Origin of the sequence: Phragmitibacter flavus (genome assembly GCF_005780165.1) — a bacterium.
Lineage (GTDB): Bacteria > Verrucomicrobiota > Verrucomicrobiia > Verrucomicrobiales > Verrucomicrobiaceae > Phragmitibacter > Phragmitibacter flavus.
In genome coordinates this window covers 1-115,343 of sequence record NZ_VAUV01000009.1, presented here as the reverse complement: position 1 = coordinate 115,343, position 115,343 = coordinate 1, and the positions used below count along the sequence as shown (strand labels likewise).

Genomic DNA, 115,343 nt, shown 5'->3' with positions numbered 1-115,343 from the left:
GGTAGATTTTGCCGTCGGCATAGAGGGGGGAGCTGCCTTTGCCGTTTTTGCTGACGGGGGTTTTCCAAATGAGGGCACCGGAGTTGGCGTCGATGGCGTAGAGGTGGGTGCTGAGAACGGCGTAAACGCGGTCGTCGGCAACGGCGCAAGTGGAGGCGTTGGTGCGACCGGTGGGGTGGCCTTCGGCCTTGAATTTCCAGAGGGTTTTGCCGGATTTGGCATCAAGGCATAAGACGACATCTTCGGCGCTTTTGATGGTGTTGGGAACGGCTTTGATGAAGCGTTCGCGGACGGAAGGATCGAGGTTCAGTTCATCGAGCCAGGCGTTGAGTTCGGCAGGGCTGTCGAAGGGTTTTTTGGGTGGCTTGTTGAGCTGGTCGAGAATGGCGAGGTCGATGGCTTGTTTGCCTTGTTTGAACCGGCCTTCGGCCCAGGAGCCGAGGATGAGGCGTTGTTCTTCGGAGAAGTTCTCTTTGACCCAAGTGCGGGCCCATTCATCAAGGGCGGTGCCGCGGAGCCGCGGCATGTCATGGCGGGCGGCTTCCATTTTGGCGGTGAGTTCGGGTCCGAGGAGGTTGGTGCCGCGATGGCCGAGGGAGGCGAGGACTTCGCCGTCGACGAGGCGTTGTTCGGAGGGGTTGGCGGTGTGCCAGACAACGGGGAGGAAGAGGTGGTCGCCGGAGACGACGAGGCTGCTGTGGCCGCCATCATGATCGCTGGGAATGGATTCGCTTTTCCAAAGTTCGGGTGGTCCGTCTTTCGGGAAAGTTGAGGTGATGGGCGTGGTGTCGGAGGAGATGCCGTTGCGCTGGCTGCCGCGCCACTGGTTCCATTCGGCCTGGGCGGCGGTGATGGTGGAGAGGAGCAAAAAACCCGCAAAAAGGGTGTCGCGACGATGGATTTTTTTACATGAGGCTTGCATGAGATGGTTTATTTCCAATTGGCAGTTCGGGTTTTGCGACTATGGTCGGCAGCGTTATCAACAAGGAGCGAGGCTGAATATGATGAGTGGCAATTGGCTAATGTTGGGATTCGCGGGAGCGGCTATGCTGCTTTCTTCCTGTGCTTCAACGTCGCGAGTGGCGGCGGTATTGCCAAAAGCTGAGCCGGTTTTGTATGAATGGTATGGTGAGGGGTTGCAGGGGCCGGTGAAGGTGGACATCGTTCTCGACGAGCAGATTGCTTATGTGACCATCGGTGGCGAGGATGCAGGATGGTCGTATCTGGCGACGGGGTTGCCGAAATACGCGACGCCGACGGGGAGTTTCAAGATTTTGGAGAAGGTGGTCGACAAGCATTCGAACCTTTGGGGGGTGATCAAGGATGAGTATGGCACGACAGTGAATTCGGATGCGCGCAATGGCCGTGATCCGGTGCCGCCAGGGGGGCGGTTCATGGGGGCGCAAATGCCGTATTGGATGCGTTTGACCAACAGCGGGATCGGAATGCATGTGGGCGTGATTCCTCAGCCGGGATTGCCGGCTTCGCATGGTTGCATCCGTCTGCCGCGGGGGTTTGCGATCGAGCTGTTCTCGGTGGTGAAGCTGGGGACGCCGGTGACGATCCGTGGCTCGACACCGTATGCGCGCGATTACAATTTGAGCAGGGCGACCGGGGCGGTTTCTTCGGATGCTATCGTGGCCATGTCGACTTTGCGATAGAAGCAGGTGGGGTTTTTGGTGTGGCAGCAGCCACCGCCCAGCTGGACGACTTTGAGGATGATGGCGTCCTGGTCGCAGTCGGTGCGGATTTCTTTGACGACTTGGTATTCGCCGGAGGTTTTGCCTTTGTGCCAGATTTCGCTGCGGGAGCGGCTCCAGTAGACGGCTTCGCCGAGGGCGAGGGTCATCTTGAGGGAGGTTTCGTTCATGTAAGCGACCATGAGGGGCTCGTTGGTGGCGTGGTCGAGGGCGATGGCGGGGATGAGGCCGTTTTCGTCAAACTTCGGGGCGAAAGCGAGACCGTTTTCGATGGAGTCTTTGGAGTCGCGGGTGGCGAACTGGATGGTGTCGATGGAGGCGGAGGCGGACATGGGAGGGGAATGTGGGGGAAGAATGACCAATGAGCAATTTTTCAATGACCAAGGAAATGACGAATGACGAAGGGCGCGGGTTGTTTTTGGGCGTTGGGATTTGGGCATTGGACATTTCCTTCGTCCTTGGTCCTTGGGATTTGGTCATTTTACTCGGTTCGGGTTCGACAAGACGATGGGTGTTGCTAGCGTGGGGGCTATGAGAAGGGAAGGTTGGACCCGATATGGCATTTAAGGCGGATAAAGCATTGGCGTTGCTGGCGCGTGCGCAGGAGCGCGGGCGGCTGGGGCATGCTTATTTGATCACGGGTCCGAAGGAGGCGAACCTTGAGGGATTTGCAGTGCGGGTGTTGAATTTGATTTCGAAGGTGCATCATGCGGATCTGGATTTGTGGGATCAGCATGGGGCGAAGGTGATCCGTCCGGAGAGCAAGTCGCGCAGGATTCGGGTGGAGGCGATCCGGGAACAGGTGGAACCGTTTTTGTTTCTGACGACGTCGGGTCAGGAGCACCGATTTTGTATCTTTGTGGATGCGGAGCGCATGAATGAGCAGGCGCAGAATGCGTTTTTGCGGACGCTGGAGGAGCCGCCGCCGCGGACGTTGTTTTTGTTGTTGTCGGAGCAGCCACAGCAATTTTTGGAGACGATTTTGTCGCGGGTGATTCGGATTCCGTTAATGCCGGAGTCGAGTGTGCGGAAGCTCTCAGAGGCGGAGGAGAAGCTGGTGGAGTTGCTGAGTGATATGGCGAATCGTGGCGCGGATTCACTGGCGGGGGCGATGACATTGCGGAGCGAGTTTGAGGAGATTCTGGAGGAGGTGCACACCCGCTTGACGAAGCATTTTGAGGCGGAGTTTGATGAGGAGAAGAAGTTCTACAAGCAGACGACGGATGTGGACAGTGCGTGGGTGAAGGATCGGGAAAAGGGGATGGAGGCGGCGATTGAGTCGAGCTACCGTCAGGAGCGCGAGGCGTTGATGGAGCTGCTTTTGGCGTGGATTGGGGATGTGCTGCGTCACCAAGTGGGGGTGGGTCGGCTGGATTTGCCGGAGCATGCAGAGGCGACGCGGGCGCTGGCGGCGCGTTGGGATGGGGCGACGTTGTCGCGCAGGTTGAAGGAGTTGAGGAAGCTGCAATCGCATTTGCAGACGAACGTGAATGAGACGCTGGCTTTGGATGCGGCGTTTATGGCGGCGTTTGCGTAAGGTTTTTTATGGAAATGTCTTGGGATGCGGGCTGGAAACGCTGGGTTTACCGGGCGGTGGCGCTGGGTTTTGGAGGGGTGTTTGTTTACTCCGGGGTCTTGAAGGCGCTGGATCCGGGGCGGTTTCTGATCAGTGTGCGCTCGTTTCAGATGCTGCCTGATCCGTATGCGGCGTGGATGGCGCTGGGGTTGCCGTGGCTGGAGATTTTAGCCGGGCTGGCGGTGGTGACGGGGGTGATGAGACGCGGTGGTTTGCTGGTGTTGAACGCGGCGTTGGTGGGATTTGCGGTCGCGCTGGGCGTGGCGTGGTCGCGCGGGTTGGACGTGGAGTGCGGATGTTTTGGCGGGGGTGGCGAGACGGCGATTGTGGATGCGCTGCTGCGCGATGCGGTGTTGCTGGTGGCTGGGGTTTGGCTGTGGATTTTTGTGAGGAGGAAGTGAGTGAGGTGGTCACTTCAGGGAGAAGATTCTGATTCCTCGGGAGGGCGTGGTTTGGATCTTTTGATGGTGAAGTCCTTGGCGAGCAGCAAGCCTGAAGGTTTCTGGGAAGGGGGGTAGACGCTGATGTCCCAATCGCTGCTTGGGTGGATCTTTAGGCGGGATTTTCCTGGAATGTGGATGGCGTTGTAGACGCGTTCTTGCCATTTGAAGTTTTTCATTGGGGCAACGCTGAAGGTGCTGACGGTCGACAGGGTCACAGCGAAAAGGACAACGCGGAAAGGGGTGGTCGATAGGGCAGAGGAGGCAAAGGCGAGGAGGACCAAGGTCTGGCTGCCGAAGATGAGCAGCGGGACATAATAGCGTTCGCCGGCCCCACCGGGCAGCATCAATGAGAGGTTCTCTTCACCCCAACTGAAGGCACCGGCGATAACGACGGCGATGCCTGCTCCGACCAGTGCGAGGGCCATGAGGGCAGGTTGGCGGGGGAGTCGGACCACCAACCAAGCCAGCCACAGGGTGATGAGACAACCGATGATTCCCAAGATGAGGGGGGAATAGGGAGCGAGACTCCCGAAGAAGAAGTGGGAGCAGGGGAGCAGGGTGGTGACCGTGAGCAGTTCCATCATGGCAGGCATGCCATTGGTTTTTGCGCCGGTTTCGATGCGTTCGCTGTTGAGCAACAGAATAAGTTGGATCGTGGCCGTGATGATGGCGGGGGCGAAAATGGCCAGATCCGAACGGCGAAATGGATGCATCAGGGGACGAAGCATCAGGAGTGGAAGCCACAGGATGATGAAGGGGCCGGTGAGGCCGAGACAGAGGATGAACAGGGCGTCCAGGGCGGTTTGTTTGCCGGTGATGGCGCTTTTCTGGAGGAGGAGAAAGAGCAGGGCGGGAGCGAGAAACCACTGGGCGTTGGTCAGGTTGAACATGGTCGCTCCGGGGAACATGACGAGGGGAAGGCAGAGGGCCATGAGGGATTTGGCATGGGCGGGAAGGTCATGGCGGCTGTTGTGGATGAGCCACATGCCGAACAGCAGAAGGGTCATGGCTCCAAAGTAGAAGAACGCGGGGATCCATTCGAGGGGCAACCATCGACCGAACAGGGCGACGACACGCAGAAGCAAATGGAGGTAACCAGCGTAGGTGTCGAACAGGGAGCCGCCGCCTTCGTGGACGGATTCCCTCAGGAATATCGGCCCGTCCTCGGCCCACAGTTGGGGGTTGAAGAGTCGATCGGGAGCCCTGAAAATCACACAGAGGACGGCGATCGGATAAATAATCCAGGTGGGTTTTGCGATGGGCTGCATGGTGGAGAGAGTCGAGTCGCTGCGGCCTGACGGTTGTTGAGGTGTCAGTGATTGATCGTGGTGTCAATCGCGAAACTTCAGCGTGACCAGAGGCGAACGAGGTTTCTCTATCGATGGGTCATCTGGTTGCGGTGGTCGGAGTGGAAGTTTTCACCAGAGTCATGACGCATTCGAGGTGGCGGGTTTGAGGGAAGAGGTCGAACGGCTGGACTTTTTCGAGGGTGTAGCCGGATTGCAGGAATTTGGTGAGGTCGCGCATCTGGGTGGCGGGGTTGCAGGAGACGTAGACGACGCTGCGCGGTCCGAAGGCGAAGAGCTGGTCGAGGAAGGCGTCGCCGCAGCCGGCGCGGGGGGGATCGACGATGACGGCAGTGTCGCTGGCAGGGTGGGTGATGTCTTTAAAAATGTGTTCGGCGCTGCCGGCCTGGAAGGTGGCGTGGGTGATTTGGTTGATCTGGGCGTTGTGGGCGGCACGGGCGGCGGCGCTTTCGGAGATTTCAATGCCGGTGACGGATTGGAAATGTTTGGCGCAGGTGAGGGCGAAGAGGCCGGAGCCGCAGTAGGTGTCAAGGAGATGGGTGGCACCGCTGGCGGCGGCTTCGCGTCCGACGTGATCGACGAAGGCGGGGAGGATGTAGGGGTTGTTTTGGAAGAAGTCGCCGGCTTTGAATTCGAAGCGGATGCCGTTGACGATTTCGACGGCGATGTGGCCGGATTCGGTGAGGACGTGTTCCTGACTGGCGCGCATGAGGAGGGTGGCGGCGCGTTTGTAGCGTTGGGGGTTGGCACGGACATCGGCGCGGATGACCGGAAGTTTTTCGTTGATCTGGGTCATGGCGATGTCGCAGTGGGGGACATCGATGATGCGGTGGCGGCTGGCGTTGGCGAGGAAACCGATTTCGGCGATCTGGCCGTTGCGGGGTTGCTGGAAGTGGGGGGTGATTTTGGAGCGGTAGTTGAACTGGGTGGGGGAGGGGATGACAGGTTCGACGGGGTGTTCGATGCCGCCCATGTGTTTGAGGAGTTCGGCGACCTGCTGTTGTTTCCAGGTGAGCTGGGTATCGTAGTGGAGGTTTTGGTATTGGCAGCCGCCGCAGGTGCCGAAGAGGGGGCAGCGGGGATCGATGCGGTCAGGAGAGGGGTTGATGACGCGGATGAGGTCGGCGTCGGAGTAGTTTTTGTGATTGCGGTAGATGCGGGCGAGGACGCGTTCGCCGGGAAGGGCGAAGGGGACCATGACGACCCAGCCGTTCACGCGGGCGATGCCCTGGGCGAGGTTGGTGAGTTTTTCGATGTCAAGGGTAAGCTCCTCGTGATAGGCGAAAGGGACGGGGTTGAATTTTTTGGGAGCGCTGGGTGTGGGTGATTCGGACATGAGCAGGAGAACAGAAACCACAGATGAACACAGATGGACACCGATTTTTTAAAACGATGAGGTGGAGCAACGGGGATGGCGGAGGTCGTTCAAAAAACGTGGGTTGATCGGCTTGAGTTATGGGGTGATGGGGGCGGGCACCTTTTGATTTTTCCTGATGTCATTTTTGCGCCGGTTTTCTGTTTATGGGGATTTTTGGCTGCGCTACCTGGAGTGGGGGGCGCGGGTTTGTCCATGGTTCATTGAGCCGGTGTTCATGTTTGTTTTCACGGGGTTGTTCTGGATGGTTTGTGGGAAGGCGAGGAATGCGGTGGCGACGAATTTGCGGACGTTGATTCCAAGGAGTTGGGGTTGGGTGAATCAGCTGCGGGCTTATCGGGTGTTTTGGAATTTTGCGTGGACGATGACGGATCTCTCGCATGTGCGGCGCGGGGAGGATGTGATCGTTTGGGAGATCGTCGGGAAGGAGTGTTTGGAGGTATTGGAGGAAAAGACGGGTGGGGCGGTGCTTTTGACGGCGCACATGGGGAATTATGATGTGGCGGCACCGATGTTCGCCCATTATTTCAGGCGCACGGTGCACATGGTAAGGGCACCGGAGCGGGATCAGAAGAGCCAAAATTTTCAGTCGGAGCACCGGTTGAAGAGCCGGCAGGGTCAGTTTGTGGTGCATTACAATGAACCGGGCAACATGTTGGGGATTGAGCTGGCGGGGGCGATTGCGGAGGGAGGGGTGGTGGCGATTCAGGGGGACCGGATTTTGTTTGATGTGTCGCCGATGAAGGTGGGGTTCAAGGAGGGGGTGGAGTGGCAGGTGCCGCAGGGGCCGTTTTTGCTGGCGCTGGTTTCGAAGGTGGAGATTCATCCGGTGTTCATCATTCGGATGGGGTATCGGCGCTATCGGGTGATGGCGAAGGAAGCGATCGGGGTGAAGGTGGTGGGCAGGGACAAGCAGGGGGCGATGCGGGTGGCGGCGCAGGCGTGGAGTGAGACGATCCGGCCGGTGATGGAGAAACATTGGATGCAGTGGTTTGTTTTTGAGCCAGTGTTTGAGAACGTGAAGAAGCGGGAGGTGAAGCCATGATCGACCGAAATGATGGCAATGTAGATGTGTTGTTTGAGGCGAAAGACGTGCGGCCTGGTTGGTTGGGATACGGGGCAGGTTTGCTGGTGGGGGGATGGACGGCTGTCTGGGCGGGGATGGTTTTGTGGCGGGAGTGGGGCTGGGTTGGGTTGATGGTGTGGCCGATGGTTTGGGTGTTTGGGTTGGTGGTGGGGTCGTTGGTGCTTTTTGGACTGGGGAGTCTGCTGACCAATGTGCTGCGGTTTCCGCGAGGGTGGTGCCGCGGAGTGGTGTCGATTTTGATCGCTCTCACGCTCGGAATTATGGCGTGCTTATTCACCGGTTCGGCCTTGGTGGCAGAGCGGTGGCTGGGTTGGACGGGAATGCTGGTGGTGGGCGCGTTGGCGCTGGGGAGTCTGTCGTTGAAACGAAAGTAGAAGGTTCGTCCCGAGCCTTGTTTTGTTTATGAAAGGCCCGGGACGGACCTTCTACTTTCTTGATCAGTAGCGGGTCTTCAGCGGCACATTGATGCTGGCGGAGGTGGGGCCGTTGGGGGTCCATTGCTGCGGAGTTTGCACGATGCCGGCGATGTTGGGGGGAAGTTTACCTTCGAAGAATTCGGACTGGGTGAGATGAATGGCAATGCTGCCGTCCTTGAGTTTTTCGATGCGTTGTTCCTTGTCGGGATTGATGAGGCCGTCTTCGGTGAAGAAGATGATTTCAAAAATGTTGTCGGCGTGTTTTTTGAGGAGCTTGTCTTTGGGCGGAAGGGTGAGCAGGACGATGATGTCCTTGCCTTTGATGCTGGCGCTGGGCAACCAGGTTTGGAGGGGTTGGGCGATGTCGGCTTTGGCCTTGGCGAAGGCTTTGGCCCAGGTGTTGTTGGGGCGGGGGACTTCGACGCTGATGGGAAGGTCGATGCTGAGGTCCTTGCTGCCGGGGTTGCATTCGCTTCCGCAGCACATCCAGGCGGCTTTGCCTTTGAGGGTGACGGAGGTGCCGGGGCTGAGGTCAGGGCCGGGGGTGATTTTGATCGGAAGAATGACTTCGTCGTGATAACCTTGGGCACGAACTTGGAACATGAAAACGCGTTTGGGGGCGGGCCATTGGATGGGATCGGCTTTCCAGCCTTTGGGGAGGTCCCATTCCATTTGAGTGGGCACGCCGACGACGCCGGGGTGCTTCCAATAGGTGTGATAGGAGGGTGGATGACGCAGACGCAGGCCAACTTCGAAAGGTTCTTTGGCGCGAATGGTGGTGGTGTTGCTGATGAGCTCGATCTCCAGGGTCGCGGCGTGGGTTAGCGAGGTGAGCAGCAGGAACGAGAGGAGAAGGTGGAGTCTCATGGGCGGGCGAATGGGTCGAGGACGAGTTCGATTAACTGAGGAAGTAGGAGTAGGAGGAAGAGTAGGAGTAGGATTTTTTAATACTCCGCATGACCGGGGGTTCTGGCAAAAGGGATGACATCTCGGATGTTGGAGACACCGGTGGCGAACATGAGAAAACGTTCGAAGCCGAGGCCGTAACCGGCGTGGGGGACGCTGCCGTAGCGGCGGAGGTCGGTATACCAGCGGTAGTTCTCGGGGTCCAGGTCGTGATGGGCCATGGCGGCTTCGAGGAGGTCGAGTCGCTCTTCGCGCTGGCTGCCACCGATGATTTCGCCGATGCCGGGAACGAGCACATCCATGGCGGCAACGGTTTTGCCATCATCGTTCTGGCGCATATAAAACGGTTTGATGGTTTTGGGGTAGTTGTAGACGGTGACGGGCGATTGGAAATGTTCCTCGGCGAGGAAACGCTCGTGTTCGCTTTGCAGGTTTTGGCCCCAGGAGACCGGGTATTCGAAGGATTTGCCGGATTTTAGCAGGATGTCGACAGCGTCGGTATAGGTGACGCGTTGGAAGGGTTTGTCGAGGGTGTGCTGCAGTCGGGCGACAAGCGTCTTGTCGATGAATTTGTTAAAAAATTCGAGTTCTTCGGGACAGGTTTTGAAGAGGGCGGTGAGGAGGTATTTGAGGTTTTCCTCGGCGGTGTTCATGTCGCCTTCGAGATTGCAGAAGGCCATCTCGGGTTCGATCATCCAAAATTCGGCGGCGTGGCGGGCGGTGTTGGAGTTTTCGGCGCGGAAGGTGGGGCCGAAGGTGTAGATGTTGCCGAGGGCGCAGGCGAAGGCTTCGCCCTGGAGCTGGCCGCTGACGGTAAGGTAGGTGGGTTTGGCGAAGAAGTCGTCTTCGGGTTTGGAGGGGGTGCCGGTAGGGAGGGTGGTGACGCGGAACATTTCACCGGCACCTTCGCAGTCGGAGGAGGTGATGATGGGCGTGTGGATGTAGAAGAAACCGCGCTCCTGGAAAAATTGGTGGATGGCGTAGGCCATTCGGGAACGCACGCGAAAGACGGAACCGAGCAGGTTGGTGCGTGGTCGCAGGTGGGCGATGGTGCGCAGAAACTCGGTGGTGTGACCTTTCTTTTGCAGCGGGTAGGTGGAGTCGGCGGGGCCGAGAATTTCGATGTCGGTGGCGAGCAGTTCGAGGGCCTGGTTGGCACCGGGAGAAGGGACGAGGTCGCCGGTAACGCGCAGGGAGGCACCGGTAAGGATTTGCGGGTAAAGAGGAGCGCAGGCGAGGGAGTTGTCGGCGACGATTTGCAAACCACGAAGAGAGCTGCCGTCATTGAGCTCGATGAAGGTGCAGGTTTTGGAGTCGCGTCGGGTGCGCACCCAACCTTGGACGGTGAGATTTTTTTGAGGTTCGGAAGGCAGCTGCATCTCAGAAAGGATAAAGGATAAAGGCGAAAGGCTAAAAGGGGAATGCGATTCAGTTTTCGAGCAACTCGAGGGACAGGTCGAGGGACTTGATGGCGTGGGTGAGAGCACCGACGGAGATGAAATCGACGCCGGTCGAGGCAATGACGGGGAGACGTTCAATGGTGATGCCGCCGCTGGCTTCGAGCTGGACACGACCACGGTTGAGGGTGACGGCGTGGCGCATTTCGATGTCAGTCATGTTATCGAGCAGGATGACATCAACGCCGCGCAGGGTGAGGAAGCGTCCGACTTGTTCAATGGTGTCGGCTTCGAGTTCGATGCGGACGCTGGGATGATTTTCTTTGACCTGGTCGATGGCGGCTTGCAGGTCGTCCTGCTGGTCTTCGGCGAGCAGATGGTTGTCTTTGACCATCACCATGTCATACAAACCCATGCGGTGATTGGTGCCGCCGCCGCAGGTGACGGCGTGTTTTTCAAGCCAGCGCCAGCCAGGGGTGGTTTTGCGGGTGTCGAGGATTTTGGTGGGGGTGTTTTTGACGGCTTCGACGTAGTCGCGGGTTTTGGTGGCGATGGCGCAGAGGCGTTGGAGGAAGTTAAGGGCGGTGCGCTCGCCGGTGAGGATGCTGGTGGTGCGACCGGCGATTTGCAGGATGGTGTCGCCCGGTTCGAAGGGGATGCCGTCGTGTTTTTCGATGTGGACTGACAGGGTTTCATCGAGCAACTCGAACACCGCAGCGGCGACATCCACTCCGGCGGCGACGCCCGATTCCTTGGCAAAGATGCGGGCCTTGGTGGTGGCATCTTCCGGCACAAAATACTGACACGTGAGATCTCCCATTCCTATGTCTTCCTCCAATGCAGCGCGAACCAGGGCAATGACGGACTCGGGAAGCGGGGCGGCGGAAGACATGATGGTAGGGATGGACGATGGCGTGGTTCGCGAATTTTTCATGGAGATTTCATCACAACTTCGCGCATGTGGAAGCGGGTCATGTTAAGGTGGAGGAAGAAAATAAAGCAATCATGTCTGACGAATTTGTGCCACCCGCCCCCTCCTCCAACGTGCGTCCGAAAAGACGGGCGCGACGCATTTTTCTGCAACTGGTGCTGCTGGCGCTGTTGTTGATGATGGCCGGAGCGGCGTCGATGCTGGTGTTTTATGGTCGGATCGCGGCGAAGTATGATCTGTCGAAATTGGGCGAGATGCGCGAGAGGTCGGTGGTCTACGACGTGAAAGGCAGGGAAATCGGGAAGCTGCATGGGGAGAACCGGGTGGTGGTGCCGCTGGCGCAGGTGTCGCCGAATTTTACCAAGGCTTTGCTGGCGCGGGAGGATTCGCGATTCTATGAGCACAGTGGGGTGGATTACATCGGGGTGGCGCGGGCGATTTACCGCGATGTCAAGGCACGGGCATTTGTGCAGGGGGCGAGCACGATCACCATGCAGCTGGCGAGGAACAGTTTTGAGGACATGAGCGCGAAGACGGCGCATCGCAAGCTCGTGGAGGCGATGCTCGCCGACCGCATCGAGCGGGCGAAATCGAAGGACGAGATCATGGAGTTGTATGTAAACCGGATCTTCTTCGGCACGGGGATGTATGGGATCGAACGGGCGAGTCGCGCTTATTTTGCGAAACCGGCGAGTGCCTTGTCGGTGGGTGAGGGGGCCATGCTGGCGGGGATCATTCGCAGTCCCAACCGCTTTTCGCCATTCAGAAACTGGAAGGGTGCATTGAAGGAACGGGACACCGTGTTGGCAAGGATGGTGGAGCGAAAATACCTGACGGCGGCCGAAGCGGCTGCTGCGAAGCAGGAGGACATGGTGCCGGCGGCCCAGCCGGTTTTGCGCACGCAGGACAACTACATGATGGAGGCCGTGCGCCGGGACTTGGATCAGGTGTTGGGAGAGCAGGACATTGAAGATGGTGGGTTGGAGATCTACACGACTTTGGATCTCGATCTTCAGAAGGCGGCAACCGATGGATTGGAGACGCATTTGAAATCGATTGAAGCCGAGGGCGGGTTCAAGCACGCCAGCAAAGCGACATTTGATGCTCAATGGAACGGCGAGGAGCCTTCAAGCACACCGTATCTGCAGGGGGCCTTGCTGGCGATTGACAACCACACGGGCGGGATTCTGGCGGTGGTGGGGGGCAGAGACTTTACGCAGAGCCGCTTCGATCGTGCGATGCAAAGCACGCGTGCGATTGGATCGACCATCAAACCCTTTGTGTATTCTGCCGGATTTCTGCATGGCTTGCTTCCGGGGACGCTCGTGGAGGATGCACCCATGCGTCCGGGTGAGTTGCGGGATTCAGACACGAACTGGAGTCCGGGCAACGCCGATGGCAAATTCATGGGCTGGCAGACGGTCGCGACAGGATTGGTGCGCAGTCGCAATGCGATGTCGGTGCGGGTGGGGAACCATGCAGGATTGGATGGCGTCATTGATGTGTTGAGACAGGCCGGATTAGGTGAGCCACAAGTAAGGACGCCGCAGATCTACATTGGTAACATGGGATCGAACTTGCGGGCGTTGACGAGTGCGATGTCGATCTATCCAAATCATGGCGTGAGACGTCGTCCCTTTTTGATCAAGCGCATCAATGACAGTGCCGGAGAAGCCGTTTACTCAACGCCAGTGTTGGAGACCGAAGTGTTGCCGCCCGGCGTGGCCAAAGTAACTCGAACCATCATGGAACGCATCATGGATGAAGGAACCGGTGCCGCAGCGAGATCGCAGTATGGATTCAAAGCCCGCGCAGGTGGGAAGACGGGCACCACCAATGACTACAACGATGCTTGGTTTGTAGGTTATACCGGTGAAGTGACTTGTGGCGTATGGGTCGGCTTCGATTCACCGAAAACCATCATGGCAGGAGGTTATGGAGCGCGGTTATCCTTGCCCGTCTGGTGCGAGGTGATGAACAAGGCATTGGAGTTGAACTACAAACCCCAAGTGGCCGAAGCCGAGCCGGTGGAAGCCCAAGTGAACCTATGCCGGATTAGTGGAAGACTCGCGACCGCCGGATGCCAAGCCCATGGTCATGCTTACACCGATGAGTTGCCCTATGAAATGGTGCCCCAAGGATTCTGCGATTTGCATGGCGGGGCCGTTCCTGTGGCCGAACGACCAAGAAGCGAACGCGAAGGAGTGTTGGGGCGGATTTTTCGTTGGTTTCGGTAGGTAGATGGCGATGACTCGGAGAGAATTTAGACTTCGTGAATACGCCTCTGATGACATCGGCACCGGATCGGCACCATACACGGCTACATTGGCAATGAATCCGGCGGAGCCGAATACACCACCAATACCCTCAACCAATACACTGGCATCGACAATTCCCGACGCTTGCAGGGCCAACCGCGCGGCGCAATCGTGAACTTGCGACCGGCACCGCAGCGCGCGGGGTTGACGCTTTAATCCTTTGCGTAAGGCAATGCGCAGAAACAGATTCATTTCTACGTTTGCCTGATCACATGAAGTTCTTAGCTTTCAGGGGTCCTTCGAGGGCTTCGAAGTAAGCGTAATTAGAGGCGCTAATGCATCGAGTAAATTATGTTCTAATCACTGGAATTGGAGTTTGCGTCGAAGCAGTGCGGCAATATGATTTTCTTATCTTTATTTTTCCACGGTGAGTTGGACTACAGTCATTTGGTCGATGGTGGCGGCGTCGTGTCTCACGATGGCGTTGCCGCATCTGGTGATCGGTCTTCGACAGCGGGGGGCGGGATCGATGGTGAATCTGTTTTTCGCGCTGGCGGGTTTTTCGGTGGCGTGGATGGCGGCGGCGGAGTTGTCCATCATGAGGGCAACGACCATGGAGGAGTCGTCGCGGGCAATTCGGTTGGGGCATGTGCCGGTGGTGTTTTTGGTGACGGCGATTGTGGGGTTTGTTCATCTCTACTTTGGAACGGCGCGATTGTGGTTGGGGGTGGTGGCTGCGGTGCTTCGACTGCTTTGTTTGATTCCCAATTTCTTTCTGCAACCCAATCTGGCATTTAGTGAAATCACCGGCCTGCGACAATTTGAGTTTCTTGGCGAGATGGTGTCGATGCCGATGGGGAAGCCCAGTCCGTGGCTGGTGCTTCCTTATTTGAGTTCACTGTTGATGCTGGTTTTTGTGGTGGATGCCTCTTTGAGGTTGTGGAGAAAGGGGACTTTAGAGGGACGGCGGCGCGCGGTGGTGGTCGGTGGCGGCATGGTGTTTTTCGTCATCATGGCCCAGGGGGCTTCCGTTCTGATCAATGCGGGGGTGATCAACTTCCCTTTTTTTATCAGTATCCCGTTCATGGCGATCGTTGCGGCGATGGGATTTGAATTGAGCTTTGATGTGATCCGATCAGCATCGCTGGCGCGGGCGGTGCGGGAAAGTGAGGAGCGAATGGGTCTCGCGGCGGAAAGTGCCGGATTGGCGATGTGGGATTGGAATCTGGCCGATGATTCGATCTGGATGACGGCGGAGGGGCGGCAGTTGCTGGGATTTGAAAAGGATGAGCGCATCAGCTTTGAGAGCTTCGCGGAGCGGGTGCATCCTGAGGATCGGGTGTTGCGCGATCTGGCAATCCGCCAGGCGGTGAAACGTGGAGGATCTTATCGGGTGGAATATCGTCTGTGGATGGCGGATGGGACGTTGAAATGGCTGGTGGCCCGGGGGCGGTGTGCACTGGATGAAAGGGGGGCGGTCACGCGGCTTTTGGGGGTGTCGATGGATGTGACGAAACAAAAGAAGGCGGAGGATGCGGCGCGTCATCAACAGGCAGAGTTGACCCACCTGAGTCGGGTCGCTCTGATGGGGGAGATGGCGGCATCGCTGGCGCATGAGCTCAACCAGCCACTTACTGGCATCGTCAACAACGCGGCGGCGGGTCGGCGTTTCATTGCGAATGAGCGCGCGAGTTTTCAGAAAATGGATGAGCTTTTCACGGCGGTGGCGGCGGATGGAATGCGGGCGGGAGAAATCATCCGAGGGATTCGCAGCATGGTTCGCAAGGGTGAGGAAGAGCGTTTGTCGGTGTCGATGGGGCAGATCATCCACAGCACGATTGGATTGGCGGCGGCGGATGTGGTGGCGCGGCATTGCGTGCTTCATCGGGAGGTGGATGAAGTGCTGCCGACGGTGGATGCGGACGCGGTGCAGATCCAGCAGGTCTTGCTAAATCTGATCATCAATGCGTGCGAAGCGATGCAGGAAACCCCTCTCGAGGATCGGCGTGTCGTCATTTCTACGCATGTGGAGAAGGAGGGGTTGATGGTGAGGGTGCGGGACCATGGGCCGGGATTGCCGGTGGAGAATCCAACGCAGATTTTCGAGCGATTTTTTTCGACCAAGCGGGATGGCATGGGCATGGGACTGGCAATTGCGCGCGGCATTGTAAATGCGCACGGAGGCGAGCTAACTTGTTTTAACGCGCCGGGAGGGGGTGCGTGTTTTCAATTCAATCTGCCGGTGAGTGAGGAGGTTTTGTCATGAAACCAGAGGCCGCAAAAGTCTTCATCGTTGATGATGATGCCTCGGTTCGTTCGAGTCTGGCCAACCTGCTGGAGAGCGCGGACTTTGATTCGGAAGAATTCCCTAGTGCGGAGGACTTTTTGGCGGTTGCTCCTCATTCCGGGCCTGCCTGTCTGGTGCTGGATGTGTGCATGCCGTGTTTGAATGGGCTGGCCTTGCAGGAGCGGCTGGCTGCGGAAGGCCGGTTCGAGAGGATCGTTTTCATCACTGGTCATGGAGACATTCCGATGGGCATCAAGGCCATGAAACACGGGGCGGTTGATTTTTTGCCCAAGCCATTTGATGACCATGCGCTGCTGGAGGCGGTGAAGCAGGCGTTGGCGCATTCCGCAGCGACCCGCCAAAAGCGGGGATTCAGGGCGGAAGCTCGTGCGCGGGTCGCGCAATTGAATGCCAAAGAATATGAGGTTTTTCGTCTACTGATCGCCGGACTGTTGAACAAGCAGATCGCCGAACAATTGAGCGTGGCCATCCGCACGGTGAAGCGGCATCGCAGCAGTGTGATGGAGAAGCTCGGGGTTTGTTCCATGGCAGAGTTAACCCGATTGGCGCAACAGGCCGGGGTGCAGCCGCTCTATGAGCTGTCACCAAGGGGCCATGGCGAATCAGCCTGAAAAGGCTTAAAGCCGACTGACACCACACAGGCGTATCATCGGTGCCGCCATGCTCATCAATCCCCCTTCGATTTGTATTCTTGATGACGATGCCTCGGTGCTTCGTTCGATCGTTCATCTTCTGGAATCGGGTGGATTCGCGGCTTCGAGTTTTCAACATGTTGCCGAGTTTTTGGCACATGTTCACGAACATGAGATCAAGCTTGCGATTTTAGACGTTTTTCTGGGCGAGGAGAATGGTCTTGTGGTGCAGACTCAACTGCGTCGCATCGCGCCAGACACTCAAGTGATCGTCATGACGGGTCGCGAGCAGCCGGGCATGCAGGCGACTGCCATGGAAAATGGAGCGAAGGCTTTTTTATTGAAGCCATTCGAGGATGAAATGTTTCTCGAGCAGGTTCGCGAGGCGCTCAGTGACATCGGTTGATCGATTTACGGGATAGCCCAAAATATGGCAAGTTTTGGCACCAAGGGGCCATAGGCAAAAGAGTGCGAATGACTCAGGGTGGCGACCGGTCTTTCAATCGCTGGATTCCCCTGGCTCGCTTCCATCCCAGCTGAGCTTTCGAGCATCCTATCTGGGTTCCCATCATCCTCCATGAAATCAAAACCACCTCTCGCCCTCCTCGGCCTCGCATTGGGGATAATCCTGACGCTTTCAGCCAACATTGATGCCGAAGCCGACACACTCGACCGCACCTCTCTGCCGATTCCAGAGCCGCAGCCAGCCAGCATTGCCACACTCGATGCGCGCGATGCAACGGCACCGCCGCGCTTCGCGGTGACCGCTCCTAAGGACGCACCGAACGTGGTCATCGTGCTGATCGATGACATTGGCTTTGGTGCCAGTAGCGCGTTTGGCGGGCCAATCAAGATGCCGACGCTGGAGAAGCTTGCAAGCAGCGGACTGCGCTACAATCGCTTTCACACCACCGCACTGTGCAGTCCGACCCGCACGGCACTGCTCACGGGCCATAATCATCATGCCAACAACGCGGGTGCGATCATGGAACTGGCGACGGGTTTCCCCGGCAATACCGGCATCCGTCCCCGCGAGATTTCAACGCTTGCCGAGATCCTCAGGCAAAACGGCTACAGCACCGGCGCGTTTGGCAAATACCACGAGACGCCGCCGTGGGAGGTGTCCGTTTCGGGTCCCTTTGATCGCTGGCCAACCGGCTCGGGTTTCGATAAGTTTTACGGATTCATCGGTGGCGAGACCAACCAATGGGCACCCGCGATCTTCGACGGCGTGGCTCGCGCGGAACCCGTGCTATCGCCGACCTACCACTTCACTGTCGACATGACGGACAAGGCGATCCAATGGGTCAGCGCGCAACAGACGCTCACGCCGGACAAACCGTTCTACATGTATTTCGCCACTGGCGCGACACACGCCCCGCACCACGCGCCAAAGGAATGGATCGAAAAATACAAAGGCCAGTTCAACGGCGGTTGGGACAAGCTGCGCGAGGAGACTTTTGAGCGCCAGAAAAAGATGGGCGTCATTCCGGCGAGCACCAAGTTGACCGCGCGGCCCAAGGAAATCCCGGGATGGGACGGCATGAGCGAGCAGCAAAAGAAACTCTTCGAGCGTCAGATGGAAACCTTCGCTGGCTTTGCCGCGCACACCGACGATCAGGTGGGCCGACTGGTGGCGCAGCTCGAAAAAATTGGTGAGTTGGACAACACGCTATTCTTCTACATTGTCGGCGACAACGGTTCCAGCGCTGAGGGCGGCCCGGAAGGCACTTACAATGAAATGATGGCGCTCAACGGGATCGTCGGCAAAGCCGAGCAGATGATGGATCATATCGACACCTGGGGCGGGCCAACCACCTTCCCGCACTTTGCCATCGGCTGGGCCTGGGCGACCAATACGCCATTCCAGTGGACCAAGCAGGTGGCTTCGCACTTCGGCGGCACGCGCAATGGCATGGTGATGCACTGGCCGAAGGGCATCAAGGCCAAGGGCGAATTCCGCAGCCAGTTTCATCATGTCATTGATGTCGCTCCGACCGCGTTGGAGGCGGCGAAGATTCCACAACCGAAAACCGTGAACGGCATTGCGCAGCGCCCGATGGATGGTATCTCGATGCTTTACTCCGCCGACGCGCCGAATGCCGCCGACCAGCGCACAACGCAATACTTCGAAATGTTCGGCAATCGTGGCATATATCACGAGGGCTGGGTCGCCTGCACACGGCACTCGATCCCATGGCTCATGGTTCCGCTGCCGTCGGTGAAAGACGACGTGTGGGAGCTTTACAAGGTCGATGACGACTTCAGTCAGGCCGACAACCTCGCCGCTGAAAACCCCGCGAAGCTCAAGGAACTCCAGGCAGTCTTTCTCAAGGAAGCCGAACGCAACCACGTGCTGCCCATCGACGATCGTCGCTCCGAGCGCTTTGATCCCGAGATCGCTGGTCGTCCTGATCTGCTCGGCGGTCGCAAGTCGCTCACCGTCTATCCCGGCATGATTGGGATGATGGAAAACGCGTTCATCAACGTGAAGGGCCGGCATCACACCATCGAAGCCGAAATTGAAATTCCCGAGGGCAAGGCAAACGGAGTGATCATCGCGCAGGCCGGTTATTTCGGCGGATGGACCCTCTATCTCAAGGACGGCAAACCGCGTCACGAATACAACTGGTTTGCCATTGAGCGCACCAACATCGGCGGCGACGAGCCCCTGGCAGCGGGCAAGCACATTCTGGGTTATGAGTTCATTCCGGACGCCGCCAAGCCCGGCACTGGCGGGAAATCGATTCTGAGTGTGAATGGCAAAAAAGTCGCTGAGGCGCAGATCCCGAAAACGCAACCCTTCGCCTTCTCCGCCGATGAAGGCGCGGATGTAGGGATTGATGCGGAAACCAACGTTTCGCCCGACTATCAACCGGGTCTGCCAAGCACGTTTACCGGCAAGATCTTCAAAGTGACGGTCGAGCAAAAATAAACTGCCGTCACCGGCCGCATTCCAGAGATCAGGGTGGCGGTGAAATGATCCACCTGAATCAATGAAGAAAGCCGCCTCCACAAGCCCCTGAATACTCCATGAAACGACTGAACCTGTTCCTAGCGGCAAGCTTCGCCGGATTCTGCATTGCCCATCCCAGCGCTGCTCAGGCTGATCTGCCTGCGGTCGAGGACGTGAAGGCCATTGCTGAGGAGGCCTATGCCTACGGCCTGCCGCTCGTGATGGCTTACACGGCCAGCTACGAATTCTGGATGGATCCAGGCTCCTCCCAATACAAGAGCCCCATTGGCGAGCTTGTGCATAGCCGCCGAGTCTTCACCTACGAGGACACGGCGGTCATCGTGCCGAACAGCGACACACCGTATTCGTTTGTCTGCCTCGACTTACGGGCTGAGCCCTACGTCGTCACCGTTCCGGCCGTGGAAAAGGAGCGCTATTACTCCATCCAGTTCGTCGACTGGAACACCTTTAACTATGGCTATATCGGCAGCCGCGCGACGGGCAGCGAAACGGGCGATTACCTCGTCGCCGGGCCCGACTGGAAGGGCGAAGTTCCCGCCGGGATCAAAGGCGTGCTGCGCTCCTCGTCTCAGTTCACCATTGCCATCTTCCGCACGCAACTCTTCGGCCCTGATGACATGGCGAATGTTGGCCGAATTCAAGACGGCTATCAGGTGAAGTCCCTCTCCGCATATCTCAAGCAGCCCGCGCCGCCCGCCGCCCCTGCGATTGATTTCCCCAAAAGCAACGAGCAGCTGGCCAAAGCCCATTTCTTCGAACTGTTGGAGTTCGTCATGCAGTTCTCACCGGCTGGACCGGAAGAAGCAGACATCCGCGCCAAGCTCGCCCGTATAGGTCTTGGCCCAGGGAAGAAGTTTGACTTCAAGGATCTTCCACCCGAGCACAAAGCAGCCGCCTTGGAAGGCGTGAAAGCCGGCATGTCGAGCGTGCAGGCGCGCATGGGAACGATCGGGAAGCGCATCAATGGATGGCAGGTCGGCTCGGCTTTCGGTGATCGCGCTTTTTACCAGGGCGACTGGCTCCTGCGTGCCGCTGCGGCGCAGGCGGGTATCTTTGGCAACAACGCCGAAGAGGCCGTCTATCCCATGACTCGCTGGCTGCCGGATGGCGAGATCATCGACACCTCCAAGCACCACTACACCCTGACGTTCCCAGCGGGACATCTGCCGCCTGCAAAGGCGTTCTGGTCAGTCACGATGTATGACGGCAAAAGTCAGCTGCTCATCAAAAATCCGATCGATCGTTACCTGATCAATTCGCCGATGCTGCCCGGCATGAAGACGAATGATGATGGTTCGATCACTGTCTATATCCAGAAAGACAGCCCTGGCGCGGAAAAGGAAGCCAACTGGCTGCCCGCACCCAATGGTCCCATCTACATGGTCATGCGCCTCTACTGGCCGAAGATCGAGGCACCCTCCATCCTGCCTCCCGGAGAGGGCACGTGGGCACCGCCAGCCGTGACCAAGGTGAAATGAAGGGACAGCACTCAACAAGCCTGCGCCCACTGCACAGACGCTCCTCCTGTCCGCTCTATTCTATAGCAGCCCTTACCTCAAGACGAACATCATGAAAATGAAGAACATCACATCAAGAACATCCAGGCCGACGTGGCTTGCAGCATGCCTCGCACTCAGCATTTCCATCAGCACGGTGAAGGCGGAAATTGAACCCGCCGCGCGCGAACTCGCGAATGCCGTTTCTGCCAAAATCGGAAGCGCCAAAACCCTTCGGTTGACGGCAAAACACCAGCTTGATCCGGCGCTTGGCGTTGGTGCGGGACACGAAAAGGGACCGATGCAGATCACGGTTAAACGGCCCAATCAATTCTACGCGATTCAACAAGCGGGTGAGGAGACTCGTGAGATCGCGTTCGATGGAACAACGCTCTGTCTGATGCACCCAGAACTCAAGCACCACGCAATGGAGCCGCTCAAGGCCGGTTCCATCGAGCAGTTTGCGGATCGGGTCGACGAGCGTTTTGGCTTCCGTCCACCCGTGGCCGAGCTGCTGGCGGGTGATGCTGCCACACAGCTTTTCCTCAATGTCACTTCTGCCCGTGTGATCGGCACGGAGCGGGTCGGCTGGACCCGCTGCCAGCGACTTCAGTTCAAACAGGAAGGCATCGTTGGAGATCTTTGGGTGGGAGCAAAAGACAAGCTGCCACGCCGCTACCGGCTGACCTTTACTGGCGTTTCCGGCTCTCCCGTCTGGGACATCCGTTTCTCCAAATGGGAACTGAATGGTTCAGTGGACGAAACGCTTTTCACCAAACGTCCGGCCAAGGACTCCATCAAGGTGACCATGCTCAAAAGCCGATAAGTCGATCACCCATTAACTGAACTTTTCACTTTTACCTTTCATCCTTCATGAAGCCACTCATTCGTTCCATCATTGGATTGTCCCTTGCCATGTTTCTGGTCCTTTGCGTTTTCATTCAATCCAGTGACGCAGCCCCTAGGCACCGCCCCGGCAATCCGCGCGGCATTGCTGATCCTCGAGGCGTGCTCGACCCGCGCGGTATTGCCGATCCTCGAGGTGTTTTTGATCCGCGGGGTCCTTTCGATCCCCGCAATCCTGCCCGTTATATGTATGGTCTTCCTGCTGCACGCGCCACCCGCGTTTATGCCGGAGTGAGTTATTACTACTGCAGCGGAAGTTATTACTACCCTTATATCATCAACGGCCAGTCGGTCTATGTCCTCTGCACGGTCAGAGGCGGAGTGCCAGTTATTCCACCACGTCCCTATTGATTTGATCAACCACGATGCTCTCCCGAGTTTGCCATGACCTCACTCAAATCTATCGTTTTATCATCTGCCTTGTTAGCCATTTGCCCCCTGGCAAGTCTCTGTGGTGGCACTCCCGAAGTTGCATCAAGCAAGGAAGTTATCCCTTCGAGCAACATCAAATCAGCTTGGGAAATCACCATCCGGCCATACGGCTGGCTGGCTGGAATGGAGGGGACGACTGGCATTCGAGGCTACACAGCAGAAACCGATGTGGCCTTTGAGGACATCTTAAACAATCTGGACATGACCGCCGCCCTGCAGATGGAGGTGAAGCATGGCCGCTGGATGTTGCTGCTCGACGGCATGTATCTCGAATTGTCTGCCGGCGATGATGCCCCGGGACGCTTGCTCTCGAACGCGAACATCGAACTGACACAAATCATGGCTGAAGCCGCCATTGGCTACCGGCTTTGGGAGGGCGAACGCGGTTACCTCGATCTCTATGCAGGCGCCCGCTACATGAGACTTGATGGCGACATAGGCTTTGAAGTGGACAGTGCCGGGGTTCGATCGCTATCGCAGGACATCAGCGAGAAAGCTGTCACCCAAATCACTTCCGCCGTTCGGAGCACTGTTTCAGAGGTCGCCGTGGAAGTGAAGTCCCAGGCGAGGCAGAAAATTACCGCCGCAGCAGAAACATTGGTGAATCAAAAAATCAGTCAAGCGCTTGAGAATCATCCGAATCTTCCCAAGGCCATTGATTTCATTCGAAACTCCAGTGGGCCTGTTAGCGAATCCGTTCGCGACCTTGTGGCCGCGCGGATTGCCGAGCAGCAGGCAGATTTGGCGGTCATTCAGGAAGCCGCCTCGGCAAAGGTCTCCGCAGCCAAAGCGCGTGCTTTGGAAAAAGCTCGTCGAGCCGTGACGCGCGCCGAGAAAAAGCTGGCCCAGCGCATTGAGCAACAAATCGAAGATTCCATCCCGGAATCCGTGTCTGGTTCGGCCGATTGGGTGGATCCGATTGTGGGCTTCCGTGGACAGTTCCATTTCACCGACCGGTTGTTTGCGGTTGGCCGGGCGGATGTCGGTGGTTTTGGCGTTGGATCCGATCTCGCCTGGCAGGCCTATGCCGGACTTGGCTGGCAGGCCAGTTCACACGTTTCTCTCGAAATGGGTTACCGTTGTCTGGATATGGACTACACCAGCGGCGGTTTCACTTTCGATACGATGACCTCCGGCGTCATCGTGTCTCTGGCGTTTAAGTTTTAGAGCTGATCGCAGAGGATGCACCCGTTTAACCAGTGGTATACGACTGGTTTCCTGGGCCATCGGGTTGGACGGAAGATGGCGCTTTTCCCGCTTGCTGTGGGAGGAGGGGCGATCCTATATTGTCTGCCAATATCTCTCTTTATGAATTGGAAATCCTCGTTCGATGTGCTGGTTTCGCCGATCTTTGGCGTTGATAAAAGTGCCATGGGACGCCGGGGCGGAGGCGGGAGGTCGATGTCGGGGTGTGGCATGCGCTTGCTGATTGCAGGGGCGATTGTGGCTTTTGCGTTGTTTCAGTATTTCAGTCTGCCTTCGGAAGTGAACCAATTTACGGGGCGCGAGCAGAAGCTGAATCTGGACGCCAATGAGGAAATTCAAATGGGGCTGGCGTCGGCTCCGCAGATGGCGGAGCAGTTTGGTGGGTTGTCTCAGGACAAGGCGGCGCGTGATCTGGTGGCGAGGATTGGGGCGAAACTGGTGCAGTTGACGGACGCGGATGAGACGCCTTATGGGAACAATTTCAACTTTCATCTCCTGGCGGACAATAAGACGGTGAATGCGTTTGCGTTGCCGGGCGGGCAGATTTTTATCACGGAGGCACTATTCCGTGTGTTGAAGTCGGAAGATGAACTGGCGGGAGTGTTGGGTCATGAAATTGGGCACGTGGTGGGTCGGCATTCTTCGGAGCAGATTGCGAAGTCGAATCTATTTGGTCGACTGGCGACGGCGGTGATGGTGGGGGCGGCCGGCGAAGATGGTGGGATGGGGACGGCGCGGATTGCCCAGATGGCGGCGCAGATGGCGACGATGAAATATGGTCGGAATGACGAACTGGAGGCCGACCGGCTGGCGGTGCTGTTTTTGTTGCAGGCGGGATATGATCCAGAGTCGATGATTCAGGTGATGGAGGTGTTGAAGAAGGCCTCCGGTGGAGGCGGCGGGCAGCCTGAGTTCATGAGCACGCATCCCAATCCGGACAATCGCAAGGAGGTGATCCGCGCGGAGATTGAAAAATTGAAGGCATCGGGGGCCGCGAAGCCAGGTGGGACGGGGAATCTCCGACGTTGGAGATTTGAGAAGTCGGAAGGCGAAATTTGGTGAGGAAAAACGGGTGAATTGATTCCATTCCGGTGAATCCTGTCTAAAAAAGACTTGCACGCTTCAGGATTGAGGGCAAGTTGCGAGCCCTTTTCCGCCGCTGTGAAGCGGCATCAATGCAGTCAATCGCGCCACGCCATGAGCATCATCGCCAAGATCGAGCAAGAACAAATCAAAACCAACCTCCCTGATTTTCGGGTGGGAGACAGCATCAAAGTTCACACCCGGGTTATCGAAGGTGCCAAAGAACGTATCCAGATTTTTGCTGGTATCGTGATTGCACGCAAGGGCAGTGGTTTGAACAAGGCTTTCACCGTCCGTAAGATCTCTTACGGCGAAGGTGTTGAGCGTGTGTTCCCTTTGAATACCCCGCGTATTTCCAAGATCGAAGTGACCCGTGAGGGCAAGGTGCGTCGTGCGCGTTTGCATTACTTGCGCGGTCGGATCGGCAAAGAGGCCACCACGGTCAAAGAGCGCGACTGATTCAGATTCAATTGCTGCCTTGCAGTTTCTTAATTTTTCAAGAAGGCCGGACGCGTTTGTCCGGCTTTTTTGTGTCTTGAGGTTGAGCGGGAGCGATTCGCAGATTTTTTGGCGGATTGTCAACTACGTGATCGTGTAAGTCTAAATTCTTGTGTCTTGTGCGATTGATGTATGTTGGAATGAGCGGCTCAGAAAATTGTCCAATTTGAGCTCTTCAAAGCCTTGTTATTTGCATGCCGGATGAATAAACCCGTGGTTTCGGGACGTTCTTATGGCAGCTCCACGCAACCCGTCGATTTTTCCTCACCCATGTCTGCCAGCGCCACCAGTGTTCCTTCCCCTGCTCCAGCTCGTTCCGAATATTCGGAGGCGGTTGAACGTCATCATTCGCCGTTCGCCTGGACCTCGTTCATTTTGCTGACGACGCTTTTTATCGTCGCGATGTTGTTCTTTCCGCCGTTCCAGGGGGCGGCCAATGAGCAGGCAACTCCGGCATGGGCGTTGTTTTTTGGCAGATTCCATCCGATCGCGGTGCATTTGCCGGTGGGCGTTTTGCTGATGGTGGCGATCATGGAAGTGTTTGTGTTTGTGCGGGGCAAAGCAGGCGGGGAGGCGTTGCGGGCGGGGCAGACGTTTGCGTTGGGATTTGGGGTGTTCGGAGCGATCTTGGCGGTGGTGTTTGGTGTGGTGCGTTCGCGTGAAGGTGGATTTGGCAGTCCGACTTTCCAGGCGCATGAGTTGCTCGGCGTGGCGACCGGGGTGGGGGCGTTGCTGACGTTTTTCTTCAAGGTGATTTCCGATGGGACGGGCCGGTTGACCAGCGTTTACCGCTTGTTGCTGTTGGTGACCGTGGCGATCATGAGTGTCGGGGGCCACTTCGGGGGAAACTTGACCCATGGTTCCAATTATTTGGTCAAGCATGCGACGCCGGAGATTCGCAACGGGATGCTGTATGCGGAGAGTTTGGTGCTGTCCCGTTTCAAGGCACCTGAGGAGCCGAAGACGGTTGCGCCGGGAGTGGCAGCGACGACACCGACACCGACGGGATTGCCGCCAGTGATTGAGCCGCCATCGACAGCGGTGGGCGCGAGCCCCACGCCGCCTGCGGGGACGACGGCAGCGGTGGTGGCGGATGCGAAAACGGGTGGAACGGTTTATGCAACGTTGATTGCGCCCATCATGGCTGAGAAATGCAACTCGTGCCATGACGATGACAAGAGCAAGGGCGAGCTGAGGTTGGACACGCATGAGATGATCATGCTGGGCGGTGGCAGTGGTGACAATGTGGTGCCGGGAGATCCGGTGGCGAGTTTGATGGTGGAGCGGATGAAGCTGCCCTTGGATGATGATGATCGCATGCCGCCGAGCGATGAACCACAGACGACCGATGAAGAGGTGGCGTTGATTGAATGGTGGGTGAAGCAGGGCGCGAGCAAGGATTTGCTGGTGATTGAGGCGCAGATTCCCGCCGAGTTGAATTCGTTGGTGGAGAAGATGGGGGTGAAGGCGCAGGGTGGTTCATCAGGCAGCACGCCACCCGTTTTGCTGGCCGCAGCGCAGGGACCTGCGGAGGCGACCTTGGCGATTGCCGAGGCGATGAAAAACGTCAATGGCAGCGGTGCGATTCTGACGCCTGAGCAGGTGAGTCCGGCCCAGTTGCGTTTCAGTGCGTTGAATATTGCGGATCAATTTGATGATGCGAAGATGGCGCAACTGTCACCGATTGCCGAGCATCTGACGATGGTGGACTTGTCGAAGACAAAGATCACCGATGCGAGCGTGGCGGTTCTGGCGAAGATGAAAAATCTGCGTGAGCTGAATCTGAAAGATACCAAGGTGACTCAGGCGGCGGCGGAGTCGCTGAAAAAGACCAATGCCAAGCTGGTGATTACTGCCAACTGGTCGCCGACCCCGGCTCCAGCGCCTGCACCTGCACCGAAGGTGGCTGCTGCACCGATTCCTGCGGGTGGAACCGGACCGGGAGCGGGAGCAATGGCCGACGCGCCGGTGTTTAATCAGGTGATTCTGCCGATTCTTCAGGCGAAGTGCATCAGTTGCCATGGGGAGGAGAAAGGACGCGGCAAGCTGCGCATGCATACCTTTGCGGATTTGATGAAGGGCGGCAGCGATGGGGAGACGACGGTGATCGCAGGCAACTTGAAGGACAGTCTGATGGTAGTCCGCGCAGAGCTTCCTGAAGATGACGATGAGCGCATGCCGCCGATTGATGAACCGCAATTGACCAAAGAGGAGATGGCCTTGCTGAAGTGGTGGGTCGAGCAAGGAGCCAGTGAAACGGTCACCCTGGCGGCGATCAAAAAGACTCCTGAAATTGAAGAATATTTGAAGGCTTACGCCAAGGCGAAACCGGCTGCCCCCAAGGCAGTGGTGGAGAAGCCAAAACCGAAGGAGTTGACCGAGGACGAGAAGAAGAAGATCGCCGTCGTGTCGGCAAAAATGACGGCATTGAGCGCCACGTTCATGCCGGTTTCATTGGAGACTCCGGGGCAGATGCGTTTTGCAGCGGTGAATGCGGCGGACAAGTTTGGGGACAAGGAAATGGCCGAGCTGGCACCGATCGGATTGACCGTGGTCTGGGCGGATTTCGCCAGGACCAAGATCACCGATGCCGGTCTGGCTTATGTGGCGGGCATGGACAATCTTGAGCGGCTGCATCTGGAGAACACGGGCATTACCGATGAAGGCCTTTCGCATCTGGGTCGCCTGACCAAACTGGAATATCTCAACTTGTATGGCACCAAGGTGACTGATGCGGGTCTGGCGAAGCTGGCAAACAACAAGGGATTGAAGAAGCTGTTTGTATGGCAAACCGGTGTGACGCCTGCGGGTGCGAAGAAGCTTGAGGAAGTCATTCCGGGGCTGGTGGTGAATGTTGGATTGACCGAGGCCGATGTGGCCAAACTGATTGAAGCTGCCAAACCTCCGGCACCTCCTGCGGCAGCGCCAGCACCGACCCCAGCTCCTGCTGCTGCTGCGAAACCGGCCACTGCCGCTCCAAAACCAGCGGCTACGGCAACTCCAGCTGCCCCCAAACCTGCTGAGGCACCAAAGCCCAAACCGGCTGATGCGGCTCCCAAGCCGACTCCGACGCCAGCACCTGCTCCAACCGCCACTCCTAAACCAGCCGACAAGCCAGCTCCAGCTCCAGCTCCTTCAACTCCACCGGCTGCAAAGCCACAGCCATCTGAAGCTGAAAAACCTGCTCCTGCGCCAACTCCGGCTGCGCCAGCCGCTGCGGCACAGGCGTAATTCACATGGTTGATTGCCAGATTTCCTACGAAAAGGTGACTCCTGGACGTTAGGAGATTGCGTCACTCCCCCGCATCGTCGACAGGTGCTGCCCTCTTTTTTCATTACCGTGATTGCTTCTGTTCCATCCCCTGCCTCCATTTGTTGTGCTTTGTCCGCAATGCTGTTCCTTGCTCTTTCATCTTGCGAAAGGGTGACTGAACGGATGGAGATCACCGAAGTTCGGGAAATTTCCACTTATGCCCCGGCACCCACGCCGTTTGTGACAAGCGCCCAGCGTTTCGGTGACACTGCGGAAACTGAAACGGCTCCCGGCACAGGGATGCCTCCGGAGGATCTGTTCTCTTTTGCGACCCCGGAAGGATGGAGCGTGGCTCCTGCGGCGAGTGGTCCGATGGCGGGCATGCGGCTGGTGGACATGCGTTTTGGTCCAAATGGCGAAGGGGAGTGTTTCCTTTCGATGATGCCGGGTGCGGCGGGCGGATTTGAGGCGAACTTGAATCGCTGGCGTGGTCAGATGGGCCTGCCTGCTTACACGGCGGAGGAACTGGCGGCGCTGCCCAAGCGGGAGATGTTTGGTCAGGAGGCGACTTATGTGGATTTTGAAGGAACCTTTACCAATGTAGGAGCCGCCGCGCCGTTGGAGGGTTACCGGATGATCGGGCTGATCCAGCAGACGCCGAAGTTCACGCTGTTTGTGAAAATGACCGGGCCAAAGGCGCTGGTGGAAGCCAACCAGGAGGCGTTCATGGAATTCGCCCAATCCATCGGACTCAAGCGCTGAGTTTTATTCATATTCCTTTTTTTCACTCTGATTTTTTACCATCGTGTCTGACGCCAAACCCGCTTCTTCACCCCGATCGATTCCTCGCAGGATTTATGATCTGTTTTCATCGTTTGGTTTCGCGACCCTGCTTTTGTCGCTGCTGCTGATCATCACGCTCCTGGGGACGCTCGAGCAGGTGGAACATGGCTTGTTTGCCAGTCAGAAGAAGTATTTCGAATCATGGATCATCACCAGCATCGACATTGTGGACTGGCATGTGCCCATCCTGATGCCGGGCGGATTTTTGGTGATGGTTTTGTTGTTCATCAACATGACGTTTGGTGCGGTGATCCGCATCCGCAAAAACCCACGCACGGTGGGGGTGATCATCGCGCACGTGTCGATTCTGTTTTTGCTGCTGGCGGGGTTTGTGGAGTATTTTGGCAAGAAGGACGGCAACCTGGCGCTGTTTGAAGGGCAGACTTCGGATGAGTTTCAGAGTTATCACGACAGCGTGATTGAGATCGAAAAGATCCAGCCTGCAGCCGAGGAGGGCAAACGCACCGCGTTGGTGATTCCGGGGTCGCATTTTCAGGATCTCACCAAGGGCAAGGCTCGCACGTTCAACCATGAGTCGTTGCCGTTCGAATTGGTGATTTCCAACTATGAGGTGAATGCGGAGCCGCGCGCGGTGGGGCAGGAGGCGCGTCGGTTGCAGGCGGATGGTTATTTCATTCAACCTCTCGCGCGGATTCCAGAGGCGGAGTCGAACCTCGATGCGGCCTACATTGACATCATCAACAAAAAGGACAAGACCAAGCAGACGGGGATTATCTGGCGGGCCTCGCTGGCTCCGTGGACGGTGCAGGTGGGCGATGAGGCCTATACGATCACCTTGGCGCGGCGCATTTGGAAGCTGCCTTTTGCGGTGCGGTTGGACAAGTTCATTCGCGAGGTGCATCCGGGGACGGAGCGGGCGCGGTTGTTTACCAGTGAGGTGACGAAGCTGGTGGATGGACGCGAAGAGAAGAAAGTGATCACCATGAACGCGCCGTTGCGTGACAATGGCATGGTGTTGTTTCAGGCTTCGTTCAGTCAGGAGCGCAGCACGCGTTCGATTTTTGCGGTGGTGGAGAACCCCTCCGACAACTGGCCTTTGTATGCGACGATTGCGGTGTCGATCGGGTTGTTGATCCACATGGCAGGGCAGCTCTCGCGATTCCTTTCGCGTTCGAAGAAGCTCAAGCAGGGGGCTGCAGGATCATAGATTTTTAACGCTTATTATTTTCTCCTTCATTTAATGAAATCGATTTTTGTCTTTTTCGCCGTGGCTCTGGTGCTTGGTGGCACGGGGATTTCTGCGGCTGAATCCGAATCCAAGCCTGCGGACCAAGTCAAGCTACCGGAAGTTATCTTTGACGAGGAGGTGGTTGAGTTGTTTTCGACTTTACCGGTGCTGGATCAGGGCCGGATCAAGCCGCTGGATACGGTGGCGAGGTTTCGTTTGTTGTCCTATCATGGCAAACAGAGCATGAAGGTGGAAGGCAATCCCATTTTCGGGGATCGCAAGAAGCTGACGGCAATGGAGTGGATGTTGTTGACGTGGTTCCGGCCTGAGGTGGCGAAGGAACTGCCGTTGTTTGTGGTGGATAACTCAGAAGCGGTGGTGGAGATCGGCGTGCCGGCAAAAGGACCGCGGGACCGGTATTCCTACAATGAGGTTTTTCCTGCCATCAATGCGTTGATGCAGAAGATGCAGGAAGTTGGGACGATTGAAGCCAAACAGCGCACCCCTTCGCAACGCTATGTGGCGAAGCTGGGCGTCGATTTTTTTGATTACACGATGATGGTCGGCCATTTCGATTTTGCGCGGGCGCCGTTTGGTGATGCGGAGGTGGCCAAGACGGTTCCGGTGGAGCTGGTGCCGACCGGGAGCAAGATGCCGCGTATTTTGGAGTTCACGCCGAAGATGCAGGAGTATATCCGGGCGCGTCCTGAGTTGGTGGACGAGACGGCGGCCCCGCAGCCGTGGTTGCAGCAGTTCTCCAAAACGTTGATGACGGCGGAGATGAGCCGCAATCCGGAACAGACCTTGCGGATTTTTCCACCGTCTTCAGGAGAGGTGGAAGTATGGCAAAGTCCGGGTGGGGTGATCAAGGCTTCGTTTCAGGATGGCAGCGTGGTGGGAGCGCCGCAGGTGACCGAATTCAAGCTTTGGGAAGATTTGTATTATCTTGTGGACGATGCGGCGGCGTTTAAGGCGAAGCTGAAGGAGCTGCATCAGGGGGTGACGCAAGCAGCGGCGGCGCGTGGCGAAGGCACCTGGGTGAACACGGAGGTGAGTTATCACCAGCGCGACTACATGACCAATTCGCTGGTGTTTTTCATCCTGGGTTTGTTGAGTCTGGCCCTCAGCTGGGCGGCACCGACGGGTGGTTGGGGGCGCTGGTGCGTGCGGCTGTGCTGGCTTTGGATGCTGATTGGATCAGCGCTGGTGACGACGGGAATTGTGATCCGTTGTTTGATCATGCAACGCCCTCCGGTGGCGACCTTGTATGAGACGATTTTGTTCATCACGGCGACGGGGGTGATTGCGGCGTTGATTGCTGAGGCCATGAGTCGTCGCAAGGGGATCGCCTTGTTGACGGCGGCGTTGTGCGGCACGGTGGGCATGTTCCTTTCGATCCGGTATATGAACATGGAAGGAACGGACACGTTGCAGCAGTTGCAGGCGGTGTTGTTGACGAACTTTTGGCTGGCGACGCATGTGCCGATCATCAACCTGGGATATTCGGCGGGCATGGTTTCGGCGATTTTGTCGATGATCTATTTTGTGGGCCGGTTGGTGGGGTATGTGAAACGGTCGTCGGAGACGGGCAAGGACTTGACGCGCATCGCGTATGGATTTGTGATGGCAGGATTGTTTCTGTCATTGGTGGGGACGATTCTCGGTGGGATCTGGGCAAACTATTCGTGGGGCCGGTTCTGGGGTTGGGATCCGAAAGAGAACGGTGCGCTGTTGATCGTATTGATGAACTTGATCATCCTGCATGCGCGCATGGGGGGATACATTCGTGAGATCGGTTTCCATGCTTGCAGTATTTTGTTGGGCATGATTGTGATCTTCTCATGGTTTGGCACCAACCAGTTGGGCGTCGGACTGCACGCCTATGGCTTCACGGACGGCATCTGGTTTTGGCTGAGCATGTTCTGGGCTTCACAGCTCGTGTTCCTGGCGATTGCGCTGGTGTTGAAATTGATGGAGAGAGCCAGCTCGAAGAAGGCTTGATACCGGATTACGCTGGGGGCCAGTGGTCCCCAGCATCGGGGCGGTTCTGGATGGGCCAGGCGTAGAAGTAGGCGTGGACTTCGACTGTGTCGAAGGGGGGTGCGAGTTTGACCGGATCGAAGGTGTAGAGGCCGACGGCGAGGTCTTCGAGGAGATCGAGTCGGGCTCGCGTGGTTTCGTCGATGGACCACACTTCGCCGTGGATGGCGAGTCCGTTTTCGGATTCGGATTCGGAGACGGGATACATGCCGGGATAACCACCGAAGCTGGCCATGCGGTAGAGGGGCTGGGTGCGGGCTTCGCCCAGAAATTTTTGGCCGGTGAGGTAGTGGCCGTTTTCGAGTCCGCGTTTGAGGGTGCCGTAGACGAACACAAGCACTTGCTGCGGACTTTTCATGAGACGGCGGGCTGCGGCTGGACGGTGCGGCTGGTGGTCCAAGATTCGGTGCCGTATTTGGTGTCGATCAGAAGCTGGGCGGCGGGAAGGAGATCGGTTATGGTGGCGAGGTCGTCGAGTTGGACGACTTTTTTCGCGAGCTGTGAGGCGAACAGCGTGCCGAAATTGGAAGGGAGCGGTGCCTGTTGGACGGAGCCTTGATGGAGAAACCCCTGGCGGGTGCGGCGTTGGGCGGCTCCGGCAATTTTTTGGTTTTGCCAGACGACGTCGAACTTGGCGGGTTCGACGAAGCAGACGCCCATGCCATCGGAGGTGTTTTCAGGCTGGAGTTGACCACCAGGAAGACCGGCGTGGTCCATGGCATTGATCATGGCTTGATGGATCCAACGGTAGGTTTCGGTGGCGCGTTCATCGAACAGGGGGGTGCCGGGAGGGGAGCCGAGTGTGTAGGTCCAGTCGCCATCATGAACGACGACGCCTCCGCCGGTCCAGCGCCGGACCAATGGCCAATGCTTTTGACCGGCGGGAACGAGCGAGAGGTTTTGAGAAAAGCCGATGCTGAGGCTGGGCTTTTCCCAACGATAAACCCGCATCCATGGCCCGGTGGCGGACAGCAGCATGGCTTCATCGATCGCCATGTTCAACGCCGCGTCATGCGGGGTTGCATCGAGCCAGAGGGAGAGGGTGTCGAGCAGCATCAATCTACGATACGTTATTGCATGAGCTCTTTGACTTTGCCTTCGATGGCGCTTGCCCAGATTTCGTAGCCTTTGGGGGTCAGGTGGAGCTTGTCGGGCATGATGTCGGGAGGAAGGACGCCGCCTTCGACGAGGAATTTTTCACCGATGTCCATGAAGAACACTTTTTGGTCATCGGCATAGTTCTTGATGATGGCGTTGGTGGCTTCGTTTTGCTGACGCATTTTGTCGGTGGGATCGGCACCCCGTGGGAAGATGCCGAGAAGGAGAATTTTTGAGTCCGGGGTCAGTTGCTGAAGTTTGGCGATGATGGCCTTGACGCCTTGAGCGGTTTCATCGGCGGGGCTGAGGTAGCCTTCGCGGCCCTGGTGACCGGTGTTGTTGGTGCCGATCAAAAGCACGATGGCTTTGGGTTTGAGTCCGGTGAAGTTGCCGTTTTCAAGACGCCAAAGGACGTGTTCGGTGCGGTCACCGCCGATGCCGAATCCGGCGGCGTTAAGCGGGGCGAAATGTTTGGTCCAGGCTTCTTTGCCGGCACCTTCCCAGCCTTGGGTGATGGAGTCGCCGAGGAAGACGAGCTGGGCGGTTCCTTGTTTGGAGATTTCGTTGAACGTGGCGTGACGGGCATTCCAGCCGGGTTCGGGACGTTGCATGGGCGTGGTGGCGGGAACGCCGGTGGATTTAGGGGCTTCGGCGAAGCTGAGAACCGGCAGGGCCAGCAAGGACAAGAGAAGGGCGAATTTCATAGAATAGGGATGCAATGACTGTAGGAAGATGGAAACGCTGAAGCGTTGAAGATTTTGAATCTTTTATCGACACAAATCCTCTTTATTCGCATCTTTTTCTTACCTCAGGCGACGGTGCGTGCTTGGAAGGAGGCATGCAGGGCAGTGGCGGTTAATGCGCCAAAGGAGAGCGGTCCCTGGGGTTCGGCATGAGGGAGGCCTTCGGGACATCCGGCACGCCATTCCTCACGCAGAACGGCCATCAGCAGGTCGGGCGCGGGGAGTTGAAAGAGGGCGGCGATGGCGGCCCAGACGACGGGGAGATGGGGTTCGGTTTCGCCGAGGTCGACCTTGTTGCGGAGTCGGCCCAGAGGTCCTTGGTATTTGGCTCCCTGGGTGCTGGTGAGCAGCCAGCTGCCTGCGCCGATGCTGTGTCTGGCGGTTTCTGGATCGAGAGTCTGATTGAGCTCGACGGCGAGGGTGTGAAGGCCTGCATCGTCATTATCCAAGGCGGCCTGCCAGCCACGCAACATGGCGGGAGCGAGAAGGGGCAGCCAGAGGGTTCGAACGTATTTTTCCCAATCGACCAGAACGGCGGGTCGGCCTGAACCTTGGGAAGTGAAGGTGAGGGCCCCATGACGGAGGCGGGCGCTTTGAAACATCCAGTGGACCCAGGCGAGGCCTTCATCGCCTTCTTCAAACTGGGAAGCGACGTGCAGCGACGACACTTCTTCAGCGGAGGAGTGGGCCGCCGTTTGCAGTCGGGTCGGGAATCGCTTAATCATGAACGCGGGCGCATGATAACGTCATATTCGCACTCGAAAACCTAAAACCGTCACCCCAGCAAATGTCGATTGACAACCCTGATCTTCGTTATCTTTGCCAACGCTGCGGCAACTGCTGCCGCTGGCCTGGAGACGTGATCGTGACGGAGCAGGAAGTGGAAGCCATTGCAGCTCATGTGGGGATGGCGACGGATGATTTTGTGCAGCAATACACTCGGTTGAGTGCGAACCGGCAGCACCTGTCGTTGATCGACAACGCGGATGGCTCGTGCCATTTTTTGGAGGGCGTCAATTCGTGTCGGATTCAGCCGGTGAAGCCGGCGCAGTGCTCGGGATTTCCGAATCAGTGGAAGTTTCCGGGCTGGCGGGAAGTGTGCGAGGCGATTGAAGTGACAGAGCCTTGAACCCGGTGGCGAATTTGCACGAAGCGCGCATTTGAATCGTGCAGATCGCACAATTGGATGTATCGGGGAAATCCCTGAGGGTGAAAAAAGCGCGTTGATGGTGAACGCTTTATGCAGGTGCCAACGCGATGGCATGTGCCTTGCAATAGAGGGTGATGAACTTTCGAGACCTAACCCATCACTCTAGCTACACATGAAATACCCAAACATGGAATTTGATTCGGCACACGGCAACATCACCACCGGTGTCATCCAGACCAGCGACGAAATGCTGATGAAGTATCTCAGCCAGAAGAAGCCAGAAGCCTTGCAGGACCTTTATCATCGTTACCATGGTCTGCTGCGTTCAGTGATCCTTCGTGTGATCCACAATCCTGCCGAGGCAGAAGACGTGCTGCAAGAGGTTTACCTCGAAGTGTGGAAACGCGCTGACAGCTACTGCGAGACCAAAGGCAAGCCCCTTGGTTGGTTGATCACCCTGGCACGCCGTCGTGCGATTGACCGTATTCGTCACCTGACTGCCTATCGCGGTGCCACCGATCGTTATGAAGTGGAATGCAAACATTTGCAGGCTGCCCATGAGCATCATGCCGAAGAAGACACGGTGAGCCGTGAGGACATGCGCAGTTATTTGGTCTCCTTGTTGGAGAGGCTGCCTGACAATCAGCGTGTGGTCGTTGAAAAGGCTTATTTTGATGGCTGGAGCCAGCGTCAAATCGCCAGCAACATGGACATTCCCCTTGGCACGGTGAAAACCCGGATTGAACTGGGATTGAGAAAGCTGTCGAATGTGATGAATGGCAGCCGTGCGCGGATTGAGTAGGTCTCTAACTGACTCCCCGAAGCAAAAGCAGATTAAATCAATCGCTGGATTTCTAATCCAGCGATTTGGTTTTTATGGACTTCACCATGACCTCGGCATCACGAGAAGTGAACACCGTAACGGGCTTGTCGATGTCTCCGTAGTCGCCGGAATGCTCGAAGCGTAGTTCTTCGTTGACGTAGATGCTCTGTTTATCTTTGGTTACAACCCAACGTATCTTGACGTATTTGTTTTCAGGGATGTAACCAGCGCCAAATTTGTGCCTGCCATTGGCGGGGCCACCGTCGACACGCAGCTGGTGGCGGTCACGTTCCCAATTAAAGATCAGTTGATCCGCTGCATAAGACAGCCTCAGGTTGGTGGAATCAGTTTTTGCCTCGACAAGAATCTCTATTGGAGGTTTGAAGGAGCTTTGGGTGGTGATGCTGCCGCTGTCTTTTAGTCTAACTGGCTTGGAGCGTTTCTCCGTGAGTTTGTCGATGTGCTCTGCGTGCTCTTCGGAGTTGGAGAGACCAGTGCCCAAAGCCAGGAGCATAAGGGTGGCGATTAAAGTTTTCATGGGTGTGCATAACTATGAGGGAAAATATTTTCACAGCAAAGAAAAAACTCTTTAAGCTATGGGCTCAAGACCGACGACACGTCGGTGGTCCGACTGGCTAAATTTATGCCGACGATACGTCGGCGCTCCATATTAATCTCTTGAGCCGGGGGTGATTTTGAGGTCGATGGGCTTTCCGGCGCGTTCGACGGTGACGGCGGTTTCTTCGCCGATCTTTAGTTCACCCATGATGGAGGTGTAATCATAGATGTTGAGGATGTCTTTGGTGCCGAGCTTGATGATGATGTCGCCGGATTGGATGCCAGCTTTGGCGGCGGGGCCGACGGGGGAGACGCCGCTGAGTTTGACGCCTTTGATGTCGCCTTGGGCGTAGTCGGGGATGGTGCCGAGATAGACGCGGAGGCCGCCGCGGGTGCCCTGATTTTTGGGGGCGGTCATGGCGATGTAATCCGGGGCATCGTGGGTGGTTGCGATGCCTCTGGCGATAAGGCCCATGAAGCGGGTGATGTCGGAGGCTTTGTCGAAATTGATTTTGTCGACGGTGTCGGAGGGGGAGTGGTAATCTTCATGCGCACCGGTGAAGGCGTTGAGGGTGGGGATGCCGCGCAGGTAGAAGGTGGTGGAATCGGTGGCGAGGTGGGCGTCGGTTTGGATGGTGAGGGGCAGGCCGGTGACGGCGTTGCGTTGCTCGATTTGTTTGGGCCATTGCGAACTGGAGCCGACGCCTTGGAGGACGAGGCTTTTGTCGAATCGGCCGATCATGTCCATGTTGAGGGCGGCGGCGAACATGCCTTGGAGGCTGGCGTTGTTGTCGCCTTTGATCATTTTGGCCATGGACTGGACGAAGTGATTGGAGCCGAGGAGACCGAGTTCTTCGCCGGACCACGCGGCGAAAAGGATGTCGCGTTTGAGGTCAAGTTTGCCCTGTTTTTTGAGGTCGGCGAGCCACTGGGCGATTTCGAGCATACCGGCAGTTCCGCTGGCGTTGTCGTCGGCACCGAAGTGGATTTTTTTGGTTTCATCGCCCTTGGCACGGGAGTTGGAGCCGCCGCCGGCGCCGAGGTGGTCGACGTGAGCACCAATGATGAGGGGCGGGATGTGGAAGTCGGGTTCGCTGGTGCGGGTGAGGACGCCGAGGACGTTGCGGCCGGTGCGCTGCTCCTTCTGGATGTCGATGTGGGCGGCGAGTTTGAGGCCGGTGCAATTGATGCCGCCCATGAGGTCGCCGGTATCGAGTTTGTCCTGAAGTTCCTTGAGGGTTTTTCCAGCGCTGGCAAGGAGTTGATCAGCGGTGTGGTCGGTGAGGCTGATGACGGCGAGGCCGGAGTTTGCCAATGAGGCGTCGAACGACATGGGGGTGAGCTGGCCGACGACTTTGCTGTTGGGGCCGCTGACGACGAGGAGGCCGCGGGCACCTTTTTGGCGGGCGATGAGGGATTTGTGGCGGAGGCTGGAGTAGGGGATGAGTTCGTTGCGGCGTTCCTGGGTGATGCCTTCGGGGAGGTAGCGGAAGACGAGGACCCACTTGTCTTTGACTTCGAGGTGGGCGTAGCTGCTGTAGACCTCCATCTTTTTGCCGTCGGCTCCGGTGCCGTTGTCGGGAGTTTCGATGCCGTAACCGGCGAAGACGATGTCGGAGGCATCGATGGTTCCGGTTTGGGAGAAGCTGAGGGGACGCCAGTCTTTGTCGGCGGCGAATTCAATCGGTGAGTTGGGAGTGGCGGTGTTGGTGAGGGTAAGTCGGTTTTCTTTGCCGAGGGCGACGCCGGCGGTGAAGTCGAAGGGATCGAAGTAGGAGTCGTTGCCGAAGGGTTTGAGTCCGATGCTGGCAAAAACGTCGGCGATGTATTGGGTGGCGAGTTGTTCGCCTTTGGTGCCGGTGAGGCGGCCTTCGAGTTCTTCGCTGGCGAGGTATTCGACGTGGGTGCGGAGATCGGCGGGGTTGATGTCGGCGGCAGTGCTGGCGAGGTCGGGATGGTTGGCGGGTTTTTCAACGGGGGCTTTCGGGTCGGGGAGGTTGAGGGCTTTGCGGGCGGCTTCGTCGTTCCAGTTGGCGAGGTAAATTTGAGAGGCTCCGCCGGTGCCGCGACCGGAGGTCCAGCTGAGTTGTTTGCCGTCTGGCGAGAAGACGGGGAGTCCGTCAAAACCGTCGGTGTGGGTAATGCGCACGGGATCGTTTTTGCCTTGGGCGTCGACGATGAAGAGTTCGAAGTTGGCGAAACCTTCGGTGTTGTTGGTGAAGATGAGGTAGTCGCCGCTGGGGTGGAAGTAGGGGGCCCAGGACATGGCGCCGACGCGGGTGATCTGGCGCTGATCGCTGCCGTCGAGGTTCATGGTGTAGATTTCGGCGGTGGTGCCTTTTTCGTCGAAGCGACGCCAGCAGATTTTTTTGCCGTCGGCGCTGAAGAAGGGGCCGCCGTCGTAGCCAGGGGTGGCGGTGAGGCGTTTGGGATTTTTGCCGTCGGCGTCGGAGAGGTAGATCTCCATGAAGTGTTGTTTGTCGATTTTGAGGCGTTCGGTGTCGGCGGGGCTGAGGGTTTCTGAGGAGGAGTAGGCGTGGCGGTTGCTGGCGAAGACGAGATGTTTGCCGTCGGGAGACCAGGCGCCTTCGGCATCGTAGCCTTTGGTGTTGGTGAGATTGGTGAGTTTTTGGTCGGCGAGGGTGTATTCGAAAATTTCGTAGTTTTCGTCGTAGTCCCAGGAGTAGCGGCGCACGCGGTTGTTTTTGCGTTCTTCGAACTCGGCTTCCTGAAGGGCTTTGGATTGGGCGTCGAGATGGGTGCTGGCGAACATGACGCGTTTGCCGTCGGGATGGATCCATGCGCAGGTGGTTTTGCCGGTGCCGGGGGAGATGCGGTCAGTATCGCCGGTCTCGAGATCCATGAGATAGATCTGGTAAAACGGGTTGCCGGGTTCACGCTCGCTTTGGAAGACCATTTGTTTGCCATCGGCGCTGAAGTAGCCTTCGCCGGAGCGTTTGCCTTCAAAAGTGAGCTGGCGGGTGCTGCTTAGGAAGGTGGCTTCGGCGGTGGGAAGCGCCGGGGATTCGGCGTGGAGCGCAGAGGCAACAAGGAGGGAGAGGGCAACGAGGCGTGAGGTCATGACAAAAAGGGTGGAAAGGATACGCGACGGACAGCGGAGTCGTTTCAACTCCCATCACTTCGCTCGTGACATCACAGTCCGGGGGGATGGCGCATGACGAAGCCTTTGGCGGGTCGGGGGCTGGTGTGCCAGCGGGGTCCATCGCCGCCGCCGTAGCCGGTGTCGAGTCGCAGACCGCCGATGGTGGAGAAGACGTGGCCGCGTTTGGCGTAGATGGTGATCCATTTGCCCGGGCCGGGTTTGCCGTAGGTCATGAAGCTGCCGCTGGTGGTGGTGCCGGTCATGAGTCCGGCGTGGTTGAGCATGTAGGAGGTGGTGCTGGAACAGTCGTAACCAGGGGCGTTTTCGAGATTGCGGTGACCGCCGCCGTAAATGTAGGGTTTGCCTTGCAGGCGGTTGCCCGCAGCGACCGCGCGTTTGACGGCATCGGGGGCGGATTGCGGGGCAACGGCGACGCGACCGCGAAGAATCACGGAGCGACCGTAGACGAACTGGTATTGGTAGTTGCCTTTCGGTTTGGATTTTGAAGCGATTCCAGTGTGACCACTGCTGCAATTGCTCAACAGCAGCACCGCGAGGACGGGAAGCAGGGGAAAGAAGTTAAATCGGGGCACTGAATTGCTTATCAGAGGTTGGATGGGTTGCCGAACGAATTTTTTAGGACTGTCTGCAAAGCCGGGTTGTTCAACATGATCCATTGATTGAAGAAGTTTTTGGAGGAGCTGGGATTTTGGTCGGGGAGGCGACCTCGCGTTGTGCTATGCTCCCCGATGCGCATTGCGGAGATGTTTTATTCGGTTCAGGGTGAAGGAAAACTGACGGGGGTGCCATCGTTTTTTATCCGCACTTCTGGCTGCAATCTGCGCTGTCGTTGGTGCGATACACCGTATGCTTCGTGGAATCCGGAAGGGGTCGAGATGGAGAATGCGGCGATCGTGGCGGAGGTGTTGAAGACGCCGACCAAGCACGTGGTGGTGACCGGTGGGGAGCCGATGCTGGCGAAGGGCGTGCGGGATTTGTTGGGGCGATTGAAGGTGGAGGGGATGCACCTCACCATTGAGACGGCGGGGACGATTTTGCCAGAGGGGGCGGTGTGTGATTTGGCGTCGCTGAGTCCGAAGCTGGCGAATTCAACGCCAGATGCGGAGATGCTGGGGGAGGGATGGCAGAAGCGACACGAGGAGTTGCGCTGGCAGCCCGAGGTGGTGCGGGCATGGGTGGAGCAGTATGAACACCAATTGAAGTTCGTGGTGACGGAGGAGGCGGATTTGCTTGAGATTGAGGGCATGCTGGCATCGGCGGGGATCGAGACGGCGGCGGCGAATGTTTTGTTGATGCCGGAGGGGCGCACGGTGGAGGCTTTGGAAAAGATTGCGCCGCAGTTGGTCGAGTGGTGCAAGGAAAGGGGATGGCGGTATTGCGCGAGGTTGCACATTGATTTGTTTGGGAACAAACGCGGCACGTGAAAAACGGTTGAATAGGAAGTGATGGGCTGCGTCGAAACTGCTGGTTGCGTGAAGGATCTGTTTTTTTCATGCGACCGCTCAAACCCGCGTTGTCGTCGTTTGGTGATTTCATCTCATCTGGCAGGTGCGTGCACTCATTTGCTGGGGCGTGGAAGAGCAGCGACGGCGGCAACCGCCAACCGACAAACCTACACCCTAAAAGAGATGAAAAAATTGCTGTTGTTAAGTGCGCTGATGTTGTCGTTGGGAGGGGCTGCGTGGGCGGCTTCTTCTGTTCCGGTGGATTCCAAAGGATCGAGCCTGATTCAAAAGCTGGGTCACATTTGTGGCGAACGCTTCTGTGGCTCGCACCGGCATCATCATTGTCATACGTGGTGTGATCGCCGTGGTCATCACTGGCATTGCCCGGGGCATGACTGATGGATGGCGTCGATGCGGCCCATGAAGCGATGGCTTCATGGGCGATGTTATGCGGGGACTTCTATGGTTATCGAATGTTCAAGCTGACGTTGACAGTGCCATTGGAATTGCTGTGACTGAATCTGGGACGAAGCACCATTGGGAAGTTGTAGGTGTCGCCAGCTTTGAGCGTTTTAATTTTATCGCGTGCTTCCGCCGGGAAGTTGCGGGATTTTTTTTCATGCACGTTGGTTAAGAATTCCAGGGATGCGGGCGCGGGATGGTTTTTGAGTTTGAACGACAGTTTCGAGTCGGCTGGCAGATGGTAGTTTCCTTCGATGCTGAGTCGCCACCACTCGTTGACATCACTGACGATCACCGCAGCAGGAATGATGAAGTCCGGGGCTTCGCGGTTGAGGGCGGCCATCCAGTCGTTGCGTTCCAGAATGCCGAGATCTTCCCATTTTTTGCCTGATGGGGTGCCGACACTGAGTTTGGCCAGGTGGGTGGCGATTTCATCGATCGACTGGACGGAGATGACAGTGATTTCCTGGGTTTCCGAGGAGTGGGAGGTGCGTCCGTCGTTTTGGAGGTTGCGGACGAGGCTGGCTTGCTGATAGGAGACGGTTGCGTCGAGATTGACCCAGAAGGGGCTGGAGCCAGGTTCGTTGTCGGTTACGAGGATGCGTTGGGCTTCAACTTTTTGGACCTTGACGTTTTCAAGCAGTCCGTTGTTGGTGAGCCGGATGAAAGAAAGGGTGTCTCCTGCTTTGATGGTGGCTTTGGCGTCATCGACAATTTCTTCGAGGGTGGGGGGCTTTTTCGAGCAGGATGTGGCCAGGCCCAGGGTGACGAGGGTTAGCAGGCTCCAGGTGGCAAGTCGGGGAAATCTTGATTGCAGCATGATGGAGAAAATAGCTGTGGCACCGGGGCTGTATAGCGAATTTTTTTGGTGGTGCGGATGGAATTGATTGACGGATGTGAATGCTGCGGCTTTCATGAAATGGTGATGTTTCACACTGACAACAGCCTACGACTCCGTGACGCCCTGATGCTAGGGCTGGTCACCTGCTGATCTTGTCCTCCCCTCCCGCCCTGGCCTGGCGATTCTGTTGGCCAACCTCCTTTTCAGCAGCTGCTGTTTTCGCTCTTGTGAGTTGCGGCTGCGTCGCCTTTATTTCCCACCCCTCATCTTTTTATTTTCATGTTGTCTGATCCTTCCTCGAAATACCGGGCTTTTGCGCCGGTGAGTTTGCCCAACCGTCAATGGCCGTCGCGCACGCTGACGAAAGCGCCGATTTGGTGCAGCGTGGATTTGCGGGATGGGAACCAGGCGTTGGCGGTGCCGATGAATGTGTCGCAGAAGCTGGAGTTGTTTGCGACGTTGGTGAAGTGCGGTTTCAAGGAGATTGAGGTGGGGTTTCCTTCGGCTTCGAACACGGAGTTTGAGTTCAACCGGCGTTTGATTGAGGACGGGCGGATTCCGGAAGATGTGACGATTCAGTGTTTGGTGCAGGCGCGGGAAGATTTGATTGAGAAGACGGTCTTGTCTTTGATGGGCGCGAAGCAGGTGATCATTCACATGTATAATTCGACGTCGCCGGCGCAGCGTGAGTATGTGTTTGGGATGTCAAAGCAGCAGATTGTGGAGGTGGCGGTGCGTGGGGCGAAGTGGGTGAAGGAACGGATACACCGCTTGGAAGAGTCGGGGACGAAGGTGACTTTGCAGTATTCGCCGGAGAGTTTTTCGGCAACGGAGGTGGAGTTTGCGAAGGAGATTTCGGAGGCGGTGATGGATGTCTGGCAGCCCACGCCGGAGCGGAGGATGATTCTGAATTTGCCGGATACGGTGGAGGTGGCGGGGCCGAATGTGTATGCGGATCAGATCGAGTGGATGTGCACCAACATCAAAAATCGTGAGTCACTGATCGTGAGTTTGCACACGCACAATGATCGCGGCACGGGAACGGCGGCAACGGAGTTGGGGTTGCTGGCGGGGGCGGACCGGGTGGAGGGAACCTTGTTCGGCAACGGCGAGCGGACGGGGAATCTCGATATTGTGCAGACGGCGATGAATCTGTATATGCACGGGGTCCCGATCGGGTTGGATTTTTCCGACATGAATGCGGTGCGTGAGGTGTATGAGCGTTGCACGGGGATGACGGTGCCGGCGCGGCATCCGTATGGCGGGGAATTGTTTTTCACGGCGTTCAGCGGGTCGCATCAGGATGCGATCAAGAAGGGCTTGGATGCGCGTGAGAAGCGTGGGGGCGGGGTTTGGGATGTGCCGTATTTGACGATTGATCCGAAGGACATTGGACGGGAGTATCGTGAGGTGATCCGGGTGAACAGTCAGTCGGGCAAGGGTGGGGTTGCTTATCTGTTGGAGAGCGAATTTGGCATTGAGTTGCCGAAGGAATTGCAGCGTGAGTTTGGTCCGGTGGCCAATGATGAAGTCGACCGGCTGGGACGTGAGGTGACGGCGGCGGAGTTGAAGGAAATGTTTTGGAAGGAGTATGTGGAGCGGGTGTCACCGCTGGAGCTGAAGCATTTTCATGCGGATGGCACGAAGGAGGTTTTTCGTTGCCGGACGAGTGTCTTTGTGGATGGCGAGGAGCAGCATCTGACCGGTGAGGGCAATGGTCCGATCGCGGCGTTTGCGGATGCGTTGATCGCAGCGGGTCAGCCCGCGTTTCAAGTGACGGACTATCGCGAGCATGCGTTGAGCGCTGGAACGGGAGCGAGTGCGATCTCGTATATCCGGGTGCAGACGCCGGAACTGAAGTCGGTGTGGGGCGTGGGCGTGGACACGAGCATTGAGCTGTCGTCGATCAAGGCGGTGGTGAGTGCGTTGAACCGGGTTTTGGCGAAGATGAAATGAGGATGATGGCGGGCTTCTTTTCATCTGACATCAGCAGGACGATTGGCCTGCTGGTGTTGTCGAATGTGTTCATGACGTTCGCGTGGTATGCGCATTTGAAGGACATGAAGTCGAAGCCGCTGATGTTGGCGGTGTTGTTCAGCTGGGGGATTGCGTTTTTCGAGTATTTGCTGCAGGTGCCGGCGAACCGGATCGGCAGCGCGACGTTGTCGTTGCCGCAGCTAAAAATTTTGCAGGAGGTGATTACGCTGACGGTGTTTGTGCCGTTTGTGCTTTTTTACATGAAGCAGCCGCTGAAGTGGGACTACTTATGGGCAGGGCTGTGCATGTGCGGGGCGGTGTATTTTATTTTTCGGAAGTGAAGGTTGGGGAGTTATTGAGTAGGGAATTAAAGGAACTTTTTAACGGCCTTGGAGATGTCTTTTTTTACGGTGTCCCAAGTGAGGTCGACAAGGCTCACCGGGTCCTCGTCGTCTTCGGCATCGGCAAAATAGGTGAGGCTACGCAGTAGCATCAGGGGGTCTGTGTGGATGTATTTCGCCTGATAGTTAGCGATGATGGTGGACAGGCCAAGTTTGGCAATAAGGTGGTGTAAGTCGTAAAAGTCCTTTTTGGCACCGCGATTGGTAATGGCGGAAAGTTTCATGGCGGAGACGTCGGGCAAACTCATGAGTCGCACGTTTTCGGTAATGTCGTCTGGATGCAGCTTTGGATAGGGATATTTGACAAAGTCGACTTTAACATCGGAGATGAATGCCGTGATGCCAGTGGTTAGGCGTCGCCGTTCATCCCAGGTGAAATCTTTTTGCAGGCTGTGGGCCAGGGAGTCGTGGTCAAAAGGTTCCACGTTGAAAAAATCAAGGTCGACAGAAAGACGATGACCAAATCGCAGAGCCAGCGAAGTGCCGCCCGCCAGTGTGAAGTTTTGCAGGGCAGGATGGGCGCACAACAAGATCAGTAGATCCAAGGTGCTGGGGGGAAGGGTCTCGCGGTGCAGCATCGGAAGTCGGCTGGGGTCAGGTCAAAAGCGGCGCAGCAGAGGCTGACGCCTTGGGGACTCAGGTCACGCAACTGGGTGACAGTCTGGCGCATGCGTTCTGAGCCGTAGTGGAGGCGGATGGTGTGCCAGTCTTGAAGTCGTCCCAATTCCACGACGCGTGCAATGATCAGCGGAGCGTGTTTATCCAGTTCCAAATTGGAAGGATTCACGTCCCAAAAAAGGTTTTCGGGCAGGCCGAGAGGGGCGGTTGAGGTTGGGCGCGCCGACATATGGTTTGGTCAATGTGCCATTGACTCGGTGATTCGTCTATATTCGGATGAGACAAATGACGAGGGGCTTTTGCAACGCTGACTTTCAAATCGGGGATATTGCGGTAGGTTTCCGGCTTGAACTCTTCCCTGCCATCTTTTGATTATCGTCCGGAACTGCTTGCGCCTGCGGGGAATTGGGAGTGTGCGAAGGCGGCGGTGGCGAATGGGGCGGATGCGATTTATTTTGGGATGCCGAAGTTCAATGCGCGGTTAAGGGCGGACAATTTTTCGGAGGAGGATTTGCCGGAGTTGATGTCGGCGCTGCACGAGCACGGGGTGAAGGGGTATTGTGCGTTTAATACGCTGATTTTCACGAAGGAACTTGAGGCGGCCGAGGAGCAGTTGCGGGTGCTGGAGGCGGCGGGGGTGGATGCGGTGATTGTGCAGGATTTGGGGCTGGCGAGGTTGGTGAAGCGGGTGACGCCTGGGTTGCATTTGCATGCGAGCACGCAGATGACGATTACTTCGCCGGAAGGGTTGAAGTTTGCGCGCAGGTTGGGGCTGGATCTGGCGGTGTTGTCGCGGGAGTTGAGTCTGCGAGATCTGGAGAGGTTTGCGAAGGAAGGGGAGGAGGATCGACTGCCGCTTGAGGTGTTTGTGCATGGGGCGTTGTGCGTGGCGTATTCGGGTCAGTGTCTGACGAGTGAGTCGCTGGGGCGGCGGAGTGCGAATCGGGGGGAGTGTGCGCAGGCTTGCCGAATGCCGTATGAGATGATCGTTGATGGGGTGAAGGTGGACTTGGGGGACAAACGGTATTTGCTTTCGCCGCAGGATCTGGCGGCGGTGGAAGAGATTCCAAGGTTGATGGAGTTGGGGGTGAAGAGTTTTAAGATCGAGGGGAGATTGAAGTCGCCGGAGTATGTGGCGGCGGTGACGCAGGTGTATCGCAAGGCGATTGATGCGGCGATGGCTGGGAACGGAAGCGAAGTGAAACTTCGCGGTCCCGACAAGTATGCGCTGGAGATGACGTTTAGCCGTGGATTGTATCCTGGGTGGATGCATGGGGTGAATCATCAGGAGCTGGTGGGGGCGCGGTTTGGGAAGAAGCGCGGGGCGTTTTTAGGGGTGGTGAGCGCGGTGGATTTGGGGGCGGTGGAGTTGGATGGTTTCGCGGTGCCATTAAAGGCGGGGGATGGGGTGGTGTTTGAGAATCCGGCGGATACGAACAAGGAAAAAGGCGGGTATGTTTTTGGGGTGAAGAATCGGTGGATGGAGTTTGGGCACGGCAAGATTGACTTTGAGGGGATCAAGGTGGGCACGCGGGTTTTTAAGACGAGTGATCCGGCGTTGGACCGGCAATTGCGGGCGTCGTTTGCAGGGGATTTGCGGGTGAGGAAGCAGGGGGTTTTGAATTTACGGGTGAGTGGTCGCGAGGGGGAGTTGCTGGAGGTAATGGGTAATGGGAAAGTGGTGAAGTCGCAGATGCCGTTGCAGGCGGCGATGAAAAGGCCGTTGTCGGTGGAGGTGATTGGGCAGCAATTTGGCAAGCTGGGCGGGACGCCGTTTGAATTGGGAGAGGTGGTGATGGCGTTGGAGGGGGATTTGATTTTGCCGATGAGTGAGATGAATCGGATGCGGCGTGAGCTGGTGGATTTGTTGCTGGCGGAGCCGCCGGTGAAGACTTGGGTGGTGCCGCCGGTGTTCGAGATGCCGGTGCGGGAGAGTGAGGTGGTTAAAGAACCGAAGTTGTTGGTGACCTGTCGGACAATAGAGCAGGTGGAGGTGGCGATGCGCAGCGGAGTGATGCGAATTTACGCGGACTTTGAGGATATCCGGCGGTATGCAGACGTGGTGAAGCGGGTGCGTGAGGGCGGGGATGGGGTGGAAATTTTTCTGGCGACGCCGCGCATTCAGAAGTCGGGCGAGGAGGGCTTTTTTAAGCTGATCGAGCGGGCGGAGCCGGATGGGGTGTTGGTGCGGAATCTGGGGGCGCTGGAGTATTTCGCGGCAACGGGGATGAGAATGACGGGGGATTTTTCGTTGAATGTGGCGAATCCGCTGACGGCGGAGTTTTTAGTGGGGTCGGGTTTGGAGCGCGTGACGGTGAGTTATGATCTGAATGCGCAGCAGGTGCTGGATTTGATCGAGGGGGGAACGCCATCGTGGTTTGAGCTGACCTTGCATCAACACATGCCGATGTTTCATATGGAGCATTGTGTGTTTGCGGCGTTTTTGTCGGAAGGGAAGTCGTTTTTGGATTGTGGCCGGCCTTGCGAAAAGCATGTGGTGAAGCTGCGCGACCGGGTGGGGATGGAGCATCCGTTGAAGGCGGATGTGGGGTGTCGGAATACGTTGTTTAATGCGGTGCCGCAGACGGGGGCGAAGTTTTTTGGGGAGTTGATGGCGGCGGGATTGCGGTTTTACCGGGTGGAGTTGCTGGAGGAATCGGCGGAGGAGACGATCCGGGTTTTGGAGATGTATCGTGGGCTGTTGAGTGGAGAGCGCGATGGGACAACGTTGTGGCGCGAACTGAAGGCGCAGTCGCAGTTGGGGGTGGTGACGAGTGGGACGTTGGAGTCGGTGTCGTAGGGGGGGAGACGGGGGCTAAACCGACGACACGTCGGTGGTTCGATGGGTTGTGGGGGCAGGATGACGTTTTTGCCGACGACACGTCGGCGCTCCACGGTGTGGGCGTCAGATGATGTCCCAGCCGGGGCGAACGGGCTCGCGAATGAAGATTTCGGCGTCGGGGTAACCTTTGACTTTCATGGCGTCGGCATCCCATTCGATGGGACGTTTGATGCGCTGGGAGAGAACGCCGAGGAGGACGATCTCGGTGAGTTCGGCACCGTAGTCGAAAGGGCAGGAGGCGGGTTCGCCGCCTTTGCAGGCGTCGATCCAGTCGCGATGATGGCCGTTGGAGCGTTTGAGGGTGGGTTGGGGTTTGGTGTATTCGGCGCGGCGGGCGGTGGGGAAGAGTCGGGGGGCACCGCCGTTGCCTTCGTGTTGGATCACGCCTTTTTCGCCGATGTAGAGGGCACCGCGATGGGGGAGTTTGAAGTCTTCGAGGGCTTCGTGCCGGGGTGGCAGGTGGCCGCCGTTATACCAGTGCATTTTGACGGGGCCGCGTTCGGTGGTGGCGGGGAAGTGGTAGTGGATGAGGCTGCCGTAGGGACCGAGTTCGGCATTGGAGAGTCCGATGCCATAACCTTCGACGAGGGTGGGGTTGGCGAGTTTAAGGGCGCGGACGGCGGTGTTCATGTCATGAGTGCCGAAGTCGCCGAGGCTGGAGCAGCCAAAAGCCCAGAAGTCGCGCCAGGTGAAGGGATGGTAGACCGAGTGGTAGGGGCGATGTTCGCGGGGGCCAAGCCAGAGGTCCCAATTCAGGCCTTGCGGGACGGGCGGGGTGTCGGTGGGACGGTCGTTGAGGTGAATGTTATAGCGGGTGGCGTTGACCCAGATATGGACTTCATGGATGGCACCGATGGCACCGTCCTGGATGTATTCGATGGTTTCGCGGGTGCCGAGGGAGGAGTGGCCCTGGCTTCCCATTTGGGTGGCAACGCCGGTTTCTTTGGCGACTTTGGCGACGTGGCGCGCTTCCCAGATGTTGTGGGTGAGGGGTTTTTCGCAATAGACGTGTTTGCCGGCACGCATGGCGAGGACGGAGACGTAGGCGTGGAGGTGATCGGGGGTGGCACAGAGGACGGCGTCGATGCTTTTTTCTTTTTCCAGCATGACGCGGAAATCTTCGTGGACCGACACCTGATAATTCGGGGATTTCTGCGAGTAATGTTTTTCGACAAAATCTTTGGTCGGAAGCCTGCCGCCCGCACCACCATAATAAAAGGCTTCGAGATTGGTGGACTCGGCGGCGTCGGCGATGGAGATGACCTGGACGTCCTCCAGCTGAAAAAGACCTTTGAGGTTGCTGCGGGCCTGGCCGCCTGCGCCGACAATGGCGAGGTTAACCTTTTCGCTGGGGGGAACGAACCCTGGGCCGCCGAGCACATGACGGGGCACGATGTTCCAGCCGATGGCGCTGGAGGCGGCGGTGATGAATCTGCGGCGGGTGATGCAAGGGATGCGTTTCATCGACTGAAGCCTTGGTGAAATTGTTGTGGTCCAAGGCTATCGGAGTGGGTCGGGAAAAGCTTCCGTTTTGCCGTGAATAATGGATGCAAATCCGGCGGGAGGGAATTGGCGAATTTCAGCTGTAGGGGGACGTTTGAGATATCTGAGCCGTGGCGCGGCGAAGGTTGGGGTGGTAGATCTCGGACTCTTTGAGATTGAGCCAAAGGAAAAAGATGAGGGCGGCAAGACCACCGATGATCATGATGAGGTTGGTGATGGTGGCGAGTTTGCCGCGGCTGATGAGGGTGAGGAAGGCGGCACCGGCGAGGGTGTAATGCACCCAGAGGGACTGGTCGCGGACCAGGGCATGCTTTTTCATCATGCGGGTGTAGCCGGTGTCGCGCACGACGAGGGTGCGTTGCATGGCATCGGCTTTTTCGACGCGGTAAGGAAAGACGCTGAGGCTGGAGATGGCAATAAAAAAGAGGGAAACCATGCGTGCCTTGTCTTGTTTAAGGGCAAGGGTGGCGATGAAGAAGAGCAGTCCGAAGAACAGGCCGTAGAGGGCCATGGGTTCGAGGATCAAATACAGATACTCGGGATTGGCAATCTGGGTGCGCAAGGTGTCGAGTTGGGGAAGCATTGAAGAGAAAGGATAAAGGATAAAGGCGAAAGGATAAACATGACTCTGGCAATGATTATGAGAAGAGGTCGGTTTGCTCGCTGAGGAGGTTGGGGGGGACAGGGAGGCCGAGTTTTTTGTAGGCGCTGGGCATGGCGACGCGACCACGGGGGGTTCGCTTGAGGTGGCCTTGCATGACGAGATAAGGCTCGTGCATGTCTTCGAGGGTGGTGGCGTCTTCGTGAACGGCCACCGCGATGGAGTTGAGGCCGACAGGGCCGCCACCGAATTTGTTGATGAGGGCGTCGAGGATGCGTTTGTCCATCTCGTCGAGTCCGTCGTTGTCGATCTCGAGCATGGTGAGGGCGGCGTCGGCGACAGGTTCGGTGATGATGTTTTGGGCGCGCACCTGGGCGAAATCGCGCACCCAGCGGAGCAGGTGATTGGCGATGCGCGGGGTGCCGCGGGAGCGACGGGCGATCTCTTTGGCACCGCCGGGTTCGATGTTGACGTTGAGGAGCTTGCCGGAGCGCATGAGGATGTGCTGGAGTTCCTCGGGGGTGTAATAATCGAGGCGGTTGGGGATGCCGAAGCGTCCGCGCATGGGGGCGGTGAGCATGCCGGCGCGGGTGGTGGCTCCGACGAGGGTGAAGGGCGGGAGGTCGAGGCGGATGGTGCGGGCTTTTGGTCCCTGGTCGATGATGATGTCGAGTCGGAAATCCTCCATGGCAGGATAAAGGTATTCTTCGACGTTGGGGTGGAGTCGGTGGATTTCGTCGATGAACAGGATGTCTTTTTCCTGGAGATTGGTGAGCAGGCCGGCGAGGTCTCCGGCGCGTTCGATTTGGGGTCCGCTGGTCGAATGGAGCCGGGAGCCGACCGCCGTAGCAATGATGTGGGCGAGCGTGGTCTTGCCGAGGCCGGGAGGGCCGCAGAGGAGCACGTGGTCGAGGGTGTCGCCGCGCTGGCGGGCGGCTTCGACCATGAGCATGAGGCGTTCTTTCACGCGGGTCTGGCCGGTGAACTCATCAAAGTCGGGAGGACGCAGGGCAACGTCGAAGGGAGTCTCGGGCGCGGAGGCCGTTTGGTCGTAGAAATTTTCGCTCAAGGTAGACCAAATAGAATGCATAACGTCACAACCTGAAAGCACAAAACAACAAACCTTAAGTGCCGGGATTGAGGGTGATCGCGGTGGGTGGTCGAACCGGTTTTCGAAGAGCACTGGCACGAAAAATGAAGCAATTTAGGGTGGGGACTGGGCCTTAGGGCTCGGTTTCCCGGCCAATCCTTTTTACTATCCGCACGCATTTCAGGCTTGACTGAGCTTGTCCCCGGCGAGATAGGCGTGGCTTCGACTTCAGACTCTCTGTGACCGTATGATATTATCCAATCTCTCACGATGGACGTTGGCCCTGCTTATGGCAGGTGTCGTTTCCACTTCTGGTCTGCAAGCGCAGGCTCCTGACGCCGCCCCGCAAGAGGCAGCCGTTGCACCCCGCATGGTCCAAGCTGTGGAAGTGATTTCCGCAGGTGGTGCGCAGATCGATGAAAGTCGAATCCGCGCCAACATGGCCACCCGGGTTGGCAATGCCTTCGAGGAAGACGTTCTGGAGCAGGACGTAAAAAATCTTTATACCACAGGTCTGGTGGACAACGTGGAGATCTCCACCTCCGACGTGACCGGCGGCGTCCGCGTGTTGGTGCGTGTGACGGGTCGTGGTGCAGCAGGTGATGTCTCTTTTGTGGGCAACACGGTCTTTGATGCCGCCCGTCTTCGCAAGGAAGTCGAAGTGGCAGCCGGTGCGCCGGTTGACGAAACGAAACTTTTCACCGGAGCCACCAAGATCCGCGAGCTTTACGGCAAGCGTGGTTTCGCTGATGTTTCGGTGGAATACCGCACGCAACCTTCGGCAACGCAGGGTTTTGTGGACATCATCTACACGGTCTCCGAAGGTCAGCGCGGGATCATCAACGACATCCGATTTGAGGGCCTGAGCAACATCAAGGAAGGCGACATTCGTTCGAAGCTGAAGCTCAAGAAAAAACGCGTCTGGCACCTTTGGGGCAAGGCTGGCAAGTTGAGCAATGACGAGTTGCAGGAAGACATCCGCACCGTGGAGCGCACAATTCAGGACGAAGGTTACGTTTATGCGAAAGTCGCCCAAGTGCGTCGCGAGCCGATCAAAGATGACCGTGTGGACATCGTTTTCGTGGTCGATCAAGGCAGCCAATACAACATCGCTGGTGTCTCCATTGAGGGCAACACGGTGTTCACCTTGGAAGAGCTTACCCCTGCGTTGAGCGTTCAGGCTGGCTTCCCTTATTCGGCAACGGACATCTCCAACGATGAGAAGATGCTGGGCGATTATTATGGCTCACGTGGTTACGCCGATGCCCGCATCGACACCAGCGTGCTGGCCGACGGTGCTGACACGGTTCGTGTGGCCTACCGGATTACTGAAGGTGAAAAATCCTACATCCGCAAAATCAACATCGCGGGCAACAGCAAGTCCCAAGACAATGTCATTCGTCGTGAACTTGCCTTCGCCCCCGGTGAAGAGTTCAACACGGTGAAGATCGAGAAAAGCCGCAACCGTTTGCAGAACATGGGTTATTTCAGCCAGGTCGACCTGCGCAACAACCCGACCGGCACGCCCGGGTTCAAGGACATTGACATTGACGTGACCGAGCAGTCCACCGGTGCCATCAACGTCGGTGCAGGTTTCAGCTCGATCGACAGCGTGGTCGGTTTCTTCTCGCTGACTCAGACCAACTTCGACATCACCAACTGGCCCAACTTCACGGGTGCCGGCCAGCGTTTCGGAATGGACGTCCGTGTGGGTGACAAGCGCCGCGATTTCAGCTTGAACATCGTTGAACCATGGTTCATGGGCCAGCGTCTCTCGCTCGGCGGTGAGTTGTTCTTCCGCGATTTGTTCTACCTCAGCGATGACTACGAACAGCAAAACTACGGTGCGGCAATCAATCTGCGCAAACCGATTGGCGAAAACGCCTACGCTGAAATCTCCTACACGATTCAGAACATCACCATTGACGGCATCGCCAGCGAGGCATCTGAAATCATTCGTGCTGAAGAAGGTGAATTCCTTCAGAGCAAACTGGACTTCACCCTTGCTCACGACACTCGTGATTCGGTCTTCATCACCCGCAAAGGTCACAAGTTGCAATTCGGCAGCCTGGTGTCCGGCGACTTCCTTGGAGGGGACGTGGGGGTCTATGGCTTTAACTTCGAAGCGGCTCAATACGTGTCACTTCCTTTCGACATGATCTTCAGCTTTGAAGGTGCCGCCCGCACGGTGGACACCTTTGGCGATGGGGACCGGGTGCCGATCTTCGAACGTCTGTTCCTTGGTGGCGCCAACAACCTTCGTGGTTTTGAGTTCCGTGATGTGGGTCCAAAAGACGAGCGCGGCGAGCCGATCGGTGGCAAGACCTCCGCTTATGCCTCGCTTGAGTTGAGCTTCCCGGTCATCGAAAAAATCCGCGGTGCGGTGTTCTACGATGTCGGTGTGGTCAGCGAGGAGAGCTTCAGCGGCAGCGGCGATGTCAATTCTGACGTCGGTGTTGGTCTCCGTCTGTTCTTCCTGCCAACCGGTCCAATTCGTCTCGATTATGGTATTCCTATGACTTCCGACGAATTTAATGATTCGAGCGGCCAATTCAATTTCAACATCGGCTATCGTTTCTAGTCTAAAGCTCATTCAACCTGCCCAAGTGTAAAACAACACGGGCCCTTCAATACTTGTCTCCAGTCAACACCCCAATGAAATTCATTCCCGCATTATTCCTCGCCGCCACGCTTTGTGGAGCTTCCCAAGCTGCTGACCTCAAAATTGGTGTGGTCGACCTCAACAAGGCATTTGCCGAGTTCAACAAAACCAAAACCGCCAAGGAAGGTCTGGACGCCAACGCCGCCAAAGCCAAGGAAGAGTTGACCGAGCGTTTTGCCGCCTTGAAGAAGCTGAACGACGAAGTGGAGAAAAAAGCACGTGCATCCCAGGACCCGGTGCTGGGTGAACAGGAGCGCGCCAAAAGCCGTGCCGAAGCCCAGACCAAAGCGCAGGAGTTCAAATCCCTTGAGCGTGACATCGCGGAATTCCGTCAGCGTCGTGAAGGCCAGATCCAGCAACAGGGGATGGAACAACGTCGTGAGCTTTACACCGAGATCCTGAAGGTCGTGAAGGAGAAATCCGAAGCGGGCAAGTATGATCTGGTGTTCGACAAAAGCGGTCTTGGCGCCCTTGGTCTTCCTTTCCTCATTCATTCGAAAGAAGGCGTTGCTGAAGATTTCACCTCCGAAGTGATCGTCGAGCTTAACAAGGCTGCTCCTGCAGACGCCACCCCTGCCGACGCAGCGGCTCCAGCGGCGGCGGCGGCCCCTGCCTCGAATTAAAGACTGTCTTGCGGACGATAAATAACCGTCCAAACTTTTTCAATCATCCCTGCTTTGTCTTCGCAAAGCGGGGATTTTTGTTTTATGGATGCATCCAGCCGGATGTCCTCAGGGTTTCTTCACTGTAGCGACGGCGAAGAATTTGGAGTGCCGTCGGCGCTTCATGCAACCCTTAGCATTTAATTGGAGTCCTGTGAAGATTACGTTGGAAGAACTAGCTGTGCTTGTTGGCGGGGAAATTGTTCGAGGTGATGGTGCCCTAGTGGTGAGTGGATTCAGCACGATTCAGGAGGCGGAGGAGGGGGACATTACCTTTTTGGGCAATGCCCGGTATGCACCGCAACTGAAGAAATCGCGGGCCAGTGTGGTTTTGGTGGATGCGAATTTTCAGGATTTTCCCGACAGTATGGCGGTGGTTCAGGTGGGCAATCCGACGCTGCAGTTTGGATTGATTGTGAAGCAGTTTGGACCGCAACCGAGGCCTTTTGTTGCGGGAATTCACGAGAGCGCATCGATCCATGAAAGCGTGCAGATCGATGGGGCCAGGAGTTATGTGGGACCAAATGCGGTGGTTGAAGAAGGGGTGGTGGTGGGGAATGGCAGTGCGATTCACGCCGGGGCGTTTGTGGGTTTTGGCTCGAGTCTGGGAGAAGGGTGTGTGATTCATGCCAATGCAGTGATCAAGGACCGCAGCCTGCTCGGCAACCGGGTGATCATTCATAGTGGATCGGTGATTGGGAGCGATGGGTTTGGATATGAACATGTGGCGGGCAAACATGTGAAGATTGACCAGGTGGGGATTGTGCAGATTGATGACGATGTGGAGATTGGATCGTGCACGACGATCGACCGTTCGCGATTTGGTCGGACCTGGATAGGTGAGGGGACAAAGATCGACAATCTGGTGCAGATTGCGCACAACTGTGTCATTGGAAGGCACTGCATCATCGTTTCCCAAGTGGGGATTTCCGGTAGCACGAGGTTGGGAGATTATGTGACTTTGGCCGGCCAGGTGGGTGTGGCCGGGCATTTGAATATAGGTGACAAGACCACGTTTTTGGCGAAGTCAGGTTTGACCAAGGATTATCCTGAGCCGGGGGCTTACACGGGTTATCCGGCAAAACCGTTGCTCGAAGGGCGGCGCATGTTGACGTATCCGATGAAAGTGCCGGAGCTCCTGCAGCGCGTCAGGGACTTGGAGAAAAAATTGAAGGAAATGGAAGCGCGTTTGGAGAAAATCACGTCGTGAAATAGGGATGGCGGGCTCCTCAGGAGGGGGATGCGGGAAAGGTTTTCAATGACAGGGGGGGCATTTAGGGACAAGGTCCCTGAAACTGACCCTTCATGACACGCGAACTTAATCCCAAGACTCCTCCGCCGGTTTACCCCCAATTCAAATTGAACTTCAACTACATCCTCGCTGGTTTGGCGGGATTGGTGGTGTTGGTGGGCATTTTCACGAGCTATTACACGGTTCCGGTGGAGTCGGAGGGGGTGGTGCAGCGGTTTGGTCGTTTTTCGCAGGTGGTGTCGCCGGGTTTGCGGTTCAAGATTCCATTCGGAGTGGACAAGGTGACGGTGATTCCGGTCAAGCGGCAGTTGCAGTTGGAGCTGGGTTTTGATGAGGGCGGAAGGCAGGCGGGGCAGTTCAAGGCGTCCAGTGTGATGCAGGCCGAACGCAGCATGGTGACGGGCGATTTGAATGCGGTTCAGGTGGAGTGGGTGGTGCAGTATGAAATTGCCTTTCCCAAGGATTTTTTGTTCAACCTGCGCGATCCGGAATCGACATTGCGCGATTTTGCGGAGAGTGTGATGCGTGAAGTGGTGGGGGATCACACCGTGGATGAGGTGTTGACGATTGGCCGTCAGGGGATTGAGGTGCAGACGATGCAGAAGCTGGAAGAGGTGGTGAAGCGTTTGGAGATCGGCATTCGGGTGAAGCAGGTGCAGTTGAAAAACGTGCATCCACCGGGGCCGGTGCAGGATTCCTTTGATGAGGTGAACCGGGCGCAGCAGGAGCGTGAGCAGATGATCAACCAGGCAAACGGGGAGTATAACCGGGTGGTGCCGCGGGCGAAGGGGGAGGCGACGCAGAAGATCAGCGAGGCGGAGGGTTATGCGGTGCAGCGGGTGAATGAAGCGGAGGGGGATGTCACGCGCTTTGAGGCGTTGTTGAAGGAGTATGAAAAGGCTCCAGCGGTGACGCGGCAGCGGATTTATCTGGAGACGATGGCGGAGGTCATTCCGATGATCGGTGGCAAGATCATCATCGATGACGAGGCGAAACAACTGCTGCCGTTGTTGAATCTTTCCACGCCAGCGCCCACACCGCGACCAGCGGTGGTGCCGGTTCCTACGTCGACAACGACCAATTCGCCCTCCAGTCCGACCTCCCGCTTGGTGAGGTAATGGGGTGGGTTGTTGATGGGTTCTCAATATTTAAATTTTTTGTCTAACTTAGTTATGAAAGCTGTTTTTCTTCCGTTTATTTTGTTGTTGGTGTTCGCAGGGGTGGTGGTGCTGTCGAGCAGTATGTATGTGGTGGACGAGACCGAGCAGGTCATTGTGACGCAGTTCCGCAGGCCGGTCGGGGAGCCGGTGAATGTGGCTCCCGAAAAAAGCGAAGCCGGGTCGCATATGCACAACAGTGAAGCAGGCCTGCACTTCAAGCTGCCGTTTGTTCAGGAAGTGAACCGGTTTGAAAAGCGCATCATCAGCTGGGAAGGACCGCCGAATGAGATCGCAACCCGGGACAAGCTTTACATTGTGGTCGACACCTTTGCGCGCTGGCGGATTGTGAATCCGTTGCGCTATTTCGAGACGTTGGGAAGCGATGAGCGCACCGCGTTGTCTCGCTTGGAGAACATCATTGGGAGTGAGTCGCGCAACGTCATTGCGCGTCATGATTTGATCGAGGTGGTGCGCACGGACAAGGAGCGCAAACCGCAGGTGGATGAGACGCTGGCGGAGGCTTCTCCGACGGTTGGGGTGTTGCCGCCGATCCGGGTGGGACGAACCATTTTGGAGCGGGAAGTGCTGGCAGCGGCGGCTCCCAAGGTGACGGATTGGGGCATTGAGTTGCTCGATGTGCGTTTCAAGCGGATCAATTACAAGGACGGGGTCATTGAGAAAATTTATGACCGGATGGTGAGTGAGCGTATGCAGATTGCCGAAAAGTTTCGCTCGGAAGGAGCCGGTGAGGCGGCGGTGATCAGTGGTCGGAAAGAGCGTGAATTGCGTGAGATTGAATCGGGTGCCTATCGCAAGGTGCAGGAGATTCAAGGGGAGGCGGATGCGACGGCCTCAGAGATTTATGCCCGGGCGTATAACATCAGTCCTGAGGCGGGGGCGTTTTACCAGTTTATTAAAACGTTGGATACCTACAAAACGACGTTGGGTGCGGACAGCACGGTGATCCTGACGACTAACAGCGATTTCTTCAAGTATCTGAAGAGTATTGATGGCGGTGATCCGGTTCCGGCTCCAGTGCCTGCGGCCGCAGCGGCACCTCGACGGACTCCGCCGCCTACTCCGACAGTGGCACCGACTCCAACTGCTCCGCGTCCCGCAGCTGCGCCGACGCCGACGCCAACGCAACCACCCACATCTGCGCCAGTTCAGGCTCCGGCTCCGGCAGCGACTCCTCCGGCGAATCCGAACTGAGCAATATAGGCGAGCAAAGGTCGGCTGCTCCGCGCCGTTTATCTGGCCGGGTTGGATGCGTCCTGGGCTTTGACGGGGGGGGTGGCATCTCGCTCGTGTTGCCAGTTGGGCAGGGGAAGCAGGGAAGTGCCGTCGCCGGGATTGGCGAAACTTTGCACGTCGGGATAGCTGATGACGTCCCGGTTGATGTCGCTTTGTTCGGTCATGTATTCTTCGCCGTCTTTCAGGATGCGGGGTTGGATGAAGATCATCAGTTCGCGGCGGGTTTTGTTTTTGTTGGTGTTGCCGAAAAGGTGTTTCAGGATGGGCACGCGGATGAGGAAGGGCAGGCCGTTTTTGTTGTTGGTGTCGTTTTCAGTGATCAATCCTCCAAGCATCACGGTGTTGCGGTCGGGCACGATGATGCGGTTTTGCAGTTGTTGAGAGTTGATGTTGGGCACGGGGTTGCCGCTGATGGTGGTGAAGCCATTGACGTTGTTGTTTTGCTGCATGAACTCAAGGAGCACTTCCCGGTCGTTGTAAATGTGAGGGGTGATGGAGATGGTAAGCTCGGCACTGGCGAACTGGACCGTCGACTGGATCGAAGCTCCGCTGACGACATTGTCGGCAGTGGTGAGTGAGGAGCCTGCGTAGGGAATTTGCTGGCCGGTGGAGATGGTGGCGGTCTGGTGGTTCAAGGTGGTGATGCTGGGGCGTTGCAAGAGGCGGAAACGATTGCTGGTTCCCAGGGTCTGCATGAAGGTGGAAAGGTTCTTGCCGATCTGGCCATAGACGGTGAGGCCGTCGAGGGCGGGCAGGAAATCTTCGACGCCGCCGAGACTTGAAGGGTTGGCATAGGCGGCTCCCTGGGTTTGCAAGACACCACCGATCAGGCTGTTGTTGCCGATGTTGTCGATGGTGCGAATCCAGTCGAGGCCAAATTTGAAGTCATCGCCCAGGGTGAATTCACCGATGATGGTGGTGAGCAGGATTTGTTTGGGGCGCACATCGAGCGAATCAGCGAGTTCATTCAGGATGCGTAGTTGTTCAGGTGGACCGCTGGCGAAAAAGCTGGAGCTGGCGGGGTCGACGATGACCAGGGTATTGGCCACCAGGGTGCTGAATGCCTTGGGGGTGATTTCAAGGCCGGCGCCTGAACCACCGCTAACACCGGAGCCGAAGCCACCACCACCACTACCGCTGCTACCAAAGCCGCCGCTGGTTCCGAAGCCACTGGTGGTTCCAAAGCCGTTGCCACCCATCGAGTCGTTGCCCCCGAAGGTATTGTTATTGTTGCTGCCACCAAAGCGGCTGTTGAGTCCGCCAGAGCCGAAGCCGGTGGTGGAGCCGCTGTTGACGGCGCTCGTGCTGGTATTGGTGCCGCTGCCGCTGCTCGATGGGATGCCTCCTCTGGCGTTGTCACTGTGTCGCATCAGGGCTTTCTCGGCAACGGTGATGAAGGTGGTGAGGTCCATGTAGTTGAGACGGCGCGAGACGAAACCACGGGTGGGGGATTCGGCATCGAGTTCCTGGACGAGGGCTTCGATGTATTTGATGTCGAGGGGCCTGGCGACCACGATGAGGCTGTTGGTGCGGGCGATGGGCTGGATGATGGGGGGGGCGGCTTCGGCGGTGGCGGTGCCGACAGTGGGGGTGATGTTGATTTGGGCGGCCTGCTGGGCGGCGGCTTGTTGCGGGGTCATCGGCACGTCAGGACGTGTGAGCGGCGGATTGACGCGACGGTTGTTGCTTCCGCCGCCTGAGGAGGTGGCGGAGGAGGCTTGATTAAGGCCGAGCAGGTTGGAGAGTTGTTCGGCGACTTCTTCAGCGCTGGCGCGGAGGAGGTGAATGGTCTGGTGTTTGGTTTCGTTGGGCGGGACATCGACCTGCCGGGCCAGGGCGATGTAGGCGCGGATGGTGCTGGTGTTTTCGGTGATGTGCAGGGCGCGCGCATTGGGAATGGCGGCGACGATGCCATACGAGTGGGGGGGAACGATTTGGGAGAAGGTTTGGGCGGCGTCTTCGGCGTTGAGGTGTTGAAGGGGCAGGACAAAGCTGACGACTTGGTCGGATTCCGGCAGGTCGCTTTCACGAAGGATGACAGGGACCCCTTCGCCGGACGGTTTTTTGGCACCTTCGGTGCTGACGACCTTGAGCATGTTGTCGCCGCTGGGAACGATGGCGACATCAGAGAGCAGGAGGGATTTTTCGATGAACTCGATCGCTTCAGCGGGAGTGAGCTGGCCGCTGGTTTCGATGCCGACGGTTTTGGCTTCGACGGCAGGATCGCGGATGAGGCGCTTTTTGGTGAGTTGTTGATACACTTCGAGGACTTCGGAGAGTGGGGTGCCAGGCGGGAATTGCACGGTGACTCCACTCACGGACCCGGGGCTGGAAACTGGGGTTGGTGCACGAACCGGGGAAGGCAGGGGCGATGGGATGGTCTGGCCGACGGAAACGGTGGTGAACAGTCCGATAGTCAGGATGGCGCAGGCTAGGAAAACTGATGAAGGCGATGACATGGCGGCAAGAGGAGATGAGGAATTTATTGAGATGGTGGCGGAGGCATCGGGGCGGGAGCCGGGCGAGGGGCGGGGGCAGATCTTGGTGCAGTGAGAAGTCTTCGACGCTGAGGCGGCGTGTTGCGGCCAGGAAGGGGGGTGATGTCGGCGTTGGGATTCGGGTTTGGATTGGCGGAATTGTTTCCCATGGCACCGGGTGGTTTTTGAACCGGTTGGCCGCGAGCTGCCGCTGCCGCTGCCGCCTCGTTCATGGCCGCAGCGTTTGGGTTGCCGTTGCCATTGGGATCGTTGCTGGCAACCTGATTCTGCGCGGCGAGTTGTTTTTGAAGGCGATCATCGTAGCGGAGAATGGCGATCTCGCCGTCCTTTTCGATTTCGGCGTAGGAGTCGCGGCGGGAGTTAAGGATGTTGGCGGATTTGATGCGCATGCCGTTGGGGTCGGCCTGGGTGCTGACGATGCGGATGCGTTCGCGGGTCTTGGCGTTGACGAGAACGACGGTGGTTTCGAGTCCGACCTGATACATGCTGCCGAGGACAAGATCTTTGGCGAACGACTCTTTTTGGGTGGCAACGGCGGCGGTTTTGAGGGTGAAGGGGTTGGTGTTCCAGCCGGCTTCATATCGATCCACAGGATAAGGCGTTGGTGCTGGAAACTCTTGTCCGACAACGACAACAGCAGCAGCAACCGTGGAAATGACGGTGATGAAGAGGAAAAATATCACTCGTGGCGGGGTCATGGGGTGGCGGCCAGGGCGGGTGAGTAGCGCCGCCAGAATTGCACTTGGGCGACGACTTGGGCGGGGTCTTCCTTGTCAGGGATGACTTTGAGGGCGGGAACGATGCGGAATTCGGAAGGGGTGAGCAGGGTGTGCATCCACCGGAAAACGGCGGGAACCTGGCCTTTGACGGAGAGGGTGACACCGATTTGCAGGAAGTAGTCGGTTTTCAGTGGCTCTTGAAGTTGTTGTGACTGCACGACGAGACCTTCGCGTTTGGCCAGGGAGACGATGTGATCGAGTTCCTTGTTGGCTTCGAGTTCGTCGGAGGCCACTGGCTGGGTTTGGGATAGCCAGCGTGCGCGAGCTTCCCATGCAGGGGCATCGGCGAGGAGGGCGTCGGCTTCCATTTGCAGCAACTCGATTTCGCGCTCACGGCGGTCGAGGTTTTTTTGCCAGTTGATGAGCCGTTGCGAGACCAGCAACAAAGCGAACACGCTGGCGATGGTGCCGCTGGCGATCAGCAATCGACGTTCATTGCGTTGCATCGGCACCTCCCGGATTGAGGTTTCCTTCGATGCGGAAGCTGGCCCGATTGTCATCCATGATGGTGGGCTGCGGGGCGTTGAAGGTGTAGCGTTGCAGTGGCGTGCTTTCTTTTAACGCCTTCTGAAAAGTGGAGGCATGGATGAGTGAACTGGCCTCGCCGCTGACGACGACATTTTCACTGTTCATGCTGAACTCCTTGAAGCGAATGCCTTCGGGCGGAAGCAGCGAGACGATCTGGTGAAACACTTCGACCGGATAGGTGTCAGGCGTCACGGCCTCTTCGAGCGCGGACCAGCGAAGTTGCGCGGTGCGGGCACTTTCGACTTCGGGACGCCTGGCTTCGATGACAGCCATTTGTTCGTTGATCTTGTGTTCGCGCAGCATCAGGGCACCCATCCAGCCAGCGAACAAGAGCGCGACGGCGGCAACGGCGAACGCGAAAATTTGCATTTGTCGGCGGCGCTTTTGATGGGCAAGCCTGGCGATGGCCACGAAGGGCGGCACAAGGCCGCTGGATTCCAACGGGAGTTCGGGCGCAGGTTTGGGGGCGACCAGGATGGGGATGCCTAGAATTTGTTGGATCGATGTCAGGAAAGCGGCGGGGGCTTCGGTCCAAAGATAGCCGCACTGAAAAGTAGAGACCAGCAGGCTGCCGCGCAATGCTTCCACCAGGTGATGAATTTCCGTCACGGCATGGTCATCAAGCTGGCGGGAGGAGAGCACGGTCACATGCACCAAACGTTTCTCATGCATGAAGGCGACGACATAACGTCCGAGTTCCTTGTAGATGACAAAACTGTGATGGGGGATCGCATAGAGCGAGATGCTGGGCTCAAATCCTGAAGCGTTGTGCCGGAGCATTTCTTCGGGCAGGTCCTGGGCATTGAGCGCGAGGGTTCCAACCAGAACACGGCCGTGTTCATGAGCGACCTCCCATCCGGTCCATACCTTGCCCGGCGGCTCAACCTCCATGCCGAGGGATTCCCAGCGCAGCGCAATCGCCTGGTCGAGGCCCTTGTGGTCATCGCCAGGGTTCAATGCAAAAAACGGACTGCTGTCGAATGCCAGCATCTCGATCGCCCGAACGGCTCCGCTCGTGTCGGTGGAAGCGGTAACTTGATGAGCCCAGCGGCCATTGGATTCACGACGCCACAACTCCCTGCTATCTTCGCCGGGAAGATACAAGTGGAGGTTCGGGGCGGCGGGCATGGTAGTAAGTCAATAAATCCTGATCTATCTTAGGCCTTAGAAATCACGGTGCGAGAAAAATTCACGGGGATTGCCGGGAACGACAAGGCGGGTGTCTTTCCCGAAGAAAGGGAGAAAAAGTTGATTCCCGCTTGGCAGAATGGAGGCGCTGTGAACAATAGCCTGCACTGGATGAATTTCGCGATCTTACCGACCAAAAAAAGCCGGGCTTCCGCCTTGCTGGTGGTGTTATGGGTGATCGCACTGCTGTCTTTTTTGGTGGTAACCACCTTGATGGTGATCATGCAGGATGTGGAGTCGGTGGGAGCGCGGCACCAGGTGTTTCGTGCGAGACAGCTCGCGGAGATGGGGGTTGCTGTGGCGTCGAATCCGATGGTGAAGATGGGTGATCCTTTGCTGGGCCGTCAGGTTTCCCCGGTGGAGAGGTATGAAGCGATCATCTCCACCGAGGAGAGTTTGCTCAACATCAACGCCTTGCTCACGGAGCAGCGTCGGCTGATTTTGGAGCGGTTATTTTCAGGGAAAGGTTTGGAAGCGGCGGCGGCGCAGACGTTGGTCAATCGCATGCTCGACTGGATCGATGGCGATGAATTGCAGCGGCTCGACAGCATGGAGCGCGATCAATATGAAAAGGCGGGTTTTCCGGGGCGGCCTTATGATCGACCGTTTCGCAGTCTGGATGAAGTGGCGCTGGTGGCCGGAATGGACACGTTGATCGAGCTTTGGCCACAATGGCGGGAGAGTTTCACCGTGTTTGGAGATGGGATGCTGGACGTCAATGAGGCGAGTCCTGAGCTGATTGCGGCCCTCACGGGGGTTTCGGTGCTGAATGCAAGGGATCTGGCGTCACGCCGCGACGGACCCGATGGACGACGTTACACGCTGGATGATACGCCATTTTTAGAGCTGGGCGAAGTGACGGCGCTGCTGGGCATTTCAGAGGCCGACATGGTATTGCTCGAAGGTTTGTTGACGCTCAAGGGGAGCACCCGCCGGGTGGTGAGCACGGGGGTTGCAGGGGATTATGCCCGCAGCATCACGGTTTTGGTTTCTGGAGATGGCGGGAGCGCGGTCATGCTGGATTGGCGCGAGACCGTGCCGCAGTAGCGCCATTTTTGGTTGGTGAGCATGAACAATTATTTGCCTCCGAATATTTTTGGATTGATCTTTATTGGCATATTTGGCATTTTAGGAGTTTGCTCACGGTAATTGGCCTGAGCTCAACGCCTAGCCTCCTGCCATGAAGCTCAACCTCCCCCTAGTGCTGGGATTAGTCACCACTTCGCTGCTGTCATTTTCCCAAACGGGTTATGCAATGAGCGATTTTAACAATGATGGTTACGACGATGTCTGGCAGCATCGCTACTCGGTCACGCCGGACTTGTTGCCTCCTGATGAAGATGAAGATGGTGACGGGGCATCCAATTACGAGGAATCAGTGGCGGGAACCGATCCACGCAGCGCGGGGGATCGGCTGAATGTGGAGACAATGGCGATTGTCGGAACGGACGTGCAGGTATCGTTCGAGACTCTGACGGGAAAACGCTACAGTTTGGTCAGCAGTTCGTCGCCCAAGGGGCCGACCTGGGTTGCAGAAGGCAGTCCGGTGACGGGCAACAACGCGACCATGACGATCACGGTGCCGATGGGGACGGGAACAACGCCTAAATTCTACATGGTGAAGGTGTGTGATCAGGACAGCGATGGCGATCAGATTTCGGACTGGGCGGAGTCGGTGATGGGCACCAATCCTGCCCTTGCAAATTCGACCAACAACGCTTCGGGGGGCGCTGCCAGCGATGGCGAGACTTTGCGCAGCTTGATGTCGATCACCACCAGTGTGGTGACCCCTAGTGCCTTTGAAAAAGAAGGAATCAAAGCCCGTGTGCGGCTGACAAGAACTTACGGCACCACCATGCCGCTGACCATCTCGCTCACCACGGCGGGATCGCCTGATCCGCTGAAGGGATCGGCCTCTGCCAACGACTACACATTACAAACGAGCACGGGTGTTGCAATACCCGGCAGCACCATCACCATGGCCAGTGGTGCCACGCAATACGATTTGTTGGTGGCCCCCAAAGTGGAGACGCCACTGATTCCGGAAGTGCCGGAAATCTTACGGCTTTCGTTCAAGGCGGACAACGGAAGCGTGACCATTCCGGTCGGCACCACCTGCACCGTTGACGTGCGCGATGCCACCAATACGGATGACAATCGTCGTCTTTTTGTCTCGTATTATGGTCGCGAGGGTGGTGCGGTGACCAGTGCGACCGGGGTCTCAACCTTGTTGCTGAATGGCGACAACACTCAGGCGTTGGTGCGATCCGAATTCAGCAACCTGACAACGATCCAAAGCGCGTCTCACTTGCACGCGGCACCTGCCATCGATCCTCAGAACAGCGGGCCCATCATTGAAAGCATTCCGCTGGGTCAGGTCAGCGAACATCCGTGGTCGATTGAAGCTGAACCGGCGGTGGGATGGACAACGGATCAGGCGACGCTCAATGCCCTGCATGCAGGATATGTTTACATCAACGTCCACAGTGCCAACTACCCGAGTGGTGAAGTGCGTGGTAATTATACCCTGACTTCAGGTTCCGTGATGCCGCCACCGACACCTGCGGATCCCCCCGCCTATGGCAGCGCCCAATGGCCGGCGTTGACCGGCGACGCCATTGACCGGGACATCGCGAGATTTTTGACTCAGGCCACCTTTGGTCCCACACCGGAGAGCATCCAGGAGGTGAAAAATCTGATTGCCGCCAATGGCAACAACGCGATCGCGGGTTACACCGCGTGGCTGGATCAACAAATCAGTGCCACCACCACGCCATATCCTTCGTTGAAAACCTTGGTGGAGGCGGCGGACGTGGAGGATTTTATGATTCGTGGCAACCGGCATCTGAATGCGAACAACGATCCCCAGTTTGGGGGCGCTTCATTTTCCTGGAATACAGGAAACCGCACTTGGTCAGGCAGCACGATCCACGAGAACAACTATCCCAATCAGCTGAACCGCCGTCGCGAATGGTGGACGTTGACATTGCAGGCCAAAGCCCAGTTGCGCCAGCGCATGGCTTTTGCTTTGAGTCAGATCGTCGTCATTTCCGAAGCCGACACCACCGTCGCCACCTATCACTACGGGGCAGCCCACTATTGGGACATGCTGGCCAACAATGCCTTTGGCAAATACCGCCAGGTATTGTCGGATGTTACCCAGCATCCCATCATGGGGATCTATCTCAGCCACCTAAAAAACCGCAAGGCTTCCGGGAACATTACTCCGGATGAAAACTTTGCGCGGGAGATCATGCAGTTGTTTTCCATTGGCTTGGTGCTGCGCCACCCCGACGGCAGCCTGAAGCTGGATGAGGACGGACTTCCCATTCCCACTTACGACCAGGAGGATATCCGCGAACTCTCCAGAGTCATGACCGGCTTCGGCTTTGGAAAACGTCACGCGGTGGTGAACGGTGTTGCGACCTATCCGAATACCTCCAATCAGCGGATCGGTGCAGTTGAAAACAATACGGATTTCTACTTGGGCAACCAGATTCGTTACTGGCAGGCTCAGTGGACGAATCCGATGAAGATATTCGATGCTCATCATGACTTCGCTGCGAAGATCTTGTTTGAGGGGAAGGTGGGGCAGGCGAACATCCCGGCGCGAACTGATAACTCAGGGGTCGAATCAGAAGGACTTGCAGATATTAGTCTGGCGCTCAATGCCCTCGCGGGGCAGTTGGCCTCTTCCACTTACGACGGGCATCCCAACACGCCCATGTTCATCAGCCGGTTACTGATCCAGCGATTCACCACCTCCAATCCAAGCTCCGGTTATCTTCATCGCGTTGCACAAAAGTTCAGGGATACGAATGGCAATCTCGGGGAAGTCATCAAGGCCATCCTGCTGGATTATGAAGCGCGCAGTCTGTCGTTCGCTGACAATGTGGCCACCGCAGGAAAACCCAAGGAGCCGCTGCTGCACCTGGCAGCCTATCTGCGTGCCGCCAAGGTTTTCTCTGGTGCCCCGCTCGCCAACCTGACCACCATGACGGTCCCCTTCAATTCGCAGCAGTCTCCGGTGACCACTGCCTATCCGACTTCTGAACTCGCGAAGTTCACGGCCAATCCGGTGCGGTTCAGGTTCTCCGATCTGACCGGGTCCATTACCCAGAGCCCGCAGTTTTCCCCCAGTGTTTTCAACTGGTTCCTGCCGGACTATGTGATGCCTGGACCGCTTGCCGCAGCGGGCTTGGTGGCCCCTGAACTTCAGGTCGCTACGGAGTCCAGCGTCGTCAACATCTTCAATTATCACTACAGCACCATCTTTGCCTCGCTTCCATCGACCACCAACACCAACACCGGACGCGGACTGGATGATTTCCCGATGATGGCATCCTATCAAAATGCTTCGCAGGTGCAGCTGGCGAACCCCCAATATTCGGTCAACGCTGGATATTTCACTGCCACGACCTTTGACTCCTCTCCGGGTGGAACGGCCCAGCCGGTGAACATCAGCAATCAAAAAGACAATCTGATTCTGAACTATGATCCACTGATCGATAGCTACATCAGTCTTTACGCCGCATCCCTGGTCGACCAATATGCTCCTGCTGCAGTTCCGACGACACCGGGAACCACTCAACGACAGGTGGCGCATGCCGAAGCGGTCAGAGCATTGGTGGATCAGTATGACCTGCTTTTTTGTGGTGGTTATCTGAAAGCGAAATTCGGATCACTGGGAACCTCCAATCCGCGCAAGTCGATCATCGACGCAGTGAACTTCATCGCCGCCAACAACCGCCACACCAGTGACAATACCAACTTTAGGAACGATGCCCGCACCCGCATTCGCAACATCATCTATCTTGTCCTGAGCTGTCCGCAGGCGTTGATCCTTAAATAGCATCGAAGATTTAAAAAAAGCCTTTCCAGCCGTCCCCTCAACTTATTGCCATGAACCTGATTTTTCCGCGAAAAAACGAACCCAATCGACGGCAGTTTTTGGTGAAGACCGGATGCTCGGCCATGGGGATTACCAGCGTGGTGAACACCCTGGCGCATTTGAAATTGATGCAGGGGGCGCTCAACGCCCAGCCGGTTGGAGGAGGGGGTTACAAGGCGCTGGTATGCGTTTTCCTCAACGGCGGCAACGATTCGAACAACATGCTGATGCCACTGTCCGGTGGTGCCCGCGCGGACTATGAAGCGGGCAGGGGACTGCTGGCCATTCCCATCAACAACGCCGATGCAAGTTTGAATGCGCTGCCCATCGCTGCCACCAACATCGCTGAATCCAATCCTCTCAGTGGTTATGTTGGCAGCTATGGAATCCATCCGAAACTTGGGGCGATCAAGACCTTGTTTGAGCAGGGAGACGCTGCCTTTGTGGCGAACGTCGGCTCAATGACGATGCCGGGGGTGACACGAGCAAATTATTCGACCGCACCCAAACCACCGCAGCTCTACTCCCACTCCGACCAGCAGGTGCAATGGCAGAGCTCCATTCCCGATCGCCCATTCAGCAGTGGTTGGGGAGGGCGCATCGCGGATCTTCTCGACCCCGTTCACAACCCTTCCAGCGGCAATGTTTCCATGAACATTTCCATATCCGGAGTGAACAGCTTTCAGGTAAGTCCCACTGGCAATGTTACGCCTTACATCATGAGCAGCAATGGTCTAGTCAGCCTCTCCGGCTATGGGACCAACTATTCCAGCGCGGTGAACAATCCCAATGTGTTGTTTGAACCGAGCAATTACAAAACCTCGGCAGAAGCCGGGCGACGATTGCAGGCATTTGAGAGCATCATCAACATGGCCAATGCCAACCTGATGGAGAACGCCCACAATGGTGTCACCGTCAGCGCCCGCGTGACCGAAGGCATGGTTGGAAGCGCCTTGTTGCCGACGATCGCTCCCGGCACCAATGCAACGACGCTCGACAGCTACTTCACCAATGCTTTTGCCGATTCCGGGATCAGCGCCAACAATTCGTTTGCCAATCAGATGAAACTGGTGGCCCGCCTCATTGCTGGACAAAGTGCGTTGGGCAATGGTCGGCAGATATTTTTTGTGCAGCATGGTGGGTATGACACTCATGTGGCGCAGATTCCTGAAGGCAGCGCTACCGGAGGACACACTGGTCTGATGAGCACCTTGAACTGCGCGCTTAAAGGTTTTGCGGATGCCCTCAAAGGCCCGGAGGTCGGAAACAAGTGGAACGATGTGGTTGCTTTCACCGCGTCGGATTTCACCCGCACCTTCACGGCCAACAAGGCAGACAGCAGCGCGGGAAGCGATCATGCTTGGGGTGGTCACACGCTGGTGATGGGCGGTCCGGTCAAGGGCGGCAGGGTCTATGGCAAGTTCCCCGTATTGAAACTGGGCACGGTGACCAACTCCATTGATGCCACAGGAAGCCGCGGGTTGTGGATTCCGAGCACGTCGGTGGATCAGTATGCGGCCAATATCGCGAGATGGTTTGGAGTGGATTCGTCGGCGTTGTCCACCATCTTTCCGAACCTGGGCCGCTTCGTGACGCTGCCGAACATCACGTCAGGGAATCTTGATTTCCTTGATGCATAATCTGGCCGGATTGTGTAGGATTGAAGATACCTGCCATGTCGTATCTTCAACGTCACAAATTTTGGCTAATCATCGCTTTGGCGGTCGTTTTTCTGGTGCTGGCGACGAGGGTGCGACGCACGCCGTTGCCTCCGAAACCTGCGACTGATGATGCGTTCGCTGAGAACTCAGTGCCAAGTGCTACGGATGTTGCGCGGGATGGCGGCACTCTTGAGATGAAGTCAGAGCCCTTGGCCCCTGTGGTGATGCATGATGCGGCGGCGGAGATGTCCAACATGCTTGCCAATCCGGAGAGGAATCCAGAGGAACGGATTCAGGCGGTGCGGGAGGTGTTGTATCTGTTTCGGCAAGGATTTGGCGACAATCCGCCTGGACACAACGAGATGGTGGTGAGTGCATTGATTGGGGAGAATAACAAGCGGACCGCCTTGTTGCCCAAAGACAGTCCCGCCATCAAGGATGGGGCATTGGTGGATGCCTGGGGCACGCCTTACTGGTTCCACGCACTGTCCGCCAAGCAGATGGAGATTCGTTCGGCGGGTCCTGACAAGGAGTTGTTTACCCAAGATGACCTTGTCGTTGAATAGTTCGGCCTTGGTCTTGGTTTGCGCGCTGACCTTTGCGGGGTTTTCGGCAAGTGTTCGGGGGCAGGGCGAGCCGGCGCAGAAGGCTGCCTTTCAATGTCTTTCGGCATTGGCCTGGCAAAAAGAGCAACAGTTTCAACAACCGGTTAATGACAAGGAGGCTTTTCGCAGTGGACCGTTTCAGCGGCTGACGTTGAGCCAGCCCGGGGTTGTTTCAGACTTCAATCTTCCGTGGGTTTCTTCAGTCAGGGAAAAGGAGGAGATAGGTGCGCGGATGATTGCGGGCTTGCGGAGTCTGCATGCCTTGGATGATGAGGATGCGGAGAGCTGGTTCCGGGACGTTGTGGTGTTGGATCCGCAATGCGCCTCCGGCTGGTTGGGGCTTGCCATGGCAAATGAAAAGTCACCGATGCGGGCTCAATATTTTCTTGGCAAAGCCGCCGAGATCAAGAGTGCAGGAGCAGGGGAAAAACGATGGATCGCGGCCTACCAGGGCTTTTTTGATGCGGCGGCGGGTGGTGATATTGTGCAGCGGCTGAATGGTTTGAGCGCTACGCTTCAGAGGATGGCGACGCAGCATCCTGAGGATCGATGTGCAGAGGTGTTTGCGATGCGTTACCGGCTTCTGGCTTCGCACCTATCGGGTCTGCCGGTGGTGGATGGAGATGAATGGGAGTCGATGATGGAACAATGGTTGTCTGCAAAAGGCGGGGGCGATCTGGTGGGGTATGGCGTCTTGCTGTGGTTGAGCACTAATCCGGTCCGCGCGAGTGAATGGGTGAAGTCGCATGCAAATCGATTTGATTGCCCCACCCTTTGGCGGCTCGCGGCGCAGGCATTTCTTGGAGCGGGAGATTTGACGAAGGCGAAAGCGTATCTGACGAGCGTTTTGCGCGAGGGGAGCAATGACTTTTTGAAGGACCGGTTTGTGGAGGATGATCGCGAACAGCTGCGCTTCAGCACTGCGGCAACGCTTGCCTGGACCAGTTATCATCTGGGCGAGTTTGAGGAGGCGCTTGCGGTGGCTGAACGATTGGTGACGGTTCCCCGGAAACCTGCATTTACGAACTTGATGGCGATTGATGATGCGCCAGCAAGTCCGTATTTGGAGGCACATCGATTGAAGGTTCAGCTCCTGGCGGCTTTGGGGGAATGGGATAAGTTGGCCAAATTTGTCGAGGGCGGCGAGTCGGATGACGCGGGTCTTTTGGCACAGGTTTATCGTCGATATTGGGCGGTTATTGCCAATGCGGGGGGAGGCGAGAGGGAGCGCGCGACGGAACAGCGGAAGCAGTTGGCAGCAATGGTCGCGCAACTTGGCCAAACTTCCTATCTCAATCAATATGCCGAGTTGACGACCAAAATGGAGCGTGGCGCGGATGCCTTCATGCAGCTGGCGGGTGGGAGGCTGAGTCCATTTTTGAGTCAGATCTCCGATGTGCCTGTGGCAGCCATGGTGCCTTTGTTGGTGAAGGCGAAGGCCAAAGAAGTGGCGCTGGCCAAGCTGGACTCTGCCATGCAATCCCAGCCTGGCTCCGTGCCGCTCACGAGGCTGGCAAAGGAGCTGCGCGATGGGGTCAACGGCGAGAAGCATGTGGCGATTCCAAAGGGAGCTTCTGACGAGGTTGAAAGGGATTGGGCCAAAGCTCCCGATCTAGAGCTTCCCGACAAAAGCGGCACCTTGTATACATTGAGCCAGTTCAGGGGTAAACCGGTGCTGGTCATTTTTTTCCTTGGACAGGGTTGTGCGCATTGCGTGGAACAGTTGCAGAAGTTCAAGCCGCAGATTCCGGCGTTCGAAAAAGAGGGCATTCGGGTGGTTGGGATCGGAACCGATTCCGTTGAGAAGCTTGCCGAGGGATTGGGCAAAGGACCGGAGTTAAATCCCGATCTTCCCTATTTGTTGTTGGCCGATCCGAAGATGGATGCTTTCAAAAAATGGCGCTGTTATGATGAGTTCGCCGTAGAGCCACTTCACGGAACTTTCTTGATGGATGGAGACGGGCGGATCTTGTGGAGTGACATCAGCCACGATCCGTATGTGCACGCAGAGTTTCTGGTGGGGGAGTGTCGTCGTTTGCTGGCATTGCCGCGTTAGAAAGCGGCTGGTGTGATTGATATGGGAAAAGTGACTTTTGGTCTCGCCGTTGCGGTCGGGATTTTGCCCCGGATTTTCATCAGGCTAGGTGGCGGAGAGAGCGGGACAATTTACCACTATCAGCAACTCATTGATAACGAACTCTATTCGAGATTGTGAACTTCTGATTGTGTAACAGTTGTGCGGACCATCCATCTTCAAGCATTGAGCCTTCAGGCTTTACGGTGAACAACTGGTTGAGAGTAGCGATAAATAGTTTTAAGGATGGTGTGGCAAGCACGGTCCGATCTCGTGCTTTGCCACTCAGCCATGGTGGACCCATAAGGAATCAGCTTGCAACATTGCAGGTGTGTTCAGTGTTGCTGGATCGAACCCCGACCAGGAGAGGGAAATGAGAAAGCTGTCGAGGTTTGTGAAAAAGCAGGTGGCTAGGCATGGCGGGCCACATTTCAGAAACACTGGAACAACCTGCGAGAGGGGTGGTGTTTCAAAATCTTGAGCATGAACAAGCAGACTGTAATCCAAGTAGCATTGTGTGGACCAGGTGATCTCACCATGGCAAGCTCATTACAAAGCGAGAATCGAGTGGCTTTTTCTGGCATCGCCTCGGGACGCAAGAGGGATGCAGGAATCCGGCACTGAAGAAGAGGTATGGTCCCCTTTTCCAAAGTCGACAGCCCAATACTTTAGGCAGTGTGCTTTCAGGTGAAATGAAGGTATTCCCCATTCATTGGTAAGAAATATCTGTAAAGTTGTCATTGCCTAATGGAAGGAGGTTGCAGTAGCATCCGCCGATGAAATGGACGAACTGCGTCTTATTGTTAACGGTTGTGCTTTCCAGTGGGGTAGCTTTTGCTGCTAACCACACCTTGCCTGAAAAGGCTGAGAAGTATTATCAGATGCTTTTGAAACGGCCTCAATACGGGGTGATTTTTGACCGATTTGTCGATGCATGGCTGGAAGAGAAGTCACTTGATGACCTTGGCAATTATCTCACAGATCGTTCCAAAACGGCGGAAGCCAATGCAGGCGACTGGCTGATACTTGCTTTAGTGAAGGTGCGCCTGGGTCAGGAAAAGGAAGCTCTGGAAGCCTTTGATGAAGGACTGAAACGGGAACCTGACAATGTGGCACTATGGTTGGAACGGGCAAAATTAGAAGCCCGAACGCTGGCGTTCGACCCAGCACTGCAAAGCCTGGCAAAGGCTTCTGCAAATCCAGATATTTCAGACAAGACGAAGCTGGATGTGGAAAAACTAAAAGGCCGCCTGCTGCTGCGCACTGGAAAACAGCAGGAGGCGCTAAATGTCTGGAAGGGGTTAATAGAAACTCATTCCGATGATGAGGATCTGGCGGAAGAGCTGGTGGAGATGCAGTTGGATGAGGGGCTGCACGATGAAGCTTCCGCACAGATGCAAAGCCTGATTGGCAGGACGCGGGATGTGTATGCGAAGGTAAACAGGCAACTGCGCCTGGGTGAGATTTTTCTACTGGCTGGGAAGAAGGATGAAGCACTAAAGCAGTTTGGCGGGGCTTTGGAAGCTGCAGGGCAGAGCACGTGGATTGAGAGTGAATTGCTTGCCCGGATCGAGCAGGTGTTTCGTCGTGAAGACAATCTGACTGGTCTCGCCACCCATTTGGAGGACATGGCCAAGGCGCATCCCCAGCGCGCCGCCATCAGCCGTCAGTTGGCAAATGTCTACATCGAGACTGACAAGCAGAAAGAAGCGGAAGCTATCTATAAAGCTTTGCTGGAGAAATCGCCGGGCCAGCGGGAGCTGAGAGAGGGCTATCTGAGTTTTTTGGAACGAACCAAGGCCTATCCGGCGGCGATTGAGCAGACGAAGTTGCTGCTCGATCAGAACAAAGGGGATGGCGAATTGCTGATTCGGCTGGCGAACCTGCACTCCCTGGCGGGGGATGCTGCGGCTGCCAAAGTGGAGCTGGATCGGTATCTTGCTGCGAATGCAACGGAGTTCGACCACTTGCGCGTGGCAAGAATCTATGAGCAAGCAGAAAAGAAAGATGATGCGCTAGCCGCGTATCAAAAAATTGTGCAGATTTTTCCTGAGAGCGTCAGCGCGCAGGATGCCTATGCCCAATATCTGCATCGCATAGATAAGAAGGATGAGGCTTTGGCGATTTGGAACAAGCTGGCTGAAAGCGGAGATCGTGATCAATTACTGGCGGTCGCACAGACGCTGATTGCGCGGTCGGAAAACGAAGCGGCTTTTGGTCTGCTGGAGAAGAAGGTGGAGGAGTATCAGGACGACAGCCGAGTTCTCACGGCGCTTAACTCCGCAGCGGTGGCATTGAAGCAGTTCAAAAAGGCGCAGCCTTGGGCGATGAAGCGCATTGCCCTGGCATCTGATCCTGAAGCTTTGGATAATGCGCTGCGGCAGGGGATGCAGGTATTGTCTGGAGCTGAATCGACGGATGAGATCAGGACTGAGCTGAGCAAAAAGGAAGCTTTGACACTGCAGGAGCGGGCGTTGCTCGCGGTATTGCTTGAGGAGAAAAAAGATTCGCTGGGAGCGGAAGATATTCTGCGCAAGGCCCCTGAAGCGGATCAACTGGCGGCCCAGGCGAGATTGGTGCGCCTGGTAGAAGCGCGCAGGGATTGGATGCGTGCTGCGGAAGAGATGGAAAAACTGGTGGCGCTGGATGGCGGCAAAACGGCGGCGAACCTGCAGCGGCTGGTGCAGCTGCGCACCAGTGCCGGGAACCCTGAAGCTGCGCTGGAATTGATTGGAGAATGGAAGACGCTGTTGCCCAATGCGCCGCAGCCCTGGCTGGAAGAAGCAAACCTGCTGGCGCTGGTGAGCAAACCCAAGGAGCAGATCAAAGCTCTGGAGGCTGCGAGCCGCCGGTTTGATGATGATGTTTCGTTTATCGCCGCGCTGGGGGATGCGCATGCGGCCAATGGGAACTATGCAGAAACCGAAAGATTGTATCTTGGTTTGTTTGAAAAAGCAGAGGACATCACTGAGAAGCTGCGCTGGATAACCGCGCTGGCCAAGACGGCGTATTCCCGTGGAGAATTGGCCAAGCTTACCACGACCTTTCAAGAAAGGCAGAAGCTGAACCGGCAGGATGCGGCGCCGTGGCTGGCGCTGGCGACGATCTATGAAACCTCCCAAAACCAGGAGGAGCGTCTGAAGGCTTTGCAGACCGCGTTGGCATTTCGTGAGAACGACATTCCCTTGCTGCATCAGATCGCCACGGTGCAGGAGGATTTGGGGCGTTGGAAGGAATCCCTGGCGACACTGGACCGAGCAAGCCGCGTTGATCAGACGAAGCGCAGCCGCCAGATGATGGCCATGGTGCATTTCCGCTGGGGTGAGGAGGAGAAGGGACAGGCTATGATGCTGGATGCGCTAGGGGGAGATAAGATCCCGGTTCAGGATGCCATGCGAGTTGCGGACATGATGATGGCGAAGAGGGAGTGGGCCTCGGCTGCAGCGTTTCTGAGACCAGTGATTGCCAGATACCCTGAAGACTATCGCCTGCCTTATCTTGTAGCTGTGGCAGAGTCTGAAGAAGGCAGATCCAGCGAGGCGCTGAAGCTGTTCGTTCAGGTGTTGCACATGAAAAGTGAGATGCCTGAAGTGACAAAAGCGAAGGCTAAAAGCGCCAACGCCAATACCAATGTGGCATCGAGCTATCAGATTAGGATGAAAAAGATCATGCCTCCGGGTGTGATGGACACGCAGACATTGATCCAAAGCGCATACCAAGTCAGGCGTTATGACTATGACCGACGCAATGGAAGACCTTCATCTAACGCCAGTGGGGTAGGCGTGCCTGCGGACTTGGAAGCTGCCCACAAGTATGCGCAGTTGCAGTTGCTTTATCTAAGGGAGACGCTGTCAGCAGAAGAGCAGGAAGTGCTGCAACGTGAGCTGAAAGAGTCGGCAGCGGAGTATGGAGACCTGCTGCTTTCGGTGCAGCATGATATTTTTGGCAGCAATGGGATTCTATTGTCTGACGAGGTGCTTCAACAGAACATTAAAGACGTTGTATATTGCGCCATGTGGCTGACGAGCCGCATGAGCTACAGCAACGCAAACACCGCGAACATTGAACTTTGCAAACAAGTGTATGAGCAGTTGAAGGAAAAGCACATTCAGCTAGCGTTGAATGCGGCGGTGCTGGCGGTGAGAAGTGATGCTGCCAAAGGGGCGGAGTTGTTGAATGAGATTCTGGACACACTGCTGAAGGATGATGGGCAGAATGAGGACGGGCTGTTTTTTTCCATGTCGACAGTGGCATCGCTGTTGGGAGGAGGGCAAAAGGCGGACCCATCATTGATCGTGGAATTGCCTAAAGACACAGCGGCTAGAGTCAGGCAGTTTCTGCTGAAGCTCGCCATGTCGAACTACAAAGAAGAGCCGTATGTGGGAGCGATCGAATCCAACATCATCTACGGGATCAATGGTTTCAAGGCGACGAACTCGTGGGACGACTATGTTGCTTTATGGGATGAATGGCTTGAACGTCAGAAGGCTCGAGAGAAGAAGAACGTGAAACCTGCACGTATCTGGTCGCTGTATCTACAGGGAGCCAGGATGGACGCGCCATTCATCAAGCCTATTCCTTTTCCAAGCATGGGTGGGTCGTTGCCCGGCCTGTTTGTTGTGATGATGCATCGTGCAGATCCGTGGAATCCTCATATCGAGGGACCGCTGTCTGGCCCAGAGCCAACGCTGCAGCCATTGGGAGCTTATCTGGATAAGGTGAAGGATCCGGATCTGAAACTGATCTTGGCTCACAAAGCTGACAAGCAGGACTTGGTGACGCAAATGCTGGATGAGCGGATGAAGCAAATCGCGCCTACGATGGATGATTATCTGTTGGCGGTTGGATTTGCGGGTTATCAGAACGACTACGCGCGTGCGATCGAGTTGATTGCCAAAGCCTTGAATTTCCCGATGGAGGGAGACAGAAGGTCAGAGTTGGACGCTGCCTTGGTGCATGCAGTTACGAATCTGGATGCAGAAAAGCGCAAGGCTCTGGCAGCGGATCTCCATAAGGAAGCGCAGCAGGCGATCAGACGGCTGCGGTCTACCAAGCTGCCGATCGAGCATAGTTTGGAACTGACGACGGCGATGCGCACGCTGGGGATGGCAGAGGAAGCAGAGCAATGGGAGAAGCAAACTGCCCGTATGGCTTCCATAAGCCCGTCTTCATCGCGGAGAAGCAGTTCGTCTTACTCAAGAACACAATCGATCAGCAAGCTGGACAAGCTACTAGCGGCAGGCAATGAAGATGGCGCAATAAGGGCCGCGCTGCAGGATGTGAAGAGCCTGCATCAGCAGAACTGGAATGGCAACCGGGATTACAGCATAAGGCAAGCCAAGGAGCTGATGAAGAAACTGACCTTCAAGGATGCCAAGGAACGTCTAATGAGCCTGATACAACCGGCACCGGGAGCAGGTGAGCAGAAGCTTTTGGAAAGCGGCATCTTTCTTACCATGATTGGTGAGGAGAAGAGTGCCATTCAAGTTTTTGAAGAGGTCTTGAAGCGGAATCCCAAGAATGACGTCGCCATACTTGAGCTTTTGATGACGGAGGCAACCAGCGACACGGATAAGGCGCTGGAAAGGTTGAACAAACTGTCGTGGAAGGAACTGGCCAGCACACAGATCGGATCCAGCATTGTGATCAAGATTCGTCGTGGAGACGGGATGCCCTTCAAAGCCAGGATGGCGATTGCAGAGGCGATGGCTAACTTTATGGAGGCGTCGTGCCGGGTAGATACTCCGCCCCCTCCAGGGGCGTTTACCTGGCTTTACGATTTGCCGCAGGCGGTGGCAACCTATGACAACCAAGTCAGACTGCCAATGATGTATGCCGGCCCGCATAGTAACCAGGGTTCTTACAATAGCAGTCCGCCGAAGACTGATGTCGAACGCAGATTTTTTGTTCATGAGAAGGTGTGCCTTGCGATGTTGCTGGATTCAAAGGTTGCGTCCGAAGGATTTCGATCTTTGGCTGGGATCGCGATCAAGGATGGCCGTGAAGTCGACAGCCTTGTGCCTGTGGCCAGGAAAGTTCTGGAAAAGATGGCAAAGGACAAAGCCGGCGGCAACTGGTTCAAAGCCATGCCACAACAAACCTATTGGTTGGAGGATAGAAGCAGGGAGATCTGGCGACCCGAGCCAGCAGAATTTCTGATCTGGCAGGCATGGAAGAGCGGCAAGTCAGAGCAGATAGAAGCGGAGATACTGCCCCTGGCTGAGAAGGCGGTGCCGACTGCACAATTGAAGTGGCTGCAGCTATACGCCCAACTGTGGACTTGTTCTGAAAGTGACTTCGGAAGTGCCGCCACGGCAGTCCTGAAGCTTCCGACGAGAAACAACGCAGTGGGCAGGCCCCAGGCTGAGATGGCGTCGTTTATGGATGTGGTGGAGTGCTGGCAGAGACGCCAACTATCGGCCGAGCATCTGGATGGACATGTGGTTGCAGAGGTAAAGAAGAATCCCCGATCCTACAACCAGCCGACGTGGATGATTGCCTATCTGGAGGGACGCAAGGCTGATGTAAAAGAGACATACGAGTTCTCCCTTAAACTTATGGAGGCGATGCTGGGGCCTGAGCAAACCTGGAAACAAAGGATGACGGGCTATACCAATGCGCGATATGGCTCAGGAAGTTCTTTTAATGACGCTAGCGCGTATCGGGCGGGAGAGTTCGTCAATGGACTGTCGCAATCCAGCAACGTGGCCACAGGCGTTCTGTTGGCTGAGAAGTCGGGGCTGATGGAGCATGAAAATTGGCGTCAAAACTTCCTGAGAAGCGCAGCGGACAAAATTGGTTCAGATGCGAATGCGTGCATGGATTTGCTGAAAAGCCTGCCATTGTTTGGCGAGGTTGACCAGTTCACTACATGGGGCGCACAGAAGCGTTCGGGCAACAATAGTGGACTAATGACGATTGTGAATGCCATCGGGAACAAGGCTGCAGTGAGGGATGCCGTAGTCAAATCCATCCAGGAACTGCCGAATCCAACCTTCGGCTCGGACGTTGTTCTGGCCATGCTGCAAAAAGACACTTCGGCGGCGCTGACGCAGGCGCTGGTGAAGAGGTCGGCGGAGCTAGCCACACTGCCACCAGTCCGGCATGCAGAGATGGCTGAACTGATCAAAAAGACGATCAAAGGAGACATTGACCCCCAACTGCATGATGCATTGAAAGTCATCATGGCGGGGGGTCTGAAGATGATGACCAACAGGGCGGATGTCCTGCTTAAAGCAAGCAAGGTTGACGATCTTGGATGGACTGATGATGAGTTTGAGCAGTCTGTGCCGAAGTTGGTGGGCGAGGTGCTTAAAATGAATCCAGAGAAGGCAAGGAACGTGTTTATCAAGGCTTCGGAGTTAATGGAGCGCAAGGCTGCACAATCGGGATGGGAGGGCGACACGTGGACGATGGGTTGGACATTGCGCAGTGAGTTGCTGGATGATTTTAACGATCAAACACCAGGGTTGGGTGCCATGGCGTTGGCGATGAAGTTGTGTGAGGAAGACCAGAGTGGTAATTTGATTCTGGACGGCAATTCTGAGCAGGGTTTATGGGGCAACAGCCTGTTTGACTACTGGCGCTATCGGGGAGGCATGGGGAATCCCGGTGATGCGATGGAGAAGCTATGCAAAGAGATTGCAACGCAGCTTGGGGTAACGCGCCCGACATTACTGGCTTTAGGTGCGTATCAGTTCTTCAACAAGCTGGCTCCTGTGAGTCGCGTGGATGTGTTGCAATGGGCAAATGAAAAGGCTGCAGAAGACCCCATTGCCAAAGAGTTTGCTATGGCTGGGCGTGTGTTCTTTGAGAGTCATCTTCAGACTCACGAAAATGTGAAACTGCACGCTCATCTTGAAATGATTGGGGGCGTAGATGCGGCATGGAAACACTACCGAGAGGCTGTGGCCAATGAAGCGATCAATCCGAGAGTAAGGATCGCGCTGGCCTCGCACCTGTGCCGCAGGGTGCGGTATGATGTGGATGGTGACATGGTGCGCAAAGCGGCCAGCCTGTGCCGGGAGGCTCATCAGGCTTTGCATGCGACGAGCGGGCAATTCCACTATGCCCCGATCATTCAATGCTACGGCCGACTGCCGGTGGATGATGCGTGGAAGGCAGAAGCGAAACTGCATTGGGATGCATGGCTGGCTCGCAATGCTAGAAATGGTGAAGACAGGAAGCATAACCGCGCTTACCAACCGGAAGATGAAGCAGCCTGCGCCATCCTCACCATTGTTGCGGGGCTTGGGAACAAGGAGTGGATCGACAAGGTGCTGCGCGACAGCCACTCTGCCCTGAGCAATGATCCGAGTGCGTTTATCACTCTTGTATCCATGGGGCAGTATGCGGAAGCAGAAGTCTGGCTCAACAGAAGTTGGGAATCGCAAGTGTATCATGCCTACACGACGATGCAGTTTCATCCGAGCCTGGAATCAAAGATGCAGGAGTATGTGAAGCACTGCACGAACAAGGATCTTGCGGTGCTAGGGCAGGCGTTGCTGGCTTCGCTGAATGATCCGCCATCCTGGGTGAAGAAGGAGGGTTTTAAAGGGCGCAATCAACGCGCACTTGAGACTGCGGAGCGGCTTAAGCAGACAACGTTCGCCAATGAGGCGATTCGCACACGCTGCCTGGAGCGGTTGGCGAATATTGAAGCCACGACCGACGCGCTGCACAAGGAGTATACCGAGGTGCTGAACGGCCTGGACTATGAAAAAGTCTGCGCGCAGGAAAATACGTGGCTGATTTGGTGGCGTTTGAGACCTGCCTCGGCTGCGTTGGCGTGGCATTCGGTCCGCGGGGATAATGACGCCATCAAGCAGCTGTGGCAGCGCTTTGAGAAGGTGATTGGCGAAAGCCCGGAATATTATCAACGCTATGCGGCTGGCTACGTTACCAGCGAGTCCTTCTGGACACCTGTCAATGCGTGGGAGCGGGGTGTGAAAGGCGACCTCAAGAAATTTGCAGAGTTGATGAAGTTCCTCCAACAAGAGATGCCGCGCTCTGATTCTGAAAGCAGCAATAGTGAGTCCGACTGGCGTCTGCATTTTGCGCTCACCGCGCAGTTGATCATCCATGCTGCGGAAGGCGATACCAAGGCGATGGAAGAAGCGGTGAAGCGCCATTCTGAGCATGACAAGTCGATGTTCAAAAACATGATGCGCCGGAACAACGCATTCACCGAGACCCTTGCGCGGTTTGTGGGCAAGTCCAAGCCACACATCAGTTTGGAGGACAGGCTGAAGCTGATAAAAACACTGTTCAGCAATGAGTTTGTGGCATCGCTGTATTCGGGCACGGATGGCAACACCACCAAGCTGATGGGTCTGCTCTCCGGACCAGGCAAAGCGTTCAGCGAAGAGGAAGCTGGGGACTTGATCAAGGTGCTGGACGAGGTGCATCCGCGCGATGGACGTTCTGCCCAGGAGGCAGTGGAGGTTTTGATGGGCATTGGAGAATGGGACAACGCCGCAGCGATCTGCGACAGCCAGATCAAGCTAATCAAGGAGCTCAACAGCAAGAAGGCAGAGTGGATTCTCAACCAAGCCCAATGTCTGGAACGGATGGATAAAAAAGCTGATGCGCGCAAGCTAGTCGAGCCACTGCCAGTTGCCACACTAAGTGATAACCTGAAAAAGCTACAGGCGGCGATGCTGGATCGTTTGTAACTATCACAGCCTTAATGGGATAAGCTAGTGTAATCAATTATCGGATTGAACCAATTCAACGTAAAACAACATGAGCATGCTATTTGTTATGGACGCGATTGTTGGTGAAATGATCTGGCAGATGACGGGGAAAGTTTCAAATCCTGCGGCTTCTGCCTTGTCACTCAAGGGCTTTCACCGTATAAGCATCTGTCGCTAGATAAATTCCGCTGCGAAAAGCCACCGTTGATATGCCCGCTCACGACTACATTCACACCTTTTTACGGCTCGTTCGCGGTCGCTTGGAAGAATCGAGGATGCTGCGGATTTTGGCTCTTTCACTTCTGCTGGCGACATCGGCAGCATTTTTTTGGAGTTTGTATTGGATACTGAGAGGTTATGCGGTGCCCAAGATGGGTTATGGTGTGGCTGGAGCAGGTTTGCTGTTGTTGCTGGTGGCAGGTTATTTCTGGCGGCGAACTTCGCACGAGAAGGCGGCCCATGCGGCAGATTCCCACTTTGGACTTAAGGATGCGCTTACTTCATTTCTTGGATTTAAACGGGATAGTGAGGATGACTTTCGTCGACTGCATGCTGAGCAAACCGCTGAAAAGGTAAAGGCGCTGAGTGTTGGAACCATTCCGCTGGTGTGGCCGAGCAGGATGCTTGCAGTGTCAGCGACGTTGATGATTGCCTCGGCGGTGCTGGGCTCCCGTGATGCTTCCTCTGTGGTTAAGGAGCGACTGATACTGGAGGAGCAGACCACTGCAAAAACTGAGGAGATCAACAAGGAGCTGGAAGAGCAGGTGGAAGAACTGCTGAAGAATGCGAGCAAAGAAGAGAAAGAACTGCTGCGCCCGGATGAATGGCGGAAGTGGGTGAAGGAACTGGAGCAGACGAAGGATCAAAAAGATGCCATGCGGCAGTATGCGGAGCTGGAAAGAAAAGTTCAACAGGCTGCGGAAAAGCTGAGCCTGCGCGAGCAGGAGCAATTGCTGAACAAGGCTGCGGAGGAGTTGCAGCAAGAAGCTGAGTCTCGTGAGCTTGGCAAAAAGCTGGAGGAAAAGAACTATCGTGAAGCGACGAAAGATCTGCAGATGCTGCAGGCGAAGGCGGATGTGAGCAAACCTGATGAGGCTCGCAAGGAGCTGGCGAGGTTGAAATCTACCGCGCAGCGAATGGCAGCGGCAGCACGCCAGCACCAGCAGCGCAGCGGCAAACAGGGGAATTCATCCAAGAACGGTGCTTCGGAATCCACCCAGGCAGCCAACGGTAAAACTGCCAAGTCGGGCAGCCAGGGGCAGTCAGGCGCTCAATCGGGAGGAGCAGGTTCTTCTTCTCTGGATGATCAGATGATGGCTTTGGAGCAGGCGGTCCAGGAGTATGACAAGGCGCTTGCTCAGAACCAAGATGCCAGCCAGTGCAATGCAGCACAGAGTAAACTGAACCAACAACTGGCAGGTCTTTGCAAAAGCGTGGGTAAATGCGCGACCCAGCGAGACCTTATGAAGAAGCTGGCTGCACTTGGTCAGTGTGCCAGTCAGTGTCAGGGGTATCTGAAAGATCAACAGAACATGTCCCTGGCCCAATGCCTCAAACCGGGTGGCGGTAAAGGGATTGGCTCGGCATCCTCGGACTCCCGTCGCGATGCTAGCGAACAGACGCAGGACAACGGCAACCGCGATCAATTACAAGGCATCAAAGGATCTGGGCCGTCCAACACTACTGTGGAGGCGGCTGATAGCGGTAATGGCACGGCAACACGTCAGGCAAAAGTGGCAGAGCGTGAATGGCAACGTCAGGTGGAGTCCTTCATTCAAAGGGAAGATGTGCCTGCTGAGGTCAAAGATGGGGTGAAAGAATACTTCAAAGGCATTCAACAGGTGGGCGAATAACCACTGGTTTCTCGCTGCTGCCGTTCACTCCTGCCTGCTGGTTTGTCCGTCTTCATGTCCAAGTCCATGCCACTATCATTTGATCTGCCATTACTTTTCCTAACACTATGCCCACCGCAGAAACCGAAGCCGCTGTTGTTCAATTTCGCGAAACATTCGAGAAGCTCCGTGCTGAAATCGCCAAGTTCATTGTGGGTCAGAAAGACATCATTGAGGATGTGCTCACCTCAGTGATCTGTGGCGGTCATGTGCTGCTGGAGGGCGTCCCGGGTCTGGGGAAAACGGCATTGGTGAATACCCTGGCGAAGGCGCTGCATTTGAAGTTTCAGCGCATTCAGTTTACGCCAGACCTGCTTCCGGCAGATATTGTGGGCACCCAGATTCTGGTGGAACGGGATGGTCACAAGGTGTTTGAGTTCCAGCCTGGCCCGGTGTTTTGCAACGTGCTTCTGGCGGACGAGATCAACCGTGCCACGCCGAAGACGCAATCGGCGTTGCTGGAAACCATGCAGGAAAAAACCGTCACCGTGGCGGGCAAAACGCATCAGTTGGAGATGCCATTTTTCGTGCTTGCCACGCAGAATCCTATTGAGCAGGATGGCACTTATCCGCTGCCAGAAGCGCAGTTGGACCGCTTCTTCTTCAAGCTCTTTGTGCAGGTGCCCAACCATGATGACTTTGTGGAGATTCTGAACCGCACCGGTGGCGTATCTCAGCCGAATATCGCGGCTGTTGCCACGGGGGATGAAATTCTGAATATGGGCAAGCTCTCGCGTGAGGTGCCAGTGGAGAAGTCGGTGCAGGATTATTTGGTGCGTGTGGTTCGTGCCACGCATCCCACCGATGGGCAAGCGACGGAGCAGGTGAAGAAGTATGTGCGGCATGGCTCATCCCCGCGTGGTGCGCAGACGATCCTCGCGGCGGCACGTGTGCGTGCGCTGCTGGATGGACGATATGCCGTTGCGCGTGATGACATTAGCAAGTCCGCCATTCCGGCGTTGCGTCATCGTATTCTCCTGTCGTTTGAAGGCGAGGCAGAAGGCGTGAAGACGGATGCGGTGATTGGCGATGTGCTGGAGAAAGTGAAGGCCTAATTCTTCACCCTGAAACGGCCGTCTATCATGCTCACGGATCCCGCATTCATCCGCCGACTGGAGTCCTTGTATCTGCTTGCCCGCAAGATACTGGGAGGCAGTCTACAGGCGGACAGGCGATCCACCAAGAAGGGCGCAGGCATCACCTTTGCGGACTATGCGCAATACTCATTGGGGGATGATTATCGCTCCATTGACTGGCGTGTTTATGCGAAGTTTGAGTCGCTTTTGATCAAGCTCTTCGAGCTCGAGGAAGATGCAACCATCTATCTGCTGATGGACAGCAGTCCTTCCATGGGTTCCAAGCAGACTTTTGCCAAGGAGCTCACTGCGGCACTGGGATACATTGCTCTGAACACGTTGGACAGGCTGGCGGTGTATGGTCTGGCGGATCGGTTGCAGCCATTGTTTGATCCGGTGCGCGGGCGAAATCAAACGCTGCCATTGTTGCGAGCTTTGGAGGCTGCAGGTTCGTTTGGTGGTGATACCGATTTCACCGCGTGCGTTCGCCAGTTCGAAGCAAGGCATCGCCGCAAAGGATTGGTGTGTGTGGTCTCGGACTTCCTGTTTCCGGGAGGCTTTGAAGAAGGGCTGAGCCGTTTGCACTGGCACAAGCATGAGGTCTTTTGTCTTCAGGTGCTGGATGAGCAGGACCTGCACTGTGCCTGGAAGGGTGATGTAACGCTGCAATGTGTGGAAACTGGCATGACACAACGAGTCACGGTTTCACCACGTGAGGCTAAGATGTATGAGGATGCGGTTGCGGAGTGGAACCAGTCATTGCAGAAGGCCTGTGCGCAGCGTGGGATTGGTTTTGCCTCCACCACGCCGGAGGTGAGCTTTGATGAAGTGATCCGCGATCTGTTGAGACGGGGAGGTTTGGTAGGATGACCTTTCTGGCACCGGCATTCTTGTGGACCTTTGCAGCGCTGGCAGCGCTGGCGATGATCTATTTTCTTAAGGTGAGGCCACGGAAGAAAACGGTTACGGCTTACTTCCTCTGGCAGCGCATCTTCACGGAAAAAAAAGCATCGGCTCTGTTTAAGCGGCTGCGAGATCTGTGGTCGCTGTTGCTGATGGCTCTGGCTTTCGCTGCGGTAGCATTGGCGCTGGCTGAGCCAGATCTCCATGGAGATAAGAGGGAGGATCTTTTGATTGTCATCGATCACTCGGTCTCCATGTCGGCCAAGCAGGGTGGCACTACGCGCTTGGATCTGGCCAAGGAGAAAGCGCGTTCCATCATTAAGGGACTGCATGGTGCTCAGCGGGCCGCGGTTGCCTCATTTGCGGACACCACCCACATCCTTGCGCATCCCACGAGGCATCGGAAGGCATTGCTGGATGCAGTGAATCAAATTAGTCCGACACAACTCGCCTCGCGGGTGGATGCACTTCACGCGCTCCAGCCCGGCAGTGAGCGTGCTACCAAACTACGCATGTTGTTGATTACCGATGCGGCGCTGGATGCTGGTGAGCGACTGCCACAGGTTGAAGTGCTGCGCATTGCGAGTGATGAGCCGAACGTCGGCATTGCTCATGCGGACCTGCGTCCTTTGCCTGGAGGTTCGGATCGCCTCGGATTGTTTATCATACCGGTGTCGTCATTCCATGAGGAAGTGTCCTGTGATTTGCTGCTGACGCATGAAGACAGCGGGCAGCTGATGAAGGTGGTGCCGGTCACCTTGAAGCCTGATGAGAACCCAGCCATCACGATGACGCTGGACGATGCACCTCGCGGGAAATGGACGGCTTCTTTGTCCATAGAAGATGCTTTGGCTGTGGATGACACGGCGCACTTTTTTGTTGCTCCCACAGAGCCTCTGCCGGTGGCGCTAGCGGGCGATGATCCCTTCTTCTGGCAGCAGGTGGTGGCTGCATTTGAGCGAAGTGATCAATTGTTAACCCTGGCAGAGAAGGCTGAGAAGGCAAAGTTCACGCTGGCCAAGGGGTCGCCACCGAAACAGGGGAGTGCCATTGTCATTCATCCCCAAGCAGAGTCTGAGCTGTGGCTGGAACTGGGCGAGGAATTGCCCGAACCGGTGGTGCCGCAGGTAATTGCGAAGGAGCATCCGCTGCTGCGTTATCTGGATGCGGAGACATTGTCCTACAGCGGGGCGAAACGCTTGAAGGCTCCTGCCGGTGCGGTGGTGCTGGTGGCAGATGAAGGAGGCACGCCTTTGATCTACCTGCTGCGTCGTGGCGAGCACACGCAGGCGGTGCTCAACCTTGATCCAACGACATCACGTTTCTATCTGTCCGCATGGTTTCCAGTGCTGATTCACAATGCGGCGTTGCATCTGGCGAATCGTGAAGTCATGCCGGCAGCAACGCTGGCCACAGGCAGTGCATTGCGCGTGCCGGGACTTGCAGAGGGGCAATCTGCGGTGTTGAAATCTTCTGCATCTTCCACCACTGAAATAGCGTTCACTGGGCCGGAAACTGGTGCTCTGAATGAGGCGGGATTCCATGAGGTGACAATCGACTCAGGTGCGGGCCAATGGACGGCAGGTGTGTCGGTGATTGCTTCGGCTGAATCACTAGCGGGCAGTGCTGAAATCAAAGAGTCCACCGCGCCGCTGGCCAGTGGCTATGCGCCGAGTTACTGGCTGCTGGTGGGGGCAGTGGTGCTGCTGACTGGCGAATCCATTCTTTATCATCGGAGGAAGGTTGGCTAAATGATGGACTTCACTTCCTGGACACCCTTGCTCTGGCTGTTGCTGCTCATTGGAGTGGCAGTCGGATTTCATTATACCTTGGTTGATCGCCCGCGTGGTTTGATGCTGGGGGCTTTTCTGTTGAGAGTCCTTGGCATTGTTTTGCTGGTGCTGGCATTGTGTCAGCCGTTTGTCAGGGAGAAGAGCGATGAAGCTCATATCGTCTTTATGGTCGATGTCTCGCAGTCGGTTGATCTGGCATCGGCGAAGGGCGCGTTGGATCAGGTGGATGCTGGGGTGAAAAAACTGCGACAGGGAGATAGCAGCACGTTGTTCGCCATGGCTGATGGATTACGGGAAAAGCCGCTGGCCGATTTCCGCACCATGCTTGAATCATGGGACAAGGGCCTGGCTGATGATGCCTTTCGTGCGCACTCCAAGATAGGGGAGAGTTTACTTGCAGCGCGCCTCGCCTTTCCATCTGGCAAAGCCAGACGACTGATTGTTTTTACCGATGGGGTGGATACTGAAGAAAAGACCGAGGCCTCCCTGGAGCAACTGCGGGATGAAGACGTGGATGTCTTGTTTGTTCCACTGAAAGGGCTGACCGCACCGGAAGCCGCACTGGTGGGTTTGGACAGTGCCTCTTCCCTGGCATTTCATGGAGAGGTATTGCGGCTGACTGCCCGTGTGGTGACCAATCAACCCATGAATGCCAAAGTCCGATTGTTAAACAAAGGCGTGGCGGTGCAGGAGAAGGAAGTTGAATTGAAGCCCGGGCAGGAAGCACGGGTGTGGTTTGACACCGAAATGAACACGCCGGGCCCGACGGTGTGGAGCGCTGAACTGGTCCCTGCCAAAGACCATTTCGCAGTCAACAATCACGCCACCACCACCATCACGGTAAAAGGCAAGCCAAGGCTGCTGGTGATCCATGAGGATGAACGCAAGATGCGTTTGTTTACTAGAGCCTTGAAAGAGCAGGACTTTGATGTGGATCTGCGTGGCAAGCGCGGCCTGCCGGATACGATGGAGGAGTTGCTATCCTTTGACGCGGTGATGATTGCCAACCTCTCCGCAACCGACATGACCCCACGCCAGATGAATCTGCTGCGCCGTTATGTGGCAGACTTTGGGGGTGGTCTCATCATGACGGGTTCGGAGAACAGCTTTGGCCTTGGCGGTTATTATAAAACCCCGGTGGAAGAGGTGTTGCCGTTGATTTCCCGATTTGAGAAAGAGAAGGAAAAGCCATCGCTGGCCATGGTGTTGGTAATTGATAAATCCGGTTCCATGCAAGGCCTGCCAATGGAGCTGGCACGTCAGGCTGCCAAGAGCGCTGCGGAGCTGCTTGGTCAGCAAGATCAAATTGCGGTGATTGGTTTTGATGGGGATGCGCAGGTGTTTTGTGAGCTGACATCCGCTTCGCAGCAGGGCACCATCCAGGCGGCTATTGACTCCATGGAGGCCAGTGGAGGCACGAACATGTATCCTGGCATGGTGCTTGGTAAGGAAATGCTGGAGCGCACCTCCGCCAAGGTGAAGCACATGATTTGCCTGACCGATGGTCAGACGCAGGATGCAGACCATCTTGGCTTGACACAAGAAATGGTGAACTCTGGAGTGACGGTGTCCTCTGTGGGGTTGGGAGAAGGTGCCGCACGTGAACTGCTGCAGCAGATCGCGGATGTCGGCAGAGGGCGATATTACGAGAGTAATGATCCGCAAAGTCTGCCGCAGATTTTCACCAAAGAAACAGCGCAGGCGTCCAAGTCGGCAGTGCAGGAAGGATTGTTCCAACCTGTTGGAATTACTGAACATCCGATGCTGGCGGGTTATGATGCTGATGGCTTACCGGTGATTTTGGGCTATGTGATGACCGAAGCGAAGCCATCTGCGCAGGTCCTGCTGGCGGCTGAGCAGGGTGATCCAATGCTGGCGGTGGGCCGTTTTGGTTTGGGCATAGGGCTGGCCTACACCTCTGATCTTACGGAAAACTGGGGTGGTGAGTGGCTGGTGTGGGATGGATGTGGCGCCTTCTGGGCCCAGGTGTTGCGAGGTGCATTGAGGAAGGCGGATACGGAAGGGGTCACGGTGCGTGATGAAGTGAACCATGGCGAATGGGTCATTGACGTGGATCGCCGTGGGGAAGATGCGTCGCCTCTAAATCATCTGCAGTGGAAGGTGCAGACACTTGACCAAAATGGCAATACTCAAGACATCAAAATGCTGGAGACGGGTCTGGGAAGATATCAGGCGCGACTGCCACTCGGATCGAGCAAACATCTTAGCCTGCGGCTGCATGACACCACTGAAGACAAGCTGGAGGTAAGGCACTATCACGCGCCCTACCCTGCTGAATATCGTTTGGATGGTGAGGTCCCTGACGCACTCACCACGTTGCCCACCTACTATGTGGATCGGCTGCTTGCCAACCTGCCTGTTGCCTCACAACCCAAGCCTGCAGGGCATTGGTTTAGCTGGCTTGGACTGCTCTGCTTGTTGGGCGGTTTGATCTTGAGAAGGGTATAGAAAGCGCAAAGGCTACCGCACCAATGGAGTTCTTGTTGAGACCATCGAAGACCAGACCGTTTTGGCCTGAGTGAAAGATTGGGCAGCTTCAAAAAGGGTTAAACCCTCTGTTTTGCCTATCGAATTGTTACTTTATCAATCGTTGTAATTCGTTGATAATGTGGCGGAGAGAGTGGGATTTGAACCCACGGTAGGTTTGACCCTACGTCTGATTTCGAATCAGGTGCCTTCAACCACTCAGCCATCTCTCCTGGTTCGCCAAAACAAATTGGCGAGCACGGAGATTAAAGCAGGTTTTTGGGATTGCAAGTGGCGCGAGCGACGAATGATGGGGAGGTGGCTGATGGATGGTTGGAGGTAGTCGGTAGTGGGAGGAGAGATGGAGAGACTGCCGTCTGGTTGCCCATGAAGTGCAGAGCAGGATTTGAATCTTCCCCCAGTTTGATTTTAGAAAGCTCAAACAGGCGCTCGGCAACTTGTAAATGCATTGGGTCAAAGCTGTATGTGCTGAGTGCAGTTGTGCGCGTGTGGCGCTGTGGACTGCGGCGGCTTGCCGCCGCTTTTCCGGAACCGGCCTGCCGGTTCGTGTCAGCCATAGGCACAAAGCCGCAATACCTTCTTCTGCCCCAAGGGGCATCTTATCTGTCCCACCGGAGCGCAGCTAGCTTCGCCTCCCAAAGCGGCGGCAGGCCACCCCAGTCCACAACGAACCCGTCGCGGGGGAAGATGTGCCTTCTGCAACACTGCGGTTTCGCCGCTTGATGAAAAGTTGAGGTCGACGCGGTCTGCAGTCCTGAACTCACCCCGGCATCTTGGGCCGGCCTCGTGCGATCGCGGCGATGGGTGAGGCAATGAACAGTGGGCAAAAAATATTTGCAGTGACGTTTAGTGTCGATTCTTGGATTGGAGAACCGCATGGAATTCCAGTTGCCGGTGATGTTCAATTGTCACCTGATTGCGCCTTCCCATTACTGCGAAGAGCCAAATCGGGCCGATGGGGCTCAACTTGAGGGAGTTGGGAAACATGCGCATATTTTGCGCTTTTACTCGACGGAAATGATTCGCAAGGATGCACTTTTTACGTGAGAAAAAAGATTATCGGCGTGCTCGCCTACGCACTGCGTCAAATGCGACTTGCCGGATGGGCACCAACCCCAACAAATTGTAGTTTCTACTTGGCGCACCCCTATATATTGTGTAGTCTCTTCCTCGCGCCGCCTAGATATAGTGTTCATAACGATTGCACTCATTTCTGCCGCAGCGTGTGATTCAACTTTTTCCGGGTGGATTCGTCCTCGTCTTCACCTCAACCGCAACCCAATAATCTTCGTCCGTTCATGGAAAAAACATTCACTTTAGGAAGCCGCACTTTTGTGCTCGATCAGGACAAGGCCGAAGAGGCTTATGCCGCCAAAAAGGTCATCAATGGCCGCAAATCGGAAGCGTTCAACCTGCTGCCGCTGAAATACAAGTGGGCTTATGATTTGTATCGGACGATGAAGGCCAACCATTGGGAGCCTGAGGACATTCAGATGCAGAAGGACATCGAGCAATGGCGCGATCCGGACACTTCGGATGTGCATCGCTGGATCATTCGCATGGGGATTGGCTACTTTTCGGCGGCCGAGGGGATTGTTGGGGACAACATTTTGCACGTGGTGCGCGAACTGGTGACGGCACCAGAGTTGAAACTGGTGTTGGGTCGGCATGCGCATGAGGAGAACATCCATGCGGATTCGCTGCTTTATATGATCTCTTCACTGGGCATCAACCCGCATGAGTGCGAGGCGATGTTTGAGCAGATTGAGACGATCAAGCGGAAGAACGAGTTTGTGACGAAGGTGTCGCGCGAACTGCGTCGTGACATCGATCTGACCGATCCGGTGAACAAGAAGCTGTTCGCGAAGAATATTTTTGTGTTTGGCCAGTGCATGGAAGGCACGCAGTTTTACGGGTTGTTCGGGATGATTTTGGGTCTGTCGCGTCAGGGCAAATTCCCGGGCATTGGCAACATGTTCCAATACACGTTGCGCGATGAATCGAACCACATCGAGCTGTGCCGTTCGTTGTTCATGGATCTGGTGGATGAGAATCCGGAAATCTGGACGGCGGACTTCCGTGCTGATCTGGTCGCTACGATGCAGGAGGCGGTGATGCTGGAGAAGGCGTTCATTCGCGATTGCCTGCCGATGAGTTCCGTCGGGCTGAGCGCTGGCGAGTTTGAACTTTACATCGACTACATTGCCGACCGTCGTTTGCAGGGTTGTGGATTGCCCGCATTGAACCCTGGCATCACCAATCCATTTCCTTGGCTGTCTGAAATTCAGGACATGCGTAAAGAGACGAATTTCTTCGAAAGCAAGGTCACCGACTACTCCAAAAAGAGCGCGTTGGCGATGGCCAGTGATGATGAGCTTTAAGGCTCACCATTGAACCGACTTCCGTCCTTTTTGTTCGTCAATCGGGAGGCTGCCATACTGAATGATATTCCGATGGTGATCCTTCTTTCCTCTTAAAAACTCCCATCCGCCAGCAACCGTCAACCTGCACCAGCAACCACCACCATGATCTCCCGTAACCTTTACAACGAAGACCTCGCGCTTAAGCGTCTTGCCACCACGCCGAAAGATCAAAAGGCGCGGTTTCAATGGAGTGATGATACGCTGGCCGAAGGCGTGGCACCACAGCGTCCGTTGAAGGTAAAGGTGGGCGGGGAACAGCGTGATTTCAATTTGCAGGAGATTGCGGACACCATCGGCAATGCGCTGGCGGATTTGATGGTGGCGCGTAAACAGGACGACATTTTTAATGAAGAGAATCGTCGTCAGGTGAAGTTGTTTAGTTTGTTGGTGGCGCAGGAATTGAATCAGCGGGCACGCAAGACGGCGGAGCAGTTTGGTGACAGCATGGTGTTGCTGGATCCACATGAAATTTATACCGCGATTGAGAGTGTGCTCATTCGCAACAACGCGCATGATGTGGCGCGCAGTGTGATGGCACGACGTCAGTATTTCGACAAAATGAATCAAGATTACGACAACAATCCTGCCGCTTTGCAGGTGCCCACGAAGGTCATTCGTCGCAATGGCCAGGTGGTGGCATGGAACCCGAACAAGATCGAAGTGGCGGTGCGCAAGGCGTTCCTTTCACTGGAGCTGGATTCCGCCCCGGCGGTGGGAATTGCAGAGGCATTGAGCAGTCAACTGGCATCGGATCACAAGCAGTTCATTCACATTGAGCAGTTGCAGGATTTGGTCGAAGAAGAGATTATGCGTCAGGGCCATTTCAAAGTGGCGAAAGCGTATATTCAGTATCGCGAACTGCGTCAGCGTCAGCGCGAGATCGATGAACCGGCGGCGGTTGAGGCCGAAAAGGCGAAGGCGTTGAGTGAAGATGCGCAGCAGTTGTTCATCGTGGTGCGGCTCAATGACAAGGAGACGATTCTCTGGGATGGTCTCGATCTGAAGAAGCGCATCGAGTTTGCGATGCTGGGATTGGATCTGAATCTGACGCGCGATGAAATTGAGACGGAACTGCGTCGTTCGATTCAGAGTGACATCACCATTGAGCAGTTGAATCTGACGGTGACATTGAATGCGAAGTCGTTGATGCAGCGTGATGCGGATTTTACCAAGTTTGCGGCGCGGATTCACCTCAGCTACATTTATGAAGAGGTGTTGGGCTGGGACATCGTGCGGGATGGCGTTGGGCAGTTGCAGGCGTTTCATCGTCGCGCGTTCCGTCGCAATTTGATCCGTGGGGTGGAGATCGAGCGTTTGAATCCGAAGTTGTTGGATTATGAGATCGACAAGCTGGCCGATGCGCTGGATCCGGCGGCGGATCTTGACTTTGATTACATGGGCATCAGCACCTTGTATGACCGTTATTTGATCGTCGACAAAAAGGTCAAACCGCATCGTCGTCTGGAGACACCTCAGTTGTTCTGGATGCGGGTGGCGATGGGCTTGTTCATTGCGGAGGAGAACGCATCGGAGCGGATTTTGGCGTTGTATCGTTTGTATAAGAGCCGTCGTTTCTGCAGCAGCACGCCGACCTTGTTCAACAGCGGCACGATGCACAGTCAGTTGAGCTCCTGTTATCTTTACAAGGTGGATGACTCCATTGAATCGATCATGATTCGTGGGATCGCGGAGAACGCTTTCCTCAGCAAGTGGGCGGGTGGTCTTGGTGGGTCATGGACTTCGGTGCGTGGCACGGGGGGTTACATCAAAGGCACGAATGGTGAGAGCCAGGGTGTGATTCCTTTCTTGAAGCTGCACAATGATCAGTTGGTGGCGGTGAACCAGGGCGGCAAACGTCGTGGATCGGGCTGCGCGTATCTTGAGACCTGGCACAACGACATCGAAGACTTTCTTGAGTTGCGCATCAACACCGGTGACGAGCGTCGCCGCACGCATGACATGAACACCGCGAACTGGATTCCCGATTTGTTCATGAAACGCATGGAAGCACGTGAGCAGTGGACCTTGTTCCGTTCCAATGACGTGCCGGATCTGCACGATCTTTACGGTCGTAAATTTGAGGAGGCTTATGTCGCTTATGAGAAGCGCGTGGAGAAGGGTGAGTTGTATGGCAAACGCGTGCAGGCCCTCGATTTGTGGAAGAAGATGTTGGGGGCGTTGTTTGAAACGAGTCATCCTTGGATCACCTTCAAAGATCCCTGCAACGTGCGCAGTCCACAGGATCATGCGGGTGTCATTCACAGCAGCAACCTCTGCACGGAAATCACGCTGAACACCAGCGCGGATGAGACGGCGGTTTGCAATTTGGGATCGGTGATTTTGGAGAACCATCTGGATGATGCGGGCGACATTGATCATGTGAAATTGCGTGAGACGATCCGCATGGCGGTGCGTGCTTTGGACAATGTCATCGACATCAATTTTTATCCGACCGAAGCCGCGCGGAATTCCAATACGAAACACCGTCCGATTGGACTTGGGGTGATGGGCTTGCAATATGCGTTGTATGCGAAAGGGCTGCCGTTTGCTTCGAAAGAGGCGGTGGAGTTCAATGACGAGGCGATGGAGGCGATTGCTTATTATGCTTATGAAGCGAGCAGCGATCTTGCTGCGGAGTTGGGCACCTACAGCAGTTATAAAGGCAGCAAATGGTCACGTGGATTGTTGCCACAGGACACATTGGATCTGTTGGAAGAGGAGCGTGGGGTGAAGGTGGATGTGCCACGCGGTGGCAAGATGGACTGGACACCGGTGCGCGAGAAGATCGCCAAGCAGGGGATGCGCAACAGCAACGTGCTGGCGATTGCTCCGACGGCGACGATTTCCAACATCATGGGCAGCAGTCCGTGCATCGAGCCGTTGTTCAGCAACGCGTTTGCGAAGTCGAACCTGGGCGGGCAGTTCTTTGTGTTGAATCCGTATTTGATCAAGGATTTGAAGAAGCGCGGATTGTGGACCGAAGAGATTCGCGGTCAGTTGAAATATCATCATGGCGAGTTGAATCCGATTGATGAGATTCCTGCGGATCTGAAGCGCAAGTATGCGACGGCGTTTGCGGTGGATTGGGCCTTTGTGATTGAGTCGGCGGCGCGTCGTCAGAAGTGGATTGACCAGAGTCAGTCGGTGAACCTTTGGCTGGCCGAGCGCGACATGCGTCCGATGAGCCACATGTATCGCGCGGCGTGGCGTCAGGGATTGAAGACGACGTATTATTTGCGCACCATTGCATCGAGCAACATTGAGCAGGCGGATTCGACCACGGCCAAGAAGTTGAGCGGGGTGATTGCTCAGACCGTGGCGGCTTCGACGGCGGGAGCGGCCAGTGCGGCGGCCGATCCGAAGGAGTATGCGGAGTTCATCGCGGCGGCAAGGGCGAAGGCCCAGGCGGGCGAGGATTGCGAGATGTGCCAGTGAAGGGTCGGTGATCGAGCTGCTCGCTTGAGTTGAAGTTCCAAAAAAAGAGCCGTCAATGTTGACGGCTCTTTGGAGTGTTCTCTTTGCGCCAGCTAAATTGGTTGGAGTTCAGAAGCGAATGCTGAAGTCAACGGTGATCCGGTCGTCAAAAAGGCCTTTGGGGGTGGCGGCCGCTTTTTCATAGGCGATGCCGAAGTCAATGTGCGAGGTGAGGCGGGAGCGGAATCCGGCACCGATGGTGATTTGGGTGGTGCCATCGGCTTGTGAACTGCCGAAGTTAATCACGTCGTATCCTTCGGAGTCGATGGGCAGTTTGTTCCCTTCAGAGACGACCGTGTAGCCATTGGCGGCTACGAAGGGGATGAAACAGCGATGCAGGTAGTAGTCGGCTTGCAGGCTGTAGTGCAGAATCGTGCTCTTGGCGTCGGAGTCGTTGGGGATGCGGACGCCGATGTTGGTTTGCAGGTGGAAGTTGCCGAAACCTTTTTGTGCGGAGATGAAGGGATTCCATTCACCGGAGCCCTCGCCCTGGAAGACTTCACTGTTGCCGAGCGGAATTTCGAAGGTGAAGCCGGGAGTGAGGATGAAGGCGTTGGCTTCGTCATCGATAAGCGCATATTTTAAACCTGCGGCGATATCCAACCAGCCTTCGCTGTCGCCAATGCCGGGGGTGTTGAGGTCCATGTAACCGTCCTTCGTGGCGATGAAGGCGAGGCGATCCGTGATGGCGTAGCGGAGTTGCACGGCATAAACTTCAGCATGGCCGCCGCCGGTGACGAACGAGTCGTCGATGCGATGGTAGGCGAAGAACGGGCGAATTTCGGAGCGAATGATGGCGTCTTCGAAGAAGACGGGATTGGCGACTGGGGTGATGGTGTTTTCTTTCCAGCTGGCGGCTTCGGTGGCGACGGAAGCCGGTGTTTTATCGGAGTAGGTAACGGGGTTTCCTGCCTGAATTTGGGGGCATAAAAAAAGGCTGCCGAAGAGCAGCCCTGCATACAGGTTGTCGAATTTAGTTTTCATTGCACCTTCAAAATAGGACGGGTTTCGCAGGGTGCTGGGCGGATTTTGTGGTTGTTAGAGCAACGGATGGCGGAGGGGGCAGATGGGGCTTTTTTGTTGGAATTTGAGCGTTGCGGTCACTCATGGCGGCAAGAACAGCCGGGTGGCGACGGTCGATGAAATATCGTTTTATGGAAGGGAAATAACGACAGCGTAAGTCAAAAATAGGGAAGATACTCCCGCGAGAGGTGGGGGATTTGCGGCGATGCGAGGCTTGGATGTGAATCATCAATCGGGTTAAGGGCAGTCGAAAGGAAAAAGTGCTCCTCTCCCTTTGCGCTGGGGAAATGAGCGTGCTATCTTGAAGGCTCCTCACTCGTAAATCATCATCATGGGCAAAACACTCTTCGCTAAAGTCTGGGAATCGCACTCTGTCGCCACGCTTGCCAACGGTCAGACACAACTGCTCATTGATACGCACTTGATTCATGAAGTGACGAGCCCCCAGGCGTTTGGCATGTTGCGTGACCTGGATCTGAAAGTGCTTCATCCTGAGCGGACATTTGCCACGGTTGACCATATTGTGCCGACCGATCAGCGCGAGCAGCCTTTTGCGGATCCTTTGGCGGATGCGATGATCACGGAGTTGCAGCGCAATGCGGATGATTTTGGGATCACCTATTTCAACCTGGCAAGTGGCAAGCAGGGGATTGTGCATGTGGTGGGTCCTGAGCAGGGCATCACCCAGCCGGGAACGACGATTGCCTGTGGCGATTCGCACACGGCGACCCATGGGGCTTTTGGCGCAATCGCTTTTGGGATTGGCACGACTCAGGTGCGCGATATCTTGGCGACCCAGTCGATGGCGTTGAGCCCGATGAAGGTGCGCCGCATCAATGTGGATGGTGAACTGAGCCCTGGCGTTTATTCGAAAGATGTGATTCTTCACATCATCCGATTGCTGGGTGCGGGTGGTGGCAAGGGCTACGCGTATGAATACGGCGGCAGCATTTTTGACGGGTTCACGATGGAAGAACGCATGACGGTTTGCAACATGTCCATCGAAGGTGGTGCGCGTTGTGGTTATGTGAATCCGGATGAGAAGACGGTTGAGTATTTGAAGGGGCGTCCGTATTCGCCGAAAGGCGAGAACTGGGACAAGGCGGTGGAGGCCTGGCTGGCGGTGGCTTCAGATGAAGATGCGGTCTATGACGATGTGGTCAACATCCGCGCCGAAGACATTCCTCCAACCGTGACCTGGGGTGTGAGCCCGGATCAGGCGATTGCGGTGACCGAAACGGTGCCAACGCCAGAAGGCGCGGCGAATGCGGTGGTGCGTGAATCCATCATTGAAGCTTTGGAATACATGAAGCTGCCGGCGGGTGAGCCGATCAAGGGCATCAAGATTGATGTGGCGTTTGTCGGCAGTTGCACCAACGGACGGCTTTCCGATTTCCGTGAGGTGGCGAAGTTTTTGAAGGGTCGTAAGGTGGCCAGCCATGTGAAGGCGATTGCGGTTCCTGGATCGCAGGTGGTGGATGTGCTGGCGCGTAATGAGGGTCTTGATAAGGTGTTTACCGATGCAGGATTTGAATGGCGTGCGGCAGGATGCTCGATGTGTCTGGCGATGAATCCGGACAAGCTGATCGGTGATCAACTTTGTGCGAGTTCCAGCAACCGGAATTTCAAGGGCCGTCAGGGCAGCATTACGGGGCGCACGATTTTGATGAGTCCGGTGATGGTGGCAGCGGCGGCGATTACCGGTGAGATTGCCGATGCCCGCGAGGTGTTTGGTTTTGCGGAAGCCGTGGCGTGAACGGGGTGCGGAGGGATGGACGGTAGCGCGAGACGGGGAGGTGAGAGCCTCCTTATGTCGGCTGCTACTGGGGGATGAAAGTAGAGGGCTCGTCCCGAGCCTTGATCACAGTCGGCGGTTATTCCAGGGTCATGAGGTCGACTTGCAGGAAGGCGGCGTGGGCTTGGGCGGGATCCTCGGCTGAGTTTGCGCCCTTGGGCAGCCACAGCCCGAGGAGCCGGGTGGAACCTTTGATCAGGGTCACTGACGTGTTGTTTTGATAGGTGTGGAAATGAGTTTGTGGTGCGTCAAGGTGAAGGGCATCGGCTTCAGACAGCAGCAGCGTGGGAGCACGGAAATGGTTTTCGAGGCTGAGGTTGATGTCGATGGTTTCGCCGTCGGGGCCAAGAACCGGATCAATTTCAAATTCAAGTCCGGCTTCGCGTTGATCCGTGACGGCGTAGAAATCGCGGAGAGCATCAGCTACGGCAGCTTGGGCGGGAGGGACAGCTTTATCGCCTTCTTTGGAGTTGGCGGTTGGGGCTGGTTTGGTTTCGCTGACCTGGTCGACGAATTGGTGGATGGGACCCGTTTTTAACACGGCCCGTTGTCCGGAGCGGCATTGAAGCCGGGTGCTATGAAGCCATTTTAACTGATGAGGGGCGGGGTTGGTGTTGGCGGCGGCTTGGATGGTTTCAAAGATTTTTTGATGATTGGCCAACGCAATGCCGGATGTGGTGATGTCCCGGAGATAGGTCGCGTCGCCGGAGATGAGGTGAAGGGTGAAGACGAGTTGCTGGGGACGACGAATTCTGATGCTGCCGATGTGGGCCTCAAGCTCTTCGAGGTTTTCCTGGGTGTTGCGCACGATGAGTTCGCCGGTGGCGGGATTGAAATTGGCAGAAGAGCCTTTGGGGAATTCGAACCCTTGGGCACGCAGGATTTCAAGGGCGGTGGCGCGAATGGTCATTTGGGGTTCACTGGATGCTGCGGCTGGGGCGAAGGGATCGGCTGGGGCGTGGTCGTTGCTGTTTTGGCCTCTCAGGACGCTGAAAAAATCGGGTGGCACACGGAAGGTGCGCATCATCATGCCGGGAGGAAGGAGGGGGTCTTCGCCTGGTTTGGGGAGCGCTTTGGGTTTGAGGTCTTTGCCTTCTTTGCCGAACCAGGTTTCGATTTGGGGATCGGTGTCGGGGAGAATTTTAACGACGTCGGCGCGGAGGAACGCGGTTTGCAGGCGGCCCTCGAGAAAATTGATGTCTTGAGGTTTCCACGCGCTGAGCAGGCGGGTGGTGCCGCTGAACATCATGATGGAGGTGCTGTTGTTGGCTTTGAAGAAGTTGGTGAGGCGAACTTCCTGCCGCTTTTCGCCATTGATGGCGATGGGTTCCCAGCGTTGTTGCGGAGGGGCGTAATGGTGGTTGAGTTGGTAGTTGATGTCGAGGGTGCGGCCATCGGGGCCGAGGACGGGATCGATTTCGAGAGTGGTGCCGACTTGCTCGACATGGTTTCCTGTGGTGAGTGGCAGGCCGGATTGGGTGGCGGTGAACTCGGCGTTGTAGATGAAATCAGTGATTTGATTGGAGATGCTGCGCTGGCCGCTGCGGGAGTCGATGGTGAGGAGGTCGATTTCTTTGGTGTTGGGGGTCGCGAGAAATTCCTGATAGGCCTGGGTGTGGTCGTGAGGAAGTCGGGTTTTGCTGAGAAGGGTGCGGACGGAGGTTTCGTCGGCTTCGAGGAGGTGGAGTCGGAATCGAAGGATGTTTGGAACTGTCGTGAGGCTTTGCTCGGAAAGCGTCGAGAGCTGAGCATGGACTTCGGCCGTGGTGCGGGCGGTGAGGGTGGAGTTGGCGGGATTGTAGGCGATGAGGGAGCCTTCGGGAAGGTGGACACCTTGGGGGAGCAGGTATTCGGCGAGGACGGCATGACTGAGGCCGAGAAATTTGGTGATGTCGGCTGGTTTGGCGTTGGGGGTGTCGGGAAGACCTGGGGCGCGGAGCTGGCCTTTGTTAGGAAGGATGAAGCCGTTGGTCAATTCATCGGATTTGAATGGGTAGGATTTGGTGGTGAAGCTGGATTTGGAAGGGTCTTGGGCGGGGAGATTCGCAGCGGCGCTGAGGAGGAGGGCGGCGAGGAAAAGGAGTGGGCGCGGCATATTTTTGGTGCTCCTGAGTTAGGGTGGATGGGCATTCTGCGCGGGTCGGTGGGAAGTCGGCAAGACAAAACTTCTGGGCGCTTCGCGTCCGTGTTTTCGGCGGGACGCCAAAAACGACACGCAAGATGCGTGTGCTCCCCAGGAGACGGGAGAAGCGTCTGACTAGTGCCGCAGGACGAACTCTTTGGCGTTGATGAGGCTCCAGGCAATGTCTTCGAGAGCGATCCGTTGGTCGGGCGCGGTGTCGAGATATTGAGAGAGTTTGTCTTTTTCGGTTTTGGAGGGCGGGCGGGTTAAGGCGCTCCAAAAGAGGGTGTCAATGATCTGGGCGCTGGGGAGTTTTTGATTTAGCAGGTGGCGTAGGGTGTTGTCTTTGCGGCTGATGAGGGTGGTGATTTGAGGGCTGCCGATGAGGGAGAAGGCCTGGCCCATGGTGGTGTCGTCGGTGCGTTCGCATTCGCAGGCGAGCATGCGGGGAGGCTGGCCGAACTGCTGGAGGAAACTCATGCTGTCGTTGCGTGATCCGCGTCTGCGGTTGTGAATGGGGCCGGGAAGCTGGCTGGCGCGGGTGTATTGGGGGAAGTCGTCGAACTTGGCGGGGACACCGGCGAATTGATTGAGGGTGTCGAGAAGTTGTTCGGCGCTGAGCCGACGGATGATGGCGTGGGAGTAGTTGACCTGATCGGTGACGTTGGAGTCGTTGGGTTCGCTGCTGAGCTGGTAGCTGCGCGAGGTCATGATGAGGCGGATCATGTGGCGCATGTCGTAGCCGCTTTTGACGAAGGTGTCGGCGAGTTCGCGGAGCAGGGCGGGATGGGAGGCGGGGTTGGTGGCGCGGAAATCATCGACGGGATCGACGAGTCCGCGGCCCATGAGGTGGAACCAAATGCGGTTGACCTGGGCCTGGGCGAAGAGGGGGTTGGCTGGGCTGGTGACCCAGTCGGCCGCGGTTTGCAGGTCCCGTTTCTCTTCGAGGGATTTAGGATCGAGAAGTGCAGCACCGAGGAGTTTGGCCTGGGCGGGGTTGCCGGTGCGAGGGTTCTCGAGTTTGGCCTTGAGATTGATCTGGACGATCTGGTCGCCGTTGAAGAAGTGTTTGTCGTTTTTGTCGACGCTTTTTTGGTCGAGGAGCTGGTAATCGATGCGGGAGAAGACGGCGGACCAGTTGAAGTAATCGTCCTGGGTCCAGCGGTCGAAGGGATGGTTGTGGCATTGGGCGCACTGGAGGCGGGTGCCGAGGAAGATGCGCGCGATGCCTTCGGCGCGGGCATTGGGGTCGCGCATGGCGCGGTAGAAGTTGGCTTGGGGGACGTTGTAGGTGCTGCCTTGGGCGGCGAGGATGTCGCGGGCGAACTGGTTGACCGGGCGGTTGGTGGCGATGGCGTCGCGAATCCAGGCATGGAATTTGGTCATGCCGGTTTTGTCCATGGTGCGGGATTCGACGCGCAAGGCATCAGCCCATTTGAGGGTCCAGAAGTCGGTGAACTCGGATCGGGCAAGGAGTTTCTCGATGAGTCGTTCGCGTTTGTCGGGGGATTTATCGGAAGCAAAACTGCGGGCTTCGGCGGCGGTGGGGGGGATGCCGAGGAGGTCGAGATGGGCGCGGCGTTGGTAGGTTTGGTCGTCGGCAAGCGGCGACGGGTTCATGCGCAGGGATTTGAGTTTGGCGAAGATGTGGCGGTCGATGAAATTCTTTTGCTGGGTGGGTTGCCACGCGAAGGTGGGGTTTTCGGGAACGAAGGTGAGGGTGACGGCCTGCTGTTGTTTGAGGAAGCGGACGATGATGGTGGCTTCGCCGGGCTGGAGGGAGGTGACATGACCGCTCGGGGAGATCTTGACGAGTCCGATTTGGGCGGGTTCGTAGACGGCCTGGGAGGCGACGTCTTGTTGGGTGCCATCGGAGAATTTGGCGATGACGCTGAGCTGGACCGATTTCGCTGAGGCGATGAGGATTTGCTGGATGGGGGAGACGTCGAGGCTGGTGAGAGTGGGGGTGTCTTTCTGGTGGCGGGTGGCACCTTGGGCGATCCAGTCGTGCAGGGTGCGGTATTCCCAGGAGTTCGTATCGAAACGTTTGCCGCCTTCGTGGGCAATGCCCTGGGTGGCTTTGAGCAGCAGCAGGCTGTTTTCGGGCTGCATGAGGTTGACGCGTCGGCCGCTGGCGTCCTGCACGAGGGCGGCGAAGTCGTAGTCGAGGTCGTCCCCGCGCAGCGACATTTTGAAGCCGCCCTTCCCAGTCGCGTTGCCGTGACAGGTGCCGAGGTTGCAGCCGGCTTTGGCAATGACGGCCTGGACCTGGTTGTCGAAAGAAACGACCGGGGCGCTGAGGGCTGCCATCATCGTGCCCAGCAGGGTGCTGAGGGCAATGAGAGGTTGGCAGATCGGGGCAGGGCGGATGGGCACAAGGGAAATACGCTCGGAATGGCGGGATTCTTCCACGGGGATGGTGATCCATGCAACGGACTGCCCTGTGAGAGGCAGGCTGCAGTGACTAGCGAATGGCAACAAAGGTGCCGATGAAGGTAAGGGCGCGTTCGCCGTTTTCTTCGATGTGGACTTCGCAATCGATGCGGGCCCTGCCTTTGGCGGCAAGGGTGGACTGGAATTCGGCGAGGGGGGCTTCGTCGGGTCGGCGGCAGATGGCGCGGATTGGACCGCGCACCGGGCGATGGTAGGTGAGGCTGCTGTTGCGAATGACGAGATGGAAGCTCGGATCTTGCAGGATGGTCCACAGCATGCCGTATCCGGCAGAAGTTGCGAGAGCGGCGAGGCTGCCACCGAAGGCGGTGCCCAGGTGGTTGTGATTCAGCTCAAGCGGGGCGCTGAGTTCAATGTGATCGGCATCACAGGATTCCACACGCAGCCCCATGGCCTTGGTGAGGGGCATTTGCTGATGAAAATAGGCTTCGGCGGCGCTGGCATCCATGCGTATCACGCGCTGACAGCTTCCACGGTGGCGTTTTGTCTCTCGGCCTCCATCATGGCATTGAAGCGGGTGAGCACAGAATGCGAGATGGTGTTGAGGGTTGAGAGGACGTTGTGACCGTGCGCGGCGGCGCCTTCGTAGCTGTAGAATCGACGCTCGCCGGAGTTGAGCAGGTATTCCATGTATTCGATTGGGGCGACGTTGGGGAGATCGCGCTTGTTGTATTGGAGGACCAGGGGGATGCGGTCGAGGGACTGGCCGTTGCGTTTGAGGTTGGTTTGCAGGATCTCCCATGCCTGGATGTTGTCGACCATGCGATCCATCTGTGAGTCGGCGACAAACACGATGCCATCGGCCTGACGAAGGACGAGCTGGTAGGTGGCGTTGTAGAGGACCTGGCCGGGAACGGTGTAGAGATGAAACTTTGCCTGGTAGCCGTTGGGCATGGGCGCGTCGATGGCGAGGAAGTCGAAGAACAGGGTTCGGTCGGCTGCCGAAGCGAGGCTGACGAGGTCGCTGCGGGTGTCGGGGTCCAGGCAGGAGTGGATGTGCTGGACGTTGGTGGTCTTGCCGCCAAGCGGGGGACCGCCGTAGACGATCTTGAAACTGACGGTGCGCTGTTCTTCGTGAATGACCGCCATACGTTATCGATGCGTTGAATTTCTCCAGCCGTTGTTTGGTGCAGAGGATTTACCTCTAAGCGTCGTCGGATGCAAGCATGGCGGCGAGTTCCGTGGTCAAAAGGGTGACGCGTTCCAGCAGTTCGGTCTCGTGCGGGCTTGGAGTGTGCAGGATGCCGAGGGTGAGGCTGGTGTTGAGGGCAAAGGAGACAAGGCGTTGTTCGCTGCGCAGGGTGATGATTTCGGTGTTCTCAAGTCCGGAGACCTGGCTCAGCGGCAACAGGTGCTGCCGGAGAGGAAGGGCTTGCTGGATGAAGGAGAGCGCTTCGCTGGATCCATCGCTTGCATAGGAGAACAAGGCATTGTCACGAATGCAGGCCACGGCACAGACGCCAGGGAGTTTGCAGATTTTTTGGATGGCACCTTCGGCGTCGAGGTCCTCGTGGGTGCCGAGCAGCACACGCAACAAGAGGCGGCGGTGTTTGCTGCCGGGGCGGGTGGAGGTCACTCTTGAACGCTGGGGTTTGGCAGCAGGAACGGAAGATGACGTGTGTTCCTTTTCTTGTGAGGTGAAGCTGTTGAATCGGGGTGTCGCCACCGGTGGTGCGGTTGGTGCCAGCGGAAAGTTTGATGCAGGCTCTGCTTTGGGGACGGGTTTGGCTGTCGAGACTGGCTCGGCAAGGTCGGGGAGGGGGGGAAAGTCGAAGGGATTGTTGTCCAATCGGGCCACGCCATCGGGATCGGCATTGGTCCAGTCGGGCAACATGGGCATTTCGGCGAATGGATCGGACTCGTCGCCTGATCCGTCCATGAGGAACGAGCTTCGGATGGCTGGCGGAGCCGGAGCCGGAGCCGGAGCCTGTTTCGGAGGGGAGGCTGAAGTCGGCGCTGGGTGGGGAATGCCGGAGTTGGACTCGAACAGGTCAACGGGCAGGCGGATTTTTAGCTCTGGGCGCGCTGCGGCGAGGAGAACCTTGTGTTCCGGAATGAGACCGAGCCGGATTTCGGCGAGGCGCACGCAGGGTTTTTCGCCGTGGGCGAGTTGACGATGGAAGACCTCTTCAGGCAGGCTGACTTCGACGGATTCGGGAAGCAGGGAGGGATCGATGCCCAGATCTTCTTCCGTGCAGAATTGAAGGGCCACCGGCAGTGGAAGACGTAATTTCTCGTTGGAAGATGTTGAGGGGGCGGTAACGACGGGCGGCGCTGGCGGGGCGGGAACGGCAGGCGCCTGGCTGCCTGGTGTCGGGTCTGGAACTTTGGCCAATGCCGTGATGCGTTCGAAAGGATTGGTCAATGAGGGGGGAGTGGTTGGCGGTGAATTTGCGGGGGCCGGATTCGGCACCTGATCTGCTTTCTGGGCAAATGAGAAGGGGCTTGATTTGACGGAATCAGTGTAGCCGTTTGAACCATCGGGCAGCTGGCCGGATGCCTTGGGTGGAGGGGGGGGCCAGTTGGCGTCCTGTGAGAAGAGGCCGGACACCGGATCTTTGGCGGCAGAGATCTTGACGTTGGCAGGGGTCGGGGTTGGGGGCGATTCAGCGGGAGTTGCGACGGAAAACACTGAAGAGGCGGCGGCGGGATTGCCTTCGGGACCCGGATGGTTGGCCGGAGATGGAGATCCGAACGAAGCGAGGAGTTTGACGATCTTGGCTGCGGGCAGCGAAACGCGTCGAGGGTCGTCTTGGGCGATCTGCTGGGCAAACAGGGAAGGGCAGGCGCGGAAGACTTCGTGAAGTGGCAGGGACGCCTGACCGCTGCGCAGCGCGCGTTCAATGGACTCCTTCTGCACTGGGAGCGGTGTGGAGGGATCGATGCGGGCCTGGGAGAGCGATTCGGCGGGCAGTGCTGAGAGAACGTCGCCAATGGTCAAAGGGGCCGATTCGGGTGCCCCCGAAACAGGAGAGAAAGGTGAGTGGATTGGTCCTGAGCTGGACTCTTTGCCTCGAATGACCTTGAACAGCAAATTGGTAGATTCAGCTTCAGACATATTTTGGGACTTGGAAGCTGAACTTGAAGTGGGTGATGGAACGGAGATTGGCATCCCCTCGGAAAGAGGACGATCAATGGGTTGCCCGTCGTTATCCGGGCTGAAGAGTGAACGGATGGAAAAGGCCATAGAGAGTTGGGGGGACTAAGCACTTTGCCTCGATTGCAGATTATCACCGAAAAAAAGGACGTTTCAATGGTCCAAAGGTGCGGTATAAACTTCACAAACATGAATTTTCTCGATCAGTAAATCAAGCGAATTCAGACGATACGGGCATTCGTGCCATGTGTCATCGAAGCTGATAGACGTTCAGGATGCGGGAATTTTGGCAATCTCTGCGGAAAATCGGGGCGAGCACTCAATAACTCAAGTGGCCGAGAGCGAGGAGCCCGTAGCAGGTGTATTCGGCGTCCAGGTCATCGTCGGCCCAATGGCCATGAAAACCTCCTTCGGCTGACCACAGCGAATCCACAAAATCCAGACAAGGTTCTTTCACACTGCTGAAATCGACTTCAAGGCTGGAGAGAGCGTGAAGTGCAGTGGCGGTGCTGAGCAGATCCGGCAGGGGGGCACCCGGGGTGGCGAGGAATCCGCCCTGTGGCAAAGCCTGGCGGAGCAGCCATTCTCCGGTGCGGGGATCGGTGGGCGCTCCTGCGAGGCGCAACAGGGTGACGGCGGCGGCGGTGGCGGTGACGGTGCCCTGGCGAAGACCGGGTTCATTGGCGTAGGAGCCGTCGTCGAGTTGCAATCCGAGCAGCGAGAGCCCGAGCCGTTCGGGATCGGGCGGAATCAGGCCGAGGTCGGCGTAGAGTCCACAGGCCAGCAGCGCTCCGTAGGCGGAACCCCGGGCTTTGTTGGGGGAGCCGTGATAACCTCCGTCGGGGGTGCGAAAGGCTTCCACGCGTTCGGCGAGGCGGGTTTGTTGTTCCGTCGTGAAAATGGGAATGCCCAGATTGGCGGCACAGCGCACCAAGGAACAGAGATGGACAAAATCGAGGCCTGCGCCATCTTCAAAGGTGCGCAAATAAGAAGCAGCGCTGTCCAGTGGCAGATCGAGTTGCAGAATGAGATACCCTTCGAGTCCGAACACCGTGTAGTAGAGATCGGGTCGGCCATCACGATCACCAAATCCGCCATGGGGCGTCAGCTGGGATTGCATGAAAGATGAAACCAGACCGGCGGCGTCGCCCAAAACTTTGGGGGCGAGCCTGGCCACCTGCAACATTTCCAGTCGGAAGCTGCGCTGACCATTGAGCAGGGAGGCCTCAGAGGCACCTTCCTGTTTCTCCGGTAATTCACTGCGTGCAGGCTGGGTCAAGCGCTTGCGGTCAGTTTTTTGCGGGATGGTTTTGCCTTGCCCTTGGGTTTGGCGACCGTTGGTATTGCACGCGTAGCAACGGAAGAGTTGGCCATCTGTTCTTTCAGCGCGCGCAGTTCGAGTTCGACCTCAGTGAGGCGGCGGGAGGTGCTCTGGAGCCGCGCGGCGGTGACGCGGGCGATGAATTCGTAGAGGGCGGCGTAAAAGGCGGGATCTTCGTCGCGCGGTTTGAAGTCCTGCAGGAATTTTTGGTCAACCGCGAGGCAGACGGACCGCTTGGCCGCAACGACTGAGGCGCTGCGGCGATCTTCGTTGACCACGGCGATCTCTCCGAAAACTTCACCGGAACGTTCGATGGTGACGAGCACCTTGTTGTCCTTGCAGACATTGACCGCACCGCTGAGCAGAATGTAGATGCGCGAGTCGAAGGTGCCTTCCTCGATAATGACATCGCCCTCTTCGCAGTTGATGTAGCTGCTGGAGTTGAGGACATCGTCAAGCTGATCGTCGTTGAATGATCCCAGAAACGGAAGCGAGCGCAGCGACGGCGGGACCTGACCGTGTTCGTGGATGAAGGCGAATTCTTTCATGCAATCCCGACCATACTACAAAAAAGGCGTCGCATGGAAAGCATTCTGTTCCTTTCGCTTGAAATTTCACCACAAGCAGTCACAACATGATCGGATTGGAAAAAAACCAGAAGCCAAAAGGCATTCTCCATTCAGCTTCATTTCTTATTATGAGACGTCGACATCCTTTTTTCCGTGCGCCTGTTCTGGCTGCCGCCATGCTCCCAATGCTTGCCCTTACCCATTGTGGTAAAAAAGAAGAGGCGGCACCCGAGGCGCAGGCCAAAGCAACTACTGCTGGCGAAGCCTCCACTGCTTTTGGGGACAAAGCGGGTCTGCTCGGAGGAGCGGCCATTCTTCCTTCTGACACCGAGTTCTACCTGGGCAGCGTGCAGTTGAAAAAGCACAACGAAGCCATCAAAGCTTCAAACTGGTGGAAGAATGTCAGCGCGTTGATCGAAGACAAAACGCCCGCTGCCGACACCTCGAACAGCTCACCTGAAGCCGTGGAGTCGCTGAATACCCTCAAACAGCTTTGGGGCGATGATTTTTTCATCGCCGGGGCTGCCGGCTTCTCTGAAAGCGTTGGTATCCTGCGCGATTTCAACCGCTTCTACAACGAGATGAACTTCCGTGCGTTGATGGCGGGTGGGACGGCTGGGTTGCAACCCGGCATGGGCGGCGGCATGGCGGCTGGCCCGTTGATGTATCTCCAGGCGATTCTCAACGACCCTGCGACGCTGGAGCGCGCTGGATTGCTGGTAAAAAACATCGAAATCTTCCCTTTGATGATCGGCATCAAGGCGGACGATGCCGAACAAAAGCTCGCCAAACTCATTCCTGCCAAAGCCATCGCAGAGCTTGAAGCGAAGAAGATCAAGGTGACCGATCATAAAACCGCCGATGGACATTCGTTCAAAGCGGCGCTGATCGATGTGAGCCTGCTGATTGACGAGGAGATGCAGAAGAGCAGTCTTGACCAGCTTCCTCCCGACATTTCGGAAGAGTCGAGGAAAATGATGGAGAAACTTTTCGCCGATCTGCGTTCCAAGAAAATGCATGTCGCCTGGGGCGTGGTTCAGGGGCAGATCATCTTTGCCAGCGGCAAAAATCTTGATCACCTCAAGTTTGCTGCGGATCCGGCTTCTTCGTTGCTGGCCAGTCCTGCGATGGAAAAGATTGTTCCGCACAAGGACAAGGATCTTTTTGCGATCAGCTTTCTGAATGAAAAATCGATGCTGGCCCTGCATGACGACCAGCCGATTGTGCCAATGCTGCGCGGCGTGGTTTCCGCGATGAAAGGCAACGCCATGTTCGGTGAGGCGGGCAATGTGCTTTCTGCCCAGCTCGACGAGTTGGCAACGGTGGAGAAAACGGCTTTTGGTCACCAAGCGACGGATGCCGTTGGTGCTTTCTGGTGGGAGAAAGGCATGCAGGGCGTGTCGTATGGCGGCTTGACTCCCAAGTTCCTGGTGTCGGGCAAACCGCTCAATTATGCCGGCCTGCTTGACCAGGACAAAACGCTGTTTGGCATCACCTATCATGGCAATCCACAGTTCAACATGGAGTTGCGCGCGTGGTTGGAAAAACTTTTTGGCGTGGTTTATGTGGGTGCCAAGGAACTGATCAAGGCCGGAGTGGCCGGAGCTCAGGGCCAGCAGCAGGCGGCGATGTTTGACATGCTGATCCTGCCTACTTTCCAGAAAGTTTATGCGGCTGACAAGGACATTGTCGACAAGGGGCTCGGTGCCGAAACCGCCATTCTTATTGACCTTGCCGGAGTGACCCCGCCGCTTCCTGGTGTTGCCGCCGGTGAAGACCAGCCATTCCCACGGATCACCACGGTTTCTGAAGTCAAAAGCCGTGCCGAAGTGGCCAAGGGTTGGACGACCATCAATGACACGCTGACGGGGATCGCGGCGATGCTCGGAGCCAATGCAGGTGGTGGAGCAGCCCCGGGCGGTGGTGCCCCTCCGTCGCTGATTCCTCCGTTGGAAAGCACGGAGAAGGACGGATTCACCACCTGGTCATATCAATTCGAACTGTTGAGCGGTGATCTCACTCCCAACAGCACCCTGAATGACAAACATCTGATCCTCAGCACATCAAAAGGTGCGGCTGAAGGCATTGCTGCCTCCCTGGCCAAACCAGTGGCTGATTCGGTGGATGGTTGTGTGTGGAAGCTCGACCTGGGTCTGGTTTCCGAACTGGTCGAAGGAGTGAGCGCGAACACACCCAATCAAACGCCGGAGAAGGCGGCTCAATTGAAGCAGGCTCTGCAATGGATCAAACCCTTCAAGAGCATGCAGGGTCGTGTGTTTGAAAAAGACGGCGTCTGGCAAAACACCTTCGAGTGGGACATCAGCGACTCGGTGTCGATTGATTGATTGATTCTTTGATGGATGAATTGAAGTGATCCCCGACCATCGTCGCGACCCGCCTGGAAACTGGCGGGTCGTTTTTTGAGAGTTTCTTAGTGCGGAAGTGTTCACGACTGGTGGCTCGTCGTGTCAGTCAATCGATTTTGTGGTTGTGAGTATATACGGTGCGTATATACTCACTGAATGGAAACGATGGTCTTTAAATCAGGCAATTCGCTGGCGGTTCGTCTTCCCAAAGGATTTGAACTGCCTCCTGGAAAAGTCTCACTAAGCAAAGTGGGAGACAAGATTGTAATTGAAAAACTCACCAGCGATTGGCCTGAAGGTTTTTTTGAAGACATTCAGATCAAGCGCAAAAGTTTTGGTCGTGAACTTGTGACTTATAGCGAGAAAAGCCTGTGAAACGGCTATTGTTGGATACGAATGTGTGTATCGATCTTTTGCGGGGGCATAAGCTCGTCACAACCCATTTTCGAGCACACAAACCTGCGGAGCTGGTGCTCTCGACCATCACTGAGTTCGAACTGTATCAGGGAGCGGAGCGAGCCGGTCCGGATTATCAAGTTGAGGAAGGTCGCAAGGTCGCGTTGTTGTTGTCGCATTTGGAGATTTTGCCTTTCGACAGCCGATGCGCCAAAGAGGCGGCTACCATCAACGCGAAATTGCTCAATGCAGGCATGCCGATCAGCCTGCCAGACGTGTTTATTGCCTCCCTGGCGCTGGTGCTGAAGCTGTCCCTGGTGACCAACAATGTTCGCGACTTCAGTCGAATACAAGGTTTGCAGATCATCGACTGGCGCAAAGCATAGAGGAAACACAAAAACCGCGCCGTAGAGCGCGATCTTTCTGAGTCGTTCGGGAATGCGATGTGAAAGGGATCACCCGCTAAGCAACCAGGCTGGCGACAGCGAGGGCGGATTCGGGATTCCTGTTTCGCGCCGCTGGGGGGGTGATCTTTGCGGCGAGCAGCCGTCATCAATACGAATCGATGGAGAAACCTCCCGCCAGATTGGAGGGGTTGGATGATGACATTGTCACGTTGGATGTCACCAAGACCGTTGCGCAACCGAAGTCATGGATGCAGCTGGTGACGGCGACGACAGGTCCGTTAAATGTGCTTGAGTATCGGGTGGAGGACGAGCTTTTGCCCGGGGATGAACTCGCGTTGGTGATTGGCAAAGGAAAGTGGATTGTCGGCAAACTGATGGCGAAGGAAGACATCAAGTTGTGGGATCGCCCCACGATGCAACGATTTGCGGTTCAGACCACCGAGAATGTGGCGGGAACCAGTGGATCGCCGGTGGTCAATGTTCGAACGGGTCGTGTGGTGGGGGTGATGCAGGCGGCGGACCGTGCGGTTGGTCCGACATATCTAGTGTTTGAGACGATGGCCATGAGGTTGGCTCCGGGTAGTCAGACTCGATCTGCGTCGGCTCCATGAGCGATGGGTTGGCAGGTGAGACGTGTTTTTGCGAGTTTTCCGTCACGACGAAGTCTATGCGGTGAAGTTGTCGCTATGGCGTGCAGAAGAAGTTGGCCCGGTTGGAGTGATTGGTTTTTTAGGGCCAATACGGGCAGGTTTTGTTGGATTTACAGGCTGGTGCTGGCTAATATCGTTTTATGAAGTGGGTTACGCAAACAGCCGTGGTCGGGTGGATGGGGATGGTGTGTTTTTGCTCATCAATAGCTTCGGCGGCGACAGTGATCAGTTTTAGTCCGCATTCCGCCGGTCCAAACGGGGATATGCTGGTGGGGGATCTGGCGGGTGCGCCCGGGGTGAGGGTTGGGAACTGGAACAATTTCAATCAAAACAACGCGTTGCTTGATGCCAGCGATTCGGTGATTTATGAGGATGGAACCCTGGTTGGTGGGAGCTTTTCGATGAGTTTCACCTTCACAGGAGGTATTGGGACGGGGGGGAACTTCGGCAACCGAACCGGGGAGTCAACCAATGACGCTCAGTTGTTCAATGGGGTGGCCGATGTGTTCACCAGTGCGACAGCAGCTTTCAGCAATATTCCGTTCGCGGCTTATGACCTGTATGTTTACATGTTTGACGATGGAGCATCGCGGATCGGTGGATTCACGGTTGGATCAACGACTTATTATGCGAGGGGTGGAGCCGGAATGCCCAATACCTCGGGGACTGGTTATGTGCTTTCAACCGATACGACGATTGTGAATGGGGTCGATGCCTCGGTCACTCAAGGCAACTATGTGAAATTTAGCGGACTGACCGGGTCGGATCTTTTGCTCACTCTGTTTGCGGCAGATGGATCAACAACCACGGAGCGCAGCAAGGTGGCGGGATTTCAGATTGTGCAGGTGCCTGAGCCTTCGCGGGCGGTGTTGTTGATGATCGCCTTCTCAGCCATCACGGCGAGGCGTGGAAGGGTTTCGGTTTAGTAGGGGGTTGTTTAGCCTGAACGCACGGGACGCGAGCAGGACTTTGAGCGCGGGCGACGCTGTCCTCAAGCAACCAGACTGGCAGCGGCGAGGGCGGACTCGGGATTTTTGATGAGGCCTTCGAGATCGGGTTTGGTGTCGCCGGTGAGTTCTTCGCGGAATTTTTTAACGAAGGACTGGGTGGGCCAGGAGCAGGCTTCACCGAAAGCACAGATGGTCTTGCCTTCGATCTGGTTGGCGACGCGTTCGAGTTCGTCGACATCGCTGGGACTGGCATTGCCGGCGACGATGCGGTCGCTGATTTTCTTCATCCACAGGCTGCCTTCGCGGCAGGGGGTGCACTGGCCGCAGCTTTCGTGGGCGTAGAAGTTGTTGAGGTTGTTGATGACCCAGCTCATGGAGCGGGAGTCGTCCATGATGATGACACCGCCGGAGCCGGCCATGGATCCGCAGGCGGCCATGGTGTCGAAGTCCATGGGGATGTCCCAGATGGTGAGTTCGCGGCCGTCTTTGAGTTTATAGGTTTCGTCGGCACGAAGGACTTTTGAGGAGGAACCGCCGGGGATGATGGCTTTGAGTTTGCGGCCGGGTTTGAGGCCACCACAAAGGTCTTCGATAACCTCGCGCATGGTGAGCTTGCCGACCTGGATCTCGTAATAACCGGGTTTTTGGACATCGCCGGAGACGCAGAGGATGCGGGTGCCGGTGTTGTTGGGGGTGCCAAGTTTGGCGTATTCTTCGCCGCCGATTTCGAGGATGTGTTTGACGTGGCAGAGCGATTCCACGTTGTTGACGATGGTGGGGCTCATGTAGAGGCCCAGCGCGGCAGGGAAGTAGGGAGGCTTGATGCGTGGATAGGGGCGTTTGCCTTCGAGCGATTCGATGAGGCCGGTTTCTTCGCCGCAGATGTAGGCTCCGGCACCGCGATGGACGTGGATTTCGAGGTCGAATCCGCTGCCGAGGATGTTTTTGCCAAGGAAATTTTGCGCGCGCGCTTCGGCCAGGGCTTTTTCGAGGATGATGGCGGCTTGGGGAAATTCTTCGCGGATGTAGATGTAGGCGAGCTGGGCTTTGACGGCGAAGCAGGAAATGATCATGCCTTCGACCAGTTGATGCGGGTCCTGGTGCATGATATACCGGTCTTTGAAGGTGCCGGGCTCGGATTCATCGGCGTTGCAGATGAGGTAGACAGGCTTGGTATTGGTGGGCGGTATGAAGCCCCATTTGACGCCGGTGGGGAATCCGGCACCGCCACGACCGCGGAGGCCGGATTTTTTGACCTCGTCAATGATGGTCTGACGTTCCATGCCGATGGCTTTGCGGAGCTGGTCGTAGCCGCCGTGCTTCTGGTAGCATTCGATGGAAGGGTCGTAACCCTCGCGATCGATGTTGCGGAAGATCAGGCGGTGTTCGCGTGGGTGAGGCTGTTTGCCTGTTTTGTAGGAGAGCTCGGCCTTTGCCATGGGACAAGATGCGGCTGAGTGAAAATGGGGGCAAGGGCAATTTGTGAAATTTTTCACAAGCGGGAGAAGTGGGCAGTGGGCAGTGGGCAGTGGGCAGTGGGCGGTGGGCGGTGGGCAGTGGGCAGTGGGCAGTGGGCAGTGGGGAGCGGGCAGTGGGCGGTGGGAAGTGGGAGGTGGGCAGTGGGCAGTGGGAAGTGGGGGGTGGGGGGAGGGGAGGGGGTGAGTGGACGGGGGCGCAGGGAGG

The 115,343-nt window shown here is 56.5% G+C and carries 85 protein-coding genes and 1 tRNA gene (1 of these 86 running past the window's edge); 51 read left to right on the top strand and 35 right to left on the bottom strand.

Annotated features, from left to right (window positions below; all coding sequences use genetic code 11):
* A protein-coding gene (locus FEM03_RS13330) for a PQQ-binding-like beta-propeller repeat protein (protein ID WP_166442840.1) crosses the window boundary here: on the bottom strand, nt 1–922 show its 5' portion. 680 nt of this gene lie to the left of the window's left edge; 922 of the gene's 1,602 nt are visible here — the first part of the coding sequence; its start codon is at nt 920–922; its stop codon lies beyond the left edge, outside the window.
* Nucleotides 923–1,046: 124 nt separating this feature from the next.
* On the opposite strand from FEM03_RS13330, the gene FEM03_RS13325 reads away from it, so the two are divergent.
* Complete coding sequence (locus FEM03_RS13325) at nt 1,047–1,661, top strand: L,D-transpeptidase family protein (protein WP_166442839.1); 615 nt, start codon at nt 1,047–1,049, stop codon at nt 1,659–1,661.
* On the opposite strand, the gene hisI is transcribed toward FEM03_RS13325, so the two are convergent.
* On the bottom strand, nt 1,592–2,032 hold the full coding sequence (hisI, locus tag FEM03_RS13320; protein WP_138086769.1) for a phosphoribosyl-AMP cyclohydrolase: 441 nt from the start codon (nt 2,030–2,032) through the stop codon (nt 1,592–1,594). The two genes, FEM03_RS13325 and hisI, sit on opposite strands and share 70 nt — an antisense overlap.
* Before the next feature lie 224 nt (nt 2,033–2,256).
* Here hisI and FEM03_RS13315 point away from each other — a divergent pair, with 224 nt between their 5' ends.
* Nucleotides 2,257–3,237: a DNA polymerase III subunit delta' C-terminal domain-containing protein gene (locus FEM03_RS13315; protein ID WP_138086768.1), complete on the top strand. Its 981-nt coding sequence runs from the start codon at nt 2,257–2,259 to the stop codon at nt 3,235–3,237.
* Between the two features lie 8 nt (nt 3,238–3,245).
* A complete protein-coding gene (locus FEM03_RS13310; RefSeq protein WP_138086767.1) occupies nt 3,246–3,677 on the top strand; it encodes a MauE/DoxX family redox-associated membrane protein in 432 nt (143 codons plus the stop codon).
* Between the two features lie 14 nt (nt 3,678–3,691).
* Here FEM03_RS13310 and FEM03_RS13305 read toward each other — a convergent pair whose 3' ends face one another.
* A complete protein-coding gene (locus FEM03_RS13305; RefSeq protein WP_138086766.1) occupies nt 3,692–4,987 on the bottom strand; it encodes a hypothetical protein in 1,296 nt (431 codons plus the stop codon).
* A gap of 118 nt (nt 4,988–5,105) precedes the next feature.
* On the bottom strand, nt 5,106–6,362 hold the full coding sequence (locus tag FEM03_RS13300) for a class I SAM-dependent RNA methyltransferase (RefSeq protein ID WP_138086765.1): 1,257 nt from the start codon (nt 6,360–6,362) through the stop codon (nt 5,106–5,108).
* A gap of 157 nt (nt 6,363–6,519) precedes the next feature.
* On the opposite strand from FEM03_RS13300, the gene FEM03_RS13295 reads away from it, so the two are divergent.
* Both FEM03_RS13295 and FEM03_RS24430 read left to right on the top strand, forming a co-directional pair.
* The gene (locus tag FEM03_RS13295; protein ID WP_138086764.1) at nt 6,520–7,446 is read left to right on the top strand and encodes an LpxL/LpxP family acyltransferase; all 927 of its coding nucleotides are present in this window, start codon (nt 6,520–6,522) and stop codon (nt 7,444–7,446) included.
* Nucleotides 7,443–7,862, top strand: coding sequence for a hypothetical protein (locus tag FEM03_RS24430; RefSeq protein WP_166442838.1), 420 nt, complete (start codon nt 7,443–7,445; stop codon nt 7,860–7,862). Before FEM03_RS13295 ends, FEM03_RS24430 begins: the two co-directional genes overlap by 4 nt.
* A 63-nt stretch (nt 7,863–7,925) precedes the next feature.
* Here FEM03_RS24430 and FEM03_RS13285 read toward each other — a convergent pair whose 3' ends face one another.
* From FEM03_RS13285 to nadC, 3 genes are all read right to left on the bottom strand, one after another.
* A complete protein-coding gene (locus FEM03_RS13285) occupies nt 7,926–8,771 on the bottom strand; it encodes a protein-disulfide reductase DsbD domain-containing protein (protein WP_138086763.1) in 846 nt (281 codons plus the stop codon).
* A gap of 77 nt (nt 8,772–8,848) precedes the next feature.
* Entirely contained in the window at nt 8,849–10,189 is a 1,341-nt protein-coding gene (gene asnS / locus FEM03_RS13280; protein WP_138086762.1) for an asparagine--tRNA ligase, read from the bottom strand.
* A gap of 49 nt (nt 10,190–10,238) precedes the next feature.
* On the bottom strand, nt 10,239–11,099 hold the full coding sequence (nadC, locus tag FEM03_RS13275) for a carboxylating nicotinate-nucleotide diphosphorylase (protein ID WP_138086761.1): 861 nt from the start codon (nt 11,097–11,099) through the stop codon (nt 10,239–10,241).
* A gap of 113 nt (nt 11,100–11,212) precedes the next feature.
* Between nadC and FEM03_RS13270 the strand changes: the two genes are divergently transcribed.
* The 6 genes from FEM03_RS13270 to FEM03_RS13245 all read left to right on the top strand — a co-directional run bounded on the left by FEM03_RS13270 (nt 11,213) and on the right by FEM03_RS13245 (nt 20,791).
* Nucleotides 11,213–13,375: a transglycosylase domain-containing protein gene (locus FEM03_RS13270; RefSeq protein ID WP_166442837.1), complete on the top strand. Its 2,163-nt coding sequence runs from the start codon at nt 11,213–11,215 to the stop codon at nt 13,373–13,375.
* Nucleotides 13,376–13,823: 448 nt separating this feature from the next.
* Nucleotides 13,824–15,662 (top strand): sensor histidine kinase, encoded by a 1,839-nt coding sequence (locus FEM03_RS13265; RefSeq protein WP_138086759.1) that lies wholly within the window; start codon nt 13,824–13,826, stop codon nt 15,660–15,662.
* Complete coding sequence (locus FEM03_RS13260) at nt 15,659–16,315, top strand: response regulator transcription factor (protein ID WP_138086758.1); 657 nt, start codon at nt 15,659–15,661, stop codon at nt 16,313–16,315. Before FEM03_RS13265 ends, FEM03_RS13260 begins: the two co-directional genes overlap by 4 nt.
* A gap of 49 nt (nt 16,316–16,364) precedes the next feature.
* Complete coding sequence (locus FEM03_RS13255) at nt 16,365–16,742, top strand: response regulator (RefSeq protein ID WP_138086757.1); 378 nt, start codon at nt 16,365–16,367, stop codon at nt 16,740–16,742.
* Nucleotides 16,743–16,913: 171 nt separating this feature from the next.
* Entirely contained in the window at nt 16,914–19,271 is a 2,358-nt protein-coding gene (locus tag FEM03_RS13250) for an arylsulfatase (RefSeq protein ID WP_138086756.1), read from the top strand.
* Between the two features lie 98 nt (nt 19,272–19,369).
* Nucleotides 19,370–20,791, top strand: coding sequence for a DUF1254 domain-containing protein (locus tag FEM03_RS13245; RefSeq protein ID WP_138086755.1), 1,422 nt, complete (start codon nt 19,370–19,372; stop codon nt 20,789–20,791).
* A 72-nt stretch (nt 20,792–20,863) separates the two neighbouring features.
* Here FEM03_RS13245 and FEM03_RS25170 read toward each other — a convergent pair whose 3' ends face one another.
* On the bottom strand, nt 20,864–21,037 hold the full coding sequence (locus FEM03_RS25170) for a hypothetical protein (RefSeq protein WP_240772778.1): 174 nt from the start codon (nt 21,035–21,037) through the stop codon (nt 20,864–20,866).
* 10 nt (nt 21,038–21,047) lie between these two features.
* On the opposite strand from FEM03_RS25170, the gene FEM03_RS13240 reads away from it, so the two are divergent.
* From FEM03_RS13240 to FEM03_RS13200, 9 genes are all read left to right on the top strand, one after another.
* Nucleotides 21,048–21,635 (top strand): DUF2092 domain-containing protein, encoded by a 588-nt coding sequence (locus FEM03_RS13240; protein ID WP_240772777.1) that lies wholly within the window; start codon nt 21,048–21,050, stop codon nt 21,633–21,635.
* Nucleotides 21,636–21,682: 47 nt separating this feature from the next.
* A complete protein-coding gene (locus tag FEM03_RS13235; RefSeq protein WP_138086753.1) occupies nt 21,683–22,066 on the top strand; it encodes a hypothetical protein in 384 nt (127 codons plus the stop codon).
* 33 nt (nt 22,067–22,099) lie between these two features.
* The gene (locus tag FEM03_RS13230) at nt 22,100–23,314 is read left to right on the top strand and encodes an outer membrane protein (protein ID WP_138086752.1); all 1,215 of its coding nucleotides are present in this window, start codon (nt 22,100–22,102) and stop codon (nt 23,312–23,314) included.
* 141 nt (nt 23,315–23,455) lie between these two features.
* The gene (locus FEM03_RS13225) at nt 23,456–24,415 is read left to right on the top strand and encodes a M48 family metalloprotease (protein WP_138086751.1); all 960 of its coding nucleotides are present in this window, start codon (nt 23,456–23,458) and stop codon (nt 24,413–24,415) included.
* A 135-nt stretch (nt 24,416–24,550) separates the two neighbouring features.
* Entirely contained in the window at nt 24,551–24,895 is a 345-nt protein-coding gene (gene rplS, locus FEM03_RS13220; RefSeq protein WP_138086750.1) for a 50S ribosomal protein L19, read from the top strand.
* 309 nt (nt 24,896–25,204) lie between these two features.
* Nucleotides 25,205–28,165 carry a c-type cytochrome domain-containing protein gene (locus FEM03_RS13215; protein WP_138086749.1) on the top strand — a complete coding sequence of 987 codons (2,961 nt, stop codon included), beginning with the start codon at nt 25,205–25,207 and terminating at the stop codon, nt 28,163–28,165.
* 205 nt (nt 28,166–28,370) lie between these two features.
* Nucleotides 28,371–28,949 (top strand): hypothetical protein, encoded by a 579-nt coding sequence (locus FEM03_RS13210; protein ID WP_206170992.1) that lies wholly within the window; start codon nt 28,371–28,373, stop codon nt 28,947–28,949.
* A gap of 43 nt (nt 28,950–28,992) precedes the next feature.
* On the top strand, nt 28,993–30,198 hold the full coding sequence (locus FEM03_RS13205) for a cytochrome c biogenesis ResB family protein (protein ID WP_138086747.1): 1,206 nt from the start codon (nt 28,993–28,995) through the stop codon (nt 30,196–30,198).
* Nucleotides 30,199–30,231: 33 nt separating this feature from the next.
* Entirely contained in the window at nt 30,232–32,220 is a 1,989-nt protein-coding gene (locus tag FEM03_RS13200) for a cytochrome c biogenesis protein (protein ID WP_138086746.1), read from the top strand.
* A 7-nt stretch (nt 32,221–32,227) separates the two neighbouring features.
* On the opposite strand, the gene FEM03_RS13195 is transcribed toward FEM03_RS13200, so the two are convergent.
* The 4 genes from FEM03_RS13195 to FEM03_RS13180 form a co-directional block, all read right to left on the bottom strand.
* Complete coding sequence (locus FEM03_RS13195; RefSeq protein ID WP_138086745.1) at nt 32,228–32,617, bottom strand: gamma-glutamylcyclotransferase family protein; 390 nt, start codon at nt 32,615–32,617, stop codon at nt 32,228–32,230.
* Complete coding sequence (locus FEM03_RS13190) at nt 32,614–33,315, bottom strand: lipoyl protein ligase domain-containing protein (RefSeq protein WP_138086744.1); 702 nt, start codon at nt 33,313–33,315, stop codon at nt 32,614–32,616. Before FEM03_RS13190 ends, FEM03_RS13195 begins: the two co-directional genes overlap by 4 nt.
* 14 nt (nt 33,316–33,329) lie before the next feature.
* Entirely contained in the window at nt 33,330–34,061 is a 732-nt protein-coding gene (locus FEM03_RS13185) for a platelet-activating factor acetylhydrolase IB subunit (RefSeq protein WP_138086743.1), read from the bottom strand.
* A gap of 104 nt (nt 34,062–34,165) precedes the next feature.
* On the bottom strand, nt 34,166–34,825 hold the full coding sequence (locus tag FEM03_RS13180; RefSeq protein ID WP_138086742.1) for an urease accessory UreF family protein: 660 nt from the start codon (nt 34,823–34,825) through the stop codon (nt 34,166–34,168).
* A gap of 62 nt (nt 34,826–34,887) precedes the next feature.
* On the opposite strand from FEM03_RS13180, the gene FEM03_RS13175 reads away from it, so the two are divergent.
* Nucleotides 34,888–35,229 (top strand): YkgJ family cysteine cluster protein, encoded by a 342-nt coding sequence (locus tag FEM03_RS13175; RefSeq protein ID WP_138086741.1) that lies wholly within the window; start codon nt 34,888–34,890, stop codon nt 35,227–35,229.
* Between the two features lie 193 nt (nt 35,230–35,422).
* On the top strand, nt 35,423–36,052 hold the full coding sequence (locus tag FEM03_RS13170) for an RNA polymerase sigma factor (RefSeq protein ID WP_138086740.1): 630 nt from the start codon (nt 35,423–35,425) through the stop codon (nt 36,050–36,052).
* 52 nt (nt 36,053–36,104) lie between these two features.
* Here the strand turns inward: FEM03_RS13170 and FEM03_RS13165 are convergent, their stop codons facing one another.
* The 3 genes from FEM03_RS13165 to FEM03_RS13155 form a co-directional block, all read right to left on the bottom strand.
* Nucleotides 36,105–36,611 carry a hypothetical protein gene (locus tag FEM03_RS13165; protein ID WP_138086739.1) on the bottom strand — a complete coding sequence of 169 codons (507 nt, stop codon included), beginning with the start codon at nt 36,609–36,611 and terminating at the stop codon, nt 36,105–36,107.
* A 132-nt stretch (nt 36,612–36,743) separates the two neighbouring features.
* Nucleotides 36,744–39,713: a M28 family peptidase gene (locus FEM03_RS13160; RefSeq protein ID WP_138086738.1), complete on the bottom strand. Its 2,970-nt coding sequence runs from the start codon at nt 39,711–39,713 to the stop codon at nt 36,744–36,746.
* Between the two features lie 71 nt (nt 39,714–39,784).
* The gene (locus FEM03_RS13155; RefSeq protein ID WP_240772776.1) at nt 39,785–40,327 is read right to left on the bottom strand and encodes an NlpC/P60 family protein; all 543 of its coding nucleotides are present in this window, start codon (nt 40,325–40,327) and stop codon (nt 39,785–39,787) included.
* A 156-nt stretch (nt 40,328–40,483) separates the two neighbouring features.
* On the opposite strand from FEM03_RS13155, the gene FEM03_RS13150 reads away from it, so the two are divergent.
* Both FEM03_RS13150 and FEM03_RS13145 read left to right on the top strand, forming a co-directional pair.
* Entirely contained in the window at nt 40,484–41,179 is a 696-nt protein-coding gene (locus FEM03_RS13150) for a 7-carboxy-7-deazaguanine synthase QueE (protein ID WP_138086737.1), read from the top strand.
* A gap of 204 nt (nt 41,180–41,383) precedes the next feature.
* Nucleotides 41,384–41,599 (top strand): hypothetical protein, encoded by a 216-nt coding sequence (locus tag FEM03_RS13145; protein ID WP_138086736.1) that lies wholly within the window; start codon nt 41,384–41,386, stop codon nt 41,597–41,599.
* Between the two features lie 67 nt (nt 41,600–41,666).
* On the opposite strand, the gene FEM03_RS13140 is transcribed toward FEM03_RS13145, so the two are convergent.
* On the bottom strand, nt 41,667–42,482 hold the full coding sequence (locus FEM03_RS13140; protein ID WP_138086735.1) for a hypothetical protein: 816 nt from the start codon (nt 42,480–42,482) through the stop codon (nt 41,667–41,669).
* Between the two features lie 300 nt (nt 42,483–42,782).
* On the opposite strand from FEM03_RS13140, the gene leuA reads away from it, so the two are divergent.
* Together leuA and FEM03_RS13130 are read left to right on the top strand one after the other, a co-directional pair.
* Entirely contained in the window at nt 42,783–44,459 is a 1,677-nt protein-coding gene (gene leuA, locus FEM03_RS13135) for a 2-isopropylmalate synthase (RefSeq protein WP_138086734.1), read from the top strand.
* 5 nt (nt 44,460–44,464) lie between these two features.
* Complete coding sequence (locus FEM03_RS13130; protein WP_138086934.1) at nt 44,465–44,821, top strand: DMT family protein; 357 nt, start codon at nt 44,465–44,467, stop codon at nt 44,819–44,821.
* A 26-nt stretch (nt 44,822–44,847) separates the two neighbouring features.
* On the opposite strand, the gene FEM03_RS13125 is transcribed toward FEM03_RS13130, so the two are convergent.
* Both FEM03_RS13125 and FEM03_RS13120 read right to left on the bottom strand, forming a co-directional pair.
* Nucleotides 44,848–45,426, bottom strand: coding sequence for a nucleotidyl transferase AbiEii/AbiGii toxin family protein (locus tag FEM03_RS13125; protein WP_166442836.1), 579 nt, complete (start codon nt 45,424–45,426; stop codon nt 44,848–44,850).
* Nucleotides 45,414–45,728 carry a DUF6922 domain-containing protein gene (locus FEM03_RS13120; protein ID WP_138086732.1) on the bottom strand — a complete coding sequence of 105 codons (315 nt, stop codon included), beginning with the start codon at nt 45,726–45,728 and terminating at the stop codon, nt 45,414–45,416. Before FEM03_RS13120 ends, FEM03_RS13125 begins: the two co-directional genes overlap by 13 nt.
* Nucleotides 45,729–45,845: 117 nt before the next feature.
* Between FEM03_RS13120 and FEM03_RS13115 the strand changes: the two genes are divergently transcribed.
* A complete protein-coding gene (locus FEM03_RS13115) occupies nt 45,846–48,299 on the top strand; it encodes a U32 family peptidase (protein ID WP_240772774.1) in 2,454 nt (817 codons plus the stop codon).
* Nucleotides 48,300–48,404: 105 nt separating this feature from the next.
* Here FEM03_RS13115 and FEM03_RS13110 read toward each other — a convergent pair whose 3' ends face one another.
* From FEM03_RS13110 to ruvB, 3 genes are all read right to left on the bottom strand, one after another.
* A complete protein-coding gene (locus FEM03_RS13110) occupies nt 48,405–49,805 on the bottom strand; it encodes a Gfo/Idh/MocA family protein (RefSeq protein ID WP_138086731.1) in 1,401 nt (466 codons plus the stop codon).
* A 115-nt stretch (nt 49,806–49,920) separates the two neighbouring features.
* Complete coding sequence (locus FEM03_RS13105) at nt 49,921–50,427, bottom strand: hypothetical protein (RefSeq protein WP_138086730.1); 507 nt, start codon at nt 50,425–50,427, stop codon at nt 49,921–49,923.
* 55 nt (nt 50,428–50,482) lie between these two features.
* Nucleotides 50,483–51,514, bottom strand: coding sequence for a Holliday junction branch migration DNA helicase RuvB (ruvB, locus tag FEM03_RS13100; protein WP_240772773.1), 1,032 nt, complete (start codon nt 51,512–51,514; stop codon nt 50,483–50,485).
* Between the two features lie 391 nt (nt 51,515–51,905).
* Between ruvB and bamA the strand changes: the two genes are divergently transcribed.
* The 5 genes from bamA to hflC all read left to right on the top strand — a co-directional run bounded on the left by bamA (nt 51,906) and on the right by hflC (nt 58,483).
* Entirely contained in the window at nt 51,906–54,116 is a 2,211-nt protein-coding gene (gene bamA, locus FEM03_RS13095) for an outer membrane protein assembly factor BamA (protein ID WP_166442835.1), read from the top strand.
* A gap of 74 nt (nt 54,117–54,190) precedes the next feature.
* The gene (locus FEM03_RS13090) at nt 54,191–54,820 is read left to right on the top strand and encodes an OmpH/Skp family outer membrane protein (RefSeq protein WP_138086727.1); all 630 of its coding nucleotides are present in this window, start codon (nt 54,191–54,193) and stop codon (nt 54,818–54,820) included.
* Between the two features lie 193 nt (nt 54,821–55,013).
* Nucleotides 55,014–56,069 (top strand): UDP-3-O-(3-hydroxymyristoyl)glucosamine N-acyltransferase, encoded by a 1,056-nt coding sequence (lpxD, locus tag FEM03_RS13085; RefSeq protein ID WP_166442834.1) that lies wholly within the window; start codon nt 55,014–55,016, stop codon nt 56,067–56,069.
* Nucleotides 56,070–56,164: 95 nt separating this feature from the next.
* A complete protein-coding gene (hflK, locus tag FEM03_RS13080; RefSeq protein WP_138086725.1) occupies nt 56,165–57,229 on the top strand; it encodes an FtsH protease activity modulator HflK in 1,065 nt (354 codons plus the stop codon).
* A 54-nt stretch (nt 57,230–57,283) separates the two neighbouring features.
* Entirely contained in the window at nt 57,284–58,483 is a 1,200-nt protein-coding gene (gene hflC, locus FEM03_RS13075) for a protease modulator HflC (protein ID WP_138086724.1), read from the top strand.
* A 38-nt stretch (nt 58,484–58,521) separates the two neighbouring features.
* Here the strand turns inward: hflC and FEM03_RS13070 are convergent, their stop codons facing one another.
* From FEM03_RS13070 to FEM03_RS13055, 4 genes are all read right to left on the bottom strand, one after another.
* Nucleotides 58,522–60,828: a secretin N-terminal domain-containing protein gene (locus FEM03_RS13070; protein ID WP_166442833.1), complete on the bottom strand. Its 2,307-nt coding sequence runs from the start codon at nt 60,826–60,828 to the stop codon at nt 58,522–58,524.
* A 179-nt stretch (nt 60,829–61,007) separates the two neighbouring features.
* Complete coding sequence (locus tag FEM03_RS13065; RefSeq protein ID WP_138086722.1) at nt 61,008–61,721, bottom strand: hypothetical protein; 714 nt, start codon at nt 61,719–61,721, stop codon at nt 61,008–61,010.
* Nucleotides 61,718–62,248 carry a GspMb/PilO family protein gene (locus FEM03_RS13060; RefSeq protein WP_138086721.1) on the bottom strand — a complete coding sequence of 177 codons (531 nt, stop codon included), beginning with the start codon at nt 62,246–62,248 and terminating at the stop codon, nt 61,718–61,720. The genes FEM03_RS13065 and FEM03_RS13060 overlap by 4 nt, the downstream gene beginning before the upstream one ends.
* Nucleotides 62,235–63,458, bottom strand: coding sequence for a PilN domain-containing protein (locus tag FEM03_RS13055; RefSeq protein WP_138086720.1), 1,224 nt, complete (start codon nt 63,456–63,458; stop codon nt 62,235–62,237). Before FEM03_RS13055 ends, FEM03_RS13060 begins: the two co-directional genes overlap by 14 nt.
* A 171-nt stretch (nt 63,459–63,629) precedes the next feature.
* Here FEM03_RS13055 and FEM03_RS13050 point away from each other — a divergent pair, with 171 nt between their 5' ends.
* From FEM03_RS13050 to FEM03_RS13000, 11 genes are all read left to right on the top strand, one after another.
* On the top strand, nt 63,630–64,565 hold the full coding sequence (locus FEM03_RS13050; RefSeq protein WP_138086719.1) for a type II secretion system minor pseudopilin: 936 nt from the start codon (nt 63,630–63,632) through the stop codon (nt 64,563–64,565).
* A 133-nt stretch (nt 64,566–64,698) separates the two neighbouring features.
* On the top strand, nt 64,699–68,370 hold the full coding sequence (locus FEM03_RS13045; RefSeq protein ID WP_138086718.1) for a DUF1800 family protein: 3,672 nt from the start codon (nt 64,699–64,701) through the stop codon (nt 68,368–68,370).
* 50 nt (nt 68,371–68,420) lie between these two features.
* Complete coding sequence (locus tag FEM03_RS13040) at nt 68,421–70,049, top strand: DUF1501 domain-containing protein (RefSeq protein ID WP_138086717.1); 1,629 nt, start codon at nt 68,421–68,423, stop codon at nt 70,047–70,049.
* Between the two features lie 35 nt (nt 70,050–70,084).
* Nucleotides 70,085–70,636: a hypothetical protein gene (locus FEM03_RS13035; protein WP_240772772.1), complete on the top strand. Its 552-nt coding sequence runs from the start codon at nt 70,085–70,087 to the stop codon at nt 70,634–70,636.
* Nucleotides 70,617–72,731 (top strand): redoxin domain-containing protein, encoded by a 2,115-nt coding sequence (locus FEM03_RS13030; RefSeq protein WP_166442832.1) that lies wholly within the window; start codon nt 70,617–70,619, stop codon nt 72,729–72,731. Before FEM03_RS13035 ends, FEM03_RS13030 begins: the two co-directional genes overlap by 20 nt.
* Before the next feature lie 794 nt (nt 72,732–73,525).
* Nucleotides 73,526–82,423, top strand: coding sequence for a tetratricopeptide repeat protein (locus FEM03_RS13025; protein ID WP_138086715.1), 8,898 nt, complete (start codon nt 73,526–73,528; stop codon nt 82,421–82,423).
* A gap of 230 nt (nt 82,424–82,653) precedes the next feature.
* Nucleotides 82,654–84,297, top strand: coding sequence for a hypothetical protein (locus tag FEM03_RS13020; protein WP_138086714.1), 1,644 nt, complete (start codon nt 82,654–82,656; stop codon nt 84,295–84,297).
* Nucleotides 84,298–84,404: 107 nt separating this feature from the next.
* Nucleotides 84,405–85,391 (top strand): AAA family ATPase, encoded by a 987-nt coding sequence (locus tag FEM03_RS13015; protein WP_138086713.1) that lies wholly within the window; start codon nt 84,405–84,407, stop codon nt 85,389–85,391.
* Nucleotides 85,392–85,418: 27 nt separating this feature from the next.
* Nucleotides 85,419–86,282: a DUF58 domain-containing protein gene (locus FEM03_RS13010; protein WP_138086712.1), complete on the top strand. Its 864-nt coding sequence runs from the start codon at nt 85,419–85,421 to the stop codon at nt 86,280–86,282.
* Complete coding sequence (locus tag FEM03_RS13005; protein ID WP_138086711.1) at nt 86,279–88,066, top strand: vWA domain-containing protein; 1,788 nt, start codon at nt 86,279–86,281, stop codon at nt 88,064–88,066. Before FEM03_RS13010 ends, FEM03_RS13005 begins: the two co-directional genes overlap by 4 nt.
* Entirely contained in the window at nt 88,067–90,577 is a 2,511-nt protein-coding gene (locus FEM03_RS13000) for a VWA domain-containing protein (protein WP_138086710.1), read from the top strand.
* 161 nt (nt 90,578–90,738) lie between these two features.
* Here the strand turns inward: FEM03_RS13000 and FEM03_RS12995 are convergent.
* Nucleotides 90,739–90,828: transfer RNA gene (locus tag FEM03_RS12995), tRNA-Ser, on the bottom strand.
* Between the two features lie 1,086 nt (nt 90,829–91,914).
* Here FEM03_RS12995 and FEM03_RS12990 point away from each other — a divergent pair.
* Both FEM03_RS12990 and FEM03_RS12985 read left to right on the top strand, forming a co-directional pair.
* On the top strand, nt 91,915–92,997 hold the full coding sequence (locus FEM03_RS12990; RefSeq protein ID WP_138086709.1) for a ribonucleotide-diphosphate reductase subunit beta: 1,083 nt from the start codon (nt 91,915–91,917) through the stop codon (nt 92,995–92,997).
* A 144-nt stretch (nt 92,998–93,141) separates the two neighbouring features.
* Nucleotides 93,142–96,474: a ribonucleoside-diphosphate reductase subunit alpha gene (locus FEM03_RS12985; protein ID WP_138086708.1), complete on the top strand. Its 3,333-nt coding sequence runs from the start codon at nt 93,142–93,144 to the stop codon at nt 96,472–96,474.
* Between the two features lie 108 nt (nt 96,475–96,582).
* On the opposite strand, the gene FEM03_RS12980 is transcribed toward FEM03_RS12985, so the two are convergent.
* The gene (locus tag FEM03_RS12980; protein ID WP_138086707.1) at nt 96,583–97,497 is read right to left on the bottom strand and encodes a hypothetical protein; all 915 of its coding nucleotides are present in this window, start codon (nt 97,495–97,497) and stop codon (nt 96,583–96,585) included.
* Between the two features lie 370 nt (nt 97,498–97,867).
* Between FEM03_RS12980 and leuC the strand changes: the two genes are divergently transcribed.
* On the top strand, nt 97,868–99,292 hold the full coding sequence (gene leuC / locus FEM03_RS12975) for a 3-isopropylmalate dehydratase large subunit (RefSeq protein ID WP_138086706.1): 1,425 nt from the start codon (nt 97,868–97,870) through the stop codon (nt 99,290–99,292).
* A gap of 118 nt (nt 99,293–99,410) precedes the next feature.
* Here the strand turns inward: leuC and FEM03_RS12970 are convergent, their stop codons facing one another.
* The 7 genes from FEM03_RS12970 to FEM03_RS12940 all read right to left on the bottom strand — a co-directional run bounded on the left by FEM03_RS12970 (nt 99,411) and on the right by FEM03_RS12940 (nt 108,870).
* On the bottom strand, nt 99,411–101,426 hold the full coding sequence (locus FEM03_RS12970) for a hypothetical protein (protein ID WP_138086705.1): 2,016 nt from the start codon (nt 101,424–101,426) through the stop codon (nt 99,411–99,413).
* Between the two features lie 162 nt (nt 101,427–101,588).
* Nucleotides 101,589–103,829 carry a DUF1549 and DUF1553 domain-containing protein gene (locus FEM03_RS12965; RefSeq protein ID WP_138086704.1) on the bottom strand — a complete coding sequence of 747 codons (2,241 nt, stop codon included), beginning with the start codon at nt 103,827–103,829 and terminating at the stop codon, nt 101,589–101,591.
* A gap of 88 nt (nt 103,830–103,917) precedes the next feature.
* The gene (locus FEM03_RS12960; RefSeq protein WP_138086703.1) at nt 103,918–104,352 is read right to left on the bottom strand and encodes a YiiD C-terminal domain-containing protein; all 435 of its coding nucleotides are present in this window, start codon (nt 104,350–104,352) and stop codon (nt 103,918–103,920) included.
* A gap of 5 nt (nt 104,353–104,357) precedes the next feature.
* On the bottom strand, nt 104,358–104,993 hold the full coding sequence (locus FEM03_RS12955) for a GTP-binding protein (RefSeq protein WP_138086702.1): 636 nt from the start codon (nt 104,991–104,993) through the stop codon (nt 104,358–104,360).
* Nucleotides 104,994–105,048: 55 nt separating this feature from the next.
* A complete protein-coding gene (locus FEM03_RS12950; RefSeq protein ID WP_138086701.1) occupies nt 105,049–106,962 on the bottom strand; it encodes a hypothetical protein in 1,914 nt (637 codons plus the stop codon).
* Nucleotides 106,963–107,320: 358 nt separating this feature from the next.
* Nucleotides 107,321–108,280 (bottom strand): prenyltransferase/squalene oxidase repeat-containing protein, encoded by a 960-nt coding sequence (locus tag FEM03_RS12945; RefSeq protein WP_138086700.1) that lies wholly within the window; start codon nt 108,278–108,280, stop codon nt 107,321–107,323.
* On the bottom strand, nt 108,277–108,870 hold the full coding sequence (locus FEM03_RS12940; protein ID WP_138086699.1) for a Crp/Fnr family transcriptional regulator: 594 nt from the start codon (nt 108,868–108,870) through the stop codon (nt 108,277–108,279). The genes FEM03_RS12945 and FEM03_RS12940 overlap by 4 nt, the downstream gene beginning before the upstream one ends.
* A 206-nt stretch (nt 108,871–109,076) precedes the next feature.
* Between FEM03_RS12940 and FEM03_RS12935 the strand changes: the two genes are divergently transcribed.
* The 5 genes from FEM03_RS12935 to FEM03_RS12915 all read left to right on the top strand — a co-directional run bounded on the left by FEM03_RS12935 (nt 109,077) and on the right by FEM03_RS12915 (nt 113,636).
* A complete protein-coding gene (locus tag FEM03_RS12935) occupies nt 109,077–111,236 on the top strand; it encodes a hypothetical protein (RefSeq protein WP_138086698.1) in 2,160 nt (719 codons plus the stop codon).
* Nucleotides 111,237–111,413: 177 nt separating this feature from the next.
* Complete coding sequence (locus tag FEM03_RS12930) at nt 111,414–111,632, top strand: antitoxin (protein WP_138086697.1); 219 nt, start codon at nt 111,414–111,416, stop codon at nt 111,630–111,632.
* Nucleotides 111,629–112,039 (top strand): type II toxin-antitoxin system VapC family toxin, encoded by a 411-nt coding sequence (locus FEM03_RS12925; RefSeq protein ID WP_138086696.1) that lies wholly within the window; start codon nt 111,629–111,631, stop codon nt 112,037–112,039. The genes FEM03_RS12930 and FEM03_RS12925 overlap by 4 nt, the downstream gene beginning before the upstream one ends.
* A gap of 179 nt (nt 112,040–112,218) precedes the next feature.
* Nucleotides 112,219–112,671, top strand: coding sequence for a S1 family serine peptidase (locus FEM03_RS12920; RefSeq protein ID WP_166442830.1), 453 nt, complete (start codon nt 112,219–112,221; stop codon nt 112,669–112,671).
* 179 nt (nt 112,672–112,850) lie between these two features.
* Entirely contained in the window at nt 112,851–113,636 is a 786-nt protein-coding gene (locus FEM03_RS12915) for a PEP-CTERM sorting domain-containing protein (RefSeq protein ID WP_138086694.1), read from the top strand.
* Nucleotides 113,637–113,701: 65 nt separating this feature from the next.
* On the opposite strand, the gene nuoF is transcribed toward FEM03_RS12915, so the two are convergent.
* Nucleotides 113,702–115,099 (bottom strand): NADH-quinone oxidoreductase subunit NuoF, encoded by a 1,398-nt coding sequence (nuoF, locus tag FEM03_RS12910; protein WP_138086693.1) that lies wholly within the window; start codon nt 115,097–115,099, stop codon nt 113,702–113,704.
* Between the last annotated feature and the right edge of the window lie 244 nt (nt 115,100–115,343).

Excerpts from the sequence above, each read along its gene's own strand:
- FEM03_RS12935 (WP_138086698.1), top strand. The coding sequence starts at position 109,077 with ATGCTTGCCCTTACCCATTGTGGTAAAAAAGAAGAGGCGGCACCCGAG.
- FEM03_RS13105 (WP_138086730.1), bottom strand. The coding sequence starts at position 50,427 with ATGCTTCCCCAACTCGACACCTTGCGCACCCAGATTGCCAATCCCGAG.
- FEM03_RS13315 (WP_138086768.1), top strand. The coding sequence starts at position 2,257 with ATGGCATTTAAGGCGGATAAAGCATTGGCGTTGCTGGCGCGTGCGCAG.
- FEM03_RS13045 (WP_138086718.1), top strand. The coding sequence starts at position 64,699 with ATGAAGCTCAACCTCCCCCTAGTGCTGGGATTAGTCACCACTTCGCTG.
- hflK (WP_138086725.1), top strand. The coding sequence starts at position 56,165 with ATGACACGCGAACTTAATCCCAAGACTCCTCCGCCGGTTTACCCCCAA.
- FEM03_RS13090 (WP_138086727.1), top strand. The coding sequence starts at position 54,191 with ATGAAATTCATTCCCGCATTATTCCTCGCCGCCACGCTTTGTGGAGCT.
- FEM03_RS13175 (WP_138086741.1), top strand. The coding sequence starts at position 34,888 with ATGTCGATTGACAACCCTGATCTTCGTTATCTTTGCCAACGCTGCGGC.
- FEM03_RS13020 (WP_138086714.1), top strand. The coding sequence starts at position 82,654 with ATGCCCGCTCACGACTACATTCACACCTTTTTACGGCTCGTTCGCGGT.
- FEM03_RS13025 (WP_138086715.1), top strand. The coding sequence starts at position 73,526 with ATGAAATGGACGAACTGCGTCTTATTGTTAACGGTTGTGCTTTCCAGT.
- FEM03_RS13185 (WP_138086743.1), bottom strand. The coding sequence starts at position 34,061 with ATGAAATTCGCCCTTCTCTTGTCCTTGCTGGCCCTGCCGGTTCTCAGC.
- FEM03_RS13060 (WP_138086721.1), bottom strand. The coding sequence starts at position 62,248 with ATGCAACGCAATGAACGTCGATTGCTGATCGCCAGCGGCACCATCGCC.
- FEM03_RS13120 (WP_138086732.1), bottom strand. The coding sequence starts at position 45,728 with ATGTCGGCGCGCCCAACCTCAACCGCCCCTCTCGGCCTGCCCGAAAAC.
- FEM03_RS13055 (WP_138086720.1), bottom strand. The coding sequence starts at position 63,458 with ATGCCCGCCGCCCCGAACCTCCACTTGTATCTTCCCGGCGAAGATAGC.
- FEM03_RS13210 (WP_206170992.1), top strand. The coding sequence starts at position 28,371 with ATGGAGATCACCGAAGTTCGGGAAATTTCCACTTATGCCCCGGCACCC.
- FEM03_RS13235 (WP_138086753.1), top strand. The coding sequence starts at position 21,683 with ATGAAGCCACTCATTCGTTCCATCATTGGATTGTCCCTTGCCATGTTT.
- FEM03_RS13130 (WP_138086934.1), top strand. The coding sequence starts at position 44,465 with ATGGCGGGCTTCTTTTCATCTGACATCAGCAGGACGATTGGCCTGCTG.
- FEM03_RS13215 (WP_138086749.1), top strand. The coding sequence starts at position 25,205 with ATGTCTGCCAGCGCCACCAGTGTTCCTTCCCCTGCTCCAGCTCGTTCC.
- FEM03_RS13050 (WP_138086719.1), top strand. The coding sequence starts at position 63,630 with ATGAATTTCGCGATCTTACCGACCAAAAAAAGCCGGGCTTCCGCCTTG.
- FEM03_RS13180 (WP_138086742.1), bottom strand. The coding sequence starts at position 34,825 with ATGATTAAGCGATTCCCGACCCGACTGCAAACGGCGGCCCACTCCTCC.
- FEM03_RS24430 (WP_166442838.1), top strand. The coding sequence starts at position 7,443 with ATGATCGACCGAAATGATGGCAATGTAGATGTGTTGTTTGAGGCGAAA.
- rplS (WP_138086750.1), top strand. The coding sequence starts at position 24,551 with ATGAGCATCATCGCCAAGATCGAGCAAGAACAAATCAAAACCAACCTC.
- FEM03_RS13030 (WP_166442832.1), top strand. The coding sequence starts at position 70,617 with ATGACCTTGTCGTTGAATAGTTCGGCCTTGGTCTTGGTTTGCGCGCTG.
- FEM03_RS12930 (WP_138086697.1), top strand. The coding sequence starts at position 111,414 with ATGGAAACGATGGTCTTTAAATCAGGCAATTCGCTGGCGGTTCGTCTT.
- hisI (WP_138086769.1), bottom strand. The coding sequence starts at position 2,032 with ATGTCCGCCTCCGCCTCCATCGACACCATCCAGTTCGCCACCCGCGAC.
- FEM03_RS13295 (WP_138086764.1), top strand. The coding sequence starts at position 6,520 with ATGTCATTTTTGCGCCGGTTTTCTGTTTATGGGGATTTTTGGCTGCGC.
- nadC (WP_138086761.1), bottom strand. The coding sequence starts at position 11,099 with ATGTCTTCCGCCGCCCCGCTTCCCGAGTCCGTCATTGCCCTGGTTCGC.
- FEM03_RS12940 (WP_138086699.1), bottom strand. The coding sequence starts at position 108,870 with ATGAAAGAATTCGCCTTCATCCACGAACACGGTCAGGTCCCGCCGTCG.
- nuoF (WP_138086693.1), bottom strand. The coding sequence starts at position 115,099 with ATGGCAAAGGCCGAGCTCTCCTACAAAACAGGCAAACAGCCTCACCCA.
- FEM03_RS12955 (WP_138086702.1), bottom strand. The coding sequence starts at position 104,993 with ATGGCGGTCATTCACGAAGAACAGCGCACCGTCAGTTTCAAGATCGTC.
- FEM03_RS12915 (WP_138086694.1), top strand. The coding sequence starts at position 112,851 with ATGAAGTGGGTTACGCAAACAGCCGTGGTCGGGTGGATGGGGATGGTG.
- FEM03_RS13160 (WP_138086738.1), bottom strand. The coding sequence starts at position 39,713 with ATGACCTCACGCCTCGTTGCCCTCTCCCTCCTTGTTGCCTCTGCGCTC.
- FEM03_RS13110 (WP_138086731.1), bottom strand. The coding sequence starts at position 49,805 with ATGAAACGCATCCCTTGCATCACCCGCCGCAGATTCATCACCGCCGCC.
- FEM03_RS13200 (WP_138086746.1), top strand. The coding sequence starts at position 30,232 with ATGAAATCGATTTTTGTCTTTTTCGCCGTGGCTCTGGTGCTTGGTGGC.
- asnS (WP_138086762.1), bottom strand. The coding sequence starts at position 10,189 with ATGCAGCTGCCTTCCGAACCTCAAAAAAATCTCACCGTCCAAGGTTGG.
- FEM03_RS13250 (WP_138086756.1), top strand. The coding sequence starts at position 16,914 with ATGAAATCAAAACCACCTCTCGCCCTCCTCGGCCTCGCATTGGGGATA.
- FEM03_RS13015 (WP_138086713.1), top strand. The coding sequence starts at position 84,405 with ATGCCCACCGCAGAAACCGAAGCCGCTGTTGTTCAATTTCGCGAAACA.
- FEM03_RS13035 (WP_240772772.1), top strand. The coding sequence starts at position 70,085 with ATGTCGTATCTTCAACGTCACAAATTTTGGCTAATCATCGCTTTGGCG.
- FEM03_RS13000 (WP_138086710.1), top strand. The coding sequence starts at position 88,067 with ATGATGGACTTCACTTCCTGGACACCCTTGCTCTGGCTGTTGCTGCTC.
- FEM03_RS13195 (WP_138086745.1), bottom strand. The coding sequence starts at position 32,617 with ATGAAAAGTCCGCAGCAAGTGCTTGTGTTCGTCTACGGCACCCTCAAA.
- FEM03_RS13245 (WP_138086755.1), top strand. The coding sequence starts at position 19,370 with ATGAAACGACTGAACCTGTTCCTAGCGGCAAGCTTCGCCGGATTCTGC.
- FEM03_RS13310 (WP_138086767.1), top strand. The coding sequence starts at position 3,246 with ATGGAAATGTCTTGGGATGCGGGCTGGAAACGCTGGGTTTACCGGGCG.
- FEM03_RS13005 (WP_138086711.1), top strand. The coding sequence starts at position 86,279 with ATGACCTTTCTGGCACCGGCATTCTTGTGGACCTTTGCAGCGCTGGCA.
- FEM03_RS13145 (WP_138086736.1), top strand. The coding sequence starts at position 41,384 with ATGAAAAAATTGCTGTTGTTAAGTGCGCTGATGTTGTCGTTGGGAGGG.
- leuA (WP_138086734.1), top strand. The coding sequence starts at position 42,783 with ATGTTGTCTGATCCTTCCTCGAAATACCGGGCTTTTGCGCCGGTGAGT.
- leuC (WP_138086706.1), top strand. The coding sequence starts at position 97,868 with ATGGGCAAAACACTCTTCGCTAAAGTCTGGGAATCGCACTCTGTCGCC.
- FEM03_RS13165 (WP_138086739.1), bottom strand. The coding sequence starts at position 36,611 with ATGAAAACTTTAATCGCCACCCTTATGCTCCTGGCTTTGGGCACTGGT.
- hflC (WP_138086724.1), top strand. The coding sequence starts at position 57,284 with ATGAAAGCTGTTTTTCTTCCGTTTATTTTGTTGTTGGTGTTCGCAGGG.
- FEM03_RS12920 (WP_166442830.1), top strand. The coding sequence starts at position 112,219 with ATGGAGAAACCTCCCGCCAGATTGGAGGGGTTGGATGATGACATTGTC.
- FEM03_RS12980 (WP_138086707.1), bottom strand. The coding sequence starts at position 97,497 with ATGAAAACTAAATTCGACAACCTGTATGCAGGGCTGCTCTTCGGCAGC.
- FEM03_RS13225 (WP_138086751.1), top strand. The coding sequence starts at position 23,456 with ATGAATTGGAAATCCTCGTTCGATGTGCTGGTTTCGCCGATCTTTGGC.
- FEM03_RS13300 (WP_138086765.1), bottom strand. The coding sequence starts at position 6,362 with ATGTCCGAATCACCCACACCCAGCGCTCCCAAAAAATTCAACCCCGTC.
- FEM03_RS13190 (WP_138086744.1), bottom strand. The coding sequence starts at position 33,315 with ATGCTGCTCGACACCCTCTCCCTCTGGCTCGATGCAACCCCGCATGAC.
- FEM03_RS13140 (WP_138086735.1), bottom strand. The coding sequence starts at position 42,482 with ATGCTGCAATCAAGATTTCCCCGACTTGCCACCTGGAGCCTGCTAACC.
- FEM03_RS12950 (WP_138086701.1), bottom strand. The coding sequence starts at position 106,962 with ATGTCTGAAGCTGAATCTACCAATTTGCTGTTCAAGGTCATTCGAGGC.
- FEM03_RS13285 (WP_138086763.1), bottom strand. The coding sequence starts at position 8,771 with ATGAGACTCCACCTTCTCCTCTCGTTCCTGCTGCTCACCTCGCTAACC.
- FEM03_RS13230 (WP_138086752.1), top strand. The coding sequence starts at position 22,100 with ATGACCTCACTCAAATCTATCGTTTTATCATCTGCCTTGTTAGCCATT.
- FEM03_RS12990 (WP_138086709.1), top strand. The coding sequence starts at position 91,915 with ATGGAAAAAACATTCACTTTAGGAAGCCGCACTTTTGTGCTCGATCAG.
- bamA (WP_166442835.1), top strand. The coding sequence starts at position 51,906 with ATGGTCCAAGCTGTGGAAGTGATTTCCGCAGGTGGTGCGCAGATCGAT.
- FEM03_RS13260 (WP_138086758.1), top strand. The coding sequence starts at position 15,659 with ATGAAACCAGAGGCCGCAAAAGTCTTCATCGTTGATGATGATGCCTCG.
- FEM03_RS13255 (WP_138086757.1), top strand. The coding sequence starts at position 16,365 with ATGCTCATCAATCCCCCTTCGATTTGTATTCTTGATGACGATGCCTCG.
- FEM03_RS13065 (WP_138086722.1), bottom strand. The coding sequence starts at position 61,721 with ATGACCCCGCCACGAGTGATATTTTTCCTCTTCATCACCGTCATTTCC.
- FEM03_RS13325 (WP_166442839.1), top strand. The coding sequence starts at position 1,047 with ATGCTGCTTTCTTCCTGTGCTTCAACGTCGCGAGTGGCGGCGGTATTG.
- FEM03_RS13170 (WP_138086740.1), top strand. The coding sequence starts at position 35,423 with ATGAAATACCCAAACATGGAATTTGATTCGGCACACGGCAACATCACC.
- FEM03_RS12985 (WP_138086708.1), top strand. The coding sequence starts at position 93,142 with ATGATCTCCCGTAACCTTTACAACGAAGACCTCGCGCTTAAGCGTCTT.
- FEM03_RS13270 (WP_166442837.1), top strand. The coding sequence starts at position 11,213 with ATGTCTGACGAATTTGTGCCACCCGCCCCCTCCTCCAACGTGCGTCCG.
- FEM03_RS13010 (WP_138086712.1), top strand. The coding sequence starts at position 85,419 with ATGCTCACGGATCCCGCATTCATCCGCCGACTGGAGTCCTTGTATCTG.
- FEM03_RS13150 (WP_138086737.1), top strand. The coding sequence starts at position 40,484 with ATGCGCATTGCGGAGATGTTTTATTCGGTTCAGGGTGAAGGAAAACTG.
- FEM03_RS13305 (WP_138086766.1), bottom strand. The coding sequence starts at position 4,987 with ATGCAGCCCATCGCAAAACCCACCTGGATTATTTATCCGATCGCCGTC.
- FEM03_RS12970 (WP_138086705.1), bottom strand. The coding sequence starts at position 101,426 with ATGCCGCGCCCACTCCTTTTCCTCGCCGCCCTCCTCCTCAGCGCCGCT.
- FEM03_RS13040 (WP_138086717.1), top strand. The coding sequence starts at position 68,421 with ATGAACCTGATTTTTCCGCGAAAAAACGAACCCAATCGACGGCAGTTT.
- FEM03_RS12960 (WP_138086703.1), bottom strand. The coding sequence starts at position 104,352 with ATGGATGCCAGCGCCGCCGAAGCCTATTTTCATCAGCAAATGCCCCTC.